Raw genomic sequence first — 115,343 nt, 5'->3', positions numbered from 1 at the left:
CAGCCCACGACCTTAGCTTCGCCATCGGTGAGATCAGCGTCGATCAGGTAGGCCGGGTCGGGGTCGATGCCCAGCGAGTAGTCGCGCAGGTTCTCAACCAGGCGCACGCCGTAGACGATGCGCTCGCGGCCATGCTTCAGCAGTTCGTTGGTCGGCCATCCGAGCGCGGCAAGCCCGAGCCGGACCTTCCGCAGGCGTGGACTCACCCCTTCACCGAACAGGCTGTTGACGCGAACCGTCGCTCCCTTGAGCCGCGACAACCGCACCAGCGCTTCGACGGTCTCATCGGTGAATTGCGAGGTGCCGAAGGAGCGCGACCGACCAAGCTCCTGGAAGCGGATCTGCTCATCCTGCGGGCCGCCCATAACGTCCGCAGGCCAGCGAAGTCGGTTGTACTGACTCGATCCGCTGCCGTAGAGCGACGTGGTGCTGATGAACGAAAGGCGTGACTCGCGCTCGATGGGGCGTCCCGCGATTGACGAGGCGATCTCGCTGGGGCGGGCGTACTTGGCGCGATACGCCGTGACGACCTTCGGAGAGACCGCAAGCGCCCCAACGAGCTTGCCTGCGGCGAGCGCACTGTATGGAGCGACAGCACCGCAGACCGTGAGATCGGCAATGACGGTGCCGACCCGCTCACCCCGAGCGCGACGCATGAGGCGGCGAATCTGCGCCCGAGCCTTCGTGTCCTTGAGCGCCTCCTTCAGCCCTTCGGCTGTCGGAGTCGGGAGCAGGTACGGACCGAGGACGGAGGCAATCTCCAGGGTTTCCGCGAGTACCGACGCGCGCTTGCTCCGAAAGAGCGGCGTCAGCGCGCGCTCCTGCCAGGAGTCCTGCTCGATCTGACGCACCGCGTGGAGTGGTGAGCGGTGGTGCTTCTGGCGATGCCGCTCAGCATCGGCTCGGAGCAGCGCGATGACGTCGGGGGTGGGGTGCCGAAGGTCCGTGGGCTGGATGACAGCGTCCCGCAGGAGGTCATCGAGGTAAATCTCACTGAGCTGACCGTCGATGCGCTCGGTGAGCCACACGGCGATCTCGTCAGTGGGCTTTGCGCACACTGACTCGAGGAAGGTGTCAGTGTCCCATCCGATCCACTGGTCGCGCTCGGCAATCTGAACGACAGGGCTTGAAATGGCGGCGAGACCGATCACGGCGTGGTGCGGCGTCGCCGCGTCCCGAATGAGGATGGGCATCGAGCGCCCAGGGACCGTGAAGTAGGCATTAGACCAGGTGTGGCGGAAATAGCGCCAGATGTCATGGAGGGCGAAGCCCGTCAGCTCACACTTCCCGCCGTCGACGATCTGGATGTAGGGGCGGATGACGGTCTCGGGGTGGGGTTCGCGCTCCAGGGCGTCAGCTAGCTCACGCCCGTCGCGCATCAGGCTGAACACGGAGACCAGCCGTCCCCTGTGTTCGCGTGGCTTCTCCATGCCCTCGACGAACCGCCTGACGCTCGGTTTCCGAAGTTGCGGGTCGCGCCGCAGATGCTCTTGGCGCCGGATGCGTACCTTCTCGATGCCGGGGTCGGAGTGCGACGGCGGCGGAGTCAGCAGCGGCCCGTGCTTGTAGTCGGTCAGCAACCACCCCTGATCCAAGAGGTCGATCAAGGTGTGCGCGGCGGCAGCCAGGGTCGGCTGGTTGTAGAGGTCGCCCAGCTTCGCCTGCGCGAACCAGTACATCCGGTCGATCGCCTCGGTTGGGTCGAGGGTCGTCGCAGCGAGTGCCTTACACAATCGGAGGAATCCCTCGCGCTCGACGCGGCGGGTTCCGCTCGGCAGCGAGATGTTGATGAACTTCGGCTCGTCCTCGTGGCTCATGACTTCTGCAGCATCCGTCCGTAGGTCGCACCCCACACGCGGAGCAGGTCACGATAATCCTGCTCGCTCGCACCGACAGCGGCGACCGAACGCGCGAACGAGAGAAGCAGCAGTTCCAGCGCCGTGCGGACGGGCGCACCCGAGTCGCCCAACTCCTGGAGCGGGCGGTACAGCGCGGTGAAGCCAGGGTGGTCGATGTTCATCGTGACGTTGAGGTGGCGCTGCTTCAGCGTCAGATCGAACATCGACTCTCCCGACAGTTGGTCTGCCCCAAGGTGGTACCTCAGCGCTCCGGTGGTGCGTCCCGAGGTGCGGATCACAGGGAGGTCGGCGTCGGCGGCACCGGCGATGCGGCAAGCACCTTGGACGGTTGCTTCGAACTTTACCTCCTCGAAGGCTTGCCGGACGCGGGCGTTGAGGACGCGGGCGATGGATTCCAGTTCGGGTTCTAGCGCTTCACGAAGCGCAGCCGTGGGGCGCACCCCCTGCTTGTTGACGGTGATACCGAAGTGCTCGTCGAGCGCGGGTTCGAACTCGATCTCGCACCGCCACCAGTCGTCGTAGTTCTCTTTCCGCTTGCCGCCCATGAGGTACCAGCCGCTGGCGATCTCCCGCCCCGCGCGCAGGATCGAGACGCCACCATGCCCCACAATCCCGACCTTCCTCTTCGTGGCGTTGTCGAGGTGATGCCAGCGGGTGACCGGCAGCATGGCGAACGTGACGCTGACGAAGCTGGTTTCCCCAGCGGCAGTCGCAATCTCGTAACGGATTGGCTCGAACGCCAGATCTGCAGAGTGCCCGTTGAGCTTCGTGGAGAGCAGCATCGGATCGAGTGGTTCGACCGTATGCCCGTTGATCCGCAACGTCAGCCCCCGGTCGAGGAACTTCCGGAACATCCGACCCAGATCGCGGTGGAGCGAGCGATCCAGCCAGGCGAGGCGGCGGTACTCAATCCGGTCGCACTCCGTCCAGACGACACGGCAACCAGATGGTGCGGCGCCTCTCGCGCCATCGTGGAGCGCTAGCGACTCTCCCTCGCCCCGCGCCACCGAGTCGACATCGAGGTGAACCGCTCGCGCAACGGTTCCCGCTTGCCACGCTGTCACCTCGACCTGACGTGCCTGGCTTAGCGACGCAGCAGGTAGCCCCATACCGAACCGTCCGAAGGAGGATCGCGAGTCAAAGCGAGATGATCCACCAAAACGCAGGCAAGCCGCCAGTTCTTCCTCAGTCATACCCGTGCCGTCATCCTCGACGCAGATCCGAGGAAGCGCGTCAGGGTCGCTCCGACCGATGGTGATGTCGATAACGGCGGCGCTCGCTTGAAGCGAGTTGTCGATCAGTTCTGCCAACGCCGTAGAGAGGCTGACGTAACCCGACTCGCGGATCGCCCTGATGAAGTTCGCGGGTACGAGCAGGTCGGACGCGTGGCCCTGAGAACGGCCCATTATGACTCCCTCCGTCAGAGATGGGGTTACGTCTAGGGTAGCTCGCCGAGGCGGTCCGCCGCAGGGGAAATTCTGAGAGAAGTGCGGCCCAACACACCGCCGCGAGTGGCAGAGTAGATCCAGCAGGCCACCTAGAGATCCTCCGCAACCTGAAGGTCGTACCGCTACCAGCGAAGCCCTCGTCGCACGCCTGCTCAGCGAGAGGCTCGACGACAGAAACCCTCGCCAATGAGGTGCACCTCTCGCCCCGGCAGAGCACCAAGAGGGTCTCCGTCACGTTTGGCAGGCCGCCGCTCGTCTACCTCACCGCGCCCCACGCGGCGGATGGCGAGACTGCTGGCGGAGGCCGACCTTACACACCGGCTGCCGCCGAACGCCGCGAGTGCAGACGCACGCCTCGTAGGCAGATGCCAGAGTCCTTGATGAGACAGTCAAGACGGGACGTGCGCGGCGAGCCAGGCGATCACTGCGCTCTGCCATCGGTCGGGGTCAGAGTTCCACGAGAGCGTATGTCCGGCCTCAAAGGTCTCCAGCGAAACAAGGCCAGGCCGAGCATCTCGGAGTGCTTGTGAGAGCCGTATCGGTACGGAGTCGTCGTGGGTGCCGTGAAGGATGAGCGTGGGCGCGGTGAGTTCCTCGGCACGAACCGTCCAGTCGAAGGATCGGATCGGGATGCTCTCGGGCAGGCCGACCATCCGGGCCAGCGGGCGGAGCGTCAGCCACGGGATCGCGAGGCTGCCCGCGGCTGAGGGGAGTCCGCTGCGGGTGCAGTTCGCCTTGATGACCTCGGTCCAGTCGAGCACGGGCGAGTCGAGCACGAGACCGGCGATGCTGCGTCGATACGACGGGTGGTGAGCGAGCTGGAGCGCGATGGCCGCGCCCATCGACCATCCGAACAGCACGACCTGTCGGGCTCCGTGCCGCATCGCGTACTCAATGGCGGCCGCGGCGTCGTCGGCCTCGGTGAAGCCGAGTGTTGAGCGACCGTTGCCGACTCCCGGGCCTTCGCCGTCGGCTCGGTAGCTGATGACGAGCGAGGTGTAGCCGCGCTCGGTCGCGGCGAGCACGGCGCGAAGCGTTCCGGCTCGGACGCTGCCGAGGCCATGTAGGTGGATCGCCCACGTCGACCTGCCGCTGTCGCCGTCGATGCGCCAGGCGGGGGCAGGCCCCGCGGGGGTGTCGATGGTGATGTCGTGTGCATGAAGGCTGGCGTCGTGCGGGGTCGCGTAGTAGATGCCGCTCCAGGAGACGTGATCGCCAGCCCTGAGAGTGAGCCCCGATGCCGTGCTCGTCACCCGTCGTGCGATCAGAGTCGGTCCACGGTTGAGCACGTCTTCGGAGAGTTGCGCCCAGCCTCCGTTCTCGAACCAGAGGTTGTACGCGCCTTCGGCTGCGGTCTGGCGAGTTCGGTCGAGCACGATGAGAGGGCCGTCGCCGTCGCGCTCAACCTCGCGGACGGTCAGGTCGTATCGCCGCGTGCTGGGGGCTGTTAGCCGCCGCGCGATCACCCAGCCGACACCCAACGCGCCTGCCGCAACGAGTCCGGCACCTAGCGCGACCCGTCGCATCACGAACTGCCCTCCTGGCCGACCCGGCCTCCTGGCGAAGCGGTGGTCCGTGTCGCTCTCGTGTCGAGTCCGAGGAGGTGGCTCTCGGCGCGATTCAGCAGGGCGCGCTCGGCTGCGCTGATGTCGAAGGTGACGCGCGGGTCGATCATCGCGTCGCGGATCTCAACGATCTCTCGGTGTAGACGGCTCTCCAGGTCATCCGCGCTCGCAGCGAGCGGGTCTGCTTGGCTCAGCCCAGGCCGCACGAGGGACGCCCGCTTCCAGAGAGGCTCCAACTGTGTCGCGAGGCCGACGGTGCGCTTCCGGCGCATGTCGTGCTGTGCGCGGCGGACGACAGGCTGCGCGGCGAAGCCCGCGCATAGGAAAAGGAACGCGAGTAGAGAGAGCGGTTCGTAGGCGCGTTGGACGGCGCGCATGAGATCGAGATGTCCTGTGACGTGTGCGACATCCATGATGAGCACGGCCAGGCACAGTCCGCCGCCGAACGCCGATCCCAGGCTCAGCAGAGCCGAGGGGAGACGCTGGATGCCGGAGCTGCGCAGATATTGCCGCGCGGCGAGGATCATCATCGTCGTGATGACGAGGAAGAAGTAGCTGAAGTTGATGATCGAGTAGGCCGCTGCTGCGGGTTGCGCGCCGAGGTCGATCATGAACCGAGTCGTGGTTGTGCCTCGGTCGATGAACACGAACGTCGTGGTGATCGCAAGAAGCGAGGTGAGGAGCACCGGGATGCCCACGGCGACCCGCACGAGCCTGGGGCGGTACTCGTCAGCCTTCATGACGCCTCGACCGAGAAAGAAGATCCCGGTCATCAGCAGCCCATCCGAAACGAGGGTTGTGACGTTCGTGCCGCCAAGAAGCGGATCGGTGACGAGGTAGATGGCGTCGACGTTCAGGGTCATCGCGACGGCAATCGTGAAGGAGGCGTAGGTGATGCTTCGATCCGCCCGTTTGCGGCGGAAGATGAGCAGGCTCGCCACGAGCGCCCACATGAGCGTCGCGACGAGCGCCTGGATCACCCGAAAATCTCCGAATAGCGGGACTCGGCGAACACCGATCCTCGGATGCCCGCGGCCAGCCGATCTGCGAGCGACTCGGCGGCGATCTCCGTCTCACTGTCAATGTCCTGTCGCTTGAGCAGGCGTCCGCGCGTGTGAGGAGGGATGTTGGGCAGCAAAACGTCCCCGGCTGTGCAATCGTCGCCCTCCGTGTGACCGAGGATCATGTGGGCCAACTCGTGAAGGACGAACTGCTGGCGGTGCAGTGCAGAGTCGCTGCGTGCGTGGAGCACGAAGTCCTCGGTGTCGGTGACCAGCCAGAGCGCACAGATGCCGTCGCGGGTGTCGAGGTCGGCGAGTTCGACGACGCGGAGCCTGCGATGGCGCCGTTCCTGTATGGCCTGGAGAAGGTGCGCAAGCGTGAACCTGCTGCCGAGCCGCAGATCGGAGACGGCGGCCGTTACGGTCTCTTCGGTGTTCACGTTTACCCCCTCTCGGCCGAGCAGCTACTGGCCTCGGCTCCGTGGTGCGCGACACCCGTCAGTGCTCGGGTGTTCGCATCATTTCCTCGTCCAGGAACTTGCTGATGGCTTGGAGCGCCTTCGGCGAGATGTCGCCGAGTGTGCGAGCAGCGTAGGACTTCACCTTCGCTGCACGCATCGAACGCACGAGGTCGAGCTGGGCGGAGACCTTCTCCGGGGTAGCCACGCCGCTCTCCCCCGCAAGAAAGGCAGCATCAACGTCGAAGAAGTCCGCGAGTCCCTCGAAGATCGCGGCGTCTTGAACGTATCGGTGGCCGTTGACCATGTACGTCCATCGTGATCGAGACAGGCTGATGCCACGTTGTCTCAGATACTCCGCGATCTGCGAGTAGGTCGGTTCGGAGCCGGACTCGGCAACAGCGACATCCATCAGAAGTCGCAGGCGTTTGGCGAGGTCGTCAGCCGCAGCCTGACCTTCGTCTTCAGTCATCGTCGCTGACCCCCCTTCCCTTCGGGAGGACCAAGGCATCGACGTAGCCCAGGCCCAAGGGCAGTTGTGCATGCTCAATTTACCCGTTGAGCATGCACAAATCAACTGTTGCGCATGCTCAACGTGCGGTGTTAGAACGGAATCTCAGGAGAGCTTTGAGCATGCTCAACGCGGCTTCCCTGTGAGCGGGAGGAGACGATTCCATGAGCACAGCGCGACCCCGCAGCCTGACTGCGTTGCCCATCGGACGGCGACCGTCTCTTGGGAACCCCGGCGCACCTGATCGACAAGAGCCCCACGGCTCACGACCAGGCCAGAGGAGGTGCCGAGATGACGATGCCGGAAGCCTCGCGCGGAGAGCGCCAGCCGATGGATGCCGCAGCCCTGCTCGCCTCGCTCACCGGGCTGTCACCGAGCGCCGCAGCGTGTCGCTACGCCGAGGCAGGCATCCCGGTCTTTCCCTGCGTCACAGGAGGCAAGCGCCCGCTGACCAAGCGGGGATTCCACGAGGCGAGCACCGAACCGCGCCAGGTCGCTCGCTGGTGGGCGCGGTGGCCGCGCGCCAACATCGGGATGCCGACGGGCCAGATCTCCGGGCTGGAGGTCGTGGATGTCGACGTGCACGGGGCGATCCGCGGCTTCGCAGCGTTCGAGCTGGCCCGGCGCGAGGGGCTGACGGATCGCTGGGCCGCGTTCATCCGCACGCCCTCGGGCGGAGTCCATGCCTACTACCCGGCCGATCCCGAGCTGGTGCAGCCGTCCTGGCAGGTGCCGCGTGCTGGCATCGACTTCCGAGGATCGGGCGGCTACGTCATCGTGCCGCCCTCGATCATCGCCACCAATGCGGGGCCGAGTGCGTATGCCCTCATCGGTTCCGGGCGAGGCGATGCGGTTCCCGTCGATGCCCGCGCGCTGCGGCAGTTCCTCGATCCGCGACCGGCGCGCCCGACGCCCGTCATCCCTGTCGAGGGTACGGACGGCGTTGACGTGGAGCGGATCGCCCGCTGGGTCGAGATGCGCGGCGAGGGCGAGCGCAACCGCGGCCTGTTCTGGGCCTCGTGTCGACTCATCGAGGCGGGCATCCCGCCCGACCGCGTGCGTGCCGCGCTGGGGCCGGCTGCCGAGCGCGCAGGCTTGCCCGCGCCGGAGATCGAGACGACGATCCGCTCGGCGCACCGCGTAGCGAGGGGCGCACCGTCCGCGCCTACCGCCAGTTCCGTGCCCAGCCATGCAGCTCAGCCTTCATCTGGTCAGGTGCTCTCGTGATCCCCGGCAGCATGCAACAGCCGCGCGGGCGGATCGCCGTGTGGACGGCGGTAGCTGGGACCGTATTCATCGCCGCAGCCGCCTTCTGGCTGTCGTTCACGGCGCTCGCCGACCTCGCGCGACGCTCCGGCGTCGATGAGAGCCAGGCGTGGGCATGGCCGCTCATCGTGGACGGCATCATCGTCGTTGCCACAGTGTCCGTCGTCGCGCTCGCGGGGCAGCGTGCCGCCTGGTATCCGTGGCTGCTGCTCATGGCCGGTGCCGCGGTCTCGGTAGCAGCCAACGCGATCCACGCGGTCGTCGCCGCTGACGCCGACGTTCCTTCGGCACTCGCAGGATCGGTCGCCGCAGTACCTCCGCTCGTGCTGCTGGCGATCACGCACTTGACCGTCGTGCTCACCCGACGGTTCCGTGCGGAGCCGTCGGCGCAGCCTGCCGTGTTGGTGTCGAACGCAGTCGAGTACCAGTCGCCGGAACCGCCTGCGCACCTTGCTCCCAGAGAACTCGCCCTGCGACTGAAGGAGGACGGCATGACGAATAAGGCGATCGCTCGCGCGGCGGGGGTGCATCCGTCCACGGTCGGCCGCTGGCTGGCGACGCCCGTGCTCTCCGCGGCATCGGAAGGAGGCGCGCTGTGAACGATGAGTTGCCGGAGGACGAGCACGCCCGTCGGCTTGCCGATGTCCTCCACACGCTGAAGCCGACTCCGAGCGAGGCTGCTGAGATCTCGGAGCTGGCGCGCCACACGGACCCGTGGCTCGCCGCGCAGACGTGGCGCGGCGGCCACCCACTCCTGGAGCGGCTGAGCGCAGAGCACGACCGCAGCCAGGTCGTGTGGGTGCGCCCGACCGAGCTGCTCCCATCCGCTTCGGCCCGCATGATCGGGCGCGGCATCGACCTGCGCACCGAGCTGGCGCGCCGCGTTGAGGAACGTCGGCAGACTTCGCCGCAGGCGACTCCGGTGACCCGGCCCGGCATCCGCGGGCGTGCCCAGGGCATCGCGCCGCTCTCCGCGTTCGGGCAGTCCCCCGCGCGCCAGTCCTCTGTCAGCCGCGACCCGCTCCGCCGCCTGTGAGCGCGCCATGTCTGCCCAGGCCGCTCCCACGTCGTTCCGCACCCCGGAGGGACTGCGCGCGCTCCTGGAGCGTCTGCACGACGATGGGAAAGGCGCGTGGCGGCGCGACGTGGATGTCGCGGCGCTCATGGAATACACTGCGGGTCGGTACGCGAGCCTCGCGCGAAAGCACGGCCTCGACCCGTGGGAGGCAGCGAGCGCCGCGTTCGACGCGATGCGCACCCCGGCCGTGCGCAACGCGGAAGATCCGTGGGCCGTCGTCACCCGGGCCGTGCAGGTCACACTGATCGCCGAGGAACGGGGCAACGGGCTGCTGTGCTCGACGCATCAGGCGCGCAGACCGCAATACAGCGGCTTCCACGACCCGGAGCGGTTCAGCGACCGGGAGAACCCGCTCACCGACTACCACGAAGCGTTGCAGGTCGCACCCGCGGGTGAGGACGAGAACGAATCGGACGACGAGGTATCTGGCGTCGTCCGTGCAGTCGAGGACGCGATCAAGCTACTGGCGCTGCTCGACTGGCCGGAGCAGACGGCGCGCGCGGCCATCGAGCACATCTGCACTCGACTCGGCGACGCGCCGTCGCGGGCGAGCGCAGCGGAATCGCTTCGGCGAGACCCACACGCTCGGGCCGTGCTCGATCTGTCGTCGACGAGCTGGAACGCGCTGCTCCGTGCGATCCTCGGCAACCCCGATCCCGATCAGGCCCACACCGCCGTCGGCCGCGGCGTGCTGTTCCGCCTTCTTGTCGGCGAGCCCCTGCGTGCGCTGCTCACCGATGACGACCTCGTGCTGCTGCTCGGCCTGAACGCGCCCACTCTGGCGGGGGCGAGGTGAGCACATGGCGGCGAGCACCGGGCACATCGAGCTGGAACGCACCATCGACTCCATCGTCGTCGGCAGCCGTCATCGCATTGAGATGGGCGACATCGACGGACTCGCAGCATCCATCGAACGTGATGGACTTCTCCAGCCTCCGACCGTGACACCGGACGGCGTGCTCGTGTGCGGCGCTCGACGCATCGCGGCGCTGCGCAAGCTCGGCCATAAGAAGGTCAACGTCTTCGTGCGCTCCGGGATCAGCGACCGGCTCCAGAGGCTCATGGCCGAGCAGGCCGACAACGTGCTCCACAAGCCATTCACGCAGACCGAGGCCGCGGCGCTGTACCGCGAGCTGAAGACGCTCATGGCCGAGGACGCCGCTCGTCGTCAGGCGGCGACGCAGTTCGGTGCTGGCGGGAAGATCGCCGGAACGAGCGGTGGTGCCGTCACGGCACCACCGCTCGTCGGCGCTCCGGGCAAGTCCCGCGCGCAGGCTGCGCTCATGGTCACCGGGCGCAAGTCGTACACGAGCCTGGAACAGATCAACGACCTCCAGCGGATCGCCAACGACCCCCGACAGCCGGAGGATGTGCGCGGCTTCGCCCGCTCAGAACTCGACGCCATCGACCGCGGCTCGTCGATCACCACGGCGCACGCCCGCACGATCGCCATGCTGGCGATCCCGCAGGAGGAACCCGAGCCACCCGGCGAGCTGGAGTTGCTCGCACAGGAGGCACTGGACCGCGCGAAGCAAGGGCGCAAGCGAGGCCCGGCACCCGCACCAGCGCCGAGCGCCGTGCCGGTTCGCTATCCGGTGCGGGCGTTCACCCTCACCTGGAACGACCTCGATCAGTGGTGGTCACACTACGACCCTGCCGAGGTCGGCACCGCGCTGAGTGATGACCAGTGGGAGCACTTGGAGACGATCCTCGACGCTACCGTCCGCTTCTTCGACGCGGCCCGAGCCGCCCGAGCCGCCCGCCAACGTCTCGCCAAGGAGAGTGCCTGATGCCGCAGACTCGCTTCCCTCGTCGCCTCATGATCCTCCTGATCGTCGGTGCCGCCGTGCTTGCCGTCCTCGTCGGAGTCGGGCTCTACGGGTTGCTGCTCGCACCTCGATCCGAGCCTTCGCCGGGCGGCAGCTCCACGAGCGGCCCATCAGGCGCTTCCACCAACGCACCGTTCCCGACATCGAGCGCGCCGCCCGCCATCCGTGAGTCCGACGACCCCGAGACGTTCGCGCGAGCCCTCGCCATCGCGCTGTTCACATGGGACACCGCGACCGAGTTCGGGCCGACCGACTACGCGCAGGCCATCGTGAATGTGGGCGACCCCTCCGGCAATGAGACCGCCGGACTCGCCTCTGACGTGCGCACCTATCTCCCGACCGCGGACGCCTGGGCGCAGCTCCGCACGATGCAGACCCGCCAATGGCTCGACATCAACGACGTGTTCGTGCCGGACGAGTGGGCGACGGCGCTCGAGCAGGCAGCCGAGGGACAGATCCTTCCAGGCACCGTCGCGTACACGATCACCGGCATTCGGCAACGCGAGGGTATCCACGGCACCGAGCCCGTGACCAGCTCCCACGAAGTCGCGTTCACCGTCTTCATCACCTGCGAGCCGACCTTCGATACCTGCCGCGCGCTTCGCATCTCCGAGCTTGACAACCCCCTGCGTTGATCGGCACCCGCATGAAGAAGCTCGTTGTGGTCATCGCCACCCTCGTCGCAGTGCTCCCCATGAGCCTGGTCGGCGTGGGTCTGCTCGTGTCGCCCGCGGTATTCGCCGCATGTCTCTCGTCAAGCTCGCTCGTTGTCGGGCCGATCCCGGAGTCGCTCACAGCCACGACGCGCGCGGGCGAGACCGTGACCCTCAACCATGAGCAGCTAACCCATGCAGCCACCATCATCACGGTCGGCGCGCAGACCGAGGGCGTTGGTCGCGCTGGCATCGTCATCGCGCTCATGGCCGCACTCACCGAGGCGCGGCTACGAATGCTCGCAAACTCGGCTGCGATTCCAGAGTCGAGCGATTTCCCGAACGACGGAGAGGGCAGCGATCACGACTCTCTCGGCCTGTTCCAAATGCGTCCGAGTGCAGGATGGGGCACCGTCGCCGAGCTGATGAACGCGACCTACCAATCGCGCGCCTTCTACGGAGGTTCGAGCGGACCGAACTACCCATCACCGCGCGGACTGCTCGACATACCCGACTGGCAGCACCTCGACCCTAGCGAGGCAGCGCAAGCGGTCGAGGTCTCGGCATATCCCGACCGCTACCAGAACTACCAGCCGGTCGCCGAGGCGATCCTCGCTGCACTCACGCGCCGCGCCGAAACCACGCCGGGCGGTACCCCGCTCGGCGAGGTACCCGAGACGACCGCCATCGTCTTCCCGCTGCCGAGCGGGACGTGGGTGAACACCAGCGACTTCGGGTGGCGCGAAGACCCCTTCACTGGTGAGCGAGCGTTCCACTCAGGAACGGACTGGGCTGCCGACGACGGCACGCCGATCCTCGCGCTCGCCGATGGCGTGGTCAGCTTCGCCGGACCGTCGGGCGGCTACGGCAACCTCATCATCATCGAGCACACCATCGGCGGCGAGCGCATCGCCTCCGCCTACGCGCACATGTGGCAGAGCGGCGTCCTCGTCAGCGTCGGGGATCGCGTCGTTGCCGGGCAGCACATCGGCAACGTCGGTTCGGCGGGCAGGTCGACCGGAGCCCACCTGCATTTCGAGATCCGGCCAGGCGGGGCGAACGCAGCGGCCGTCGATGCCGAGCCGTGGCTTGCCGCTCACGGAGTGCAGAACCTCGATGCCGCAGGCACCGCGGCACTCTGCTCAGCGCAGATGGCCGCATGACATGGACATATTCCCCGACTTCGGAGCCGTCGGCGGTCAGGCAGAACTGCGCGCCATCGTTGGCGCGCTGCTCACCGTCGTGCTCATCCTCGCCGTGCTCATGCTCGTCATCTGCGCCGCGGTGTGGGCGATCTCGTCGGCGAACGGCAACATCACTTCGGCTGTCCGCGCGCGCACCGGATTCCTCGTCTCCGTCGGAGCTGCCGCACTCGCCGGCCTCGGCGTCACCTGGGTCAACTTCCTGCTCGGAGTCGGCGCGGGCATCTGAGGCCAATCCAATCGGGACAGCGTGCGCACCTACAGGGTAAAGGCGTCCCTCGCCTGCTGAAGGAGCACACAGTGATCGACATCGATCCCAATACCGACGGGTTGCCCGGCATCGAGCAGCTCCGCGTCATCGTCGGCGCGGCCATGACCGTGGGGCTCATCCTCGCTGTCCTCGCCCTCATCATCTCGGCCGTGGTCTGGGGCTACGGGGCGAACAGCTCGAATCCGCACCTCGCCAGCCGGGGCAAGGTCGGCGTGCTCGTCTCGTGCGGCGCGGCCATCATCTGCGGGGCATCCGTCACCCTGGTCAACTTCTTCTGGAACGTCGGCCAGTCGGTCTAGCACCACGACCGAGTTGAGATGGCTGAGCCGATGAGTGTTTGTGATGTGCCCGTCATCGCGTCAGTGTGCGATGCCGTGGGTGAGGGAACTGCGTCGCTCATCTCCGCGCCGTTCGACTGGCTTGCGCAGGCAATGGGGCAGGCCGCCGCCTGGCTGTTCGAGAGCGTGTGGGCAGTGTTCGACTCGACCACGCTCGTCGACGTGACCGGAAGCCAGTACGTCTCGGTCTATAACGTGCTGTTCGGGGTGGCGATCTTCGTCATGCTCGTCTTCTTCTGCCTCCAGCTCATCACCGGGCTCGTGCATCGAGATCCGATGGCACTGTCGCGCGCGGGCGTGGGACTTGCCAAGTCGGTGCTCGGATCGTTCGTCGCCATCACCCTCACCGCGACCCTGTTGGAGGTCACCGATCAGCTCACCATCGGCATCGTGCAGGCGACTGGCAACACGATGGAAGGCATCGGTGACCGCATGGCACTGCTCGCCGCTGGGCTGACGACGATCAACATCGCCTCGCCCGGTGTCGGTGCGATCATCACGATCTTCCTTGCCGGGCTCGGCATCGCGGGTGCGGGCATCGTGTGGTTCACGCTGCTTGTCCGTAAGGCGCTTCTGCTGGTCGCCATTGTCTTCGCGCCCATCGCACTCGCCGGGTTCACCTGGGATGCCGCGAAGGGTTGGTTCGGACGCTGGGCGGCGTTCGTCGTGGCGCTCATCTTCTCGAAGCTCGTCATCGTCGTCGTGTTCCTGGTCGCCATTGGGCAGATCAGCGCGCCCATCGACCTCGACCTCGCCTCGATCAGTGACCCGATCTCGGGCGTCGTGCTGATGTTCATCGCCGCGTTCGCGCCGTACCTGACGTACAAGTTCATCTCGTTCGTGGGCTTCGACATGTACCACGCGATGTCGAGCGAGCAGGAAGCGAAGTCGGCGCTCAACCGGCCCGTCCCGCTGCCGGTCAAGGCCCAGCCGAACGCGGCAAAGTCCGTCCTCGGAGGGCAAAGCGGCGCGAGAGGCGGGACTCCTCCCGCGCCGAGCACAGCTCCCGCTGCAAGTGGCGCAGCAGGCAGCGCTGCGGGCGCAGGTGGCGGGGCGGCCGCTTCCGGTGGCGGAGCGGCGGCCTCGGGAGGCGCGGCAGGTGCCGGGGCAGCAGCGGCCGGCCCCGCGGCCGCAGCCGTCGTCGGGGCGCAGGTTGTCAAAGCCGCGGCGACGACTGGGCCGAAAGTCGGTGCCGCGGTCGGCGGCGCAGCAGCCGGGCACGCGGAGACATCCACGCCGCCGATACCCGTAGCGCCGAGGAAGGGGTAGAACATGGCCACCCAGCACCCCCCGGCTCCCGAGCAGCAGCTCTCCCCCGTGCAGTTCTCCCGACTCGCGCACCGTGGCATCCTGCTCGGACTGTCGATCTCGCAGTTGATCGTGCTGGGCATCGGCGTGGTCACCGTCGTCGCCACGATCTACACGGGCGGTGGCATGGGGCTGGTCTGGACATCCCCGATCTGGCTCAGCTGTCTGCTGCTCGCGGTCGTCCCCGTGGGCGGGCGCAAGCTCGTCGACTGGCTGTCCATCGTGTCGCGCTGGATGTGGCGGAGCACCGCAGGGCAGTTGATCTTCCGCCGCCGGGTCATCAAGCCGCGCCCCGTCGGCACGCTCGCGCTCCCCGGCGATGCGACCGCGCTGCGCGAATGGGTCGATCCCGAGACGGGCGCGGCGATGGTGCACGACCCCCACGCTCAGACCCTGACCGCAGTGCTGGGAGTGACGCACCCGGCGTTCGTGCTGCTCGATCCGGGCGAGCAGGAGCGGCGGATCAACGGCTGGGGTCGGGTGCTCGCTACCGCGTGCCGCTCGGGCCGGATTGCCCGGCTCCAGGTCTGCGAGCGGACGCTGCCGGACTCAGGCACGGGGCTCGCCGAATGGTGGGCCAGGCACGGCACCGACGACGATTCCTGGCCTGCGACCACCTACCGGGAGCTGATCGAGCGTGCTGGGCCGACCGGCGAGCGCCATGCGACGACCATCTCGATTGCGCTCGATATGAACGCCTCGGGACGACAGATCCGTTCAGCGGGCGGCGGCATTCGTGGAGCTGCAGCAGTGCTGCGTCAGGAGATGACCACGCTCGTCGCGGCGCTGCGCGCTGCGGACCTCGCCACCACCGGCTGGCTCGCGCCTGGCGAGGTCGCCGTCATCCTGCGTTCCGCCTACGACCCGGCTGCCGCGCCCGCGCTGGAGCGGCACGCCGACATCGGGCGTTCCCTCGCCACCGCGGGGCCGGTCGCGGTGACCGAGAGCTGGGATCGCGTGCGCACCGACTCCGCGCACCACACCGTGCTATGGCTCTCCGAGTGGCCGCGCTCGCAGGTGTTCCCCGGATTCCTCGCCCCGTTGCTGCTCACCTCCGGCGTGCAGCGGTCGTTCTCGCTCATCTGCACGCCAGTTCGCGCCGACATCGCGGCCCGCGACCTGCGGAAGAAGAAGGTCGGCCTGCTCTCCGACGCAACCCAACGCGCGAAGATCGGGCAGGTCGAGGACGCCTCACGCACGGCTGAGTACCAGGACGTGCTCCAGCAGGAGTCCGACCTCACCGCAGGGCACGGCGTGCTCCGCTACACCGGCCTCATCTCCGTCTCCGCGCCCACGGTCGATGAGTTGGATGCCGCCGTCGCCGCCATCGAGCAAGCCGCGGTCCAAGCGTCCTGCGAAACGCGCAGACTCGTCGGCCAGCAAGCCACCGCATTCGCCGTCGCCGCGCTCCCGCTCTGTCGGGACGTGTGACGACGCGCACGCTGCGTCCCCTCTCGCCGATCAGGTCGTAGTCACTCGGCCGGACGCACGAGCAAAGTCGCGGATGGGTCGACGCCCTCTGCCCAGGCTAGAGTCGGCAGGTCGGCACCATCGAGACCCGCCAGTTGCAGAGCCGCCTGCCCAGACAGATGGGCCGAGTTAATCGACTGTCCGTTCGCCACCGCGGCGTAGAACTGCGCCGCGTAGCTGATCGCGTCACCGTCTTCAATCTCGTCTGCCATGCCGATTGCGAACGGAACAATGTCGGCAACGAGGGCGTCAAGCTGACCAGCAGACCGGCAGGAGTTCAGAAGAACGAGCAAGGGCGGATCGTCCGTTGCATTGATCGCGGCAGCGAAGGCGCGCGCGCTCACGATCACACCCTCGTGGGGCGTATCGGTTTCGTCTTCGAAGACGATCAAGTCCTCATTGCTGTGGCCGGAGAAGTGAACGACGTGCGGACGGAACTTCGTGATGCCATCCAGCAGATCGGCCGTCGTTGCAGCAGGACGGACATCCAGCTCAACCAAGTCACGATGAAGCGCCGACTCGACCGCTGCACGAATCCGCTTCTGCTCACGCCCCACGCGCAGATCGCCTTCCGACGATGCGCCGAGCATCAGCACGCGGAGCTTCTCAGGCTTCGGGGCAGGAAGCTCACGAATGACTTGCGAGACGGCGGACTCCGTGGCGCTCAGCCGCCGCTCGAGAACGGCGCGCTGGGCCGCGGCTTGCCGATCCGCACGCTGTTGGTCCAGCTTGCGTCTACGTTCAGCGGCGTTGCTCTCGGATGCTTCTGCCCGTGCGAGCTTGTCGGCAAGCGCCATCTCCTCCTTGGCATAGCCGGCCGCGCGCGACTGCCATCGACTCGCCTCCTTACCTGCCGCGGCAGCCTCCGATTCCTTCCTTTCGGCTTCGCGCAGCTTGGACTGGATGGTGCTGGAGCTCTTCGACTTGCTGGCCGCAGCACGAGCTGCCGCTGACTCAGCTCGCTTTTTCGATTCCTTCCCGCGGTACTCTCCAGCCTTCTTTTCCGCGTCGATGCGCTGCTTCCGCTTGCGCTCAAGTTGGCCGCGGTATGTGCTTGCGCTCATGCTCTTCCTCACAACAGGTCGTCGGATCGACCGTAGCCTCGACCTCTGACGTCGGGGATAACGTGCGCACCTTCCTGGCAGATCGAGACGCCAGGGAGACGAAATGCCGACGTTCAGCAACCCTGTAGAGGACGCCGCAGACGCCCGCGAGGCGGTGCGGGCGCTCGCGCACGCGAGCCGTGCGTTCGCTGATCCCGCGGACACATATCAGGTGGTCGGCGAGTTGCTAGGGACGCTGCGATCCCTGGAGCAAGTGTTGGAGCAGGTCGCGGCGGCGCATGTCCTGCACCAGGACAAGGCGTTCCTCGACAACGGCGACCGCGAGGCCGGGGTTGACGAGGCTTGGGCCGCCGCCAACGCACTGCGCAGGGCCGCAGAACTCGTCCAGTCGGCCGAGACCGCCGTCGATCAGGCGTCGCAGCATTCGAGCTACATCGCGTGGCACCCGGCACCTGTCGCCAGTCGACCTGAGTTGGACCCGTTCTCCCGCGACCCGTTCGAGGCACTCCCGGTCAGCTCCCGGCGAGGATTATCACTATGAGCCCCGGCGACCGCGAGCGCCTGCACACCGCGGTCCTGCTCGACCCGGCAGGCGAGCGCCGCGCCGCGCGGAAGGCGCGACGGCGAGCGGCGAGCAAGATCGAGACCGCCGACCGCAAGGCTCAGCAGGAGCGGGCGCGGGCGACATGGGAGGCCGAACGCGAGGCAAGGCGGGCGACGACCTACCTGCCACCGTCCGGCGAGACGCGGCCCGCAGCACTCCGCACGCCCGGCCGTTTTCGGCTGCCGCGCCACCAGGACACAAGCGCGACGCTGGCAGGGGCGTATCCGTTCCTCGCCGAGGGCGGGCTCGGCTCCGCTGGCGTGTTCGTCGGCCAGGATCTCTACAGCGGGGCTTCGTTCGTCTACGACCCGTGGGTGCTCTACGCGCAGGGCATCATCACCGCACCGAACATCGTGCTCGCGGGGATCGTCGGCTCCGGCAAGTCCTCGCTCGCCAAGAGTCTCTATACACGGTCAATCCCATTCGGTCGGAGGGTGTACGTCCCCGGCGATCCGAAAGGCGAGCACACGGCCGTCGCTGAGGCGGTCGGCGGTCGGGCGATCATGCTGGGGCACGGGATGTCTACGCGGCTGAATCCCCTCGATGAAGGGCACCGGCCTTCGGGCCTCAGCGATGCCGAGTGGCAGAGCCAGGTCACCTCACGGCGACGCGACCTGATCGGCGCGCTCGCCGAGACCGTCCTCGACCGCGGCCTCACCCCGCTGGAGCACACCGCCGTCGACATCGCGCTCGCCGATGCGGTGCGCTCGGCCGATGTGCCGATCCTTCCGATGGTGGTCGACCGCATCCTCGCTCCGAACGCCGAGAACGACGATGGCAGGCTCGCCGAGGACGGCCGACTCGTCGGACACGCGCTTCGGAGACTCGTGGCCGGTGACTTGGCGGGACTGTTCGACGGCCCGAGCACCGTGCGCTTCGACCCGTCGCTGCCGATGGTGTCGCTAGACCTGTCGCGGGTTGCGGAGAACTCGACGCTCATCTCCGTGCTCATGACGTGTTCGTCGGCGTGGATGGAGTCGGCGCTGCTCGACCCGGCGGGCGGCCCGCGCTGGGTCGTGTACGACGAGGCGTGGCGGCTCATGTCGCATCCGGCGCTGCTGCGCCGGATGGATGCACAGTGGCGGCTCGCGCGGCACTACGGCATCGCCAACCTGCTCATTTTCCACAAGCTCAGCGACCTCGACAACGTAGGCGACCAGGGCTCGGCGATGCGCGCACTCGCCTCGTCCCTGCTCGCCAACGCCGAGACACGGGTGATCTACAGGCAGGAGAGCGATCAGCTCGGAGCGACTGCGCAGGCCCTCGGACTCACCGGAACTGAGCAGGGATTGCTGCCCGGCCTCGGCACCGGGCAGGGGCTCTGGAGGATCAAGAACCGCTCGTTCGTCGTCCAGCACCAGCTCCACCCTGCCGAACTTGCGATGTACGAGACAGGTCAGAAGGCCAGAGGAGCGTGAAATGTCCATCACCCTTTCGCGGCGACGCCGCGCTCGCTCAGAGAGCGCCGAGCAGGAGGACTCAGCCAACGTGCCGCCCGTGCTGCCGGTCGTGACGATGACCGTGCAGGCGGACGCGACGCTGCGCGTCGTGGTCGACGGGAAGCTGTTCGGTCCGCCGACGTTCGCTCCGCCGTGGCAGCGGCACTCGTTCGCGCAGATCATCAGCGAAGTGATCGAGCAGCGCCGCTCCCCAGTCCGCGTCGTGGTGCACGAACTCGATGGCACCGTCTACACGGATATCGTGACCGCTCCACTGCACCCCGTGTCCCTCGACCAGTCCCCGCCCGCAGGACCGCGGGCCTCGGTCGAGGATGGCGACTCCGCGCGGGATGCGACGGAGCCTTCGCACCCGCGCGCACTCCAGAATGGCGAGGGCTTCGTACCAGGCGAGGATGTGGCCGTAGCGGTCATCGTCCGGCACGCCGCGGCAAGCGGCGACGGAGCGGCAAGGGCTCAGATCGAGCCGGGTCTGCTCGATCTGAGCCCCACGCACGAGGTCATCCTGCTCGGCCGCGTCTCGGGCACCTGCGTCATCGGACACCCGGCATGACCAGTTCGTCACCGCGAGCCAGGGCGTTCGGCGACGAGCTGACGAACCTCGCCCTCGGCGCGCTCATCGGTGCGATGCTGCTGGCCGGTGCGCTGCGCTTGGCCGGGAGCATCGCTGCGTTCGTCACAGTTGCGCCCCAGCCTGCGGCAGGTCTCGAAGCGGGAGTCGGCGTGGTCTTCCACCCCGATGACCCCGGCTCGGCACTCGGCTCCGCGTCACTCAGCCCGGTCGCCTACTGGATCACCGTCGCACTCCTGCTCACTGCCGTCGGAACGGCGACGTGGTTCATCTGGCGATGGGTGCGCGAGCTGGGCAAGCGGACCAAGGCCGACCCGAACCGGATCGAGGGAATCGCCGAGGGGCGCGATGTGCAGCGGGCCGCATCCGAACGCGACCTCCTGCGTCGAGCGAAGACCCTGCGCCCCTCGCTCACCGACCCGAAACCCGAGCAGGTCGGCTACCTCCTCGGCACTTCGCGCGGCAAGCGCGTGTGGACATCCGTGGAGGACTCGATCCTGCTGATCGGCCCGCCGAGATCCGGCAAGGGCGCGAACATCGTCATCAACACCATCCTCGACGCGCCCGGTGCGGTCATCACGACCTCGACCCGGCCAGACAACCTCACGGCGACGCTCCGCGCCCGCCAGTCGCACGGCGGCCCAGTCTCCGTGTTCGATCCCCAGCACCTCGCCGAGGGCGTGCCCGCGGGTCTGCGGTGGTCACCGATCCGCGGGTGCGAGGTGCCCCTGACCGCGATGATCCGCGGCACAGGTCTCGCCGCGGGAACCGGGCTCTCCGGCCCCTCTGTCGAGAACGGCGGATTCTGGGAAGGCAAGACGCGCACGGCGCTACAGGCGCTTCTGCACGCCGCGGCGCTCGATCACCGGCAACCCGCCGAGCTATTCCGCTGGACGCTCGACCCTGCGGCTGCGGCGGATGCCGTCTCCATTCTCGCGTCGCACCCCCACGCCGCGACCGGATGGGCCGAGTCGCTCGACGGGATGCTGCAATCCGACCCTCGCACCCGCGACTCCATTTGGCAGGGCGTCTCGCTCTCCCTCGCCTCGCTCGCCGACCCACGGGTGCTGGAGGCGGTCAGCCCCAGCGAGGACGAGCAGTTCGACCCCGAGGCGTTCCTGCGCGGGTCCGGCACGCTTTACCTGCTGGCGACAGGAGCCGGAGCGGGGGCGTCCTCGTCGCTCGTCGCGGCGTTCATCGAAGACCTCGTAGAGACGGCTCGGCGCATCGCCGCGCGCTCGCCGGGCGCGCGGCTCGATCCGCCTGTGCTGCTCGCGCTCGACGAGATCGGGAACCTCGCGCCTCTGCCTTCGCTTCCGGTCCTCATGGCGGAGGGCGGCGGCACCGGGCTCACGGTGATGCCCGTGTTCCAGTCGCTCGCCCAGGCGCGAGGTCGTTGGGGCGACGACGCCGCGACCGCGATGTGGGATGCGAGCATCACCAAGATCGTCCTCGGCGGCGGGACGGACACACGGCACCTCCAGGACATCTCCACACTGATCGGCGAACGCGACGAGACGACTGACTCCGTGACCATCGGGGAGCGCGGCTTGCGCTCGAACCAACGCTCGATCCGCCGCGTCCCGATCATGAAGGTCGAAGACATCCGCACCCTGCCCCAGGGCACCTCGCTCGTGTTGCTGCGCTCCGCGCCGCCGATCATCACGACCATGCGTTACTGGCTCCATCGGCCGGAAGCCGAGACGCTGCTCGCCCAGCGCGCCGAGGTCGAGGCGATCATGCGGCCGGGCACCGCAGGGATAGGTGAGGCAACAGTCACCGACGACTGACTGTGAGGAGGCTAGATCGGCCAGTCTTTGTGCAGCTGCGAGCCGATACCAAGCGAACTCAGGTCCGCGGTAACGGCAAGCCACAAGTCATTGAAGATCTGGTCGGCGTCGCCCGTCCAGTCGTTTGGAATCGGGGTCGGCGAATCGACGGTATACGAGACGACGTATCCCGGAGCCGAGTAGTCGTCCCAAGTCAGCGAGACGTTGAGCCTCGCGTTCTCCAGTTTCACGTCGTCATCACCGTCGCCGAATCTGTCGGCGACGTACTCATAGTCGTATGAGAACTGGTAGGAGTCATCCTGCTTCATCGAACGCAGGTACTCGTCTTCATCCTCGAACTCTTCGCCGGTCGAGTTGTTCACGAACGACACTGGACGACCTACCTCTCGCGTTTGTAGGGACCGCTCAGAAATGTCCATCTTCGCAGCGGCAGGACGCGGAAGTGACAGGCGGAATGTCCTCGAAAGCCGCCGCGAGCATGCTTCTAGATGTCTTTCGGAGTCGATCTGTGCTCGTCGGGCTGATGACTCGACCTTCTGCCCTTCGACTGCGAGACGTAGAGGAGTATGCCGAGGGCGACGCCGACACCGAGGATGACGTCGGCAAGGTTGCCGATGAACAGGTTGCCGTAGGCGAGGAAGTCGGTGACGTGGCCGCGACCGAATCCGGGTGGGGCGAGCAGGCGGTCCAGGAGGTTGCCGACCGCGCCGCCCCATAGCAGGCCAATCGCGACCGCCCACCCGGCGGTGCGGGCGCGCGTGGCGGCGATGAGCAGAGCCACGGATGCCGCGGCCGCGATGATGGTGAGCAGCCAGGTTGAGCCGGATCCGAGGGACATGACGGTGCCGGGGTTGAACGCGAGCTGCAAGCCGAGCCAGTCTCCGAGGAGTGGGATGCGGGCTTGTTCGCTGAGCCGTGAAAGGGCGAGTGCTTTGGTTCCCTGGTCGATCAGCACCGCCCCGGCAGCGACGGCGCACGCGATCAGGAATAGACGTGGTCGGACGCGCGAGCCAATAGGGCCGGCGGAATTCATTTTCACGGCATCCGCCCTTCCCTGCGCGAGGCCATGAACGAGACCGGTCATGCCTTCGTGCGCCGCGCCGCGCGGAGCCCGTTGAGGATCACAATGACCTCCGCGACTTCGTGCACCAGCACCACGGCGGCGAGGCCCAGAATGCCGGTGATCGCCAGCGGCAGCAGGATTGCGATGATCGCGATGGACAGCACAACGTTCTGGTTGATGATGCTGCGGCCGCGACGGGCGTGAGCGAGAGACTGCGGGATGAGACGCAGGTCGTGGCCGGTGAACGCGACGTCGGCGGACTCGATCGCAGCATCCGCGCCCTTGGCCCCCATCGCGATCCCCAGGTCCGCGGCCGCGAGAGCGGGGGCGTCGTTGATGCCGTCCCCGATCATCGCGGTGGGCTGCGACTTCGACATTTCCGCGACAGCGGCGGCCTTGTCCTCGGGACGCAGTTCGGCGCGCACGTCGCTGATGCCGGCCTGTACGGCGAGGGCCGCGGCGGTGCGGGCATTGTCGCCGGTGAGCATCGTCACCCCGATCCCGCGCCGGTTCAGCGTGGCGATGACCTCAGGAACCTCAGGACGCAGCTCGTCCCGCACCCCGATCGCGCCGACTGGCTGGTCGTTGCGGTGGATGATGACAACGGTCATCCCCTCGGACTCCATCGCCTGCACTTCGTCGGCCAGCGTGCCAGCGTCTAGCCAACGTGGACTCCCTACGGCGAGACGAGCTCCGTCGAGGGTGCCGACAATGCCGTGGCCGGCGGTCTCGCGGACGTCTGTAGCGGCCGGAGCGCCGGGAACCGCGTTGGTGATCGCTGCGGCGAGGGGATGCGTGCTGTGGCCTTCCAGGCTCGCTGCCCATGCCAGCACACCATCCTGGGTCGCGCCGGTGGTGACGACATGGGTAACAGTGGGCTTGTTGCGGGTCAGAGTGCCGGTCTTGTCGACGGCGAGGTGGCGGATGCCACCGAATCGCTCGAACGCGGCACCGGACTTCACAACCACACCGAACTTTGACGCGGCGCCGATGGCAGATACGACGGTGACCGGGACAGCGATCGCCAGAGCACACGGCGACGCTGCGACCAGCACGACCAGAGCACGGGTGATCCACACCCCGGGGTCGCCGCTCAGCAGCGACCCGAGCACGCCGACCAGCACGGCGAGGATCATCACGCCGGGAACGAGGGGGCGGGCGATGCGGTCGGCCAGGCGGGCGCGGTCGCCCTTCTCGGCCTGCGCCTGCTCGACCAGTTCCACAATCGTGGTGAGCGAGTTGTCGGTGCCAGCGGCGGTGGCCTCGACCTCGAGGACGCCGGTGGTGTTGATCGACCCGGCCGACACGTCAATGCCGGGCTCGACCTCGACCGGGATCGACTCGCCTGTGATCGCGGACGTGTCCAGGCTGCTCCGCCCGGCACGCACGATGCCGTCTGTCGCGATCCGTTCGCCCGGCCGGACAACGAGCACATCGCCGACACGCAGCTCCTTCGCCTCCACCTCCGTGGTGGCGTCGCCGCCCTTGACGAGTGCGGTGTCGGGCACGAGCTTCAACAGTGCCCGCAGCCCTGCGCGGGCGCGGTCCATGGCCTTGTCTTCCAGCGCCTCCGCGATGGAGTACAAGAACGCGAGTGCGGCGGCCTCCTCGACGTAGCCGAGGATCACCGCCCCGGTGGCGCTGATCGTCATGAGCAGGCCGATACCGAGCTTGCCCTTGGTGAACAGTTTGCGCAGCGCGCCCGGCACGAACGTGTACGCGCCCAGCAGCAGACCGATCCAGAACAACACCAGACCCGCGGTCTCCGCGCCGGTCCACTCGCACACCAGACCGGCGGCGAACGCGACGCCGGAGGCGATCGGGATCAGAACGCTCGGGCTCCGATACCACGGCCGGTGATCGTCATCATCGTCGTCGAGGTCGACGTGTTCGGCTTGCGAGCCCGTGACCGCGCTCACGCCCGAACCTCCCCCGCCACGCAGCCCTCGACCCCGCAGTCCGGGTCCATGCATGGCACGCTCTCGTCGACCGCGAGCGTCACATCAACCAGCGCCGTCAGCGCGCGCGCGAGGTGCGGGTCTGCGACCTCGTACCGGGTCTGCCGGCCCTCGGGCTCAGCCACCACGATCCCGCACCCGCGCAGACACGTCAGATGGTTCGACACGTTCGAGCGGGACAGCCCCAAATCACGAGACAGCACCGCCGGATAACTCGGGCCGGTCAAGAGGGTCAGGAGGATCCGAGAGCGGGTCGGGTCGGCCATAGCTCGGCCGAGCCGGTTCATCACATCGAGTCGATCGGCAATAGTCAGCACATGCTGACTATACATCAGTGGCTGTACTCGGTCTCGCGCTTGCACCTTCGCTCTTCGACCCGCGATCCTCCCGGAAGATGTCCCGGATAGACATCTCGTGGACATTTCCTCCACGAAATGGACATTTCCGAAGAGTCCCTACAGCGTTCTCTGCCCAGGCGACGCTCGCCTCTCAGCCATGTCATCACAGTAGCCCGGGGCGCGGACGGTCGAGCTTGCGCACCTATCGGGTAGCAGTCCTCTCTCGGCAGGAGAAGTTAGGAGCATCCCGATGCGAACCAAAGAGTCCCTGTGGGGCTTCTTCGCCAGCGACCCGCAACTGTCCTTCAACGAGAAAGGAGAGGCGCGACTGTTCGCCTGGATCGGTCAGGAGCAGTTCGAGCGCAACCCGGACGGCTCGTTCACCCAGGGCGAGACGAAGTTCTACCCGTTCAAGATGTTCCGGAAGACCGCGGAGCACGCCTACGAGAAGTTCGCGCGCGGCGACACCTTCGTCGCCAGCGGGCACGTCCAGAAGTTCAGCTACGAGAAGAACGGCGAGACGATCAGCGGCGAGGAGTTCATCGCCACGCACATCGGCCCCGATGCCGCCCGCACGAGCTACGCCGTCGATCGCGGCCGCTCGCGCACGCAGCACGTCGAGAGCGCAGCCATCGAAGCGCCAGACCCGACCATCCCCCAGCAACCGTCACCCCGTCCGATGACGCTGTGAGGCCGCGTCATGACCACCGACGAGACGCTGTTCCCGCCCGATGACCCCGACTTCGATGTGCCTCCGCTCGAGGAACCGGAGCCCGAGCCGGTGACACCTTCGCCGAGGCCGGCCAAGGAGCCGGACGCCGAGGCGAAGGACACGCCGGAGCCGCCGCGCCCCGTCAACTGGAACATCCTGACCGCGGCCGAGGCGCAGGTGGAGTGGCTGGAGCTGAACGCCTTCGTGAACTGGCTGCGTCACGAGTTCGGCCTGAGCGTGAACGTCGTGCCGCCGTTCTGGCATCGGCACCCGGAGCTGGTGTGGCCGCTGTCGGCGCTGCGGCAGCACTACCTCAACGCCTACGACAAGAAGCAGCACGGCTCGGCACCGTTCGGCTGGTGGCGCGACTTCTGGGCGTTCGTGCCGCAGCTTCGGGACGCGGTGACCGCGTGCGGCACGAAGCTCAACACCGACCGTCCGACGCGGCAGGCGGTGTGGCCGGGCGAGGACGAGCATCCCATGCTGGTGGAGACGGTGATCCCCGACCGGGATGCCGACTTCACGCAGTTCGTCAAGGACGACGTGGCTCGCAGGCAGGCCATCGAGGACGAGTTCTACGCCCATCTCGCGGCGGAGCAGTAGGGCGCGGGCGGTGACGGCGAATGGCGCGGCAGCGATCCCGGAAGCCCTGGCCGGGGCAACTGGAGTTCGACCTGTGGGGGCTCGACGAGCCCGCCGCCGACACCGCGCTCGCCACCGCTCGCGAAACCGGGGCAGGCGATGAACAAGTACGGGCAGATGGCGCTGGAGCACTGGCAGGCGACAGCTCCGAGCCGAGTGGCGGAGCTGAGCGATCCGGCGACGTTCTTCGAGACGCTGGGCCTGGAGATGCAGGCGCAGGTGACGAACCTCGCGTCGATGCTGGCGGGCAGCGACCGGCAGGGGGAGACTTTCTTGCAGAAGGTCGCCCGGCTGACAGCGGCCCGGAGACAGGCGGAGGAGGTCGTGATGTCGCAACTGGCGTGGGTCACCGACCCGAGCCTGCCGCTGGATCAGGCACGGGAGGAATGGGAGCAGACCCGTCCCTCCGACGAGAACCTGGTCCTCTGGGCCGAGCGGATGCAGGACTGCCCGGATTCGATGCCCTCCTCCGTGGAGTTGGAGGAGATGGCGAAGACGTGGGCGCTGCCGGTCGAGTTCCTGCTGGAGCTCGTGGCGACGGAGCCCCCACGGGAGTACATGCGGGCGAACCGGGCGACGCTCGCCGAGGCGGCGACGATCCGCTTCTTCCGCGAGCTGCGGTAGCGCCTCGGTTCGTTCCCGCCTCGCAGGACGACCTTGGCCCCTCGGGCGCGAAGGCACGCTATCGGGCGAACGTGGAGGCGATCCACCTCATCCACGATCTGAACTCGACGGGTCGCCCCGCGTCTCCAGAGGGTCAGCGCGTGCTCGCCCGCTGGTCGAGCTGGGGCGCGATCCCCGAGGTCTTCGATGATCTGAAGCCCGAATGGGATGCCGAGCGCGCTGAGCTGCGCGAGCTGCTGAGCGACGACGAGTGGGATGCCGCCGCGCGCACGACGATCAACGCGCACTACACCGACCCGATGATCGCCCGGCAGGTGTGGCGGCTGCTGGACGGGCTGGGGTTCCGCGGCGGCGCGGTGCTGGAGCCCGGTTCCGGCGCGGGTACGTTCATCGGCCTCGCGCCGGCGTCGGCGCAGATGACCGGGGTGGAACTCGATCCACTGACGGCGGCGATCTGCGCCGAGCTGTACCCGCACGCGACCGTCCGCGCCGAGTCCTTCGCCGACACCCGACTGCCTGAAGGACACTTCGACGCAGCCATCGGCAACGTGCCGTTCAGCAGCGTCACTCTGCACGACCCGCTGCACAACGCGACCCGGCAGTCGATGCACAACCACTTCATCATCAAGTCGCTGCGCCTGACCCGGCCCGGCGGAATCGTCGCGGTGCTGACCTCGCACTTCACGATGGACGCGCAGAACCCCGGCGCGCGGCGGGAGATGAACGAGCTGGCCGACCTCGTGGGCGCGATCCGCCTGCCCACCGGGGCGCACCGCCGCGCCGCAGGGACGGAGGTGGTGACCGACCTGCTCGTGTTCCGGCGGCGACCGGAGGGCGAGCAGATGCGCGACGACGCCTGGGAGACGGTCGCGCAGGTGCCCATCGACGGCGTGCCGATGCGGATCAACCGCTACTTCGACGAGCACCCGGAGCAGATGCTCGGGGAGGTCGGCGTCGGCCACGGGATGTACGACGCGGCCACGCTCACCATCACGACCGATCTGGCTGACTTGGAGGCGGAACTCGCGGTCGCCGTCGACCAGATCGTGTTCTCCGCGCGCCGGGCCGGGCTGACGATGACCGAGCGCACCGCCGAGCAGCAGGCGCGCCGGGCAGCGTTCACCCCGTCGGCGCCGGAGCTATGGGACGGCAGCATCGTGGCGAGCGAGACCGGCGGCTTCCGCACCGTTGTCTCCGGCTCGCTAGAGCCGCTTGCGGTGCCGAAGTCCGCCGAGCGCGAGCTACGCGCACTGCTGCGTCTGCGCGACGGGGCATCCCGCCTGCTGACCGCGGAAGCGGCGAGCGTGGACGACACGCCTGACATCGTGCTCACCCGCACGACGCTGCGCCGCGACTACCTGAAGTACGTCGGCACCTACGGGGCGCTGAACCGCTACACGCTGCGCCCCACCGGGCGCACGAACGAGGACGGCGAGGAGACCTTCGCGCGCATCGTGCCGACACCGATCCGGCTGCTGCGCTCCGACCCGTTCGGTCCCCTGGTGCTCGCGCTGGAGCAGTTCGACGACGAGGATCAGTCCGCGTCGCCTGCCGCGATCATGAGCCACCGTGTGGTGGTGCCGCGCGCCGAGGTGCAGGGTGTCGACAGCCCGGCCGACGCCATAGCGGTCAGCCTCGACCGCACCGGCCGCATCGACATCACCCTCGTCGCCGATCTGCTCGGCATGAACGACCGCGAGGCGCGCGCGGCGCTGGGAACGCTCGTGTTCGCCGATCCGGTCACGAACCAGCTCACCCACGCGCCGGAGTATCTGTCGGGCGACGTGCGGGTCAAGCTCGAAGCGGCACGGCTCCGCGCCGAGGACGACCCGGAGTTCCAGGTCAACGTCGATGCGCTCGCTGAGGTGTTGCCCGCGCCGCTGGGCATCCAGGACATCCACGCGAAGCTCGGCGCCGTCTGGATCAGCGCCGACGTGCACGAGCAGTTCCTGCGTAGCACTCTGCGCGCGCCCGACGTTCGCGTGGAGAACCCGCTGCCAGGCATGTGGGAGATTCGCGGCGGTCGGCAGGGGCTGCCCTCCACCTCGGAATGGGGCACGCCCCGCCGCCCCGCGCCGGACATCGCACAGGCCGTCATGGAGCAGCGGACGATGCTCGTTTACGACGAGGAGAAGGACATCGACGGCAAGGTGCGTCGCGTGCTCAACCCCGTCGAGACCGCCGCAGCGCAGGAGAAGGCCGACGGCCTCCAAGAGCGGTTCAGCGAGTGGGTGTGGGAAGACCCGGCACGCGCGCAGGCGCTCGTGGACGAGTACAACCGGCGCTTCAACTCCATCGTGCTCCGTGACTACACGGATGCCGGGGCATATCTGTCGTTGCCCGGCCTGGCGTCGAACTTCGAGCCGCGCACGCACCAGCGAGCCGCTGTCGCGCGCATGGTGTCCGAGCCCGCCGCGGGCCTGTTCCACGAGGTCGGCGCGGGCAAGACCGCGGAAATGATTATGGGCGCGATGGAGATGCGCCGGATGGGGCTCATCGGCAAGCCCGTCGTGGTCGTGCCGAATCACATGCTGGAGCAGTTCGGGCGCGAGTGGCTCCAGATCTACCCGCGCGCCCGCGTGCTCGCGGCGTCGAGCCTCGACCTCACGGCAGACAAGCGGCGGCTGTTCGTCGCCCGCGCTGCCGCGAACGAGTGGGACGCGATCATCCTCACGCAGGGGGCGTTCGCCAAGATCCCGCTGCGCGCCGAGACGCAGCAGGAGTACATCCGCGGGCAGGTAGACGACGTGCGGCGAGTGCTGGGCGAGGCGACCGGCGAGCAGCGGATGAGCGTCAAGCGCATCCAGCGGAAGCTCCTGGCGATGGAGAACAAGCTCAAGGATCGGCTCGACTCCGACCGCGACCGCGGCGTCTGCTTCGAGGACACCGGCATTGATTACGTCATCGTCGACGAGATGCATATGTACAAGAATCTCGCCACCGAGTCGAACATCAGGGACGCGGCCATCGAGGGCTCGGATCGCGCGAGCGACCTGCACATGAAGCTCGAATACCTCCGCTCCGCGGGGCGCGAGCGGGTCGTGACCGCCGCGACCGCGACGCCCATCTCGAACTCGATCACCGAAACCTATGTCATGCAGCGATACCTGCGGCCCGACGTGCTGGAGTCGGCGGGTGTCGGCGCGTTCGATGCGTGGGCGGCAACGTTCGGCGAGCTGGTCACGCAGATGGAGATCTCGCCGACCGGCAGTACCTTCCGAATGAAGACCCGCTTCGCCCGGTTCCAGAACGGGCAGGAGCTGCTCCGGATGTGGTCGGTGTTCGCCGACGTGAAGACCGCTGAAGACCTCGACCTGCCCGTGCCCGCGCTCGTGCAGCGCGACGACGGCAGCCGCGCGCCCTCCACCGTGCCGGTGCAGCCGACCGTCGAGCTGGAACAGTACGTCGCATCCCTCGCCGAGCGCGCCGAGAAGGTCGCCACCCGCCAGGTGCGGCCCGACGAAGACAACATGCTCCTGATCGCCACCGACGGACGCAAGGCCGCGCTCGACATCCGCATGGTCATCTCCCGCGACCCGTCCGGGCCGAGCAAGGTCGACGTCGCCGCCGACGCGATCCACCGCATCTGGGAGCGCACCCGCGACAACGAGTACCTCGACACGGTGACCGGGCAACCCTCCACGGTGCGCGGGTCGCTCCAGCTCGTGTTCTCCGATATCGGCACCCCGAACCAGGACAGGTGGAACGCCTACGACGAGCTGCGGCAGCAGCTCGTGCAGCGCGGCATCCCCGCCGAGCAGGTCAGATACATGCACGAGGCGAAGACCGACGTGGAGAAGGCCCGCCTGTTCGCCGCAGCCCGTGCCGGCCACGTCGCCGTGCTCCTCGGATCGACGGAGAAGATGGGTGTCGGCACGAACGTCCAGGCCCGCGCCATCGCGCTGCACCATCTGGACTGCCCGTGGCGGCCCTCCGACATCGCGCAGCGCGACGGTCGCATCATGCGGCAGGGCAACCAGAACGAGGAAGTGGCGATCGTCCGCTACGTCACCGAGCGTTCCTTCGACTCCTACATGTGGCAGACCGTCGAGCGGAAGGCCGCGTCGTTCGCGCAGCTCCTGCGCGGCAAGATCAACGCCCGAGAGATCGAGGAGATCGACACCTCCGCGTTGTCCGCAGCAGAGGCCAAGGCAATCGCCTCCGGCAATCCGCTCCTGCTGGAGCACTCCGTCATCCTCAACGAGGTGAACCGGCTCCGCCGCCTCCAGCGCGCGCACGAGCGCAACGAGGACATGCTCGTCCACACCGGAAACCGCGCCCGGTCAGCCGCCGAGCGCGCCGCCGCGGACATTCGCGGGCTGGAAGCCGCTGCCCCGCGGATGATCGACACGAGCGGCGACAGGTTCCGCATCACGCTCGGCGCGCGCGACTACGACTCCCGCTCCGAAGCCGCCCACGCCCTCGCCGCATGGATGAGCGACTCCGGCCTGAAGTGGCTGCCTCGGTACGGGCACAAGGACTTCGGGATCATCGGCCGCATCTCAGGCTTCGACATCCACGTCGAGGCCCGCTCCGGGCTCGCCGCTCTCGATGTGACCCTCTCCCTGCCCGAGGTGCCCCGCTCGGGATTCACGATGTCGAAGGAGTCGTTCCTGGAGGCCGGGCTCGGGCTCGTGCAGCGCATCGAGAACCGTGTCAGCGGCATCCCCTCCCTCCTCGACCAGGCCCGCGAAGACCTGGAAGAAGCCGAGCAGACCGTCACCGATACCCAGCAGCGCCTCGGCCAGCCCTTCCGCCACGCACAGACCCTCGCCGACGCCGAGGAAGACCTCGCCCGCGTCGAGTCCCAGCTCGCCGCGATGCAGGACGAACCGGCACCCGAGCCCGCCGCGCCAGAGTCCGAGCGCGTCGAGCTGACCATCGAAGCAGTGCGCGCCTACGAACCGAACCTCGGGTCGCGGGAGGGTGCGGGTCGTGAGCCCGCGACCCCGTTCGTCCCCGTGACGCCTCCGGCCGCGCCGCCGGGCAACGCCCAGCGGCTGTAGCTCAGCGGCACTCCGGGCCGAGCCCGTCGACGATCGTGGCCGGGTCGGCGATGATCTGCTCGCAGCGCAGGCAGCGCGCGCCGCGAAAGATCACCTCCGGTTCGCCGTGGATGCCGTGTTCGGGTTCGACCTCGTAGAGGTCCGCGTGTGCGGCGAACAGGCGCGGGTGGTTCTTGGCGATGGCGGCGTGGAATTGCGCGGGCGTGGTCGGCGGGTTGAGCTGACGCTCGACGAACAGGTCGATCACCGTCGAATAGGCATCGCGGGTGAGCCGCGCGGCGAGGAACAGATCGGGGTTCGCCGCCGAGATGCCGACGCTAGCAAGATCGTCCAGCCCGTAGTCGTCCACATCCTCGGTGACCAGGAAGCGTGCGCCCGCGGCCGCAGCATCGGCAAGGATCTGCCGATCCGCGCCCTTCGTGCCTCCGAAATGTTCCGCACCCGTGCCGGTCGGCCCGAGCAAGACGTCGAATCGCTCCCGGACACTCGACGGCGGCAACGCCCTCGGGCGCATGTGCACCTGGGCCTCCCGCTCGGCAGCCCGGCTCCAGAAGGCGCGGAAGCCGCTCGGCACCCCGCCGACGACCAGCAGAGTCCGAGTGACGGGCTTAGCGATGATGTTCGCGTCCAGGAGAACGCGCGTCAGCTCACTGATCGCCGAAGAGGTCGTCGCGGAGTTCATCGCGCGTCAGCTCCACGAGGTCGCCCATCGTCTTGCGCCAGTACCGCGCGAACTCCTCGTAGGGGATGCGATTGCGATTGCCGACCTTGACCGCGCGAATCTCCCCCGCCTTGATCTTCCGCGAGATGGTGGGACGAGACACGCCCATCGCGTCGGCGACCTGCTCGGGGGTCATCATGCGGCGCTTCGCCGTCAGCGTCACCGTCTCCCCATCGGCTGCCGCCTGCTGCACATATGCGGCGACCTGCTCCAGCCAAGCCGGGCGCGCCCCGGCGCTGGAGCGCACATCCTCCGGGTTGATCGTCAAGCTCGTCATGGTCATGACCCCATCCTACCTCCATCTGCACACTCTGGACAATACAAGTGTTCATACGGCATCCCCTTCTTGAGCCTTACAGTTCATGCGTCGATGCCCGCGAACGCCTCGTCGAGCGCGTCAGCCGCGACCTCGACGATGAGGTCGGGACGCTTCGCGTAGTGCCCTTCCGTGATGTCGGTACTGCTGTGCCCGAGCAGGTCGCGTGCGACCTCGACGCCAGCCGTGTCCGATACCGCGGCCGCGACCGCCTTGCGGAGACTGCGGAAGGTGAGATGCTCGGCGTCGACCCCGATAGCCAGCAGTTCCGGCTCGAACTCGCGGCGGAACATCCGGAGCAACTCGCCGACGGCGCTGGGGTCGCGCGGACGGCCGCGCTCGGTCGTGAACAGCACGTCGTCTGGATTCCGTTCGGGGTCGGGAACGTGGCTCGCCACGAGTTCGCTCAGTACCTTCGCTGCGAACTTCGGCACGCGAACCCAACGCTTCTGCCGCTCCGCTTTGGGCGAGTCCTGGCGAAACAGGCCGCGGGACTTGGTGCGAACCATCGTCCCGCCGACCCAGACGAGCGCCTCCATCGTGAGGCTTCCATCCGGTTGTTCCACCGCCTCGAACCGCACGTCCTGGAACCGGATCGCAATCGGTTCTGCCGTCCTCTCGGAGGTGCCGAGCGTGATGAGGATGTAGTCGGCGAGCAGCTTGTAGTTGGGCCGTCGGCCCACCGGATACCGCTTCCGGTGCCGCTCGGGCCACACCTCGCGGATGAGGTGGAGGATGTACTTGACCTGCACCGCGTCGAGTTCGAAGTACACCGTGTCCGGCTCGTCCGCTCGCCTGGTCGCACGGATCGGGTTCGCCATGACGACCGCTCCGTACCGTGTGTTCTGGATCGACCCGGCAGCCGAGAAGTGCCCCTGCTGGATCGCCCAGTCGAACATGAGCGACATCACGTTCCGAACCTTGTTCGCGGTCGTTACCGACTTCTCCCGTGCTACGTCCATGAGCAGCCCATCAGCACGGTCGGCGGTGATGTCGGCAATGGGGATGGCACCGGCGCGCGGGACGACATGCGCGCGAACAACCGATGCGTAGCCATCGACGGTCTGCTCGCGGCGCTGGCGCAGCACCCGCGGATCATCGTCGTGATACGCCGTCTTCAGCCACGCCTTCGCCAGCTCAGCGACAGTCATGACCTGTGCTCGTCGCGCCAGCACTCGACCGACAGCGACATCAGCAGCTTCCTGCAACGCCGTCAGCGCCTCAGCCTCGGTCGCTCCGCTGCCGCTGGGACGACGCTCCTGCCCCTGGCCGTCATAGACCCGCGCTCGCGCGATGACCAGTCCGCTCGGCTCGACCGTGTAGGTCACCTTGCCGAGTTCGCCGAGTGCGCGCTTCGGCCGCGCCATCAGTCGCCCGCCCTATCCGTCGGGGCCACGATCCGCCCAGCGATGAACGCCTCGACATCCTCATCGCGGTAGCGAACGTTGTGCGACGAGAGTGCGACGAACGGCAACCCGAGACCTCGGCTGCGCGCACGCTCTGTGCGCCAGTCAGCGAGCGTCCTGATCGGGATGCCCGTGTACTCCGCAAGCTCCTGCGGAGTCCAGAGGCGGGGGCGGTCGTCGCTCATACCAATGAGGTAGGCGGCACCACCCGCAGACCTCCAGCGAACCCCGTAGGACGGCCAAGAATCGAGTAAACGGACGGGTTCTCGGACCGCCGCAGTAGCGACCAACTCCATGCTCAACATCGCACTTCCCTGTATTTGCAGGGGAGTATGATCCTGTGGAACACCCTCCGGTTCTCAGATCCTCAAGCCGAGCTGTACTTCGGGGTCTGATCGCCCGATCATCCACGACCAAGCCCGTCCCCGCCGTTTCGCGGGGGCGGGCTTCGTCGTTGCCGGGGCGCAAGATAGACGATGCGACGCTCCTTGTGGAGTACCCGGACAACGATCGGGGGCTTTGACAGGATGGTCATCGACGATGAAAGGGGCCATCGTGAGCGATTATCGGGTAGATCCCGACCGTGTGATCGGCGTCCTGGCCGGGGTGGATGACGCCGGCGCGGGCATCGCGCAGGCGATCACCGACATGGAGGATCTGGCTCTGGAGGGGCAGAGCCTCGTGGCCGATGACCGACGCACCCTCGCGAGCGCGTGGGGCGACCTCCTCGGTGAGCGCCGATACGTGCCCGGGAAGCTCGCCCACGTCGTGGCGGCTGCCGCGTCGGCCGTGAGCGAGGCGACGACCGCCGTCGTCACCGGCGACGTCGACATGTCGGTCACGACGGCGGAGGCGGAGTCGCGGGCCATGGACGAGTGGGGCATCGATTCTCTCGTCGCATACGGGCAGGGGTACTGATGGGCAGCCCGAGTGTCGACGATCTCCCCCAGGTGGTGGATCCTGCTGTGCTCACGGGTCTCGGCGAGCGTCTCGTGGCCATCGCCAATGGGACGCAGACATCGATGTCCGACGTGCAGAACCGCTGGGTGGTTCTGGGCGACACCGAGGTCTTCTATGTCACGGGGGCGGAAGCGGTGCCGCGGATGCTCGATCGCCCCGCCTCGGACGCGCAGAGTTTCTCCCAGGCGCTGATCGAGGCACGTAACGCGCTGTGGGATGCCGGGTCGTCGGAGTTCCCCGATCTGACCCAGCGCCGTGAGGAGCTGGCATTCCGGATCCCGTCCGTGGTTGCCGCCTACGATTCGGCGGCCGACGCGTCCATTCGAGCGAACGCGACGTACCGCTCGACTCGGGGGTCCGACGTGGATGCCTCGGTTGCCGCGGACGCATCACTGGCACGCTTGAACGCGTCGACGACCCTGAACTCCGCCGAGAGCGCACTGGACACGCTGCAGGCCGACATCGACCGTTTCCGACGTGACGTCGAGGAAGCCGAGGATCGGCTCGCGTCGCGACTACGAAACGTCTCGGGCGGAACCGAGGTGATCGGCGCCGGTGGAGAGCCCGTGCGGGTGGCGCAGCTGTTCTGGGGGTTCTCGGAGTCCGCGTACCCGGGCGCACCGTCCGCTGCCTCGGTCAGTCGGTCGCTCTCCGAGCAGTTGACCTACGACCTCGGGCGAGCGGCCGAACGTCGCATCGACTGGCTCTCGACGGCCGACACCGGCGACGCGCGGCGGTGGCTCGACGCCCACCCGGACTTCGTGCAGTCCGTCGCCTTCGTCGAACCGGAACGCGCCGGCGACCTGTTCACCGATCTCGCGGACGCCTCCGCCGCTTCGCCGAACGGCGAATGGAACGGCGGTCCGCTCGGGCAGCTGCTCGGCCTGGCTCCGCTCGTCGTCGGGAACCTCAACGGCATCCCCGCCCATCAACGCGGCATCTTCAACCGCGCGGGTCTCGCCGACGTCCTGGCGCGGGACGACCTCGACGACGAGACCCGGAGCAAGCTCGAGCAGCTGCGGTCGGTGGTGGAGAAGCGTTCGGACGACGGTTCCCTGCCGACGTTGTTGAGCTTCTTCATCGACACCGAGGGGTCTCCGCGTGCCAACATCGCGTTCGGGGACGTCGACACCGCCGATCAGGTGACGACCCTGACGCATGGCATCCGGACGGATCTCGGTTCGCTGCAGGAGTGGGCGCGCGGCAGTGCGGACCTGCAGTCGGCGCTGTCGAGTGAGATGGAGCGAACCGGTCAGCGCAGCACCACGGCTGTCGTGCTGATCATGGACTGGGATTCCGGCGGCGCCCTCAGCGTCGGCGGGATCGATCGGCCCGATGCAGGAGCCGCGCGTCTTTCCGAGACGCTCCGAGGCCTGCATGCGGTGAACCCCGGCGCCCAGCTCAACACGGGCGCGCACTCGCTCGGCACGACGATGACCGGGCAGGCCGTCGCCGACAATCCCGGACTGGTCTCGCATGTCTGGTTCTTCGGTTCGGCGGGTATCACCGCGCAGACGGGCGACGAGCTCGCGGAGCAGATCCGCTCCGGCGAGACGACGGTGTCGGCCACGCACGCCGATGACGACAGCATCGCCGCGTGGGGACGCAAGGACTGGCTCGGCAGCCTCCACGCGGAAGACCCGCGGGACGTGCCGGGGGTTCAGCCGTTCGGGTCGAACGGCGGTGTCGTCGCGGACTACGGATCGCCGCGGGGCGAGTACGGCGAATCGACCGACAGTCACGACGCCCACAACAGCACGAAGGACGAGTTCGTCGGATGGGACGTGGGCTGGGATGGCTCGCCCATCCCGCTCTACGAGCCCACCGAACAGACGGGGTATCTCGACCCGTCCGCCGAGTCGTTCAAGCACTTCGTGGTTGGCTTGCGCGAGGCACTCGACACGACAGGAGCGAGCCGATGACCCAACGCAGGTGGGGCACCCTCCCCGTACTCGTCGCGAGCGCCGTCGTCACCGCGACCGTTCTGACCGGATGTGGAGGTCCGCAGATGTCCCCGAATGAGACGCCGAGCGCGATGCCTAGCAGCACCGTGGGCTTCGACGATGCGAAGGCAGCGAACCTCGAATACAAGGCGGCGGTCGCCGACGTCCAGAAGCACATCTTCGACGGGGACTGGCGTGTCGGAGAGTACGGCGACGTTCCCGACCAGTGCGAGGGCGGCTACCAGTTCTTCCTGCGACGCAAGCTCCCCGAAGGCTTCTCGTTCGACGGCCAGGGCCCGCAGAGGATGGAACAGCTCCGTACCTGGATGTCAGAGAACGGGTGGCAGGTCGAGCCGGCACCCACCTATGGGGCGGGCATCGACAACATCGTGATCGTCGCGGGAAAGCCCGACGAGAAGGTGTCCCGTCTGGACGTCGACCTGATCCCGGGCGTCGCCGCCGAGGGCACGGTCGACGTGTTGGAACTCCGCGCGACCTCCACCTGCGAGCCGGGTGACGCTGCGGCGCTCCTTGAGCAGTTGCGCGGTCCGTTGACCGCGGTGCCGGACGACAGCGGTATCCCCGATCTGGAGAGTCCGGGGGCCACTCCCCTGTTCGAGCGCTTCGACGAGGGGTGATCGGGCTCAGGATGCCGAGCGCGCGGCGCGCTTCTGCTCCTGGAACACGCGGATCGCCTCGTAGCGGTCGGCGGATCGGGCCTGGCGCTTCGCCGCTTCGACCTCGCGGGTCTTCGGAGGAGCCGACGTCACGAGGTCGTCGAGCAGGCGGCGAGTGGCGTCCGCGATCTCGTCGACCGCACGGTCGAAGACCTGCTGATTCGCTCGTGACGGCTTCGTGGTGCCCGTGATCTTGCGAACGAACTGCAGCGCCGCGTCGTGGCACTCGTCGTCGGTCGCCGGGGGCTCGAAGTTGTGCAGGGGCACGATGTTGCGGCACATGCCAGCAGGGTAGGCCGCTCCCCCGCGTCCCAAAAGAGGCGGAGCGCGCAAGCTCCCGGCATCCGCACAGGCGGCGCGTCGCCGCGGTGTCGGTGGGGCACGGAATGATGGATGCCATGACCTCCCCGTACGTGTCGCGACCGTGGCTCAGCTCTTACGCCGAGGGCGTGCCCCACGAGATCGACGAGCCGTCGCAGACGCTTCCCGAGATGATCGCCGACTCGGTGCACCGGTACGGGAAGACCACGGCTCTGGAGTTCTTCGGCGCGCGGACGACGTATCGCGAGCTCGGCGATCAGATCGCCCGCGCCGCCGAGGGACTGCGGCGGCTGGGCGTCACGGCGGGCGACCGCGTCGCTTTGGTGCTGCCCAACTGCCCGCAGCACGTCGTCGCGTTCTATGCCGCCCTGCGGCTCGGGGCGATCGTCATCGAGCACAACCCGCTCTACACCGCGCGCGAGCTGCGGCACCAGTTCGAGGATCATGGGGCACGGTTCGCGATCGTCTGGGACAAGGTGGCCGACCTCGTGGCCGACTTCCCGTCGGACCTCGCGCTCGAGCACATCGTGGCCGTCGACATCACCCGGGCGATGCCGCTCGGCACCCGCCTCGCGCTGAAGCTGCCGGTGAAGAAGGCGCGCGAGTCGCGCGCACAGCTGACCGCGGCACCGACGTCGAAGCGCCCGACACCGTGGGAGAAGCTGCTCACGCACGGCAAGCTCGCGCGCAAGCACGAGGGGCCGCTCCTCGACGACATCGCGCTCCTGCAGTACACCAGCGGCACGACGGGTAGCCCGAAGGGCGCGGTGCTCACCCACAGCAATCTGCGCTCCAACGCGATGCAGGGCCGCGCCTGGGTGCCCGGCCTCCACGACGGCGAAGAGACGTTCTACGGGGTGCTCCCCCTGTTCCACGCTTACGGGCTGACACTGTGCCTGACGTTCGCGATGAGCATCGGTGCCACGCTCGTGCTGTTCCCCAAGTACGACCTCGACCTCGTGGCATCCGCGGTGAAGAAGAGCCCGCCGACGTTCCTGCCGGCCGTCCCGCCGATCTACGACCAGCTCGCCCGCGCCGCCAGCCGCGGCGCCCTCGACCTGTCGACGGTGCGGTTCGCCATCTCGGGCGCCATGAGCCTGCCCGTCGCCACCGTCGATCGGTGGGAGGCGGCGACCGGCGGCCTGCTCGTCGAGGGGTACGGCATGACCGAGTCCTCGCCGGTCGCGCTCGGCAACCCGATCGGCCCCTCGCGGCGTCCGGGAACCGTCGGCGTCCCGTTCCCGAGCACCGACATCCGGGTCGTCGACCCCGACGACCCCGAGACCGACCTGCCGCTCGGCGAGACCGGCGAGCTGCTGCTGCGCGGTCCGCAGGTGTTCGAGGGGTACTGGAACCGCCCGGCCGACACGGCGGCCACCTTGCTCGACGGCGGCTGGTTGCGCACCGGCGATATCGCGTCGGTGTCGGCCGATGGCTTCGTCACGATCGTCGACCGGCTGAAAGAGATCATCATCACGGGCGGCTTCAACGTCTCGCCCAGCGAGGTCGAAGACGTGCTCGTGTCGCACCCCGACATCGAGGGCGCCGCCGTCGTCGCGCTCCCGAAGCCGCGCGGCGGCGAGGATGTCGCCGCCGCGATCGTCGTGCGCGACGGCGTCCAGCTCGATGCCGAAGCCGTGCGTGACTTCTGCAAGTCGCGTTTGGCGGCCTACAAAGTGCCGCGTCGCGTGGTCGTCGTAGATGACCTTCCACGTTCGCTCATCGGCAAGGTGCTGCGCCGCGAGGTGCGCGAGCGCCTCATGGCATCCTGAGTCACCCGTAGAAGAGCTTCTCGAAGACGCGTCGCGCGCGCCGCGTGGCGCCGAGATAGTCCTCCTCGACCTGGGTGGCCGAGTGCGGCGGGTACTCCAGGATCCGACCGATCCCGTCGAGCCGCCCGCGGTCGGCGGGAAGCACATCGCTCGTCTGTCCGGACAGCAGAGTGTTGGCCGACCGCAGACGGCTGGCCAGATGCCAGGATGCCGCGAGCTTGTCGGCCGCGTCACGGTCGATGAGGCCCGCGTCGACCGCGGCGTCCAGGGCACCGAGGGTCGACGTGGTGCGCATCGCGGGGGTGGCTCGGGCATGCTGCAGCTGCAGGATCTGAACCAGCCACTCGACGTCGCTGATGGAGCCGGGACCGAGCTTGAGGTGCCGCGCCGGGTCGGCGCCCTGCGGGAGCCGTTCGTTCTCGACGCGCGCCTTGATCCGCCGGATCTCGCGCAGCCCGTTCGGGTCGGCGGCGATCGGGTAGCGGACGTCGTCGGCGAGGGCCATGAAATCGGCGATGAGCTTCACGCTTCCGGCGACGCCACGGGCGCGCAGGAGTGCTTGCGCCTCCCACGACAGCGACCAGCGCCGGTAGTACTCGGCGTAGGCGTCGAGCGAGCGGGCGAGCGGACCGCTGCGGCCCTCGGGGCGCAGCTCCGCGTCGAGGTCGAGCGGCAGCCGGTGGTCTTCGGAGTGTTCGCGCAGGCCCGCGACGAGCTTCAGGGCGAGGGTGCTCGCGCGCTGCGGGTCGATGCCGTTCGCCCGGTAGACGTACATCACGTCGGCATCCGAACCGAACCCGATCTCGCGGCCGCCGAAGCGTCCCATCGCGATCACCGAGAAGTCGAGGACATCGTCCTCGGGGGGCACGACCTCGCGCCGCACCGCGCGGAGCGTGGCCTGGATCGTCACCTCGGTGATGGTGGTCAGGGCATCCGAGAGCTCTTCGAGCGAGACGACCTCGAGCACCGCCGCCATCGCGACGCGCAGCATCTCGCGGCGGCGCAGAGCCCGCACCGAGCGCATCGCGTCATCGATGTCGTCCCACCGCGTCTGGATGGCCCGGGCTTCTTCTTGCAGCGCCGCACCCGACCGCGGTCGCAGCAGAGCGTCGTCGTCGAGCCAGGCGACCGACTCGGGGATCCACTCCATGAGCTCGCCGATGTAGCGCGATCCCGACAGCACGCGGGTGAGGCTTTCAGCGGCTCCCGCGGAGTCCCGCAGCATCCGCAGAAACCACGGCGTGTTCCCGAGCCGCTCGCTGATGCGGCGGAACACCAGGAGGCCGTAGTCCGGGTCGACGCCGTCGGCGAACCAGCGGATCATGATCGGCATGAGGTGGCGCTGAATCGTCGCCTTGCGGCTCAGGCCGTTCGTGAGCGCGGCGATGTGCCGTAGCGCGCCCGCGGGGTCGCGGAAGCCGATGGCGGCGAGGCGGTCGCGGGCCTGCTCGGTCGAGAGCGAGCGCTCCCCCTCGGGGAGGGCCGCGACGGCCGAGAGGAGCGGCCGGTAGAACAACCGGACATGGATGTCGCGCACCTCGCGCTTGATGCGCTCCCACGCCTGCTGCACACCCGCGGCCGAGTCCGACAGCTTCGTCGCGCGCGCCAGCACGCGCAGGTCGTCGTCCTTCTCGGGCAAGAGGGCCGTGCGGCGCAGTCCTCGCAACTGCAGCCGGTGCTCGATCAGCCGCAGCAGTCGGTAGTCGCGGCCGAATGCCTCGGCTTCGCTGCGTCCGATGTAGCCCTCCGCGACGAGCGCGTCGAGGGCGTCGAGCGTCCCGCGCTGGCGGATCCGGTCGTCGGTGAGCCCGTGCACGAGCTGCAGCAGCTGCACGGTGAACTCGACATCGCGGATGCCGCCCGGCCCCAGCTTGACCTGGCGGTTCACCTCGGAGGCCGGGATGTGGTCGGTCACGCGCTCGCGCATGCGCTGTACGCCGTCGACGAAGTTCTCGCGCGCGGCGCTCAGCCACACCAGGGGCTGCACGGCCGCGATGTACTCGGCGCCGAGGGCGGGGTCGCCCGCGATCGCGCGGGCCTTCAAGAGTGCCTGGAATTCCCAGCTCTTCGCCCACCGGTCGTAGTACTGCGCGTGGGCGCCGAGGCTCCGCACGAGGGCGCCCTGCTTGCCCTCGGGGCGCAGGTTCGGATCGACCTCCCACAGGGGCGGCTCGATCTCGGGACCCGAGATGCCGCGCATCGTCTGGACGGCCAGGCGCGTGCCGATGTCGATCGCACGGGCCTCGGACACGACCTCCTCATCGGAGGTTCCGCCGACGAAGATGACATCGACATCGCTGACGTAGTTGAGCTCGCGGGCACCGGTCTTCCCCATCGCGATGATCGCGAACCGCGTCGCCTCGACCTGGGCACGGGGGAAGGCCGCGGGCCCGGTCCCGGACACACGCGCCCGAGCGACGCTCAACGACGCCTCGAGGGCGGCGCCGGCGAGGTCGGCGAGGGCCGCGGACACGATGTCGATCGCGGAGGCCGGGTCGTCCTGACCGAGGTCGTACGCAGCGATCCGGGCGAGCAGGCGCCGGTAGCGGACGCGGAGGGCCGCCCAGGCGGCATCCGAGGCGTCCGTCGCGAAGCCCTCGTCATCGCCGACGGATGCCAGGAGCTCGGCGCGCATGGTCTGCTCGTCGGGCACGGTGAGGCCGGCGCCGGCGAGGTGGGCGATCTCGTCGGGGTGGCGCAGGTAGAACTCCGCGAACCCGTCGGATGCGCCGACGATGTCCCACAGCGCACGCCAGGATCCGGCGTCGGCCGCCGCCGCGCGGACGGCTCCTTCGGCGCGACGGGCGATCTGCACGATCCCCGCGAGGGCACGGTCGGGGTCGGCCACGCGCTGCGCCAGAGCCATGGCATCCGCCCGCTCGACGCCGGTCAGCTGCTCGAGCTCGCCCAGCGCCATATCGGCTTCCGCGAGACGCGAGAAGCCGATACGGGCCAGAGCGGTGAGCGCCGTCGATCGATCGCCCGAGATCACCACGGCCGGGTCAGAGCGCCTCGAGGTTGCTCTGCAGCTCGAAGGGGGTGACCTGTGCGCGGTACTGCTGCCACTCGCGGCGCTTGTTCAGCAGGACGTACTTGAAGACCTGCTCCCCCAGCGTCTCGGCGACGAGCTCGGACTCCTCGAGGTACTCGAGGGCGTGGTCGAGGCTCGCCGGCAGCGGCGCGTAGCCGAGGGCCCGACGCTCGGAGTCGGTGAGCGACCAGACGTTGTCCTCCGCCTCGGCGGGCAGCTCGTAACCTTCTTCGATGCCCTTCAGACCCGCCGCGAGCATGAGTGCGTACGAGAGGTACGGGTTGGCCGCGGAGTCAAGCGCGCGGTATTCGACCCGCGTCGACTGGCCCTTGTTGGGCTTGTAGAGCGGAACGCGGACGAGGGCCGAGCGGTTGTTGTGGCCCCAGCAGATGAAGCTCGGAGCCTCGTCGCCGCCCCACAGGCGCTTGTACGAGTTGACGAACTGGTTGGTCACGGCGGAGATCTCGTTCGCGTGACGCAGCAGACCCGCGATGAAGTGACGGCCCACCTTCGACAGCTGGTACTGGCCGCCCTCTTCGTAGAAGGCGTTCATGTCGCCCTCGAACAGGGACATGTGCGTGTGCATGCCGCTGCCGGGCTGGCCGCTGAGGGGCTTGGGCATGAACGTGGCGTAGACGCCCTGCTCGATCGCGACCTCTTTCACGACCGTGCGGAAGGTCATGATGTTGTCGGCGGTCGTCAGTGCGTCGGCGTAGCGGAGGTCGATCTCGTTCTGCCCGGGACCGCCCTCGTGGTGGCTGAACTCGACCGAGATGCCGAGGTCTTCGAGCATCCGCACCGAACGACGGCGGAAGTCGTGCGCCGTGCCGCCGGGGACGTTGTCGAAGTACCCGGCCGAGTCGACGGGCTCGGGACGCCCGTCGGGGCCCAGCTGCGACGACTTCAGCAGGTAGAACTCGATCTCGGGGTGCGTGTAGAACGTGAACCCGGCATCGGCGGCCTTCGCGAGCGTGCGCTTCAGGACATGCCGGGGGTCGGCGACCGCGGGCTGGCCGTCGGGCGTGGTGATGTCGCAGAACATGCGCGCCGTCGGGTCGATCTCGCCGCGCCACGGGAGGATCTGGAACGTCGTGGGGTCGGGGAGCGCCAGCAGGTCCGACTCGTACGAGCGCGTCAGGCCCTCGATCGCCGAACCGTCGAAGCCCAGGCCCTCGCTGAAGGCCCCCTCGACCTCGGCGGGTGCGATCGCCACCGACTTCAGGGTGCCGACCACGTCGGTGAACCACAGCCGTACGAACTTCACGCCGCGTTCTTCGATCGTCCGCAAGACGAAATCGCGCTGCTTGTCCATCGTTCTCCTCGTCTCGGTCCGGAAGGGTCAGCGGCCGGAGCCGGAGCCCCAGTCGGAGTCGCGCGCGTCCTCTTCGGACCACTTCTTCGAGCGCTCCTGCATGATCTGGGGCGCGCGAGCGGCTTCTTCCGCGGTGTCGAACGGGCCCGCGCGGTCGATCGCCGGCGACTCGTACCCCTGCTCGACCTCACCGGTCTCGAGGTTGTACCAGTACTTCTGATTCTCGTCGCTCACGATCGCTCCTTGCGTAGGTCTCGCTCCGCAGCGGACTTCTGGCGGGCGCTCTCCCGATCCTACTGATCCAGACCCCGCGCCTGGATAGGCTGGGGGGCATGGCAACGAATGCGTCGCGTGCGGTCGGAGTGGACATCGGCGGAACCGGGATCAAGGCGGGAATCGTCGACCTGGATGCCGGCGAGCTGATCGGCGATCGGGTGAAGGTCTCCACCCCCCAGGGCGCGGAGCCCGCCGACGTGCTGAATACCGTCCGCGAGGTCCTCGAGAAGCTGGAGGCCCCGGAGGATCTGCCGCTCGGCGTCGCGTTCCCCGCGATCGTGAAGAACGGTCGCACCCTGTCCGCCGCGAACGTGTCGAAGTCATGGATCGGTTTCGAGGCCGAGAAGTTCTTCGAGGACGGCCTGTCCCGTGACATCCACTTCGCCAACGACGCCGACGTCGCCGGGATCGCCGAGGTGCGGTACGGGGCCGCGAAGGGCGTGAACGGCCTGGTGATCCTCACCACGCTCGGCACGGGCATCGGGTCGGCGATGATCTACGACGGCGTCCTGATCCCCAACAGCGAGCTCGGTCACCTGCAGCGCGCCGAGCACAAGAGGGATGCCGAAGGCTACGCGGCCTACTCGGCGATGGAGCGCGACGAGCTTTCGTGGGAGAAGTGGGCGAAGCGTCTGCAGTGGTACTACGACTACGTCGAGTTCCTCTTCAGCCCTGACCTGATCGTCGTCGGCGGCGGGGTGTCGAAGCACGCCGACGAGTTCCTGCCGATGCTGAAGCTCCGCGCCCCCATCGTCCCCGCGAAGCACCGCAACAACGCGGGCATCATCGGCGCGGCATCGCTCGCGGTCCCGGTGCCGGAGGCGCTGCCCGCGGTGAAGTAACCCGCACCCTTCGTGCCCACCTGGGTTTCGATCGTTCCGCCGTCGTCGGAGGGCTGGTCGTGCTGTGGGCGGCGCTGATCGCGCGGGTACCTACTGACACGTCGCAAGAGACAGATCCTTCCGACGAATCCTGTCTCCGAACATGCTGGGCGAGTCAATGCACTCGTACGATCAGCGTATGGGCGTCCGCGATGGGAAGCTGATCACAAAACGAACCGCGCCGAGCCTGATCGTCGGGACCTCGATCATGGCTGTGTGCGCAGTCGCGGCCGTTGTGCTGATCTGGTCCGTTGCCGTGCCGACGGGACCGGATGTATGCGTCCTCACCTACCCCGGGCCACGAAACTGCTTCGTCAGCGATCGGCTTGATGCGGCCGTTGTATCGACGGTAGTACTGGCGTTGACACTTGCTGTTGCGCTTATCGCGTCCGTCACGCTGTCTCGTCGGTGGTCATGGGTGGTCGGACCGGGAATTGCGCTGGTGTTCTTGGCTGGTGCCGTTGCGTTCCTAGCGGTTGCGTGGATTCCCGCCTGGGCGTGACGTCACGGTAGAGGGCCAGCCGAGGAACGCGACTGCGCTCTCCGGCTGGCCCTCTGCTGGGGTTCCGCGTCTCGTAGGCCAGGTACCAACTGTGGCCAAACACAATGGAGGGCGAATGGGCCGGCCTGTACGCCGGGTTCTGTCCGGGGGCCGAAGCCCCGTGGACGGTCATCTCTCTCGGCGACACGTTGCCGTGCCGCTCCAGCGGCCTACCCGGGGACTCGGCGAGCCGCGTCGTCATCCCCTGTCTGGCCTTGCTCCGGACGAGGTTTACCTTGCGGGTCGTGTCACCACGACCCCGGTGGTCTCTTACACCACCCTTTCACCCTTACCCGCTCGAGGCGGGCGGTCTGCTCTCTGTGGCACTGTCTCGCGGATTGCTCCGGGTGGGCGTTACCCACCGTCCTGCCCTGTGGAGCCCGGACGTTCCTCGGCACGGGCGAACCCGTGACGCGACCGTCCAGCCGACCCATTCGCATGATCGAGTCTACGCGGGCGGCTCAGCCCTTCTCGGCCGTCTCGCCGATCCGTAGGTCGAGGGGGAAGTCGATCGGGAACGTGCCGAATAGAAGACGACCGGCGGATGCCGCGGACTCCCGCACCGCGCCGGCCACGGCCTCCGCGTGCTCGATAGGGGTATGCACGACGATCTCGTCGTGGAGGAAGAACGCCAGGTGCGGCACGCGCGAGAACGCCGGCCCTGAAGCGGGCGCCGCGCGGGTGGCATCCACGGGGTCCAGCGCGGTCAGGCGTGTGCGCAGGTCGGCCAGCCACGCCAGGGCCCACTCCGCGGCGGTGCCCTGCACGACGAAGTTGCGGGTGAAGCGGCCGCGGTCGCGTGCGGCGCGTCGGGCCCGCGTCTCATCGGCGCCCGAGGCTTCGGCGTCGCTCGCCTGCGATTGCAAAGCGCGCCAGATGTCCCCCGCCCCCGGGGAGCTGCGACCGAGCCAGGTCTGCACGCGGCCACCCTCTTCACCGACGCGGGCCGCGTCATCCACGAGTCCCATCGCGCGCGGGAACGTGCGCCGCAGTCGCGGCACGAGTCGCCCGCTCTCGCCGGTGGTCGCGCCGTACATGGCGCCGAGCATCGCGATCTTGGCCTCGGCGCGCGTGGCGACCGCTCCGGCATCCACGATCCCGGCGTAGAGATCGCGACCGGATGCCGCCTCGGCCAGCGCCGTGTCGCGTGCCATTGCCGCGAGCACGCGCGGTTCGAGCTGCGCGACGTCGGCTGTGACGAGTGTCCAGCCCGGGTCGGCGCGGACGGCGGTGCGCAGCTGCCGCGGGATCTGCAGCGCTCCCCCGCCCGACGACGCCCAGCGTCCGGTCACGACGCCCGCGGGGACGTAGACCGGGCGGAAGCGTCCGTCGTGCACCCACTCGGCCATCCACGCCCAGCCGTTCGCGGTGTACAGGCGCATGAGCTTCTTGTACGCGATGAGCGGGGCGACGACGGGGTGGTCGTGCTCGGCGAGCTCCCAGCGGTTGGTCGACTCGACGAGAAGTCCCGCACGGTGGAGTGCCCGCAGCAGGCGCGGCTGCGAGTCGAGCGAGACGCTCGGATCGTCCAGCGCCGCGCGTACCTCTGCGGCCGCGTGCTCGATGCGGGTGGGGAGGCCTCCGGCGACGCGCGATCCGAGCTGATCCTCGAGCAACCGGGCGTGGGCCGCGACGTTCCAGGGCAGTCCCGCGGCGTGCAGCTCGGCGGCGATGAGGGCACCGGCGGACTCCGCGGCTCCGAGGAGCCGCAGGGCGCCGGGCGTCGCCGCCGACGCGATCGCGGCACGCTGGCGCCGGTACTCGGATGCCGCGGCCTCGACATCGTCGGGAGGCCCGTCCGTGCTGCCGTCCAGCGAGAACAGGACGTCGGTGTCATCGCGGGGGACGGCGGTGGCATCCCATTCCGGGTGTGAGCGGAGGTCGTGGTCGTCGCCGACGCTTGCGGCGTCCCGCAGCAGGGCGTGCACGAGTCGCAGGTCCCAGGCACGAGCCACGCGCACTCCCGCCGCCAGTAACGGCGCGTACCAGTGGGGCGTATCGCTCCACACCCATCGCACGTCGTCGACGGCCTCACGGTCGCGGATCGCCGCGGGCAGGTCGTCGCGCGTGACAGTGACCGTGCGGACGACGGTGCCCGCGGCATCCAGGTCGCCGAGGGCGATGGATCCGGATGCCGTGCGCCCGACGACGACCTCAGCCGACGAGGGCGCCAGGGTGGCTCACCGCGATTCTTCGGTGCGGACGAGGATCGCTCCGCACTCGGGGCAGAACACGACCTCGTCGGTCTGCGCGCGGCGGACCACGGCGAGATCGCTCGGGGGAAGCACCATGCGGCACGCTTCGCACGCGCCGGCGAGAAGCAGACCGGCCCCGGTGCCGCGCGCGGCGAGACGCTCGTAGAGGCCGAGAAGGTCGGCGGGGACGGCGCCGGCGACGGCGTCGCGATCGCGGCGGGCAGCCTCGAGTCGGTCGGTGGCCTCGGAGACGACGCGCTTGGCCTCGGCGCTGAGCTCGGCGCCCTGCGCGTTCGTCTCGGCGATGAGCGCCTCTTGCTCGGCGACGGCGGCATCGGCGGCCTCGAGCTGCTCCATCAGGGCGATCTCGGCGTCTTCGAGGTCGCTCTTGCGGCGCGCGAGCGAGGTCAATTCGGCCTCGAAGCCCTGCGCCTGCTTGGCGTTGGTGGCCGCGGCCAGACGCTCGGAGTCGCGCTTCACGCGGGCGTCGACGACGGCGACATCGGACTCGACCCGGGACAGCTCGACCTTGAGGTCGTCGCGGACGTTGGCGCGCGACGCCAGCTCCTGCGCCAGCGTCGAACGCTGCGCGATCAGCTCGCGCACCTGCGCGGCCTGCGGCGGGTTGCCCTTGACGTGCTCGTCACGCCGGATGCGGGCGTCCAGGTCGGCGAGATCGAGGAGTTTGCGCTGGTCGGCGGGGTCGGCGTTCACGGAGTCCACGCTACCCCGGGGGTGGGACACCGGTGGTGCGGATAGCGTGGACGTTCCCCGTGGAGAGGACACCCGCGTGAATCCGCTCGCAGCGCTGATCGGTCTCATCTTCGTCGCGATGGGCGTTCTCGCCTACACCGGCCGATGGAAGGGCTGGATCCGGTTCCGACGCGGGTTCGGGAGCACCATCGGATTCGCCTGGTTCTGGATGGGTGTCGCCTTCACCGTGGCATCCGTCGCTCTTGCGGTTTCTTCGCTCCGACCGTTGTTCTTCGTCCTGATCGTGGTCGCCGGGGTGTTTCTCGTGGTCGCGGCGATCGCGATGTTCTGGCTCCCCCGCTCGCTCCTACCGTCGTGGTTCCTCGAGCTTCGCGATGGCTCGGGCCACCGACCTCGATAGACTCGAGGCATCCAGGGCCTTTAGCTCAGCTGGTAGAGCGCCACGTTTACACCGTGGATGTCGTCGGTTCGATCCCGGCAGGGCCCACCGTTCCCGTTCCACGTCGAGGGCGCACGGCTCAGCGCTGTCGGGTGGGCCGGACGATGATCTCGTTCACGTCGACATCGACCGGCTGTTCGATCGCGAAGTTCACGGCTCGAGCGATGGCATCGGGTGAGATGGCCGCCGCGCGGTAGTCGACCATGAGGTCGGCCGCCTGAGGGTCCGTGATGTGATCCGCGAGTTCGGTCTCGACGACACCGGGTGAGATCGTCGTGACGCGGATGTAAGGGGCCGACTCCTGCCGAAGTCCCTCGGTGAGTGCCCATGCCGCGTATTTCGTGGCGGAGTAGATCGCCGAGGTCCCGACTACCTCGTGAGCTCCGATCGACGCGATCGTGACCACGTGCCCCGACCCCTGTGTGCGGAAGTGTGGCAGCACTCCGGCGATCCCGTTGTAGAGCCCGCGCACGTTGACGTCGAACATGCGGTCCCATTCGTCGACGAGCAGTGCATCCATGCGCGAGAGCAGCATGACACCGGCGTTGCCGACGAGCACGTCGAGGCTGCCGTGGGTTGCGACGACGTCGGCGATCAGCGCCGCGAACGCATCCCGGTCGGTCACGTCCAGCGCGCGCGCCTCCGCGGCGTGGCCCTCGCGAGACAGCTCGTCGGCGATTCTCTCCAGCCGCTCCGTTCGTCGCGCGGTGAGGATCACACGGTGCCCCTCGGCGGCGAGGCGGCGAGAGATCCCCTCACCGATGCCGCTGCTCGCGCCCGTGACGAGCACGACTTTCGACGTGGCGGTCTTCGTTGCGGATGTGGTGACGTTGTGTGCGGTGTTTCCTGTCATGGCCACGAGCCTCCGCCGGTGTCCCACCGGCGGAGAAGGCCGCAGCGAGCCTGGGAGCACCGCACCCTGCCTGCGCGTCAACACCATTCGTACAATCGCGGTATGCCCGACAACCGACTCGGCGAGTACCTCACCGCACGCCGTGGGCAGCTGCGTCCCGAGGCGATCGGCTTCGCCACGCACGGCCGTCGGCGAGTCCCCGGCCTGCGCCGGGAGGAGATCGCCACGTTGGCCGGCCTCAGCGTCGACTACTACACCCGACTGGAGCAGGGGCGCGAACGCCGCCCCTCGTTGCAGGTCGTGGAGACCCTCAGCAGGGCTCTGCGGCTTGACGACGATGCACGGCTGCACCTGCTCCGCGTCGCCGGTCTGATCCCCGTGGCGAGTCCCGGCATCGACCAGGAGCGCGTCGCGCCCGAGCTGCTGAGCCTGATGGAGATGTGGCCGGTCAACCCCGCGATCGTGCTGGGAAGGGCCTACGACGTGCTCGCCGGCAATCGCCTCGCCTACGCCCTGTTCGAGGGCTTCCACTACGGACCGAATCTGCTCGCGAAGCTCTTCCTCGATCCGGCCGCGCGCACCTTCTACGTCGACTGGTCCGACGCGGCCGCGAATACGGTCGCAGGTTTCCGGGTTCTTCACGGCGCCGCACCGAGCGACCCGCGCGTCGTCGAGGTCCTGAACACCCTGGTGACACGCAGCCCCGAGTTCGCCGACCTCTGGAGTCTCCACGACGCGCGCGGAAAGCGACTCGAGACCAAGAGGTTCCGGCACTCCCAGGTGGGAGAGCTGACTTTGCACATGAACGCCTTCGACGTGAAGGCTGCGCCAGGGCAAGAGCTCGTCGTCTACTCGGCGACGCCGGGCTCCGAGTCGGCAGACGCTCTCACTCTGCTCGGGACGCTCACCGCTACTCCGGCGAGCTGAGCGCCGCGACGCGGCGATGTCGGATCGCGGGGTCAGCTCAGGACGTTCACGCTCCGCGCGATCACCAGCGCCAGCAGCACGAACCCGGTGATCGCCTGCACCATCATGAACAGCTTCGCGCGGATGCTCAGGGGCATCACGTCGGTGGGGCTGAAGGCCATCGCGTTGGATGCCGAGAAGTACAGGTAGTCGATGTAGCCGGGCGCCCAGTCCTCGACGTCGGAAGAACGACGGGCGATCTCGCTCACGGCGTCGCGGTCCGAGTCCTGCGGGAACTGGAAGTCCGCCGGCGGCAGCTGGTCGCGGGGGTCGCGCCGACGGACGACGGGTCCGCCGCGGTCCATCTCCCAATAGACGACGGCGTAGCCGATGACGTTGATCGCCCAGACCTGCGCGGCTCCGAGCAGCACGACCGCTCCCCCGCTCTGTCCGTCGAGCAGCTGTTGCACGAGCAGGAAGAAGGTCACCTGGTTGGCCGCGAGAAGCACGGCGACGAATCCGAGCGCGAACGCGCGTCCCACCCACGTCTCGCGGTTCAACCGGCGGGGGTTGGTGATGACCATGGGGATCGCGCAGAGGATGCTCGCGCCCACCACGACGTAGCGGAGCACTCCCGAGACATCGCTGGGCAGGACCGCGTAGAGAATCGTCCCCAGACCGAGCGAGATCAGCACCGGCCACCGGTGCTCGGGGCGGGTGCGGAAGTCCGCTCGGTCGCTCGACGTCACGCGCTCAGGCTAGACCCGTGACCCTTTCCATCCGTCGTGACGCGGCAGGAACGGGGTGGATGCCTCGACACCGAGGCATCCGTGTTCGTTCCGACGTGCTCGTGCCGACGTGGGCACCCGTGGCGGTCCCGACTGGGTAGGCTGGACGATGGTGAATTGTGCGGAGCAGACAAGGGTTGCCGCACACGTATGGCGATTCTCTGGCATGACCTGCCAGACGACGAAAGGTCTTCCGTGACTGTTCACGACCAGGATCCGTATTCGCAGGGGCCGCAGGACAGCGACCCGGAAGAGACCTCTGAATGGCAGGAATCCCTGCGTCAGCTGGTCCAGGCGAAGGGCCCCGCACGCGGGCGCGAGATCATGCTGAGCCTGCTCAAGGGCTCGAAGGATCTGCACCTCGGTGTTCCGATGGTGCCGACCACCGACTACATCAACACCATCGCGCAGTCCAACGAGCCCGAGTTCCCGGGTGACGAGGAACTCGAGCGCCGGTACCGCAAGTGGATCCGCTGGAACGCCGCGGTCACCGTGCACCGTGCGCAGCGCCCCGGCATCGGCGTCGGCGGTCACATCTCGACGTACGCGTCGTCGGCCGCTCTGTACGAGGTCGGCTTCAACCACTTCTTCCGCGGTCTCGACGACCCGTCCGGGGGCGACCAGATCTTCATCCAGGGCCACGCCTCCCCCGGCACGTACGCGCGCGCCTACCTCGAGGGTCGCCTCACCGAGGCGCAGCTCGACGGCTTCCGCCAGGAGAAGTCGGCCGCGCCGAACGGCCTGCCGTCGTACCCGCACCCGCGCCTGATGCCGGAGTTCTGGCAGTTCCCGACGGTGTCGATGGGTCTCGGTCCGATCAACGCCATCTACCAGGCGATGTCGAACAAGTACCTCAGCAACCGCGGCATCAAGGACGTCGCCGACTCGCACGTCTGGGCCTACCTCGGCGACGGCGAGATGGACGAGGTCGAGAGCCGCGGACAGCTCCAGGTCGCAGCCAACGAGGGCCTGGACAACCTGACGTTCATCGTCAACTGCAACCTCCAGCGCCTCGACGGGCCGGTGCGCGGCAACGGCAAGATCATCCAGGAGCTCGAGAGCTTCTTCCGCGGCGCCGGCTGGAACGTCATCAAGGTCGTCTGGGGTCGCGAGTGGGACGACCTGCTCGCCCGCGACACCGAGGGTGCGCTGCTGAACCTCATGAACAGCACCCCCGACGGTGACTACCAGACGTACAAGGCCGAGAACGGCGCGTACGTCCGTGAGCACTTCTTCGGTCGCGACCCCCGCGCCCTCGAGCTCGTCAAGGACTACACCGACGAGCAGATCTGGGGCCTCAAGCGCGGTGGCCACGACTACCGCAAGGTGTTCGCGGCGTTCAAGGCGGCCAAGGAGCACAAGGGCCAGCCGACCGTCATCCTCGCCAAGACCATCAAGGGCTACGGCCTCGGTCCGCACTTCGAGGGCCGCAACGCGACCCACCAGATGAAGAAGCTGACGCTGGACGACCTCAAGGCCTTCCGCGACGCGATGGACATTCCGGTCACGGACGCGCAGCTGGAAGAGAACCCCTACCAGCCGCCGTACTACAACCCCGGTCCGCAGGATGAGACCATCACCTACATGCTCGAGCGTCGTCGTTCGCTCGGCGGCTTCCTTCCAGAACGTCGCGCGACCCACGTCGGTCTCGAGCTGCCCGATGACCAGGCCTACGCGCTGCCCAAGAAGGGTTCGGGCACGCAGGAGATCGCGACGACCATGGCGTTCGTCCGTCTGCTCAAGGACCTGCTGCGGGTCAAGGGCTTCGGCCACCGCATCGTCCCGATCATCCCCGACGAGGCGCGCACGTTCGGCATGGACGCGTACTTCCCGACGGCGAAGATCTACAACCCCAAGGGTCAGCACTACACCTCGGTCGACCGCGAGCTCCTCCTGGCCTACAAGGAGAGCCCCCAGGGTCAGATCATCCACGTCGGCATCAACGAGGCGGGCGCCCTCGCGGCGTTCACCGCGGCGGGCACGTCGTACGCCACGCACGGCGAGCCGCTGATTCCGGTCTACGTCTTCTACTCGATGTTCGGCTTCCAGCGCACGGGCGACGCCCAGTGGGCGGCGGGCGACCAGATGGCGCGTGGCTTCATCATCGGCGCGACGGCCGGCCGCACCACCCTGACCGGTGAGGGCCTGCAGCACGCCGACGGACACTCGCAGCTGCTGGCATCCACCAACCCGGCGACGGTGTCGTACGACCCCGCCTACGGCTACGAGATCGCCCACATCGTGCGTTCGGGCATCGAGCGCATGTACGGCGGAGAGCACCCCGACCCGAACGTCATGTACTACATGACCGTCTACAACGAGCCGCTGGTGCAGCCCGCCGAGCCCGAGGATGTCGACGTGGACGGCATCGTCCGCGGCATCCACCGTGTGTCGGTCGGCGAGGGCGAGGGTCCCCGTGCCCAGCTCCTCGCGTCGGGTGTCGGTGTGCCGTGGGCGTTCGAGGCCCAGCGTCTGCTGAAGGACGACTGGGGCGTCGTCGCCGACGTGTGGTCGGTCACGTCGTGGAGCGAACTGCGCCGCGACGGTCTCGCCGCCGACGAGCACAACTTCCTCCACCCCGAGTCCGAGCCCCGCACCGCGTACCTCACCGAGAAGCTTCGGGATGCCGAGGGCCCGGTCGTCGCGGTCAGCGACTGGATGCACGCCGTCCAGGACCAGATCCGTCAGTGGGTTCCGCAGCGCTACCTGTCGCTCGGTGCCGACGGGTTCGGGTTCTCCGACACCCGTGCCGCCGCGCGCCGGTTCTTCAAGATCGACGGTCCGTCGCTCGTGGTGCGTACGCTCCAGGGGCTCGCGGACGAGGGCAAGGTCGACCGTTCGGTGATCGCCCAGGCCATCGAGAAGTACCGCCTGCACGACGTCAACGCCGGCACGAGCGGGAACGCCGGCGGCGAGGCCTGATCGCGTGACCGATCGCGCGGCCGTCGACGGTTCGGGAGGGAGCGGGGCCACCGCTTCCTCCCGGGCCGCGGACGAGAAAGCCGAGACCCTGGCGTGGTTGCGCCGGATCTCGGGCGACCTCGCCACCGCGACGATCCAGCGGCTCGAAGAGACGCTGCCCTGGTACGCCGAGATGCCCCCGGCGCGCCGGTCCGCTGTCGGACTGGTCGCGCAGGCGGGCATCACGTCGTTCCTGCAGTGGTTCGAAGAACCCGCGTCCACCCCGGCGATCGCCGCCGACATCTTCGCCGCCGCACCCCGTGAGCTGCTGCGGAGCGTCAGCCTGACGCAGACGCTGCAGCTCGTGCGCGTCACCGTCGAGGTCATGGAGGAGCGGGTCGCCGGCCGGAGCGAACGCGTCCGCGAGGCGATGCTGTCGTACTCGCGCGAAGTGGCGTTCGCCGCCGCCGACGTCTACGCCCGCGCCGCCGAGGCCCGCGGCCTGTGGGACGCCCGCCTCGAAGCGCTCGTCGTGGACTCGATCCTCACGGGCGAGGCCGATGACGAACTGCCCAGCCGCATCGCGGCCCTGGGCTGGCACGGCCACGGTGAGGTCGCGGTGCTCGTGGGCACCACTCCCCCTCAGCTCGACGTCGACCACGTGCGTCGCACCTCGCGCAAGCTCGGTGTGGACGTGCTGATCGGTGTACAGGGTTCGCGTCTGGTGCTCGTCATCGGTCGGGCAGATCTGCCCGTGCGCGGGCGCGAGGACACGACCGAGCTGCCGTTCACCGAGATCGCCAAGCGACTGGAGCCCGGCTTCGGGGCCGGGCATCTCGTGCTCGGACCCGCCGTCGCCGCTCTCGTCGACGCGGGCCAGAGCGCCCGCGCGGCCCTCGCCGGGTTCGCCGTCGCCCGGGCCTGGCGGAACGCTCCGCGTCCGGTCGAAGCCGACGACCTGCTCCCGGAGCGGGCGCTGGCCGGCGACGCGGTGGCCAAGCAGACGCTCGTCGAGCGCGTGTACCGTCCGCTCCAGGCGCACAGCGCCGACCTCGTCGCGACGCTCTGGAGCTATCTCGACAACGGCCGTTCGCTCGAGGCGACGGCCCGCGAACTGTACGTGCACCCGAACACCGTGCGGTACCGCCTCAAGCGCGTGTCCGAGGTGATCGGGTGGGATGCCACGGGCCCGCGCGAGGCGCTCATCCTGCAGACCGCCCTCATCCTCGGCTCCATGGGGACGGATGCCACGCGACGCCGTGGCACGGCCGCCCGGCGCACCTCGAACCTGCGCTGATGCACGGCGCGCACAAAGACACGCCGATTTCTTGTGCCGATATCTCCAGAAGCCGACGGCGGATCCTTGACAGGATGGGACGGTGATCATCGCCGTCTTCCCCGGGCAGGGTTCTCAGACCCCCGGGTTCCTCTCGCCCTGGCTCGAGATCGACGGGACGCGTGAGCGTCTGGCCGCCGCTTCCGAGCACGCGGGCGTCGACCTCCTCGCCGCCGGGACGGAGTGGGATGCCGACCGCATCCGCGACACCAGCGTCGCTCAACCACTCATCGTGGCGGCGAGTCTCCTCTCCTGGAGCGTCCTGCGTGACCGCGCCGGGCAGGGCGCCGACGGCGTTGCGGGCCACTCGGTGGGCGAGTTCGCCGCCCTCGCGGCATCCGGTGTCCTGTCGGACGCGGACGCGCTCCGGCTCGTCGGGATCCGCGGACGTGCGATGGCCGACGCGGCCGCCACCGTCGAGACGGGCATGAGCGCCGTCGTCGGCGGAGACGAGCAGGCCGTGCTCGAGCGCCTCGATGCGCTGGGCCTGACCCCCGCCAACTACAACGGCGGCGGGCAGATCGTCGCGGCCGGCGAGCTGCCGGCCCTGGCCGAGCTGGCCGCCGAGGCGCCGCGCGGAACCCGCGTGATCCCGCTGCAGGTCGCGGGCGCCTTCCACACGCGCTTCATGGAGCCCGCGGTCGAGACCCTTCGTGCCGCAGCCGCCGATGTGTCGGCATCCGCCCCCACCACGACGCTGTGGACGAACTCCGACGGCACCGTGGTCGACGACGCGCGCCGTGCCGTCGACCTGGTCGTTGCCCAGGTCGCCTCGCCCGTCCGCTGGGACCGCTGCATGGCGTCGTTCGCCGAGCAGGGCGTCACAGGCATCATCGAACTCGCGCCCGCCGGCGCCCTCACGGGGCTGGCGAAGCGCGCGCTGCGCGGGACCCCCACCGTCGCAGTCAAGACCCCGGACGACCTCGATGCGGCCGTCGCACTCCTGAAGGGAGAGCAGGCATGAGCACCCCCACCCTCCGTCAGCTGCAGGGACCGGCGCACACGCGCATCTACGCGTACGGCGCGGCTCGCGGTGAGAACTACGTCCCCAACGACGATCTCGTCGGCCCGATCGACTCGAGCGACGAGTGGATCCGTCAGCGCACGGGCATCGTCACGCGCGTCCGCGCGAACGCCGAGACGGATGCCATCGACCTCGCGTCCGACGCCGCCCGCGAGGCCGTCGAGAAGTCCGGCGTCGCCCCCTCGGACATCGATGCCGTGATCGTCGCGACGATCAGCAACCCGAAGCAGACGCCGTCGGCCTCGGCGATCGTGGCGGACCGGATCGGGGCCAACCCCGCCGCGGCCTACGACGTCAACGCCGCGTGCGCGGGCTTCGCGTACGGCGTCGCTCAGGCCGACGCGCTCATCCGCGGCGGACTCGCGACGCACGTCGTCGTCGTCGGCGCCGAGAAGCTCAGCGACGTCGTCGACTCGACCGACCGGAGCATCTCGTTCCTCCTCGGCGACGGCGCCGGCGCGGTCGTCATCGGCCCGAGCGACACTCCCGGCATCGGTCCCACGATCTGGGGCTCGGACGGGTCGAAGGCCGACGCGGTGGGCATGAACCACACGCTCACGGAGTTCCGCGACGGCGTGGCCCCGTGGCCGACGCTGCGTCAAGAAGGACCCACCGTGTTCCGGTGGGCGGTGTGGGAGATGGTCAAGGTCGCCCGACAGGCCATCGAGGCCGCCGGCATCCAGCCCTCCGACCTCGCCGCGTTCGTGCCCCACCAGGCCAACATGCGCATCATCGACGAGTTCGCCAAGCAGCTCGGACTCCCCGAGACGGTGGTGATCGGACGCGACATCGAGACGACCGGCAACACCTCGGCGGCCTCGATCCCGCTCGCGACGCACCGGCTGCTCGAGGAGCACCCCGAGCTCAGCGGGGGCCTGGCCCTCCAGATCGGGTTCGGCGCCGGACTCGTGTTCGGCGCGCAGGTCGTCGTCCTCCCCTGACGCGCGAGCGTCGAACCCTAGACTTATCGGGGCTCGGGACGACTCCCCGGGTCCGCCCCCAACAACAGGAGAAATCATGGCATTCACCAACGACGAGGTTCTCGCCGGCCTTGCCGAGCTCATCACCGACGAGACGGGCATCTCGGCCGATGAGGTCGCGCTCGAGAAGTCCTTCACCGATGACCTCGACATCGACTCGATCTCGATGATGACGATCGTCGTCAACGCCGAGGAGAAGTTCGGCGTCACCATCCCCGACGACGAGGTCAAGAACCTCAAGACCGTCGGCGACGCTGTCACCTACATCTCGTCGAACCAGTCCTGACCCTCCCGGTGGGGGCTGCGGCCCCCACCGGTCACGACCCCTCGGCCGCACCAAGGATCACACCATGAGCACACCCCGCATCGTCGTCACCGGTATCGGTGCCACCTCGCCCATCGGCGGGACGGCTCCCGAGAGCTGGTCCGCCCTGCTGTCCGGTGCGTCCGGCGCGCGCACTCTCGAGCACGAATGGGTCGAGAAGTACGAACTGCCCGTCACGTTCGCTGCCGAGGCGCTCGTGCGGCCCGAGACCGTCCTCGACCGCCCGATCGCCAAGCGCCTCGACCCGTCGTCGCAGCTGGCGATGGTCGCGGCGAAGGAAGCGTGGGAGGACGCGGGAGCGCCCGACATCGATCCCGACCGTCTCGGCGTCGACTTCGCCACCGGAATCGGCGGCGTGTGGACTCTCCTCGACGCGTGGGACACCCTGCGTGAGAAGGGCCCGCGCCGCGTCATGCCGATGACGGTGCCGATGCTGATGCCCAACGCGGCGGCCGGCAACCTGTCGCTGCACTTCAACGCCCGCGCCTTCGCGCGGACTGTGGCCTCGGCGTGCGCGTCGAGCACCGAGTCGATCGTCAACGCGGTGCAGCACATCCGTGACGGCCTCGCCGACATCGTGATCGCCGGTGGTACCGAGTCGGCGATCCACCCGATCACGATCGCGTCCTTCGCCTCGATGCAGGCGCTGTCCAAGCGCAACGACTCTCCCGAGACGGCATCGCGTCCCGCCAGCATCGACCGCGACGGCTTCGTCATGGGCGAGGGTGCCGGCGTGCTGATCCTCGAGACCGAGGAGCACGCGAAGGCACGCGGCGCCAAGATCTACGCCGTCATCGCCGGTGGCGGCGTCACTGCCGATTCGTACCACATCACGGCCAACGACCCCGAGGGCCGGGGCGCGGCACGTGCCGTGCGCATGGCGCTCGAGATGGCCGGGGCCTCCCCCGACGACGTCAGCCACATCAACGCCCACGCAACGTCGACGCCCGTCGGCGACCCGAACGAGTATCAGGCGCTGCGGGCCGTGTTCGGCGCGCGGGTCGACGAGATCCCGGTCTCGGCGACGAAGGCCTCCACGGGTCACCTTCTCGGCGGCACGGGTGCCCTCGAGGCCATCTTCACGGTGCTGGCGCTGCGTGACCGCGTCGCGCCGCCCACGATCAACCTCACCGAGCAGGACCCCGAGGTGCCGTTCGCGATCTCGGGCTCGCCGGTCGAGCTCGGCTCGGGCGACCAGCTGGCCATCAGCAACTCGTTCGGCTTCGGCGGCCACAACGCCGTCGTCGCGATCGCCTCAGTCTGATCACTGCCGAACGCCCCCGGCATCCCCCGACTGCTGCGGGGATGACGGGGGCGTTCGGTCTTTCATCGAGCGAGGGATACGCGGTCCCGGTGCCGGGAGGTACTCACCGGCCTCCGGTAATGGCGCCTCCCCCACTCGACATCTCTCAGCCGACCTTGTGCAACCAGACGACGTGCTGGTCGTCACCGGCGTGGCGGAAGGGCTCGAGCTCCTCGTCCCAGGCGGACCCGAGGGCGACGTCGAGCTCGCGCTGCAGTTCGAAGGCATCGCCCGCGGCGACCTCGAGGGCATAGCGCACACGGTCTTCACCGATCACGACGTTTCCCGCGGCATCCGTCTGGGCGTAGTGGATGCCGAGACCCGGCGTGTGCATCCAGCGCCCGCCGTCGCTGCGCGGCGTGGGATCCTCGCTCACCTCGAAGCGCAAGTGCTCCCACCCGCGGATGGCACTGGCGAGCGCGGCTCCGGAACCGACCGGGCCCTCCCAGTAGAACTCCGCCCGCCGGCTGCCCGTGAGGACCGGCTGCTCGGACCAGTCGAAGTTGACCGCACGGCCGAGGGCGCGTCCTACTGCCCACTCGAGGTGGGGGCACAACGCGCGCGGCGCCGAGTGGATGAGGATCACTCCGCGCGAAGACGTGGTCGCCATGGTCTCTCCTTCGTCAGGTACGTCTTCCCCTACGACCTGCGCGAGAGCGGTGGCGGCTGTTCGGTTGTCTCGGTCATTATCGCCCGAAGATAACGAAATCACAACACTGTGATCCGGTCAGGCGAACCAGAGCTTCCAGTAGAGCGCGAAATTCCGGTTGCCGTACGAGGAGCACGCGTCTCCGCTCCCCCAGCGGGCGTCGATCGCCGCAGCGTTCGGCTGGTACGGCGTGTAGTTGTACAGGGCCGCCGTGGCGTGGTTCCGGATCTCGATGTCGGTGCCCCCGCACGCGGGGTCGGGCGAGTAGGCGATGTAGTGCGTGCCGGGCTGCCGCATGAAGTCCGAGGCGCGGTAAGCCGCGAGGTCGGTGGCACCCTGCGCCATCTGGGCGGCGAATCCCGCGCGACCCGGGTCGCACGGCGCATCGTCGGGGCAGCGCGCGCCCATCGCCGCGCCGAGCGCCTCGGCCGACGGCGCGCGGGCGATCCGACCCGACACGAGGCTCTGCTCCTTCTGCAGCGTCACCAGCAGCACCTTCGCGGAGATCCCGCACGCGCGCTGCACGCGGTCGATGATCTCGGCCGCGGTGAACTCGCCTCCATCGTACGCGTCGCAGACCGTCTCGCCGGTGTCCTCCGACACGATCGCTTCCCGCGGGGGCAGAGTGCTGCGCAGGACATTCAGACAGGAGTCCGTCGCGCAGTCCCCGATCTGGTCGTCGAGGAAGCGTTGGACCTGTTCGGCATCCATCGCCGTGCCGTCGTAGAAGGCGGCATCGTCGATGAGGGATCCGGGATCGAAGTCGGCCAGATCGATCGAGGCGCGCTTGGTCTCGGTGTTCCACACGGTGTTCCAGCCGGACACGAGGTGCACGAGCGGGACCGCCGCGGCGACGACGAGGCCGAGCACGACGACGGCGAGGATGCCGGCCGTCCACCGTCGACGGTGCAGCACACGGCGCCGCGCCGCGCTCGGGCGCCGGGGAACGCCGCGGCGCGCGGGCCGGCTTCGTGGTGCGGCGCGGCGGCGCGTCGGGCCTGCCTGTCTCGCCATGGTTCGATCGTGCCGCACCGCGCCGAACGTGTGCGGGACGCGGCCCGCGCGGCGCGACGGACGGACAGGAGATTCCCGGTCAATGGCCGCTCGGGCGCGCGGCATCCGGTGGGGTCTCGCGGGTCGGCCAGCCCGGATCAGCGGACGTGACGGACCGGCGCGGCGGGCGCCGCGGCGATCCCCGAACCGGAGAGCGTGAGACCGTCGGAGCCGCTGGCGTCGTGCATCATCTGATCGACGAGTTCGCGGTCGATGGCGGGCTCACGACCGCCATAGAACTGCAGCACGAGGGCGTTCGAGGCATGGATCCACAGACTCGCCTGCCGCACCCCCTCGTTCACGGGCACCTGGAGCATGAAGCCCTCGTTGCGTCGAAGCTTGTTCATGATCACGATGCGCAAGTGCGCGAGCACGCGGTCGTCGATGTCGAACGTCGCACGGTCGCGGTAGATGAGGCGTCCCACGGCTGGTCCTTTTCTGGCGCGCCGAAGCGTACCTGTCGAGCAAAGGGCGGGACCACGCCGGGAAGCGAGGCAATGCGGGGACCCTCATTCTGCCATCTCGTTGGTGCCTGTCGCTCGCCACAGCACATTCAAAGCCGGTGCCGATAATCTCTGTCGAACCACTCTGACGACCCACGAGAGAGAACACCCGTGAGCCCTCACCGAACCTCTACCGACCAGGAGGGCCGATCTTCGAGCCCCCTCGTTTCGAGAGGGGGTGAAATCGGATGCTGACAGCGGTCCTGACGCTGTTGCTGGGTGTGGTCATCACGCTGGCGATCATCGCGGCCTGCGGCTTCTTCGTCGCCCAGGAGTTCGCGTACATGTCCGTCGACCGGGCGAAGCTGTCGGCCCGCGCCGAGAAGGGCGATGCGCAGGCCAAACGCGTGCTCGCGATCACGCAGCGCACGTCGTTCATGCTCTCGGGAGCCCAGCTGGGCATCACCGTGACCGGCCTGCTGATCGGCTACGTCGCGGAGCCCTTGATCGGCGCGTCGATCGGCACGCTGCTCGGCGGTGTCGGGGTCGATCCGGCGGTTTCCATCGTCATCGGTACCGTCGGTGCGCTGCTGCTCGCCACGATCGTGACGATGATCTTCGGCGAGCTGTACCCGAAGAACCTGGCCATCGCGAACCCCGAGCCGCTCGCCCGAGCACTTGCCGTTCCCACGCGGATCTACCTGCTCGCGTTCGGCTGGCTCATCACGGTGTTCGACGTCGCCGCGAACGCACTCCTGCGTCTCGTACGCATCGAGCCGCTCGAGGACGTCGACGAGAGCGCGACCGCGCGCGATCTCGAGGCGATCGTCGAGGAATCCCGCGCCAGCGGCGATCTGCCTGACGACCTCTCGATGATCATCGACCGCATCCTCGATTTCCCGCAGCGCGACGTCGAGCACGCCATGATCCCCCGCTCGCAGGTCGGCTCGGTGCGACCGGACACGACCGTCGGCGAGGTGCGTGCGCTTATGGCGACCGGCCACACGCGGTACCCGGTGATCGGGGAAGAGGACTCCCCCGTCGGCGTCGTCGAGCTCATCGACGTGCTGCGCGAGCAGCCGCATCCGGACGCGCCCGTCTCATCGGTGATGCGCCCCGCCGTGGTCCTGCCGACCTCGATGCTCCTGCCCGTCGCGCTCGACCGCATGCGGCACAGCCGCAACGAACTGGCGTGCGTGGTCGACGAGTACGGCAACTTCGACGGCATCCTGACCATCGAAGACCTCACCGAAGAGGTCATCGGCGAGCTCTCGGACGAACACGACACCGAGGTCGACGAAGTCGCCGCGGTGGGCGATGCGGCGTGGACGCTCCCCGGCGACCTGCACCTCGATGAACTCGAACGCCTCATCGGCCACGACCTGGCGACCTCCGACATCGAGACCGCCGCCGGTCTTGTCATCGACGCCCGCGGCGACCTGCCCGCGGTTGGCGACATCGTCCGCATCGACGTGCCCGAGCGGGCCGGCGAGGTCGTCCAGGGTCTCCACTTCGAGCGCTGGCTCGAGGTCGAAGTGACCGAGATCGACCGGCACGTGCCCTCGCAACTCGTCGTGCGTCTGCACGAGGTCGACCGGGATGCCGAGCCGGCCTCACCGGTGGATGCGGTGGACGAGGAGGTGACCCGATGAGCTGGTGGGTCGTCACGCTGATCACGGCCGCGCTCATCGTCGCGAGCGCCTTCTTCGTCATCGTCGAGTTCGCCCTCCTCGCCGCGCGACGGCACCGGCTCGAGGAGGAGGCCGCGACGAGCGCTTCCGCTCGGGCCGCACTGCGCGGCGTCAACGAGCTGACCGTCATGCTCGCGTTCGCCCAGCTGGGCATCACGGCGTGCACCTTCCTGCTCGGTGCCATCACGAAGCCGGCGATCGACTACGCGCTCGCTCCCGTGTTCGAGACGTGGGGACTCCCCTATGTCCTCGCGGACGTCATCGCGTTCATGCTCGCGCTCATCGTGGTGACGTTCCTGCACCTGGTGATCGGAGAGATGGCCCCCAAGTCGTGGGCGATCGCGCACCCCGAGACCGCGGCGAAGGCGACCGGCATCCTGGCCCGGGCACTGACGTGGCCGCTGCGGCCCTTCCTGCTGTGGATCAATCGCATCGCGAACCGCCTCGTGCGGGCGTCGGGCGTCGAGCCGGTGGAGAAGGCCGCCGCCGGTGGTCAGGACGCCGACACCATCCGTGAGCTGGTCGCGCACTCGCGCCGTGCCGGAACCCTCGACGAGCAGTACTCGGCTCCGATCGCGCAGGCGATCGAGCTGAGCACGCTGACGGTCGGCGAGATCGTGCGCGGCGACCGGACCCCCACCTCGGTGCCCGAGGACGCCACCGCGGCCGACGTGCAGGCCGTGGCCGCGTCGTCGACGCACTTGCGGGTCCTCGTGGGCACGGGCCCGACATCGCGTGTGGCGCACGTGCGCGACACCCTCGAGGTCGATCCGTCGACCCCGGCGCGCGAGATCGCGCGGGACCCGCTCGTGCTCGCTCCGGGCGACTCGGCCTACGACGCCCTCGCCCGGATGCGCCGCCGCCGCGTGCAGCTGGCCACGGTGGTCGACGGAGCGCACCTGGTCGGCGTCGTGACGCTCGACGACCTGCTGAAGCAGATCCTGCCGGGCCCGGGCGAGCTCGCCGACGCGGCGAGCTGATTCCTTCGGGCCGTGTACTTCCGTTCGGGGCGCGACTCCTGCGCCCCGAACGGCGGCTCGCGCCCCGAACGCGCGATGACCGCGGGGCTCCGGTTCTCACCCGATGAGGACGTCGCTGCCGGGGTCGTCGCCGTCGGCGAAGGAGCGGATGGCCGCCTCGAGCTCGGCGAGGAACCACCGGCGTGCGCCCGTGGGGTGCAGCGCCGGGTTGGCGAAGAGGCGCACGTGGAAGCCCTCGACGAGGTCACCAAGGGGGCGTGCGGACAGCGGCCATCGCGCCGAGAAGAGAGCGGCCACTCGCCTCGGGACGATCGCCGCGCCCTTGGACCGCAGCAGCGTCTCGGGGAGCGTGGAAAAGTGGTGCACCCGCAGGACGGACGCGGGGGTGACACCTGCATCATCGAGGGCTCGCCCCACGCGATCGTGGCCCGCCGAGGTGTCTATCAGTGCCAGCCGGAGCGGTGACAGGTCCTCCGCCGCGAGCGGGACGCCCCGCAGCGACTCGGGCCACTGCGCGACGCAGACGTAGGTCTCGGCGAAGAGTTCCACGGTCGCGGTGCGTCCCGTCGGCGCGGCGCTGCTGACGGCGGCATCCACTTCTCCGCTGGCGATCCACCGATCGACCGCGTCGACATCGACCGGGACGACGTCGAGGCTCACCCCCGGGGCGTCGCGCGCGAGTCGCTCCATGAGCACGGGGAGGTAGGCGAATTCACCCATGTCGGTCAGCGCGACGCGGAAGCGTGTGCGGGCGGTGGCGGGATCGAAGTCTCGGCCGGCGACCACGTCGTCGATGCCGTCGATGGCGGGGCGGGCGACGGCGTACAGCTGTTCGGCGCGGGCGGTGGGTTCCATTCCGGCCGACGACCGCACGAACAGGGCATCGCCGAGGTCGCGACGCAGACGCCCGAGCGCGTAGCTCACCGAGGGCTGGGTGACGTTGAGCACGCCGGCCGCGAGCGTGAGACTGCGCCGTTCGTAGATGGCGACGAAAGTGCGCAGCAGGTCGAGATCGACGGATGCCATGGCGGAGTCCTCTCGCGGAGCAACCGCGCTCCATAGAGGGATTCTATGCGGATCATGCGAACCCTCGTCTGGACGTGGGGTGTATCGGCGCCTTGAATGGAACGAGCGCCAGGGACGGCGCGGAAGGACGTGAGCAATGGAGCAGCACTGGACCCCTCGCCGGGTCGCGATCCTGGGGGCCTCGGGCCTGACCGGTTCGGGACTGGCCCATCAGCTTTCGCTCGCCGACACGGTCGATGAGGTCGTGCTGTTCGATCTGAAGCACAACGTGCTGGCGGCCCACGCGATCGACATGCGCGAAGCGCAGATCGTCGCGGGGCGCACACGCACGCGCCTCACCGCGGGCGATCTCGCCGATGTCGAGACGCACCCCCCGGTCGACCTCGTCGTGTTCGCCGCCTCGCTCCCCGAGACGCCCGACGGCAGTCGCGAGGCGTTCCTCGAGGGCAACCTCGGCGTGATGCGTGCCCTGCTCCCGGCCATCACGCACCTCGCGGGCGATGCCGGGCTCGTCTTCGTGCTCACCAACCCCGCCGACGTGCTCGCGACCTGCCTCGCGCACGAGGGCGCGATCGACCCCGCGCGCATCTTCGGCTACTGCCTGAATGACAGCATCCGCTTCACCGCCGCCGTCGCGCGAGAGCTGGGTGTATCGCCCGCCCGCGTCGATGCGCTCGTCGTCGGCGAGCACGGCGACGGACAGGTTCCGGTGTGGAGCGGCATCCGTCTCGACGGCGCCCCGCGCGCGCTCACGACCGACGAGCGGGCGCGCATCGACGCCGACGCGCGTGGATGGTTCCGCCGCTGGTCGGACCTCCGCCCCGGCCGCAGCTCGGGGTGGACGACACCTCTCGGCTCCGCACGAACGATCGCGGGGCTCGCCGCCGACGAGCCGATGCCCGTGGCAGTGTGGCGAACGGATGCCGACGGCTCCGGCGCGCACGTGACGCTCCGGGCCGTGGTCCGTGAGGGCGGCGTGGTCCCGATCCCGCTCGACTACCTCGACGACGCCGAACGTTCGGCCGTCGACTTCGCCTCCGCAACGATCGCCGAGAAGGCGCGCCGCGCGAGCACACTCACGCGCTCCGGCGCAGGAAGGGACTGACCGATGACGTTCTTCGACCCGCAGACCTGGGATGGCCGCTACTTCGACGGATCGTGGGTCTCGACCCCCGAGACGGCGGCGGTGGTCTCCCCCTCCACCGGTGGAGAGATCGCGCGCGTCGCGATCGCCACCGCCGACGACCTCTCCCGCACCGTCGAGTCCGCGCGCCGCGCCCAGGGCCCGTGGGCCGCCCTCCCCGCGGAAGAGCGCGCCGCGGTGCTGCGACGTGCGGCGGCCCTCCTCGAAGAGAACACCGACACGCTCGCTCATTGGCTGAGCGAGGAGGCGGGCTCGACGCAGGGAAAGGCGCACTTCGAAGCCGGGCTCGTCGCGAACGAGTTCCACCTCGCCGCCGCGACGGCCCTCATGCCGTACGGGCAGCTCTTGCGTTCGGCACGCCCCCGCCTCAGCCTGGCGCGACGCCGCCCGGTCGGCGTCGTCGGGGTGATCTCGCCCTTCAACTTCCCCGGCATCCTGTCGGCCCGATCGATCGCTCCCGCCCTCGCCCTCGGCAATGCCGTCGTGCTCAAGCCCGATCCGCGCACGAGCGTGAGCGGCGGGCTGTTCTTCGCCGCGGTGCTGGAGGCGGCGGGGGTCCCCGCCGGCGTCTTCTCGGTCCTCCCCGGGGGCGTGGAGGTGGGCTCCGCGCTCGTGGACCACCCCGCCGTGCCCGTGATCTCCTTCACCGGATCCACCGAGGCGGGCCGTGTGATCGGAGCCCGCGCGGGACAGCTGCTCAAGCGTGCGCACCTCGAGCTCGGGGGAAACAACGCCCTCGTCGTGCTCGGCGACGTCGACGTGGCCGCGGCCGCGTCGGCCGGCGCGTGGGGGTCGTTCCTGCACCAGGGGCAGATCTGCATGACCACCGGACGACACATCGTGCACGAGAGCATCTACGACGACTACGTCGCAGCACTGAGCGCCAAGGCGGCCGCGCTGCCGGCCGGCGACCCCGCGACCGGGGCGCCGCTCGGCCCCATCATCGACGAGCGTCAGCGCGACAAGATCGACGCGATCGTGCGGGAGAGCGTCGACGCGGGCGCACGCGTCACCGCCGGAGGGTCCTACGACCGCCTGTTCTACGAGGCGACCGTCCTCGCGGACGTGACGGCCGACCACGCCGCTTTCCAGCGGGAGATCTTCGGTCCCGTCGCCCCCGTGACGCGCTTCGGCTCGATCGACGAGCTCGTCGAGCTGGTCAACGCCAGCGACTACGGACTCTCCCTCGGCATCCTCGCCAAGGACGCGTTCCGCGCCTACGAACTGGCCGACCGCCTCCCCAGTGGCATCCTGCACATCAACGACCAGACCGTCGACGACGAGTCGCAGGCGCCGTTCGGTGGCGTCGGGGCCTCGGGCACCGGTGCGCGCTTCGGCGGCCACGAGGCGAACATCGAGGCCTTCACCGAGACCCAATGGGTCACGATGCAGGCGGACGTCGCCACCTACCCGTTCTGAACCGCCGAGAGGATCCCATGCCTGCCATCGACGTCGCCCAGGCGTTCTACGACGTGCTGCGCGCCCGCGGAGTCACGCGCATCTTCGGCAACCCCGGCTCGAACGAGCTGACGATGCTGAAGCACCTTCCCGATGACATCGAATACGTCCTCGCGCTGCAGGAGGGCGCGGCGATCGCGATGGCCGACGGTTTCGCGCAGGCCTCCGGCACCCTTGGGGTGGTGAACCTGCACTCCTCGTCGGGGACAGGCAACGCGATGGGGAACCTCACCAACAGTGCGGCGGCACACGTGCCGCTCCTGGTGATCGCGGGGCAGCAGAGCCGGCGCTACGTGCCGCTGAACGCCATGCTCACCAACGTCGACGCGACACGGCTCGCCGACCCGCTGGTGAAATGGGCGACCGAGCCGCTGCGCCCTGACGACGTCCCGCTCGCCGTCTCGCAGGCGGCGCTGCTGGCGCAGTCGGCGCCGACGGGGCCGGTCCTCGTGTCCGTGCCGCTGGATGACTGGGCGCGACCGATGGATGCCGCCGAGGCGGCGCCGCTGTCGACGCGGCGCGTCGCTGGGGCGCCGGTCGTCGCCGACGCCGCCGTCGACGAGATCGCCGCGGCCCTGGACGGCGCCCGCTCCCCCGTCCTGGTCCTCGGCCCCGGAGTGGACACCGAAGCCGGGTGGGCTGCCACCCGAGCGCTCAGCGAGCGTGCGGGGCTACCCGTGTGGGTGGCGCCGAGCCCCTCCCGTGCGCCGTTCCCCACGCGGCATCCCCACTTCCGCGGCATCCTGCCCACGGGGTTGGGAGCCGTGGCCGAGACGCTCGCCGCACACGACCTCGTGCTCACCCTCGGCGCCGCGGTCTTCCGCTACCACCAGTTCGTCGAGGGGGCGCCGCTCGCCGCAGGGGCGCGGCTGATCGGCGTCACCTCCGACCCCGCTGAGGCGGCGCGAGCGGCCATGGGAGAGCTGGCAGTGGGCGATCCGGTCGACGCCGCGGCGCGGGTGAGCGCTCGGGTCGGACGGCGCGCGTCGGCGCCCGGAGAGGCTCTCGTGTTCGACCCGGCGCCGCCGGAGTCGAACGGTGCGCACTCGGCCCCGGCGATCCTCGACGCCGTCGACCGCGCGAAGCCCGATGACGCCGTGGTCGTGCTGGAGTGGACCTCCGCCGACGCGCTGTGGGCGAGGCTCACGTTCGAGCGGGCCCAGTCCTACTACTTCCCCGCCAACGGCGGGCTCGGCTGGGGGCTCCCCGCCGCCGTCGGCGTTCAGCTGGCCGACCGCGAACGCCCGGTGATCGCCCTGATCGGCGACGGCGCGATGCAGTACACGCCGTCGGCGCTGTGGACGGCGGCGAGATATGGCATCCCCGTCACCTTCGTGATCTGCCAGAACCAGGAGTACGGCGCCCTGCAGCGGTTCTCGCGGTTCATGGACGTCCCCGACGGCGGGTATCTCGATCTGCCCGGCCTCGACCCCGTGGCTCTCGCGCGGGGGTACGGTATCGACAGTCGGCGGGTCGACGGACTCGATGATCTCGAAGAGGTCGTCCGCCAGGCGGCGAGCGCGACCGGTCCGCGACTCGTCGTCGTCACACAGCAGTCGCAACGCTGAAACACAGGGAGCGATCGGCCGGGTTATCGTCAGCGCAACGGAGCGCGAGGAGGATCACATGGCGCGTGTCTCGTGGAAGATCATGGAGACGCTCACCGCCGACGCACCGCTTCCGGACCGCCGTGCGCGTCTGGGGCGGCAGCTCCTGCGCGCGGTGAATGCGGACGCGTTCGTGTCGTACCGCTGGACGCCGTCGGGCCCCTACGCCGACCCGGTGGGGGTCCACTTCGCCGACGATCAGCTGCGCGCGTACGACACCCGGTATCGGTACGTCGACACGATGACGCCCCGGTTCCTCCGCGCGCGCGGCGCGTCGGCGATCAGTCCGCGACGAGACACGCGCGACGAGTTCGTGCGGGACTTCCTGTTCCGTTCGGGCATGTTCCACGGAATGAACTACTTCGCACCGACCCCGTCCGTCGGCACGATCGACCTGCGGGTGTGGCGGTCCCAGCGTGCGGGTGCCTTCACACCCGACGACGTGCGCAAGCTGCAGGCCGTGGGCGATCTCGTCCACCGCCTGTGGAACGACGACGTCCCGGCGGGGAGCGACATGCTCACTCCCCGGCAGCGTCAGATCGTGGCGCTCCTGGCCGAGGGGCTCACCGACCGTGCGATCTGCGACCGTCTCGGGGTCTCGTTGCCGACGCTGCGAACCCACCTGGCGCAGGCGTTCGCGCGGACGGGCGCCCAGAATCGCACGTCGCTGGTGATGCTCGCCGGGAGCCCTCGTCAGAAATGACGATGCCGCCGCGAGACGCGGCGGAGGATGCTCGACCGCAAGCACCGGCTCGATCATTCTGGGAGAAACATGTCCACGCTCCGCACCGGGGTCTCGCCCCTGGCCCGCCTCGATCGCTTTCCCCGCTGGGGATTGAGTGCGATCTCCGTCCTCACCATCGGCCTGGGCATGCTCTTCGTCCAGTACGACATCTTCAACATCAACGTCTCGTTCGTGCAGACGTGCGCGCAGATCGTCGGCGGGTGCACGCCGGCCACGTCCGACCAGTTCATCGGACTGCCGATCTTCCTCAGCCTGCTCGGCTACGGCATCGGCGCGCTCGTGCTGGGGCCGCTCTCGGATCGCTTCGGGCGGCACCGCCTGCTCATCATCGCGATGGTGATCACCGGGCTCGGCTCGCTGTTCTCGACGTTCGCGGTCGATGAGACCACGTTCGGTCTCTCGCGACTGGTCACGGGTATCGGCATCGGCGCCGACCTCGCGATCATCAACGTGTACGTGAGCGAGATCGCTCCGCGCCGCATGCGCGGCCGGTACACCAGCGTCCTGTTCGTCATGGCCGCGCTCGGTTCCGCTCTCGGCATCTGGCTCGGTCTCTTCCTCACCACCCCCATGACGCCGTGGCCCCAGGGGCTGCCCTTCGCCGTGGCATCCGACACCTTCGACACCGGATGGCGCTGGGTGTACGGCGTGGGTGCGATCCTCGCCGCCTTCTCGCTCGTGCTGCGCATCGCGCTCCCCGAATCTCCGCGCTGGCTCGCCGGCAAGGGGCGGGATGCCGAGGCCGCGGCGATCGTGGCCCGGATGGAGGAGCGCGCCACCCGGCGTCAGCCGCTGCTCCCCGAGACCGCGGACGACAGCCGCGACACCGGTGTGCACGTGGGTGGGACGCTCGCCGGCGTCCGGGAGCTCTTCACCTCGCCGGTCTACCTGCGGCGTCTCCTCGTGATCGGCAGCGCCTGGCTGCTCGGCTACGTCACGATCTACTCCTTCGCCGGTGCCTTCACCTCGGTGCTCGTCCGCCAGGGCTACACTCCCGCGGAAGCCGGGATCGTCAGTGCGGTGGGACTCACCGGCTTCATCGCGGCCGCGATCGTGGCACGGTCGGTCGTGGACCGGGTGGAGCGCAAGTGGTGGATGCTGATCGGCGGCGCCATCACGGTCGTGGGCGCGTTGATCGTCGTCGGCGGTGGCGGGGCGACGGCGGCGACCCTGATCGGTGCGGTCATCGTCTTCTTCGGGCAGAACATCTGGGTGCCCGCCCAGTACGCCCTCACGGCCGAGAGCTTCCCGACGCGCTTCCGTACGACCGCGTACGCCCTGGCCGACAGCATCGGCCACATCGGTGGCGGTCTCGGTGTGTTCCTCCTCGTCGGCGTGTTCTCGCAGTTCCCGCTGCTGGGGACGCTGCTGGGCCTGATCGGGTTCCTGGTCGTGGGGGCGGTGGTGAATCTCCTCGCCCCGCGCACCCGCAACCGTTCGCTCGAGGAGATCTCGGCGTGAGGGAGCCCGAGGTCGTCACGGCCTCCGAGGCCGGCGTCTGGATCGAGGTCGCGGACGCCGGCCGGCTCGCCGCTCAGACGTCGGCGGCGGGCGAGGCCCCCTTCAGCGTCGCGGTGAAGGCGAACATCGCGGTCCGCGGGTTCCGGCGGTCGGCCGGATGCCGCGTGCTCGATGTGCGGCCCGAAGACGCCGACGCCCCCGTCGTCGCCGCGTTCCGGCGTCACGGTGGAGTCGTGGTGGGGACGGCGAACATGCACGAGCTGGCCCTCGGTGTCACCTCGGACAATGTCGCCTACGGTGCGGCACGGGTCCCGGCTGCACCCCACCTGTCGGCGGGTGGGTCGTCCGGGGGAAGCGCCGCCGCCGTGGCCGCAGGCCTCGTGCCCGTCGCTCTCGGCACCGATACGGGCGGCTCCGTGTCGATCCCCGCGAGCCACTGCGGCGTCGTCGGATTCCGTCCCAGCACGGGCCGTTGGTCCACCGCGGGCATCGTGGGTCTGTCCTGGACGCGGGATACCCCGGGAGTCTTCGCCCGGACCGTCCGAGAGGCGATCCGAGCTGACGGGTGGGTCACCGGGGCCCGTACTCCGACCACGCTCGGTCGGGTGCGACTCGGCATCCCTCGCCAACTCGTCGACGACCTGCACCCCGCGACGGAGGAAGCCTTCCGCCGCGCGATCGCTGCAATGAGTGCGTCGATCGACGTGGTGGAGGTCGACTTCGCGCCGGTGCTGGCCCGCACGGTGCGGGCCGAGCCGGGGATCGTGGAGTTCGAGGCGCCCCGGGAACTCGGTGCCGCGGCCGCTTGTGCGCTCGGCCTCCCGCCCGCCGAGGCGTTCGACGCACTGCGCCGCGGGGTGCAGTCGCCGGATGTGGCCGCCTTCCTGGAGCACGTGCACCGGCATCCCGTCTCGGCCGCCGATTACGCCCGCGCGCAAGAGGACACCCTCGAGGCGCGGCGACTGTCGGAGGACGTGTTCGCACGGCACGACCTGCACGCGATGGTCTTCCCGACCACCCCGGCATCCGCTCCCCCGTCGCGCGGCGGGACGGCGATCGTGCACCGCGGACGGGAGCAGTCCGTCTTCGCGTTGTACACGCGGCACACGGGCCCGGGCACGATCCTCGGCGCGCCGATGGTCACCGTGCCGATCCCGGTGGAGGGCGACCCCATCGGGCTGACCGTCCAGGGACGCCGCAACGACGACGCCCGGACGCTCGCCGTCGCCGATCTCGTCGCCGGTCTCCTTTCATCCGGGCGGTGAGCCCGCGGCTCCTGCCCGTGCGCTCACCGAGCGTGCGGGCAGGGGCGCCACCGGCCGCAGCCGCGGGATCCAGCAGCGCACCTCGTCGCGGTACCGGTCGAAGTCGGCGCCGAACTTCGCGGCCAGATCGGCTTCTTCGTGGGGGCGGACCGCGAAGTTCCACACCAGCGCGCCGGCGACGGCGTAGGCGACCACCATCCACGATGACAGCACCATGCCCACGGCCACGCCCTGCGCGATGCTCGTCGACGCCATGGGATTGCGCACCCACCGGTACGGGCCGGCGATCACGAGCCGGTTCGGCATCGCCGAGGGCAGGGGTGTGCCTCCGCCCTTCACGGAGAGCGCGGCCGCCGACCAGAACGCGGCGGCGCCGAGCGCGACGAACAGCACCACTCCGGCCACGCGCACACCGGCCCCGAGGTCGAGGTGGAGTCCCCATCTCTGTTCGAGACTCGACAGCACCGCCGGGATCGCCGCGAAGAACACCGCCCAGAATGCGACGATCTGACCGAGCGTCCCGACCACGTGCGGCAACGGCGACCGGCGCGCCCGCGCGGTGCGGAACGCGAACGGGCCGATCAGCATCCACCCCGTCGGGATGCGGCCCCACACGAGCAGGGCGAGCGCCCCCAGCGACCCGAGCGACGCGCCTGTCATCGCGATGACACCCCACCCCGCCAACCCGGTCAGTGTGGCGTAGACGCCGAGCCCGGCGGTGACGACGACCGTCCACGCGGTGGCGATCGCCGCCGCGACGGTGCGAGCCCGCACGGGCAGGACCGCGGCGAGCCCCGAGGCCACGACGAACAGGCCGATGTCGAATGGCGCGAGCAGTACTGCGTCGATGTCGCCGAGTGTGGCGTCGCGCACGAGCGGCACCGTGAAGACGGCGACCCACCACGCGGCGCCGGCCGCAGCCTGCGCCGCGAAGTACAGCCGGGCGAGGGCGGATGCCGAGGTCACGGCATCCATTCTCCGCTGGGTGCGAGCACGAGAGGACCCGCGTTCCTCGAGAGGATCCGCGTTCGCGTCGAAGCGCCGGTCACCCCGGGAAACGTGGGTGAGCTGAGCGCGCGCGTCGGCGGCCCCGCGCCTCACCCTCGGGCGGCCGCGGCGGCGAGCTCGGCGCGCGTGCGGGCGCCGAGCTTCCGGAGGAGGTTCGCGACGTGGTACTTCACGGTGTTGAGGCTGATACCGAGTCCCTCGGCGATCTCGCGGTTGCCGACCCCCGTCGTCACCAGGCGAAGGACTTCTCGTTCGCGGTCCGTGAGGTCGGAGTCGGTGGCCGACTCGACCGTGTGGGGCGAAGGGTCGAGGGGCAGCGAGATGTCGACCGTGGAGCCCCAGCCGGACGTGGAGGCGACGGAGAGCGTCCCCTCGAGTGCGACGACGCGCTCCGCGATGGGCCGGACGGCGTCGTCGTGCACGTCCAGCGAGCCGGCGCCGTCGTCGCGCAACTGCATGAGCAGATTCCGGCCGTCGCAGTCCCACTGGATGCGGACCCGGCGCGCCGCGCCGTCGTCGACCAGGGCGAGCACGGCGGTGCGGACGATCGCCCGCGCGCTGTGGGCCACGTCGCCGGGGAGGGCGCGGCCGGTCGTGGGAGGTTCGACGAACTGCACGTCGAGGTCGCCGAACCGCACGAGCGGACGCAGGTCGGCGCGGAGCCGCGAGAACGCCCCCGTCACGGGTTCCAGGAGCGTGCTGCGCTGCCGGTCCGTGGCGGTGCGCAGCTCGATGAGCGCGGCCGACGCGATCTCGACGGCCTCGGCCCGCGCAGCCGCGTCCGACAGGCGCGTCGATCTCAGCGCGGCGAGGATCGACTCGAGGGTCAGGGCGTGCCGATCGGCCTGCTCCGCCACGGTGCGGGCATGCTCGGAGGCGGCCGAACGGCTCGCGTGGATCTCGCCGTCTGTCGCCATAGGGCCGAACCTACCTGTCCTACCCGAAAGAATGGTCCCACCCGATCGGGTGGGGATGCCGCCTGGCCGGGCAGCAGCGGCTTCAGCGGATCGCGACGACGATCGTCCTATGCCCCACACCACCGTCGCGGACTCCCTCGGCACGATCGGCAGCGAGCTCCAGGACGTCGTCACCGCGCTTCGTGACGCGGACCCGGTGCCGTTCGAGGACGCCCTCGGGCTTTTCACCGACGCCGACCGCGTCTTCGTCCACGGCGCAGGCCGGTCGGGGCTGGCCCTGCGCTCGACCGCGATGCGGCTCATGCACCTCGGCCTGACGGTGCACGTCGTCGGCGAGGTCACGACCCCGGCGATCCGGCGCGGCGACCTGCTGCTGGTCGCGAGCGGATCGGGCACCACCGGCGGAATCGTGCAGGCCGCGAGGACCGCCGCCGACGTCGGCGCGCGCGTCCTCGCCGTGTCGACGACGGACTCCTCACCGCTGTCCGAGATCGCCGACACCACCCTGGTCATCCCGGCGGCGACGAAGACGGACCGCTCGGGCACGGCATCCGCCCAGTACGCCGGCAGCCTCTTCGAGCAGTCCGTCGGTCTCGTCGGCGACGCCGTGTTCCACGCGCTCTGGCAGCGCAGCGGTCACTCCGCCGACGACCTGTGGCCCCGCCACGCGAATCTCGAATGACCCGCGCCGGGAACCCGGCGCCACACCCCACCGAAAGGACATCCCCATGCAGCTTCAGTTCGCCATGGACACCCTGACCACCGAGCACGCGCTCGAGCTCGCAGGCAAGGCCGCGCCGTACGTCGACGTGCTCGAGCTCGGCACCCCGCTCATCAAGAGCGCCGGACTCTCGGCGATCACCGCCATCAAAGACGCCCACCCCGACAAGATCGTCTTCGCCGACCTGAAGACGATGGATGCCGGTGAGCTCGAGGCCGACATGGCCTTCCAGGCCGGCGCCGACCTCGTCACCGTGCTCGGCGTCGCCGGTGACAGCACGATCGCCGGTGCCGTGAAGGCCGCGAAGGCGCACGGCAAGGGTGTCGTCGTCGACCTCATCGGTGTGCCCGACAAGGCCGCCCGGGCGAAGGAAGTCACCGCGCTCGGTGCGGAGTTCGTCGAGATGCACGCCGGTCTCGACGAGCAGGCCGAGGAGGGCTTCACCTTCGAGACGCTGCTCCGCGACGGCGAGGCCTCGGGTGTCTCGTTCTCGGTCGCCGGCGGCATCAACGCCCAGACCATCGCCGCCGTGCAGCAGTCGGGCGCTCGCCTCGCGGTCGCCGGAAGCGCGATCTACAGCGCCGACGACGTGGCAGCCGCGGCCGCCGAGCTGCGCGCCGCGATCACGGAGACCGCTGCGGCCTGATCAGCGTCGTGAGAGCCGGGGGTTCGGTGCCGAAAGGTGCCGGGCCCCCGGTTCTCACGTGGGGCATCACGCCCACCGATCGTCGTCGTCGCTCTCCGCGGCCTGCGCGTGCGACCACGGGGCGCGGAACCCGCACTCACGGCACTCGTCGGCGTCGATACCCTCGTCGATCAGCGGATGCATCGTCACGCCGCACGAGGGACAGATGGGCTGCGCGTCGTCGTCGTAGGGGTCTCTGTACGTCATCGCCGTTCCGCTCGCACCGTGTGCACCCGAGGGCCTCGGGGCGTCGCCGGGAAGAACATCCTCCGCCGCGCGGCTGTTCCCTCGGCAGTGGACCCCGTGACGGCGGAAGGCCCCGACACCTCGGCGATGTCGGGGCCTGATGCCGTAGGGCGGGTGGGACTTGAACCCACGATCGTCGGGTTATGAGCCCGCTGCCTTGACCAGCTTGGCCACCGCCCCTTGCGGTCTCCGAGCCTACCGGCATCCGTCTCCGGTCATCGAAGTCGCCACTTCACGTGATCTGGTCGACCGTACCCGTGATGGTGCGCAACAACGGGTGGCCTCGACGAGATCACGTGATCTGGGCGCTCCGACCCGCGCGGGCGCTCGGACCCTGTCAGTGGACGCGGGGCGGCTTCGGCTTGCCGTCGGCCGTCACCTGGGGGTGGTGGCGGGTCAGTTGGATGACGCCCCACGTGGCGATCGCCCCCGCGATGGCGAAGCCGATGAGAGCCCAGGCGGGAGCCGTCGAGGCCTCGCCGAGGACCGACAGGCCGATGAGCACCGCGACGATGGGGTCGATCACCGTGAGCCCCGCGATCACCAGGTCGGGAGGTCCGGCGGAGTACGCCGTCTGCACGAAGTACGCGCCGACACCGACGGCGGCGAGGAGCGCCACGAGGCAGAGCAGCGTCAGCCAGTCGAAGTTGCCGGCCTGGGCGCGGCTGATGACGACCTTGGCGAGGGTCGCGACGAAGCCGTAGATGACGCCCGCGGCCATGATGTAGAACAGCGCCTGTGCGCGGCGACGCACCAACAGCCAGAAGCCGCCGAAGACGATGACGACCACGGCCAGGATGCCGAGGATGATCAGCAATTCGCGCGACGTGATCTCATGCTCGGTGGCGAAGAAGGCCGCAATCGTCACGAAGATGAAGATGCCGCCGACGCATGCGGCGATCGCGATGAGCGACTGACGCGTCGGTTTGTGATGCGTGACGCGCGCATTGAGGACCGTCGTGATCACCAGGGCGATCGCCCCGAGCGGCTGCACGAGGATCAGTGGTGCCACCGACAGCGCGGCGAGCTGGCACACGATCGCGAGGCCGAGCATGACGGTGCCCGCGACCCACGACGGACGCGTCAGGAGCGACTTCATCTGCGCGCCGGAGAGGCCGCCGGTGGTCTTGCCGGACAGGCGTTCCACCTTCTGCACGCCGCGGTGCTGGTACTGCGCGCCGAACGACATGAACACCGCACCCAGCAGGGCGAGGGGGATGCCGAGCAGGATGCGCGGATCGCGGAAGACACCGACGAGCTGGTCGATACCGTCGGTGAGGGAGACATCGAGCGGGATCACCCTCCGACGATAGCCGCCGTCCTCACGATTAGGCTGGTGACGTGGCCGTTCTCCCGATCCGCATCATGGGCGATCCCGTGCTGCATGCTCCCGCTGTCCGCGTCGACGAGATCACGGACGAGATCCGCACCCTCGTCGCCGACATGTTCGAGACGATGGATGCCGCTCCCGGCGTGGGTCTCGCGGCTCCCCAGGTGGGCGTGGGCCTCAGGCTCTTCACGTACTCGTACGAAGACGACGAGGGGCAGCCGTGGCGCGGCGTCGTCATCAACCCCGAGCTGTGGATCCGTCCGCTCGAGCCCGGCTTCCCCGACCCCGAAGAGGAGTCCGAGGGATGTCTGTCGTTCCCGGGTGAGCGCTTCCCGCTGCGCCGTTCGGATGCCGCGATGCTCACCGGCGTCGACCTGAACGGTGAGCCCGTGCGCATCGAGGTCTCGGGGTGGCGTGCCCGCATCCTCCAGCACGAGTTCGACCACCTCGACGGCGTTTTGTACATCGACCGCCTCGACGAAGAGGACAGCCGGGTGGTCTCGAAGATCGCCCGCAAGCGCAAGTGGGGCAAGCCGGGCGCGTCGTGGATGCCGGGCGTCGACGACATCGACGCCTGAGGCGATTCAGTACAGACCGCGTGTCTGCAGCTCCTGCTGCAGGATGGGAGCCAGACGCTCCGCGAACGCGGGGGTCAGGTGGGTCTCGTCGTAACGGACCGGAGTGTCGCCCGCGAAAGCGGGGCACACGTTCTCCCAGCACGTGAACGGCAGGGCGTTCACGGCGGCGTTGCCGGTCGCCGCGGCCTCCGCTTCGGTGGCCGCCTCCATCTGCATCCAGACATCGTCGACCGCGGCCAGGCACGCAGACGGCCCGCTGGTGGGTGAGTAGCAGCGATCCAGGTCGGCGCCGTGCGGCGGCGGTGCGAGGAACACCGTCCGCCCCGGCGGTGCCCACGGCCCCACCTGCGCGAACGTCGATGCGGCCAGCCGCGCCGCGTCGAGGGTCTCGCCGTCGACCGAGCGGCCGAGGGTGAATGCGTTGGACACGATCACGAGGTCGGCGGGATCGGTGGCGATCATCGCCCGCACCTGTTCCTTCCGCGAGCCGCACGCCGCGGCTACCGCGGGGCCCCGACTCTCGACCGCGACGTCGGTGAAGCGGCATCCGTACATTCCCACCGTGGTGGCGCGCCACGCTCCGCCGCTCTGCTCGGCGAGAGCGGCCAGGGTCGGCGCATACGCCATCGCGCTGGAGTCGCCCACGAGGTAGACGTGACGGGATGCCGCCGGGTCGCCGAACGTGCAGCGGGCGGGGTCGGGTGCGACGTCCGGGGTGAAGCAGTCGTGCGCGCGATTGTCGGACGAGGACTCCCGGATGACCTCGTCGAGACCGGGATGCAACTCGGGCCAGGTGTCGGCGGTCACGGCGGCGGCCAACTGCGCCTGCAACGTCGGCAGCGCCCCGGCGACTTGCGCCGGGTCGGGAGCGGCCACCGTCGTGGTGCCGGGGAGCTGCAGGACCGGGGCGCCGTACGCGGCGAAGACGGCGAGCACCGTCGCGCCGGCACCGATCGTGAGCACCGCGATGGCCAGGCCCATGCGCGCAGCGAAACGCTCCCGCCACGCGGCCCAAGTGGCGTTTCGCGACGGGGCGTTGGCGGGCGCCGGTTCGGCCGGGATCGACGGCGCGCGGACGGGCTCGGGCGGGACGACGGCGGCTGGTTCCACGACGGGCAGCGAGTCCGGATCGGCGAGCCGGGGACGCGAACCGGGGTAGTACCGCTGGCCGGGCACCCAGCCGGCGGGACGGGAGGCCAGGGCCGCGGGGCGCGCCGCGGGCACCGGCGGCGTCGCCGGCGAAGGCGCCTCCGCACCGGCATCCGCGGGACGGGGGATCTCTTCGCCGGTCTTGCCGCTGCCACGCGGGCGTGCGAGCCACGGCGATCGGTGAAGGGGCTGCTCGACGCCGAGGTAGGTCGCCACCGTCAGCACCGTGATGACCAGCAACACGATCGGCATCCACGCCGGCCCGGCCGGAAGCAGGACTCCGGCGAACACGATGACCGGCAGGTGCCACAGGTACAGGGAGTACGAGACGTTGCCGATGGCCACGCTCAGCGGGTTCGTCAACGGGAACAGGTGCCGGTGGCGGGGGTCTCCCCCGACGCCGGCGGCGATGACGAGAGCGGCACCGGCGACCGGCAGCGCCGCCCACGGCGCGGGGAAGGACGACGTGGGCTCGATGACGGCGAACGACGCGACGACCGCACCCATGCCCACCCAGGCGAGCAGCACGCGCGCGGCGGCCGGCATCCGCCCCAGCGCGGGGACGAGGACCGCCAGCACCGCACCCACGCCCAGCTCTCCGGCGCGGGCGACGGTCGAGAAGTAGGCGCCGATCGGATCGGCGGAGGTCAGCTGAACGGCGGCGACGCCCGAGGCGACGACCAGGACGAGCGCGGCGACGCCGACCACCCACCGTGCGGCGGCCGCTCGTCGGGCGGCGACCGGGAGAAGAGCCACCATCGCGAGCAGGACGAGGGGCCAGACGAGCGAGAACTGCTCCTCGATCGACAGCGACCAGAAGTGCTGCAGCGGAGAGACCTCGGTGGGTGCGAAGTAGTCGCGCCCCTCGAGACCGAACCTCCAGTTGGACACGAGGCCGAGCGCCGAGAGGGCGTCACCGAGCGTCTGCTCGGCGCGCGCGCGATGGAAGACGAAGAACCCGGCGGCCACCACCGTCGCCAGGACGAGCAACGCGGCCGGCAGCAGACGCCGGATGCGCCGCGCGAAGAACGCGCGGAGGTCGATCGTGCCGGTGGCAGCGAGGTCGCGCAGCAGGATGCCGGTGACGAGGAAGCCCGAGAGCACGAAGAACACGTCGACGCCGACGAAGCCGCCGGTCGGCCAGCCGGTCAGGTGACTCGCGACCACGCCGACGACGGCCAGTGCCCGCAGTCCTTGCAGATCGAGACGCGTGCGCGAGGGAACGGTGGGCACGGGCGGGGCATCCTTCCGGGCCGCAGTGCACGACCGCAGAGAGCTTACGGGAACCGCTCCCACGTCGTCGCCGGCTCAGGACGCGGGCCGGCCCGACCCCACCGCGAAGCTGTGCACGCCGAGCTCCTCGCTGAGTGCTTCGCTCATGAGATGCCCGCGCACGCTCGTCCCCTGGGCATCCAGCGGCGGGCTGATGACCGCCGCGCCGAGACGTCCGGGCACCGCCAGCACGATCGCCCCCGACACGCTCGATTTCGCCGGGATGCCGACCGCGCGCATCCAACGACCCGACCCGTCGTAGACGCCGCACGTGGCCATCACGGACACCACGTCGCGCGCGACGCGGGCGGGGACGGCCCGCTCCCCCGTGCGGGGATTCACTCCGCCCAGCGCCAGGGTCGCGCCCATGACCGCCAGGGTCTCGGCATCCACCAGCGTCGCGCACGCCCGGGCGTACACGGCGACCGCGTCGTCAGCACTCGGGGTCAATGTGCCCTCAGCGCGCATGAGGTGCGCGAGCGCGTGGTTGCGGTCGCCGAGCAGGTGCTCGTTGTGGGCGACGTCTTCGTCGACCTCGAGCTCCCGTCCCGCGAACGCGGCGAGTCCGCGGGCGATGCGAGCGGAACGAGCCTCGGCGTCGCTGCCGTCGACGAGGGATGCCGTGAGCAGGGCGCCCGCGTTGACCATGGGGTTCGGCGGCCGACCCGTGCCGCTCTCGAGCTTGATCGCGTCGAACGACTCGCCCGTCGGTTCGATGCCCACGCGCTCCAACGCCTCTCCGTCGGTGTCGAGCAGCGCAAGGGCGAACAGGAACGGCTTGACGGCCGACTGCACGCTGAACGCCACGCGACTGTCCGCGCTCGCACGGACCGTGCCGTCGGGCAGGCAGAGCGCGACCCCGCAGAGGTCGGGATCGGCGTTCGCGAGCTGCGGGATGCTGTCGTCGACCTCACCACCGCGTTCGGTGCGGACCCGGGCACGCAGCGCCTCGAGGTCGTAGTGGCGGGGGTCGCAGATCTCGGTCACTCCCCCACTTTCCCAGCGATCGGGCGTGGACGAGGCCGCGCACACCATCTCGAGCTCCGTGCGGGGCCGCCGTAGGCGGTGTCACGCGTCGAGAGGAGCGTTTTGCGACCGCCTCTCGAACCCGCGCGAACCACCCGAAACTTTCGCTGAGACGTCGTAGAATGACCGTATGAGCGCAGCCGCCGACGGGTCCCGCATCCGTCTCGCCGACATCGCCGTCGAGGCCGGGGTCTCGGTCGCGACCATCTCGAAGGTCCTCAACGGTCACGGCGACATCTCCCCCGCCACGCGAGCGCGCGTTGATGCGCTGCTGACCGCACGCGGCTACCGACGCCGCACGGCGAGCGAGAAGCCCCGCGGCGATCTGATCGAACTCGTCTTCCACGAGTTCGAGGCGAGCTGGTCGATGGAGATCATCGCGGGTGTCGAAGAGGTCGCCAAAGCGCGCGGTCTCGCCGTCGTCGTCACCGAGAGCGGGGGTGCGCACTCGCTCGGAGAGGATTGGCTGGAGGGCGCGCTCCGTCGTCGCCCCGCCGGCGTGGTCCTCGTCTCGTCCGCGCTCGTCGATCGTCAACGACGGCGCCTGGCGACCCGGGGCATCCCCCTCGTCATCGTCGACTCCGCGGGTGATCCGCCCGCGGACATCCCCTCCGTGGGGTCGGCGAACTGGTCGGGCGGTCTCGCCGCCACGCGCCACCTCATCGAGCTCGGACACCGCAGGATCGCCGCGATCACGGGGCCGAGCGACATGCTCTGCTCGCTCGCGCGCGTGGACGGCTATCGCTCGGCGATGGCGAGCGCGGGTCTGGACGTGGACCCGCGATGGGTGCGCTTCGGCACCTTCTACGTCGAGGGGGGTCGCGATGCGGCGCGCGACCTGCTGTCATCGGACAACGCGCCCACCGCGATCTTCGCCGGCAACGATCTGCAGGCGCTCGGCGTCTACGATGCGGCCCGCGAAAGGGGGATGCGACTCCCCGACGATCTGTCGGTCGTCGGGTACGACGACATCGCGCCCGCGCGCTGGGTCAGCCCCGCCCTCACGACCGTGCACCAGCCCCTCCGACGGATGGGAGCGGAGGCGACGCGCATGGTCCTGGATGCCGCCACGCGAGACTCCACCGACGTCGTGCCGCGTGTGGACCTCGCCACTCATCTGGTCGTCCGGGGCAGCACCGCTCCCCCGCGCTGACGTGTGCCGCGAGGTCGTCGCGGGCGAAGAGAGTGGACGCAGGAACTTTCGTCGAGATTTCGTAACGTTTGCGTAACTTCCTGGTCCGGAGGCGCCTCCCCGGCGCATATGTTGTCTGCCACAACGTAACTGCGCAAAGGAGCGCTCGTGCACAGACGCATATCCCCCCTGATCTCCCTCGCTGCCGTGGGAGCCCTCATGCTCGGCGGAGCCGCCCCTGCGGTCGCCGCCCCGACCACCGTCACCTCCGTCGACTTCGAAGACGGCACCACCGGCACCTGGACCCGCAGCGGCGGAACCGACAGCACCCTGAGCGTCGTCGATCTCGACGGCGGAAAGGTGCTGGAGGTCGCCGGCCGCGACGCCGACTACGTCGGCATCCAAAGCCCTGCGGGCATCTACCAAGCCGGCACGACCTACGACTTCTCGCTGAGGGTGCGATTGGCCCCCGGTACGCCCGACACGACCGCGCGCCTGGTCATGAAGCCGGCGTACACGTGGGTCGGGAACACCACGGTGACCGCCTCCGGCTGGACGACCATCTCCGGCTCCTACACCCCCGAGCCCGGCGACGTGTCCGCCGTGCAGGCGTACATCGGCACGTCCGACATCGCCGGCACTCCCTCGTTCACCTATTACGTCGACGACATCGTCGTGACCACCGGATCGTCCGGAGGAGGCGAGATGCCCGACGTGGCACCGGGTGGTGCCGTGAACCCGACGGCGACGCCGGTCTCCGCCGCTCAGGGCACCGGGAACGTCGCCGCGCTCACCTTCGACGACGGCCCGAACACGGGCACGACGCCCGCGCTGCTGGACTTCCTCGCCGAGAACGACATCACCGCGGTGTTCTGCGTCATCGGCCAGAACATCACCGCCCCCGGCGGCGCCGACCTCCTCCGGCGCATCGTCGCCGAGGGGCACGTGCTCTGCAACCACTCGACCACGTACGACGACATGGGTTCGCTGACGCAGACGCAAGCCGCCACCCGCATGGCGGAGAACCTCACGATCATCCGCTCCGCGCTGGGCGACGACGACTACCCCGTGCCGTACTTCCGCGCGCCCAACGGTTCGTGGGGCAACACCCCCGCCGCCGCCGTCTCGCTCGGGATGCAGCCGCTCGCGGTGGTCAACACGATCAACGACTGGGCGACGCAGGACGTCCCCACGCTCACGGCGAACCTCCGTTCGGCGATCACGCCTGGGCAGGTGGTTCTCGTGCACGACGGCGGCGGCGACCGCAGCGGCTCGCTCGCGGCGGTGCGCACGGTCGTGGCCGAGCGCGTGGCCGACGGCTGGACGTTCGCCCTCCCGGTGGGAGCGCCGGCCGGTGAGCCGGGTGGGGGCGACCCGCAACCCGGCGACGTGCTCATCGACTCGACCTTCGACTCCGGCGACCTCGACGGCTGGTCGGCCCGCGCAGGGGCGGAGACCTCGGACCCGCAGGTGACGGTCGTCGACGGCGGTGCGGATGACACGGTGTCGGCCGCACAGGTCGGGGAGCGCACCCACGAGGGTGATGGCATCCAGCGCGACATCGCCGGGCTGCTCGAGCCCGGTAACACCTACGCCATCAGCGCCGCCGTGCGTTTCGCGCCGGGGGCCACCGTCGGTCAGGGCCTCACCCTGTCGGCACGCACCGTGTCGGGCGGCACGCAGAACTTCTCGAACCTCCTGCAGATCGAGAACGCGACGGCCACGGGCTGGACCACCGTCCGCGGAGAGTTCACCGTGCCGACCTACGACTCGGCCGCGGAGATCTACATCGAGGCGCGTTACAACAGCGGCAATACCTCGACGTTCCTCGTGGACCAGGTGCGGATCTCGGTCCCCGAGGACGCGCAGGTCGACACCGGACTGGTCGCCGTGAAGGACACGGTCGACTTCCCCCTGGGCGTCGCGATCGACTCGCGCGAGACCACGGGTGCCGCCTCCGAACTGCTGCTGCACCACTACGACCAGATCACGCCCGAGAACCACATGAAGGTCGAGGCCTGGTACACCGGGCCGGGGCAGTTCGCCCGCAACGCCGAGGCGACCGCTCTGCTCGATTTCGCGCAGGCGGAAGACCTCCGGCTGTACGGGCACGTGCTGGTCTGGCACTCGCAGACCCCCGCGTGGTTCTTCCAGGACGACTCGGGTCGCGAGCTGACGACCTCGGATGCCGACAAGCAGGCGCTGCGCGACCGGTTGCGGACGCACATCTTCGACGTCGCGGCATCCATCGCGGATGACTACGGTCCCTACGGCTCGGACACCAACCCGCTCGTCGCGTGGGACGTCGTCAACGAGGTCATCTCCGATCAGGCGACCCCCGACGGTCTGCGGACCAGCCGGTGGTACCAGGTTCTCGGGGAGGAGTTCATCCGCCTGGCGTTCCAGTACGCCGACCAGGCGTTCAACGACGAGTACGCCGCGCCCGGCACGGACCGTCCGGTGAAGCTCTTCATCAACGACTACAACACCGAGATCGACGCGAAGGGCGCGCAGTACGAGGCTCTCGTGCGACGCCTGCTGGACGCGAACGTGCCGATCGACGGCGTGGGCCACCAGTTCCACACCTCGATCAACACGCCCATCAGCGCCTTGCGCGGCGCACTCGAGCGCTTCGAGGGCCTCGGCCTCCTGCAGGCGATCACCGAGCTCGACGTCACGATCACCCCCGCGGACGACCCCAACCGGGTGCGGCAGGGGTACTTCTACCGCGACGTGTTCCACCTGCTGCGGGAGTATCAGGCGGCGGCACCGGCCGCGGAGAAGATCTTCTCCGCGACGGTGTGGGGTCTCACGGACACCCGGTCGTGGCGCGCCGAGCAGCAGCCGCTGCTGTTCACCGGCGGACTGCAGCCCAAGCCCGCGTACTACGGCGCGATCGACGACAGCGCCGGGCTTCCGTCGCTCGTCACGACCGCGAACGTGTTCGAGGGCGACGTTGCACCGGGGGCCGGGTTCACCGACGCACCGGAATGGCGGAACCTCCCGTTCCAGCCGCTGACGGCGGATGCCGGTGGCTGGCAGGCGCGATGGAACGCCGAGTACCTCGCGGTGCTCGTGCGCTCGGCGACGACGCCCGACCGGGTGACGTTCACCTACGGGGGTGAAGAGTACTTCTACGCCCCGGGTGTCGCCGGCTCGGTCCCCGGTGCGCAGGAGGTCGTCGACGGTGTGACCTTCACGCTCGCCCACCTGCCGCACTCCGGCGTCGAGGCCGGACAGGGCGCCGACTTCGACGTGCGCCTCGTGAACGACGACCAGGTCGTGGGGGCGTGGAACTCCCCGGGAGCGACTGGGCGACTCTCCTTCCTCGAGCCGCTGTCGTTCCTGCAGGTGCCCGAGCTCGTGGCGCCGACGGTGGACGGACAGGTGGATGCCGCCTACGCCGACGCGGCGGTCGCGACGACCGCTCGCACGGTCGAGGGGTCGGACGAGGGCGCGAGCGCCGAGGTGCGCTCGCTCTGGCAGGGCAACACGCTGTACGCCCTGTTCGACGTGACCGACCCCGTGATCGATCTGTCGGGGAGTGACCCGTGGCAGCAGGACAGCGTCGAGCTCTTCCTCGACCTCGGGAACGGCAAGGCGGGCAGCTACGGTCCGAACGACACGCAGATCCGCATCTCGGCCGACAACGTGCTCTCCTTCGGCTCGGGCAACACCGCCGCCCAGCAGGCGCGTGTGCTGGCGAGCGCGACGAGTCGCACCGACACGGGATACCGCGTCGAGGTGGCGATCGATCTGGCCGGTCAGTCGGGCGGGCAGAGCAACGTCCCGCTGGGCGGCCTCAACACCGTGCACGGCATCGACTTCCAGGTCAATGACGGTCGGCCCGAGGGGCGGTTCTCGGTGAAGACGTGGGCGGACCCCACCGGCACGGGCTACCAAACCACCGCGCGCTGGGGCGTCGCCGAGCTCGTCGGCGAGGCAACGGATCCGGGAACGAACCCCGGTACGGACCCCGGCACCGACCCCAGCACCGACCCCAGCACCGACCCCGGCACCGATCCGCGCCCGGGAACGGCGACGGGCCCGCTGCCGCCGTCCCGCGGCTCGGGGGATGCGCTCGCCACCACGGGGAGCGCGGCACCGTGGGGAGCCCTCGTGCTCGGCGGTCTGATGCTGCTCGGCGGTGCGGTGCTCACGGTCCGCCGACGGGGACAGCGCAGCTGACTCTCCCCTCGCAAGGTCACGCAACACGGGAGGGGGCGACCGCCCAGGCGGTCGCCCCCTTCGGCGTCGGTGCCGGTCACCCCGTGGCCGGTTCGGACGCCACCTACGACGAAGGCCCGACGCTCGTGCGTCGGGCCTTCGTTCAAGAAAAGGTAAGGCCCGGGGTGGAAGCCCGGGCCTAGGTTGAGAGCCGCGGTAGATGACGCGGGTCTCTCGCTCCCCGGCTTGGACTCGAACCAAGAACCTATCGGTTAACAGCCGATTGCTCTGCCAATTGAGCTACCGAGGATCATGCCCACCTGTCGGCGGGCAACCATACGATACTAACAGCACCGCGGCGTCGCGGAAAAATCAGCCCGCCGAAATCCGTCGGTCGGGCGCGCCGCCGGGGGTCCACTGCAGGTCGTCCGGCCCGTGCCCGTAGGCGACGGCGTGCCCGGAGCGGAGCACGAGCACGTCGGCATCCAAGCCGTGAGGCGCGTCGGCGTCGTTGGTCACGACGAGCGAGGCCATCCCGCGCTCATCACGGCGCCGAACGATGGCGGCGCGCACCGCCGCCCGCACCTCGACGTCGAGGTTGGCGTACAGGTCATCCGCCACGAACAGGCGCGGCTCCAGGACGAGGGCGCGCGCGAGCGCGACCCGCTGACGCATCCCGGCGCTCAGTTCGTAGGGGTACTTCGGCGCCGTGCCGAGCGGGAGCTCCATCTCGTCGAGCAGTGTCGCGACGCGCACCGCGAGCGCCCGCGTGTTCACGCGGCGATCCCGCGCGGTGATCGGCTCGGAGATCACCTCGGACACCGTCAGGCGCGCGGGCAGATTCGCACCGGCGCCCTGCGGAAGGTACCCCGTGTGGAACGTCCATTCCCGGACTGCTCGCCCCGGATGCCGCGCCGAGATGCCGTGGATGCGCGCGTCTCCCCCGACGACCGTCAGCCCTTCGTCGGGCCGCCCCGCCAGCATCGAGGCGAGAGACGTCTTCCCCGACCCCGTCGGGCCCATGATCACGAGGCTGCGCGCCGCGGCGAGGGTGAAGGTGATGCCGTCGATGACCCGTACGCCACTGCGGGCGAGCGAGAGGTCGTCGGTGCGGATGGCGACAGCGGTGTCGAGGGACCGGGGCATGCGTACATCCTCCCCGACGGGCTCCTCTGACGCCACCGCCGCGGGTCAGGGAGCGGTCAGTCGCTGTCGATCGGCGTCCAGTTCCCGCAACCGAATCCGCAGACGCCGCCCCTCTTCGGAGTCGGCGGGCACGCGCTGGATGCCGCGCAGCAACTCGTCCTTCTCTCGCTGGAGCTCGCGCACGAGCAGGCCGCGAGCGAGGTCGTTCGCCGAGGCGACGGCGCCTTCTTCGTGGCGCGCGGGGAACTCCGCGGTGAGCAACTCGGCGGCGAGGGTGCGGAACGGCTCGCGCACGGCCTCTACGGCGGCGACGGCCCAGCCCGGCTGGGACAGATCGGTGGATGCCAGGGTGCTGCGCACGGCCTCGAGGGCGGGGTGACCGAACGGGGTCTGCAACGCGCGCAGGAACAGGTCGGGCTCGATGCGGTGCCCGTACTGGAGGAACGCCATCATGGCGCCGCGCTCGAGCGCCACGTCGCGGGTGTTCGGCAGGGACGCGAGCGTCACCGACACGGCCACCGGTGCCGGCGCTGCGTCCGCGGCTCCCCCGCGGTGCGATTCGCGCTTCTCGGCGCGGTCGGCACCGCGTGCGGCGCGTTCGACAGCGCTCTGCACCTCGGGGATGTCGAGGCCCAAGCGACGAGCGAGCACGCGGACGTACCCGGGCCGCAGCGAGGGGTCGCGGATGTCGGCCACGATCGGCGCGGCGGCGCGCAGGGCACCGGCGCGCCCCTCGACGCTGGAGAGGTCGTAGTCCTTCAGGCGCTGATCGATCACGAACTCGAACATCGGCGCCTTGGTGTCCATGAGCGAGCGCACCGCGCCGTCGCCGCGCTGCAGACGCAGATCGCACGGGTCGAGTCCGTCGGGAGCGACTGCCACGTATGTCTGAGCGGCGAACCGCTTCTCGTCGGCGAAGGCGCGCAACGCGGCCTTCTGCCCCGCGGCATCCGGGTCAAACGTGAAGACCACTTCTCCGGATGCGCTGTCGTCGCCCATCACGCGGCGGAGCACCGTGATGTGGTCGGAGCCGAAGGCGGTGCCGCACGACGCGATCGCGGTCGTGATCCCCGCGAGGTGGCAGGCCATGACGTCGGTGTACCCCTCGACGACGACGACCCGGTGCTCGCGCGAGATGTCGCGCTTGGCCAGATCGAGGCCGTACAGCACCTGGGCTTTCTTGTAGATCGGCGTCTCGGGGGTGTTCAGATACTTCGGGCCCTGATCGTCGTCGTAGAGCTTGCGCGCGCCGAAGCCGATGACCTGACCGGTGACGTCGCGGATGGGCCACACGACGCGGCCGCGGAACCGGTCGTACACCCCGCGCTGCCCCTGCGACACGAGGCCTGCCTGCACGAGCTCGTCGCGCGAGAACTTCTGCGCGAGCAGGTGATCCATGAGCGAGGACCACCCCTTCGGCGCGTACCCCACGCCGAAGTGCGCTGCGGCACCCGCGTCGAAGCCGCGGTCGCCGAGGAAGCGCCGTGCGGTGTCGGCCTCGGGAGACATCAGCTGCGTGCGGAAGTACTCGGCGGCGGCGGCGTTCGCGGCGTACAGGCGCGAGCGGCCGGTCGTCTCGGGTGCGGCGCCACCGTCCTCGTAGTGCAGCGTGTACCCGACGCGCGCGGCCATGCGCTCGACGGCCTCGGTGAACGAGACGTGGTCCATTGCGCGGAGGAACGAGTACACGTCGCCGGACTCGCCGCAGCCGAAGCAGTGGTAGTAGCCCACCTGCGGGCGCACGTGGAAACTGGGGCTGCGCTCGTCATGGAAGGGGCACAGTCCCTTCATCGACCCCACGCCAGCCGGCTTGAGCGCGACGCGCTCACCGACCACGTCGGCGATGTTGACCCGCGCCTTGACCTCGTCGATGTCGGCCTGCCGGATGCGCCCGGCCATCAGGCATCCGCTCCCCGCGGGGGTCGTGCACCGGGCGCCCAGACGCCGAGCTCGGCGGCGTCGACCTCGCCGACGAGGCGGCCGTGCCAGGCGATGGCCAGCTGGTCGGTGAGACTCGCGACCTGGTCGACGATGACGCGCCGTCGAGCGGTGTCGTCGACCGCGGCGGCGAAGTCGGGTGCGTGCAGGGCGTCGAGCGCCTCGGGGCGCTCCCACAGGGCGGATGCCAGGCGCTTGAGGACGCGTCGCTGCTCGCGGTAGAGCGCCTTCCGGCCGTCGATCGAGACGACGGTGGCCCCGATGATGCCCTTGAGCACCGCCATCTCGGCCTCGACGACGCGCGGGACGACGACGTGCGCCCGGTAGCGCGTCAGATCGTGGACGGCGTAGGCCTCGCGGGTCGCCGTCGTCGCGGCGCGCGCGAACCGGCCGATGAGGTCGGAGGTCAGGTTCTTGAGACGCGCGAATGCGGGCCGGCTGCCGTCGAAGCCGTCGATCCACTCGGGCAGACGCATGAGCCGGTAGAGCGCATCGGCGAGCTCGTCGCGCGAGAAGTCGTATCCGACCCACGTCTGGATCGCGGTGAGGAGCGACTCGTGCCGCGCCGAGGCCGCCAGCGACGCCGGGTCGACGTAGAGGTTGACGACCGCGTCCTCGAAGTCGTGCACCGAGTAGGCGATGTCGTCCGAGAGGTCCATGACCTCGGCCTCGATGCAGCGCACACGTCCGGGAGCGCCGTCGCGCATCCAGTGGAACACCGGTTCGTCGTCGGGATAGACGCCGAACTTCAGCCGCCCACCCGGATCGGGCAGCGGGGCGTCGGCCGTCCACGGGTACTTGCACGTGGCATCCAGGCTCGCCCGCGTGAGGTTGAGTCCGAAGGAATGCCCGTCCGGCCCGATGACCTTGGGCTCGAGGCGCGTGAGGATACGCAGCGTCTGTGCGTTCCCCTCGAAGCCGCCGATGTCTTCGGCCCACTCGTTCAGCGCCCGCTCGCCGTTGTGTCCGAAGGGCGGGTGCCCGAGATCGTGGCTCAGGCACGCCGTGTCGACGACGTCGGGCGAGAGTTCGAGCGCGGTGGCCAGCTCACGACCGACCTGCGCCACTTCGAGCGAGTGGGTCAGTCGGTTGCGGGCGAAGTCGGCGGGGCTCGCGGGGCTCAGCACCTGCGTCTTGGCCGCGAGGCGGCGGAGCGCTGCCGAGTGCAGCACGCGCGCGCGATCACGCGCGAAGTCGTCGCGCTGCGAGCGGTGGTGCTCTTCGTGGAACCGGGCGGCGTCGACATCGTGGTACCCCGACGGGCGCGCGACGCTCATCGCCGCCTCACCCGCCACTGTGGTCGAGCTCCGCGTCGGCGAGGGCGCGGCCGGCGTCGTCGCCGATGTCGCGGGAATCGAGCCAGCCGTCGGGCAGGGCCGGGCGCTTGGGCGTGCCGGCGCGACCGCGCTGACCCTCGGCCGCCGCTCCCGGATAGGGCGCGTCGAGCTCCATCGTGGCGAGCAGGTCGTCGATCTCGGCGAGGGTCGAGGCGGTGGCGAGGCTCGCCCGCAGCTCACCGCCCACCGGATAGCCCTTGAAGTACCACGCGACGTGCTTGCGGATGTCACGGCATCCGCGCCCTTCGTCGTCGAAGAACTCTACGAGCAGCTCGGCGTGACGACGGAAGGCCCGCGCAACGAAACCGAGCGTCGCGTCCACCGGCTCGGCCGACGCCGCGCCGGGACGCCCGAGGGCGCGCGCCAGATCGCCGAACAGCCAGGGACGGCCCAGGCATCCGCGACCGACCACGACGCCGTCGCAGCCGGTCTCGTCCATCATGCGCACGGCGTCGGCGGCCGACCAGATGTCGCCGTTGCCCAGCACGGGGACGCTCGTGACGGTCTCTTTCAGCTTCGTGATCGCGCTCCAGTCGGCGGTCCCGGAGTAGAACTCGGATGCCGTGCGCGCGTGCAACGCGATCGAGGCGACACCCGCGCCCTCGGCGACACGACCGGCCTCGAGGTAGGTGAGGTGATCGGCGTCGATGCCCTTGCGCATCTTGATCGTCAGCGGCAGGTCGCCCGCGGCGCGGACGGCACGCTCGACGATCTCGCGGAAGAGCGCGATCTTCCACGGCAGGGCGGCCCCGCCGCCCCGACGGGTCACCTTGGGGACCGGGCACCCGAAGTTGAGGTCGATGTGGTCGGCGTGATCCTCGTCGACGATCATGCGCACCGCCGCCTCGACCGTCGCCGGGTCGACGCCGTAGAGCTGGATCGAGCGCGGGGTCTCGGACTCGTGGTGGCGGATGAGACGCATCGTGGTGTCGTTGCGCTCCACGAGGGCGCGCGTCGTGATCATCTCGCTCACGTAGAGCCCGGCGCCGTACTCGCGGCACAGCCGCCGGAACGCCGTGTTGGTGATTCCGGCCATGGGCGCGAGCACGACCGGGGCGTCGAGTTCGATGGGGCCGATGCGCAGAGAGCGCGTCGGTGCCAGTGCCGTGGTCATCGTCCCATTCTCCCAGACCCCGCGCCCGCGCGGTGCCGTCGACCAGCCCCGGTGGGCTGGGGAGGAGGGGTCACGCCGTCGCGGTCTCGGGCTCGGCCGTCGCGGTGCGACGCTCGTTCCAGACCTGCCGGGCGATCTGGGTGAACGCCTCCACCGGCTGGGCGCCGCTCACGCCGTACTTGCCGTCGATGACGAAGAACGGGACCCCCGTGATGCCGTAGGCCTGCGCCTGCGCCTGGTCTTCGCGCACTGCACCGCGGAAACGGCCGGACGTGAGGGCCTCGCGGGCCGCGTCGGCGTCGAGTCCGACCTCGACCGCGAGGTCGACGAGCTCGTCGTCGCGGCCGACGTGCTTCCCCTCGAGGAAGTAGGCCGCCATCAGACGCTCCGACAACTCGAGCTGCCGTCCCTGCTCCTTGGCGAAGTGCAGCAGCTCGTGGGCCTTGACGGTGTTGGTGTGCTGGAGCAGGTCGAACCGGTAGGCGAGCCCCGCCTCGGCGGCGACGCCCGTGACGCGGTCGAGCATCTCGCGCGCCTGTGCGGGCGAGATGCCCTTGTGGCGCGAGAGGTAGTCCACCTCGCCGCCGACGAAGTCGACGGGGGTGTCGGGCGACAGTTCGAACGAGTGGTACTCGATCTCGACGATGGGTGCGTCGTCGTCATCGGAGGTGGCGGCGAGGCCGTTCTCGAGGTTGCGCTTCCCGATGTAGCACCAGGGGCAGGCGATGTCGCTCCACACGTCGATCTTGATGGCATCCGTCATGTCGCGTGCAACCTTTCGATTCGACGATCTATTCCGATGGCGGCATTCACTTCGTGTCGGGGGTGTCGACCGCCCCGCCGAAGCGGCGGTCGCGCGAGAGGTACCGGTCGATCGCGTCCCACAGGTGCGTGCGCCGGAAGTCCGGCCAGAGGGTGTCCAGGAACACCATCTCGGCGTACGCCGACTCCCACAGCAGGAAGTTCGACGTCCGCTGCTCGCCGCTCGACCGCACGAAGAGATCCACATCGGGCATGTCGGGCTGGTAGAGGTTCCTGCGGATGAGCTTCTCGGTGATCGCCGACGGCTTGAGCTTCCCGGCGGCGATGTCGTCGCCGATGCGCCGCATGGCATCCACGATCTCCACGCGTCCGCCGTAGTTCACGCACATCGTCAACGTCAGGGTGGAGTTGCCCTCGGTGAGCCGCTCGGCGTGCTGCAGCTCCTTGATTACCGAGCCCCAGAGGCGCGGCTTGCGGCCCGACCAGCGGATGCGCACACCCCACTCGTTGAGCTGATCGCGGCGGCGGTGGAGCACCTCGCGGTTGAACCCCATGAGGAAGCGCACTTCGTCGGGCGAACGCGACCAGTTCTCGGTCGAGAAGGCGTACACCGACAGGTGCTTCACCCCGGCCTGGATGGCGCCGGCGACGACGTCCAGGAGGGCGGCCTCGCCGGCGCGGTGTCCCTCGACGCGAGTGAGTCCCTGGCGGTTGGCCCAGCGTCCGTTGCCGTCCATCACGATCGCGACGTGCTCCGGCACCGCGCCCTTCGGGAAGGTCGGCGGATACTCCCCCGTCCAATCCAGCGGGCGGTAGGCGACAGCGTCGCGGTGGGTGTACGGCTTCGGGGTCATCGACTCGATTCCAGGTGCGAGAGGGAACGGATGCCGCGCTCCAGGTGGAACTGCGCGTACGCGGCGACGAGGCCGGAGGCGGCCGCGGTGGTACGCTCCGGCGCGGCATCCACGACGTCCCACTCCCCCGCGATGAGCGAGCGCAGCAGGTCGACGGTGTCGCGCGCGACCCGCGGCGAACCGGCGGGTGCGCACGCGGAACAGACGACCCCGCCCAACTGCGCGAGGAAGAAGTCGTGGTCGCCGACGGTTCCGCAGCGGGCGCATTCGCTCAGGCCCGGGGCCCAGCCCGACAGCGCCATCGCCCGCAAGAGGTACGAATCGAGCACGCTCCGCGCCGCGTGGTCGCCGCGCGCCAGCGCCCGCAAGCCCCCCACCAGCAGCAGGTACTGCTGCGGGGTGGCCTCGGCCTCGTTGAGACGATCCGCCGTCTCGACCATGGCGCTGGCGGTGGTGTAGCGGTCGTAATGCACGGCGATGTCGGCGCCGTACGCACCGAGGGACTCGGCCTGCTGCACGATGTCGAGGTTCCGGCCGCGATACATCTGCACATCGGCGACCATGAAGGGCTCCAGGCGCGAGCCGAACCGCGACGAGGTTCGGCGGACGCCCTTCGCGACGGCGCGGATCTTGCCGTTGCGGCGGCTGAGGAGGGTGACGATGCGGTCCGCCTCCCCCAGTTTGTGGGTACGCAGGACCACGACTTCGTCGCGGTAGGTGGGCACAGTCCATTATCGGCCCGCCGTCCCGGGAGTGGCCTGCGCGGCGCGCACGGTCGGGCGTCACGGAGCCGGAGAATGGATGCCGTGAACCCGCCCGTCTTCATCATCCCGCTGTGGGCCGACCTCATCGCGGTCGGCCTCGGCGGTGTGCAGGGAGCCCTGTTCGCCTCCGGGTTCCAGGGACAGCGCCGACTCGACCTGCTCGGCGTCGCGATCATCGGCATCCTGCTGGGGATGGGCGGCGGGCTCATCCGCGACCTGCTGCTCGGTCTGACTCCCGCGACCTTGCAGAACAACTGGTACCTGATCACCGCGACCGTCGCCTCGCTCGTGGGGATGCTGCTGTCGGGCATCTTCCAGCGCTTGAACCGGGCGATCATCATGCTCGACGCCGTCGTCATCGGTCTGTTCGGAGCATTCGGCACCTCCAAGGCGCTCGCGCTCGGACTTCCGGCCGTCCCGGCGGTGTTCGTGGGGGTGATCGCCGCGGTGGGCGGCAGCGTGCTGCGCGACGTGCTCATGGGGCTCCCCGTCGCGATCATGCACGTCGGCTCCCTCTACGCGGTGGCGGCGGGCGGCGGCTGCGCGGTGCTGGCCACCACGGCGGCGTTCGGCGTCCCCCTCCCGATTGCCGCGGTCATCGGCCTCGTGGTGACCACGATCATCCGGGTGCTCGCCGTGCTCTTCGACCTCTCGCTCCCCGAGCAGCGCAAGCTCTACCGACGCAAGGTCGCGGTCGAGACGACCGGCATCCCGATCATCCGCGACGCGGACGCGTGAGGGGTCAATATCTGTCGCTTCGGATGCCCTTAGGCGACAGATATTGACCCCTCACGCGCGTGGTGGGAGCAGCGCGCCGAGGATGTGCGCGGCCTGGTCGCCGTTGACATCGCGGAGCGCGGGAAGGTCGAGGAAGTGGCGTGCGATGGTGAGCCCCAGGATGCTCGAGACCAGAATTGCGGCGCGCATCCGCCCCTCGTCGCTGCGGCCGTCGGCTAGCGCGTCTGCGCGGTTCTCGAGGTGGGCACGCAAAGCCTGAGCCGCGTCCGGCGATGTCAGCATCGATCGCAACAGGGCCCGTGTGGCGGGGTCGAGTTCGCGGAGGCGAACGTCGAGCACGTCACTCAGGTGGGACTCGACATCTCCGTCCCCGAGGTCGGCCACGGGTTCGACCGCGAGTGCGAACAACGCGGCCTTCGAGCCGTAGTGCTGGAGTACCAGGGAGGGATCGATACCGGCGCGTGCCGCGATTCCGCGAATGGTCGCGCCGTCCATCCCGCGGTCGCCGAACTCCGCGCGGGCCGCGCGCATAATGCGTTCCGCCGTCGCGGCCCGCTTCTCTGCGCGGGACCCTGTGACCTTCATGAGTTCACTCTACAACTGATGAGCGAGGGCGTAGGGTCTCACTCATCAGTTGTTGAGTGGAGGATGCCATGACCCACACGCCCCTGTCCCACCGGTCGGTTCTCGTGGTCGGCGCCTCGCGCGGTCTCGGCCTCGCGATCGCCCGGACCTACGTCGATCGAGGCGCGCGAGTCGTCGCGACCGTGCGCGGAGATGTCTCGGAGCCGCTGCGCGCGGTGCGGGACGCCGCGCCCGACCGTGTCGAGTTCGAGCACGTCGACATCGCCGATGGTGCGCAGATCGCCGCCCTCGCAAACCGCCTGCGGGGTCGCACATTCGACCTGCTTTTCGTGGTCGCCGGAATATCGCTCGCCCCTCGGCCGCAGGCAGCGGCCGACATCGAGGACGGCGACTTCGTCCGCACCCTGGCGACGAACGCGCTCGGGGCGATGCGTGTCGTGGAGAGGCTGCAGCCGCTGGTCTCCCCCACGGGAACGATCGCGGTCCTGTCGTCGGGCCAGGGCAGTATCACGAACAACACCTCGGGCGGGTTCGAGGTCTACCGCGCCTCCAAGGCCGCGTTGAACCAGCTGATGCGCAGTTTCGCCGCCCGTCACGCGAACGACTCGCGCGCCCTACTGCTGCTCGCCCCCGGATGGATCCGCACCGACATGGGCGGAGACGGCGCGGGCCTCGAGATCGACGAAGCGATCCCGACCCTCATCGACACCGTGGAAGCGCAGCGGGGAACGCCCGGCCTCCGCTTCCTGGACCGCACCGGCATCCCGGTCCCCTGGTGAAAGGCCGCGCGAGGATCTCGCCGTGCGGCGTCATGAGCCAGCTGTCCGGATGGGCGGCCCACTCCCGCCACTCGGCCGCGATACGCTGCAGCAGCGCGTCGTCGGCGAGACCGAGCCGGAGAGCGTGCCCCGCAGAGGCGGATGCTACGCCCCGGTCGGCCCACATCCCGCCCCACCACGCGCGCTTCTCCGGGGTACGCACACCCACACGCTCACGCGCGCCGATTTGTCACCCCGGCTCCGCCCCAGGCGACAGAGATCGGCACCTCACGCTCGTATGACCGCGACCTCGTCGCCGACGCGGATCGTGCCGCCCCCGTCGACCGGCAGCAGCAGGATGCCGAGTGTCGGCGTCGCCTGGCCGAACTGCGACGTGAGCACGCGCAGCAGGCGCGCGTCGCGCTCCCCCGTGTCCGGGTTCGCGGTGATCGCCGCGCAGCGTTCGATCGGCTTTTCGATCGCGAAGACCACGTCGCCGATTCGCACGTTGCCGGACCACTCCAGTTCCGCCCAGGGCGCGGTTCCCGACAGCACGATGTTGGATCGGAAACGGCGATCGTCGACGGGCGCGGGGACCGCGGCATCCACGTCGTCGACGGATGCCGCCCCGTGAAGCGAGACGTATCCCCGCGGCCGGTCCTGGAAACGCGACGTCCGGCCGTCGCCGACGAATGCGAACGGGAGGATACCCTCCTGATCGAGCAGGCGTGCGTCGGGGGTCGTGCGGAGGAACGCGGTCACGGCCTCGGCGAGCTCGAGGCGACCGGCGGGGTCGTCGATGGAGGCATCGACGTCGAACCCGTCGGCGTGCAGGTGCACGCGGCGGGCTTCGTCGTCGTAGGTCAGCGCGACGCGGGCCAGCGAGGGCACGCCCATGAGCGCGAGTCCGCGGCTCTTGGGCCACACCGCGTCGTCGGGCGAGTCGACGTCGGCGAACGCGAAAGCGAGCGTCCGGTCGCCTTGCACGCGTCCGTCCGCCTGTACGACGAGGCGGTCGCGGCTCTCGGGCGTGAAGCCCTTTACGGGATAGCGGTACAGAGCGTCGACGCGGATCACGGACTCATCCTCGCATCGTCCCCCCTCCGTCACGCGCGGGCGAGCACCTCGCCGTGCGGGAGGAGGATCCATCCGTCGGGGTCGGCGGCCCAGGCTCGCCACCCGTCCGAGATGCGCTGCAGTGTGGCATCGTCGGCGAGCCCCAGGCGGCGGGCGTGACCCGCGAACGCCGAAGCCCGCACGCGGTCCGCCCACATCCCTCCCCACCACGCGCGCTTCTCGTCGGTGTCGAAGACCCAGACGCTCGCGCTCGCCTCGACGCGGGTGAATCCCGCGTCGCGGGCCCATGCCTTGAGACGCCGACCGGCGTCGGGCTCCCCCGACACCCCGCGGTGCACACCGTGGTAGATCTCGAGCCACTCGTCGAGCGCGGGAACCCGCGGATGCCAGATCACTCCGCCGTAATCGACGTCGCGCACCGCGACCAGACCGTCAGGACCGGCCACGCGCCCGAACTCGCGCAGGGCGTCGACCGGGCGGGAGAGGTGCTGCAGAACCTGATGTGCGTGGACGATGTCGAACGACCCGTCAGCGAGGTCGAGGTCATACGCATCCCCGGTACGGAACGTCAGGTTCGGGCGGTCGCCCACGGCGGCACGCGCGATCTCGACGACATCGGGAGCGGCATCCACCCCGACGACCCGGCCGGGGAACACCCGATCGGCGAGGTCGACGGTGATGGTGCCGGGGCCGGCGCCCACATCCAGGATGCGGGCGCCGGCGAACAACGAGGACACCAGGTAGGCCGCCGAATCGGCGACGTTGCGTGCGGCGTGGGAGCGCAGCACGCTTTCGTGGTGTCCGTGGGCGTAGGCCACGGTCGTGTTCTCCGGGGCGGAGGTCAGACGGCGGCGAGGGCGCCGGAGCGCTCGCGCGTGCGGATAGCGCGGTTCACTCCCGACACGATGGCCTTGAGCGACGCGGTGGAGATGTCGTTGTCGATGCCGACGCCCCACAGGCGCTGGTCGTCGACCTGCAGCTCGATGTACGCCGCGGCCTGCGCGTCACCGCCCGAGCTGAGGGCGTGCTCGACGTAGTCGTACAGCGTCACCTCGATGCCCTGGGCGCGCACGATCTCGAGGAACGCCGCGACCGGGCCGTTGCCGACCGCCGAAGCGGGCTGCGCCGCCTCGCCGTCGCGCAGCGTGACCTCGAGCGAGACGTCGCCCGACAAGTCGCTCGACGAGCGCGTCGACAGCAGCTCGAAGCGGCCCCAGCGCTGGTCGTCGTCCTTCGTCGGCAGGTACTCGTCGGTGAAGATGTCCCAGATCTGGGCGCTCGAGACCTCGCCGCCCTCGGCGTCGGTGCGCGTCTGCACGACCCCGGAGAACTCGATCTGGAGCTTACGCGGCAGATCCAGCGCGTGGTCGGCCTTCAGCAGGTAGGCGACCCCGCCCTTGCCGGACTGCGAGTTGACGCGGATCACGGCCTCGTACGAACGGCCGAGGTCCTTCGGGTCGATGGGCAGATACGGCACGGCCCACTCGATGTCGTCGATGTGCTTGCCCTCGGCGGCCGCGCGGGCCTCCATCGATTCGAAGCCCTTCTTGATGGCATCCTGGTGCGATCCGCTGAAGGCGGTGAACACGAGGTCGCCGGCCCACGGGCTCCGCTCGGGGACCGGCAGCTGGTTGCAGTACTCGACGGTGCGCTTGACCTGGTCGATGTCGCTGAAGTCGATCTGCGGGTCGATGCCCTGCGTCAGCATATTCACGCCCAGCGCGACCAGGTCGACGTTTCCGGTGCGTTCCCCGTTGCCGAACAGGCACCCCTCGATGCGGTCGGCACCGGCCATGTAGCCGAGCTCGGCCGCAGCCACCGCGGTGCCGCGGTCGTTGTGCGGGTGCAGCGAGAGGATGACGTTCTCGCGGTGGTTCAGGTGCCGCGACATCCACTCGATCGAATCGGCGTAGACGTTGGGCGTGGCCATCTCGACCGTGGCGGGCAGGTTCAGGATGACCTTGCGCTCCGGCGTCGGCTGGAAGACCTCGAGCACCTCGTTGCAGATGCGCAGCGCGAACTCGAGCTCGGTGCCGGTGTAGCTCTCGGGCGAGTACTCGTAGAACACCTGCGTCTCGGGGATCGTCGCCTCGTACTTCTTGCACAGGCGCGCCCCCTCGAGGGCGATGTCGACGACACCCTGCTGGTCGGTGCGGAACACGACCTCGCGCTGCAGGACGGACGTGGAGTTGTACAGGTGGACGATGGCCTGCTTGGCGCCGGCGATCGACTCGTACGTGCGGGCGATGAGGTGCTCGCGTGCCTGCGTCAGCACCTGGATCGTGACGTCGTCGGGGATCAGGTCTTCTTCGATCAGCTGACGGACGAAGTCGAAGTCGGTCTGGCTGGCGCTCGGGAAGCCGACCTCGATCTCTTTGTAGCCCATCTTCACGAGCAGGTCGAACATGACGCGCTTGCGCTCGGGGCCCATCGGATCGATGAGGGCCTGGTTGCCGTCGCGCAGATCGACGGCGCACCAGCGGGGCGCGGTCACGATCCGCGTGCTCGGCCACGTGCGATCGGGCAGGTCGACCCGGATCTGCTCGTGGAAAGGACGGTACTTGTGCACCGGAGCGGACGTGGGCTTCTGGGTGTTCTTCATGGTGTGTCGCTTCTTTAGATTCGTTCGGTGGGGCCGACGACGATCTCCGCGACGAGGAAGGCCCTTAGAACGAGGACTCGTCGCGGCAGCTAAGAAGAAGCAGGCCACCGAAGCGCATGCTGCGATCGTAGCACTCGTCCACACGGCGCTTCACGCGCGGGCGGCCCACTCCCGCGCGAGGATGGTGTATTCCACTTCGTCGCCCTCCCGCTGCGTGAGCCGCTCGTTCTCGACGAGGGACGCTTCGCAGCGCAGCCCCAGACGCTCTGCCAGAGCGATCGAGCGGGAGTTCTCGGGATCGATGCGGGCGACGAGCCGCCGGAGGCCGTACACGGAGAACGCGGTGTCGACGAGGGCGCGCACGGCCTCGGTGGCCAGGCCCCGACCTGCAGCGGCGGGGCTCACGACCCACCCGATCTCGGCCGCACCGGAGTTGGTGTCGAGGTGGAACAGCGCGAGGTCGCCGATGATCGCGCCGTCCTCGACACGTTCGATCACGACGATCACCCCTCCCCTGTCCCCCTCGAGGCTCGTGCCGCCGAGCACGTGCCCGACGCGCGCGCGGATGTCATCGGCGGTCTGTGGTTCGAACGGGAGGAAACGGCACACCTCGGGGTCGCCGCGGTACTGCGCCATCGCCTCGAGATCAGTCTCGACGACGGGGCGCAATCGCACCCGCTCACGGACGACGTCGAGGCGCTCCGGTGCCGGCGGGAGAATGAAGGGCGACGCGCTCACGACAGCAGCGCGACCTTGCCGCCCGGGTGGCCCTGCATCACCAACGTCACGGCCTCGACTGCGTCGACGAGCGGGAAGGTGCGGGCGATGGGGACCTCCAGATCCCCGGATGCCGCGAGCTCGAGGACGCGGGCGCGGGCGATGTCGCGGAACCGCGCGCTCTCGGGACGTGCGCCGGCGATCCACAGGATGCCGTCCGACTCGGCGCGCTGCGGCGAGACGATCGTGACGATGCGGTCGCGTTCGGTGACGAGGGCGACCGAGACGTCAATCGCCTCGTCGGTGCCCGCGGCATCCCACGCGGCGACGAGCGGTTCTCCGCCGGCCGCGTCGAGAACGCGCTCCCGCAGCCCCTCGCCGTACGCGACCGGGATGCCGCCGCACTGACGCACCCGCGCGGCCGAGGTCTCGGAGTCCGGGCCGACGGTGCCGATCACCCGGATGCCGAGCACTCGGGCCTGCTGCAGCAGGCTCACGCCGACGGCGCCCGCGGCAGCGTGCAGCAGGACGGTGTCGCCGGCCGCGGCGCGGGTGACCTGGATCATCTCGGCGGCCGTGGTCCCGGCCAGCAGCAGGTTCGCGGCCTCGGCATGAGACAGCGTCGCGGGCTTGGCGAAGACGTCCCGTGCGGGGACGGTGAGTTCGGTGGCGTACGCGCCCTGGACGCGGAAGGCCACCACTTCGTCGCCGACGCTCAGCGGCCCGGAGCCGCCGACGGCGTCCGGCCCGACGGCGGTGATCTCACCCGCGAGTTCGTATCCGATGGGCGTCGGGAAGGTGGCGCCGGGACGCGCGGCGGCGACGTGTTTGGCATCCGCGGGGTTGATTCCGGCGGCGCGGACACGGATCGTCACCTCGCCGGGGCCCGGGGTCGGCACCACGACCTCGTCGAACGTCCAGTTCTCGACCGGTCCCGGCTCCCCAGCCCGCCACTGCTGCGTCATCGTCGTCGTCCTTTCGCCGGTGTGCCGGGGGTCAGAACCCGAGGCGACCGAGCTGTTTGGGGTCGCGCTGCCATTCCTTGGCCACGCGCACGTGGAGCGACAGGTATACCCGACTTCCCACGAGCGGTTCGATCCCCTTGCGCGCCCGCGCACCGACGTCCGCCAAGCGGGATCCCTTGCGCCCGATGATGATCGCCTTCTGGCTGTCGCGCTCGACGATGATGCTCGCGAAGACGTCGGTCAGGTCGCTGTCTTCGCGAGCGGACACGTCGTCGACCGTCACCGCGATGGAGTGCGGCAGTTCATCCCGCACGCCGTCGAGGGCGGCTTCGCGGATGATCTCGGCGATCCGATCCTCGAGCGATTCATCGGTCACGACGTCGTCGGGGTACAGTGCGGGCCCCACGGGCATGAGCGCGAGCAGCTCGTCGCTCAGCACGTCGAGCTGGTCGTTCGTGACCGCGGAGAGCGGGATGACGGCATCCCAGTCCTCGCGCAGCGCATCGACCTCGACGAGACGTTCGGTGATCTGCTCGCGCGTGGCGGCGTCGGTCTTGGTCACCAGCGCGACCTTCTTCGCGCGGGGGTACCCCGACAGGGACTCGGCGATGCGTCGGTCGCCTGGCCCCACCTTCTCCGTCGCCGGCGCGCAGAAGGCGATCACGTCGACGTCGCCCAGAACCTGCTCGACGAGGTCGTTGAGGCGCTGTCCGAGCAGCGTGCGCGGGCGATGGATGCCGGGAGTGTCGACGACGACGAGCTGACCTCCCGGTCGGTTGACGATGCCGCGGATCGCGCGGCGGGTGGTCTGCGGCTTGTCGCTCGTGATGGCGACCTTCTCGCCCACGAGGGCGTTCGTGAGCGTCGACTTGCCCACGTTGGGTCGCCCGACGAAGGTCACGAAGCCGGATCGGTTGTCGCTCATCTGTCGTTCCTCTCGCGCCCGGAACCCGCAGGCGCCGCGTCGTCGTCTTCGTCTTCTTCGGCTCGTTCGACGATGACCGTCGCGATACCGCGATTGCGTCCGCGCGAAGCCCCGCCCGTCATGAGCAGGCCGGAGTGCTCGGCGGTCGCGCCGGGCTGCGGGATGCGTCCGAGGGCCTTGCCCAGGAGTCCGCCGATGGAGTCGACGTCCTCGTCGTCGAGCTCGAGACCGAACAGGTCGCCGACCTCGTCGAGCCCGAGACGGGCGCTCACGCGGAACCGCCCGTCGTCGAGCGGCACGATCTCGGTCGACGGGGCGTCGTATTCGTCGGAGATCTCGCCCACCAGTTCTTCGATGAGGTCTTCCAGTGTGACCAGCCCCGCGACACCGCCGTATTCGTCGACCGCGAGGCAGACGTGCACGGCATCCTTCTTCATCTGCTGCAGCAGCGTCTCGGCCTTCATGGACTCGGGGACGAAGACCGCCGGGCGCGCGATCCGGCGGATCGGTGCGTCGCGCCACCCCGCCTCGTCGCCGAACCCGAACTGCACGAGGTCCTTCAGGTACAGCATCCCGACGATGTCGTCCGCGTCGTCGTCGGCGAGGGGCATCCGCGAGACGCCCTTCTCGAGGAACAGCGCGAGGGCTTCGCGCGAGGTTGCGGCGGCATCCACCGTCACCATGTCGGTCCGCGGCACCATGACCTCGCGGACGTAGCGGTCGGTGAAGTCGAAGACCGAGTGGATCAGCTCGCGGTCGTCCTGTTCGATGAGCTCGTTCTCGGCCGCCTCGTCGATGATGCTGAGCAACTGCTCCTCCGACGCGAACGACGTCGAGTGCGAGACGCCCGGGGTGATCCGGTCGCCGACGGCGACGAGCCCGTGGGCGAGCGGTCCGAGCAGGATGCGCATGCCGCGGATGACGGGGGCTCCGCCGCGGAGAAGTCCGGTGGCATGATGGCGTCCCACCGCGCGAGGGCTGGCGCCGACCGCGACGAACGAGATCCCCGTCATGAGGACGGCGGCGGCGGCCACGGCGAGCCCGATGTTGTCGAAGAGCAGCATGAACGCCGCCGCGACGAGCACGGCCGCGGTCGTCTCGGACAGCACGCGGATGAAGACGACGGCGGTGACGTGTGCGCTCGGGTCGTCGGCGATGCGCTGAAGCGATCGCGCGTTGCGCCCCGAGGAACCGAGCTCGGCGAGGTCGGCACGCGAGGTGACCCCGAGAGCGGCTTCGGAGGCGGCCATGAATCCCCCGAAAGCGACGAGGAGGAACGCCGCGACGAGGAGGAGGGCCTCGGTCATGCGTGGCGGCGACGCTCGACGGCCTGGAAACCGGTGATGAGCTCGCGCTGGAGTCCGAACATCTCGCGCTCCTCGTCGGGTTCGGCGTGATCGAAACCGAGGAGGTGGAGGAGGCCGTGGGTGGTGAGGAGGATCAGTTCGTCCTGCGTCGAGTGCTTCGCCGTGACCGCCTGGGCCTCGGCGACCGCCGGGCACAGCACGATGTCGCCGAGGAGCCCCGCGGGGGTGGGCGCGTCCTCGGTCCCGGGCCGCAGCTCGTCCATCGGGAAGCTCAGGACGTCGGTCGGACCCGGCTCGTCCATCCACTGCACGTGCAGCGACTCCATGGCGCCCTCGTCCACGAGCACGATCGCCACGTCGGCGTCGGGGCTGACGTGCAGCTCCGTGAGGTTGTACTCCATCAGGCGCAGCAGCACCTGCTCGTCGACCTCGTGGCCGGATTCGTTGTTGATCTCGATCGTCATGAGCGGTTTCGTCTCGGGAGGTGATCGCGCGGACCCGCGGGGCGGGCCGCGCCGCGGCGTTCGGCACGGTTGGCGAGTTCGGAGGCCTCGTCGCGTTCGCGGCGGGCCACGAGACGCTTCTCGTCGTACTCGCTGTACGCATCGACGATACGGCCGACGAGGGTGTGGCGCACGACGTCGTCGCTCGTGAGGTACGAGAAGTGGATGTCGTCGATGTCGCCGAGCACGCGCGTGACCAGGCGTAGACCGGAAGCGCCCTGCGGCAGGTCGATCTGCGTGATGTCGCCCGTGACCACCATGCGCGTGCCGAAGCCCAGACGCGTGAGGAACATCTTCATCTGCTCGGGCGTGGTGTTCTGCGCCTCGTCGAGCACGACGAACGAGTCGTTGAGGGTACGCCCACGCATGTACGCCAGCGGGGCGACCTCGATCGTTCCCGTCGCCATGAGCTTGGGGACGATGTCGGGGTCCATCATCTCGTTGAGGGCGTCGTAGAGAGGCCGCAGGTAGGGGTCGATCTTGTCGGTCAGCGTTCCCGGCAGGAATCCCAGGCGCTCGCCCGCCTCGACGGCCGGGCGCGTCAGGATGATGCGGCTGACCTCTTTGCGCTGCAGCGCCTGGACGGCCTTGGCCATCGCGAGATACGTCTTGCCGGTACCGGCCGGACCGATTCCGAAGACGATCGTGTTCTCTTCGATCGCGTCGACGTAGGCCTTCTGGCCCATGGTCTTGGGCCGGATGACCTTGCCGCGCGAGGACAGGATCGCCTCGCCGAGCACCTCGGACGGGCGCGGACCGCCGTCGGAGCGGAGGATGCGGCTGGAGTTCGAGACGTCGGCGGGATCGAGGCCGTGACCGTTGCGCGTCATCGTCAGCAGTTCGTCGACGAGGCCGCGGGCCGCGGCGACGGCGGCGGCACCGCCCGAGATCGTGATCTCGTTGCCGCGCACGTGGACGTCGACGTCGGGGTGCTCCTTCTCGACCACGCGCAAGAGGCGGTCCTGCGGTCCGAGGAGCTGCACCATCGCGACGCCGTCGGCGTACAGACGCTCGACGACGGGTTCTTCGGGGGAATCAGCCACCCAGGCTCTTTTCGTTCAGTCCGCCCGCGAGGACGTGGGCGTGTACGTGGAAGACGGTCTGACCGGCACCGGGGCCGGTGTTGAAGACGAGACGGAAGTCGCCGTCCGCATGTTCGGCGGCGACTGAATTGGCGAGGCCCACGATCTCGGTCAGCAGGTCGGGGTCGCCCGCGGCGAGTTCCACGACGTTGCGGTACTGCTCGGTCTTGGGGATCACGAGCAGGTGGACCGGCGCCTGCGGCGCGATGTCGCGGATCGCGAAGGCGTTCTCGGTCTCGGCCACGATCTCGGCGGGAATCTCGCCCTGGAGGATACGCGTGAAGATCGATGGCTCGGTCATGGCATCCAGTCTATCGACGGGGTGCGACACCGGGTCGGGCCTGTGCCCCGGACGGGGCGGCGCCGTCACCAGCGACCGGTCGCCGCCGAGAGGACCGAGATCGCCGCGGCTCCCGCGGTCGAGGTCCGCAGCACAGTGTCGCCGAGGCGCACGAGCCGGGCACCGGCAGCGCTCAGCGCCGCGAGTTCGTCCGGCGCGATTCCGCCCTCGGGTCCCACGACGAGCACGACGTCCCGCTCGTCGGGGAGAACGGATGCCACGACGGTGAGCCGCTCGGATGCCGACGGCTCGAGCACGAGGACGGTGGCCGCACCGGCCCGCTCGACGAGGTCGGCGAGGCGTGCGACGCCCTCGACCTCGGGGATCCACGCGCGATGCGCCTGCTTCGCGGCCTCGCGCACGATCGTGCGCCAGCGCGCAAGTCCCTTGTCGGCCTTGGCATCCCACCTCGACACGCTCCGCGCGGCCTGCCACGGGACGATCGCGTCGACGCCCAGCTCGGTCGCGGCCTGCACGGCGAGCTCGTCGCGATCGCCCTTGGCGAGCGCCTGGACCAGCACGATGCGCGGTGACGGTGCGGGCAGCTCGGCGCGACCCGTGACGAGGACCGACACCTCTTTCGGTGCCACCGCGGTGGTCCGGCCCTCGAGCCACACTCCCCGTCCATCGCCGAGGGTGACGGCCTCGTCGACGCGGACGCGGCGCACGGCGGCCGCGTGGTGCGCCTCGGGGCCCGTCAGCGTCACGACATCGCCCACGACCGCGGTCGCGGCGTCGTCGGTCACGAAGTGCAGCGCCACGGTCAGTGCCGGAAGCGGTCGCGGAACTTCGAGAACAGGCCCTGCTGGTGCTCGGCCAGACGCGGCTGGGGAGCCTTGGTGCGCTTGGCGAACTCCTCGATGAGCCCGCGCTCCTTGTGGTCGAGGCGCGTCGGTGTCACGACGTGTACGCCGACCTTCAAGTCACCGCGCTGATTGCCGCGCAACGGCGTGATCCCGCGCCCCTTGATGGTGAGCACGTCGCCGGACTGCACGCCGGCGCGCACCTCGAGGTCGACGCTGCCGTCGAGCGACTCGATCGTCGTGTTGGTTCCCAGGATCGCGTCGGGCATCGAGACCTCGAGCGTGGCGAGCAGGTCGTCGCCCTCGCGGCTGAACGCCTCGTGGGGCTCGACCGTGATCTCGAGGTACAGGTCGCCGTTCGGTCCGCCGGCGGGGCCGACCTCACCCGAACCGGGCAGCTGCAGGCGCAGGCCCGTCTCGACGCCGGCCGGGATGTCGACCGACACGGTGCGGCGGGCGCGCACGCGCCCCTGGCCCTGGCAGGTGCCGCAGGGGTAGGGGATCGTGGTGCCGTGGCCCTGGCAGACGCTGCAGGGTTGGCTCGTGACGACGTTGCCGAGCAGGCTGCGGACCGTGCGCTGCACGTGCCCGGATCCGTGGCAGATGTCGCACGTGACCTCGCTCGTGCCGGGCTGCGTGCACGAGCCGTGGCACGTCTCGCACAGCACCGCCGTGTCGACGTCGAGGTCGCGGTGGACCCCGAACACGATGTCCCCGAGCGACAGCGTGACGCGCACGAGCGCGTCCTGCCCACGCTCGCGCCGGGAACGCGGACGGGGGCCGCGGCCACCGCCGCCCTGCGCTCCGCCGAAGAACGTCTCGAAGATGTCGCTGAAGCCGCCGAACCCAGCCGCTCCCCCGCCACCGAACGGGTTCTGGTCGCCGCCCATGTCATAGCGGCGGCGCTGCTCGGGGTCGCTCAGCACGTCGTACGCGTGCGTGACGAGCTTGAAACGCTCGGAGGCGTCCTCTCCCGGGTTGACGTCGGGGTGCAACTCGCGGGCGAGACGCCGGTACGCGCGCTTGATGTCGTCGGGGGCGGCGTCGCGTGCGACACCGAGGACCTCGTAGTGGTCAGCCACAGTCGCCTTCCTACCCGCTCGCGCGGGGTCGATCTTTCAGAGGGAGCTCGTCAACGCGCGCTGTCGTCGTCTTCGAGCATCCGGGTCAAGTAGTGCGCGACGGCGCGGACCGCCGCGAGGTTGGACGAATAGTCCATGCGGGTGGGACCCAGCAGGCCCACGCGGGCACCGCCCGTCGAACCGTCGTACCGGCTCGCGAGCACGGACGCCTCGATGAGACCGAACGGCTCGTTCTCGCGGCCGATGCTGGCCGAGAGGCCCTGTTCGTCGGCGACCATCTCGCTCATCAAGCGCAGCAGCGTGACCTGCTCCTCGATGGCTTCGAGCAGCGGGTAGATGCTGCCACGGAAGTCCGACTCGCGCTTGGCGAGTGTCGCCGCCCCCGCCATGACCAGCCGGTCCTGACGGAACTCGTCGAGCTCTTCGCCCACGATCCGCAGGACCGCGTCGGCGATGGCATCCAGGGCGACGCCCGGACGCGGACCTTCGGCGGCGACGCCGGCGACCGTCTGCGCGCACTCGGCGACGCTACGGCCCACGAGTATGGCCGCCACGCGCGCGCGAAGCTGGACGATGTCGGCCTCGGTGGGCTCCAGGGGGACGACCGCGATGCGCTGCGAGACACGACCGGTGTCGGTGACGAGGATGACGAGCACGCGCGGACCGCCGAGGGCGACGAGCTCGACGTGCGTGAGGTTCGCGCGGGCGAACGACGGGTACTGCACGATCGCGACTTGGCCGGTCAGCTGCGTGAGGGCGCGCACGGTGCGGGCGAGGAGGTCGTCGAGGTCGCCGGCCTCGTCGAGGAAGGACGTGATGGCGCTCCGCTGCGCGGACGACAGGGGGCGGAGCTCGGCGAGGTGGTCGACGAAGACGCGGTAGCCCTTGTCGGTGGGCACACGGCCCGAGGACGTGTGGGGGGCGACGATGAGCTCTTCGTCTTCGAGGAGCGCCATGTCGTTGCGGATCGTGGCGGCGGACACGCCGAAGGCGTGGCGGTCGACGATCGCCTTGCTGCCGACGGGCTCTCGCGTGTCGACGTAGTCCTGGACGATCGCGCGGAGCACTTGCAAGCCGCGTTCGGACACCATGGCCGGCTCCCTCCTCCTGGCACTCCACACACCTGAGTGCCAATTCTAGAGGATCGGCCCGCACGTGAGCCGGGAACGCGCCTACGCGGTCAGAGCCCGCACGACGGCATCGGCGAGCAGGCGGCCGCGCCGGGTCAGGACGATGCGTCCGCGCACGGCATCCGCGCCCTCGATGAGACCGTCGGCGATGAGGGATGCCACGGCCTTCCGGCCCTCGCCGAGGAGCTCGGACACCGGCAGGCCCTCGCGGATACGGCTCCGCAGCAGCACCGATTCGAGGCGCCGCGCCGTCTCGTCGGGACGTTCGCGCGCCGCGGCGGGGGACTCCTCCGCCGCCAGCCGCTGGGCGTAGGCCGCGGGGTGCTTGACGTTCCACCAACGGAGCCCCGCGACGTGACTGTGCGCGCCCGGGCCGAAGCCCCACCAATCGGTGCCGCGCCAGTACGCCAGGTTGTGACGCGAGCGGTGCGTCGCGGCGGTCGCCCAGTTCGACACTTCGTACCACTCGTATCCCGCGGCCGACAGCAGATCGTCCGCGAGCTCGTACATGTCGGCCTGGAGATCGTCGTCGGGCATGGACAGGGCGCCCGATCGGATCTGGCGCGCGAGCTTCGTGCCGTCCTCGACGATCAAGGCGTACGCCGAGACGTGGTCGGGAGCGAGGCCGACGGCGGTCTCGAGCGAGGCGCGCCAGTCCTCGAGCGACTCCCCCGGGGCGCCGTAGATGAGGTCGAGCGACACGTCGAGCCCGGCCCGCCGCGCCGACGCCACCGCTGTCGCGACGTTCCGCGGATCGTGCGTACGGTCGAGCACCGCGAGCACGTGCGCCTGCGCCGACTGCATCCCGATCGACAGGCGCGTCGCTCCCGCGGCGGCCAGGGTCTCGGCGACCCGGTCGTCGACGGTGTCGGGGTTGGCTTCGACCGTGACCTCGGCGCCGTCGGCGATCCCGAACTCGTCACGCACCGCGCCGAGCATGCGCGCCAGGTCGCCGGGCGGGAGCAGCGTCGGGGTGCCTCCCCCGAAGAACACCGTGGATGCCGCCCGCCGGGCGCCCGCGGCATCCATCACCGTCCCGGCTAGACGCACCTCGGCGGCGAGCGTGTCCGCGAAGTCCTCTTGCCGCGCTCCGCGCAGTTCGCTCGACGTGTAGGTGTTGAAGTCGCAGTACCCGCAGCGCACGCGACAGAACGGCACGTGCAGGTACACGCCGAAATCGGCAGCGGCGTCGTGGATCAGGTCGTCGGGCAGACGTCCGTCGACCGGGGCGGGGTCACCGAGCGGCAGGGGGCCGCCCATCAGGACGTGTACAACGGCGAGATCGCCCGGAGATACCGCTGGAACAGCGCCCGGCGACGACGGCGGACGAGCCCGGTGAAGAGTCGGTACGACGGGGCCGTCGGCCGATCGAACGCGCGCACAGAGAACCACACCTCGTCGTTGTCGCGCCACTCCACGCTGAACAGCTCTTCGCCGCTCACGATGGAGTGCCCCACCGTCCCGAGGATGTACCCGACGCGTCGCGGCTCCTCGAACACCGAGATGACACGCAGGTGCGCGTCGGCGCGGTGTCCGTCGACCTTGCCGTGCAGACGAACGCTGGTACCCGGGCTCACGAACGGCGTGCCGTCGGTGGCGAACCGCTGCTCGGATTCGAGGCGACTCGGGGCGATCGGAGCGCCGTCGGCGTCGAAACCCACGCCGGAATAGCCGCCGTCGGTGGCCGGCCGGACATCGCTGATGCTCAGCTCCGCCGCGCGCAGCGGTGCCCACGACAGCAGCAACTCCCCCGCGGCCGCGAAGCGCTCCTCACCGCTGCCGATGCGCCAGGCGTCTTCGGCGGGCACGGAGTGCTGCGGCGGATACTGCATCAGGTCGTGCGCCTGAGTGGCGCCGACCGCGGCGTAATCGACCGTGTCGTCGGTGAAGTTCTGCCGGCGCATGATCTCCAGTCTCCTGTGCGCGGATGGGAGGACGGTGGGCGTCGTTACTTCTTGCCCTCGACGTCGCCGGACAGGGCGGCGATGAACGCCTCCTGCGGAACCTCGACGCGGCCCACCATCTTCATGCGCTTCTTGCCCTCTTTCTGCTTCTCGAGGAGCTTGCGCTTGCGGGTGATGTCACCGCCGTAGCATTTGGCGAGCACGTCCTTGCGGATCGCGCGGATGTTCTCGCGCGCGATGATCCGCGCGCCGATCGCGGCCTGGATGGGCACCTCGAACTGCTGACGCGGGATGAGCTTGCGCAAGCGCTCGGTCATCATGGTGCCGTAGCTGTAGGCCTTCTCGCGGTGGACGATCGAGCTGAAGGCATCCACTTTCTCGCCCTGCAGCAGGATGTCGACCTTGACGAGGTCGGCCGTCTGCTGACCGGCCGGCTCGTAGTCGAGGCTCGCGTACCCCTGCGTGCGGCTCTTGAGGTGGTCGAAGAAGTCGAAGACGATCTCGCCGAGAGGCATATTGTAGCGCAGCTCGACGCGGTCTTCGCTGAGGTAGTCCATGCCGAGGAGGGTTCCGCGGCGCGACTGGCACAGCTCCATGACCGTGCCGACGTAGTCCTTGGGCAGCAGGATGCCGACCTTCACGATCGGCTCGGACACCTCGGCGACGCGCCCGTCGGGGTATTCGCTCGGGTTCGTGACCGAGACCGTCTCTCCGGTGTCGGTGGTGACCTCGTACGTCACCGACGGGGCGGTGGTGATGAGGTCGAGACCGAACTCGCGCGAGAGGCGCTCGGTGATGATCTCGAGGTGCAGCAGACCGAGGAAGCCGCAGCGGAAGCCGAAGCCGAGGGCGACGGACGTCTCGGGCTCGTACTGCAGCGACGCATCCGAGAGCTTCAGCTTGTCGAGGGCCTCGCGCAGTTCGGCGTAGTCGCTGCCGTCGATCGGGTAGATGCCCGAGAAGACCATCGGCTTCGGGTCGGTGTACCCGGGGAGGGCCTGCGTCGCGGGCTTGCGGTGGTTCGTGATCGTGTCGCCGACCTTGGACTGCCGGACGTCTTTCACGCCCGTGATGAGGTAGCCGACCTCTCCGACGCCCAGACCCCGGGTGGGCACGCGCTCGGGGCTCGAGACGCCGATCTCGAGCAGCTCGTGCGTCGCGGTCGTCGACATCATCTGGATGCGCTCGCGCGGCGAGAGCGATCCGTCGACCATGCGGACGTAGGTCACGACACCGCGGTAGGCGTCGTACACGGAGTCGAAGATCATCGCGCGCGCCGGGGCGTCGGCCTTGCCGACCGGGGCGGGGATCTGCTCGACGATGCGGTCGAGGAGCTCCTCGACGCCCATACCCGTCTTTCCGCTGACCCGCAGCACGTCGGCCGGGTCGCCGCCGATGAGGCCGGCCAGCTCCGCCGCGTACTTGTCGGGGTCGGCGGCGGGGAGGTCGATCTTGTTGAGGACCGGGATGATCTGCAGGTCGTTCTCGAGCGCGAGGTAGAGGTTCGCGAGCGTCTGGGCTTCGATGCCCTGGGCGGCGTCGACGAGAAGGATCGCGCCCTCGCACGCGGCGAGCGAACGGCTGACCTCGTACGTGAAGTCGACGTGGCCGGGCGTGTCGATCATGTTCAGCGCGAACGTCTCGCCGCCGGCTGCCCACGGCATCCGCACCGCTTGCGACTTGATCGTGATGCCGCGCTCGCGCTCGATGTCCATGCGGTCGAGGTACTGCGCGCGCATGTCGCGGTCGGCGACGACGCCGGTGATCTGCAGCATGCGGTCGGCCAACGTCGACTTGCCGTGGTCGATGTGGGCGATGATGCAGAAGTTGCGGATCTGCGCCGGCGGGGTGACGGACGGCTCGAGAGGCTTCAGGGCGCGCGGTGACATGTTCCGTCGATTCTACGGGCGCGCGCCGACATCGCCGCGCCGGGGCGATGCTCAGGTGCGGTTCGTAGGCTGGACGCCATGACGGTCCAGGTCGTGCTCGTGCACGGCATCCGCACGTCGGCGACCATGTGGCGTGCGCAGGTCGCGCATCTCGAGCAGCGCGGGAACCCGGTGACGGCGGTGGATCTGCCCGGTCACGGGACGCGTCGCGGAGAGGTGTTCACCCTCGACGAGGCGTTCGCCACGATCGACCGGGCGGTTCAGGATGCCGCGACCCGCGGTCCCGTCCTGCTCGTGGGGCATTCCATGGGCGGGCTGCTCTCGATCGAGTACGTCGGGCGCGAGGACCCGCCACCGGTTGCCGCGTTCATCGCGGCATCCTGCACGTCGATCCCGCGCGGGGTGGGGCTCGCCGCCTATCGCTTCTTCGCGCGGCGGCTCGACGCCTTCCCCGACCGGGGCATGCGCATGACGAACTACGTGCTCGAACGCACTCTGCCCCCGGAGACGCGCGAGGACTTCGGCGCGGGAGGCTACGCGTTCGACGCGCAGGACACGGCGCTGCGGAGTCTGTCGGTGCTCGATCTGCTCGCGGCGCTGCGACGCATCGATGTGCCGCTGTGGTTCGTGAACGGGCAGTGGGATCAGCTGCGGGTCAACGAGAAGCTGTTCCTGTCGGTCGCGCGCGATGCGGAGCTCATCGTCGTCCCGCGGACGACCCACCTGGTGACCGCGATGCGTCCGCGCGTGTTCAACGCGCTGCTGGACGTGGCCCTCACCACGCTGGAAGCATCGACCTGATAGACTCGGTCCTTGGCTTGCGTGTGGGGTTTTTCCCGACCTCCACGACCGCCGGTGCAGCGTCCCTCTACCGCTCGCCCGGCACTTCCAACACTCACTCAAACGAAAGACCGTCGAACGTGGCGAATATCAAGTCGCAGATCAAGCGCAACAAGACCAACGAGAAGGCGCGCGAGCGCAACAAGGCCGTCAAGAGCGAGCTGAAGACGCACGTGCGTCGCGCCCGCGAGGCCGTTCTCTCCGGTGACAAGGCAGCCGCCGAGAAGGCTCTCGCCGTCGCCGGCAAGAAGCTCGACAAGGCCGTGAGCAAGGGTGTCATCCACCAGAACCAGGCCGCGAACCGCAAGTCGGCCATCGCGAAGCAGGTCGCCGCTCTCTGAGCCGCCTCTTCTTCGACAGCCCGTCCCGCACCGCGGGGCGGGCTTCGTCGTTCCCGGGGGTGGGGCGCAGGGTCGGGTTG

General features: G+C 69.4%; 107 protein-coding genes, 3 tRNA genes and 1 other RNA gene (1 of these 111 running past the window's edge). 51 read left to right on the top strand and 60 right to left on the bottom strand.

What is annotated here, in order from left to right:
• The 6 genes from FE256_RS00570 to FE256_RS00545 all read right to left on the bottom strand — a co-directional run.
• Positions 1-1,817 carry the 5' portion of a Druantia anti-phage system protein DruA gene (locus FE256_RS00570; protein ID WP_102209319.1) on the bottom strand. The gene continues 172 nt to the left of window position 1, outside the view, so only the first 1,817 of its 1,989 coding nucleotides appear in the window; its start codon is at positions 1,815-1,817; its stop codon lies off the left edge, out of view.
• The gene (locus FE256_RS00565; protein WP_102209320.1) at positions 1,814-3,265 is read right to left on the bottom strand and encodes an ATP-binding protein; all 1,452 of its coding nucleotides are present in this window, start codon (positions 3,263-3,265) and stop codon (positions 1,814-1,816) included. Before FE256_RS00565 ends, FE256_RS00570 begins: the two co-directional genes overlap by 4 nt.
• 431 nt (positions 3,266-3,696) lie before the next feature.
• The gene (locus tag FE256_RS00560) at positions 3,697-4,833 is read right to left on the bottom strand and encodes an alpha/beta hydrolase (RefSeq protein ID WP_171024125.1); all 1,137 of its coding nucleotides are present in this window, start codon (positions 4,831-4,833) and stop codon (positions 3,697-3,699) included.
• Positions 4,833-5,852, bottom strand: a complete 1,020-nt coding sequence (locus FE256_RS00555; RefSeq protein ID WP_102209651.1) for a DUF6545 domain-containing protein — start codon at positions 5,850-5,852, stop codon at positions 4,833-4,835. Before FE256_RS00555 ends, FE256_RS00560 begins: the two co-directional genes overlap by 1 nt.
• On the bottom strand, positions 5,849-6,313 hold the full coding sequence (locus FE256_RS00550; protein WP_125131942.1) for a hypothetical protein: 465 nt from the start codon (positions 6,311-6,313) through the stop codon (positions 5,849-5,851). The genes FE256_RS00555 and FE256_RS00550 overlap by 4 nt, the downstream gene beginning before the upstream one ends.
• A gap of 58 nt (positions 6,314-6,371) precedes the next feature.
• A complete protein-coding gene (locus tag FE256_RS00545; RefSeq protein WP_102209653.1) occupies positions 6,372-6,803 on the bottom strand; it encodes a hypothetical protein in 432 nt (143 codons plus the stop codon).
• A gap of 330 nt (positions 6,804-7,133) precedes the next feature.
• Between FE256_RS00545 and FE256_RS00540 the strand changes: the two genes are divergently transcribed.
• The 11 genes from FE256_RS00540 to FE256_RS00490 all read left to right on the top strand — a co-directional run bounded on the left by FE256_RS00540 (position 7,134) and on the right by FE256_RS00490 (position 16,218).
• Positions 7,134-8,069 (top strand): bifunctional DNA primase/polymerase, encoded by a 936-nt coding sequence (locus FE256_RS00540; RefSeq protein ID WP_252370852.1) that lies wholly within the window; start codon positions 7,134-7,136, stop codon positions 8,067-8,069.
• A gap of 11 nt (positions 8,070-8,080) precedes the next feature.
• Positions 8,081-8,707: a DUF2637 domain-containing protein gene (locus FE256_RS00535; RefSeq protein ID WP_138172302.1), complete on the top strand. Its 627-nt coding sequence runs from the start codon at positions 8,081-8,083 to the stop codon at positions 8,705-8,707.
• Positions 8,704-9,144 (top strand): hypothetical protein, encoded by a 441-nt coding sequence (locus FE256_RS00530; protein ID WP_102209654.1) that lies wholly within the window; start codon positions 8,704-8,706, stop codon positions 9,142-9,144. Before FE256_RS00535 ends, FE256_RS00530 begins: the two co-directional genes overlap by 4 nt.
• A gap of 7 nt (positions 9,145-9,151) precedes the next feature.
• A complete protein-coding gene (locus FE256_RS00525) occupies positions 9,152-9,982 on the top strand; it encodes a hypothetical protein (protein WP_100810650.1) in 831 nt (276 codons plus the stop codon).
• A 4-nt stretch (positions 9,983-9,986) separates the two neighbouring features.
• Complete coding sequence (locus FE256_RS00520) at positions 9,987-10,976, top strand: ParB N-terminal domain-containing protein (RefSeq protein ID WP_138172289.1); 990 nt, start codon at positions 9,987-9,989, stop codon at positions 10,974-10,976.
• Positions 10,976-11,650, top strand: a complete 675-nt coding sequence (locus FE256_RS00515; protein WP_138172288.1) for a hypothetical protein — start codon at positions 10,976-10,978, stop codon at positions 11,648-11,650. Before FE256_RS00520 ends, FE256_RS00515 begins: the two co-directional genes overlap by 1 nt.
• Positions 11,651-11,661: 11 nt before the next feature.
• Positions 11,662-12,831 (top strand): M23 family metallopeptidase, encoded by a 1,170-nt coding sequence (locus tag FE256_RS00510; protein ID WP_138172287.1) that lies wholly within the window; start codon positions 11,662-11,664, stop codon positions 12,829-12,831.
• Between the two features lies 1 nt (position 12,832).
• The gene (locus tag FE256_RS00505; protein WP_138172286.1) at positions 12,833-13,099 is read left to right on the top strand and encodes a DUF6112 family protein; all 267 of its coding nucleotides are present in this window, start codon (positions 12,833-12,835) and stop codon (positions 13,097-13,099) included.
• A 71-nt stretch (positions 13,100-13,170) separates the two neighbouring features.
• Complete coding sequence (locus FE256_RS00500; protein ID WP_045246597.1) at positions 13,171-13,440, top strand: DUF6112 family protein; 270 nt, start codon at positions 13,171-13,173, stop codon at positions 13,438-13,440.
• Positions 13,441-13,515: 75 nt separating this feature from the next.
• Complete coding sequence (locus FE256_RS17965; protein WP_171024123.1) at positions 13,516-14,748, top strand: conjugal transfer protein TrbL; 1,233 nt, start codon at positions 13,516-13,518, stop codon at positions 14,746-14,748.
• Positions 14,749-14,751: 3 nt separating this feature from the next.
• Complete coding sequence (locus FE256_RS00490; protein ID WP_138172285.1) at positions 14,752-16,218, top strand: SCO6880 family protein; 1,467 nt, start codon at positions 14,752-14,754, stop codon at positions 16,216-16,218.
• A gap of 41 nt (positions 16,219-16,259) precedes the next feature.
• On the opposite strand, the gene FE256_RS00485 is transcribed toward FE256_RS00490, so the two are convergent.
• Complete coding sequence (locus FE256_RS00485; RefSeq protein WP_138172284.1) at positions 16,260-17,321, bottom strand: hypothetical protein; 1,062 nt, start codon at positions 17,319-17,321, stop codon at positions 16,260-16,262.
• A gap of 103 nt (positions 17,322-17,424) precedes the next feature.
• Between FE256_RS00485 and FE256_RS00480 the strand changes: the two genes are divergently transcribed.
• The 4 genes from FE256_RS00480 to FE256_RS00465 are packed head-to-tail and all read left to right on the top strand — an operon-like array spanning position 17,425 to position 21,743.
• Entirely contained in the window at positions 17,425-17,862 is a 438-nt protein-coding gene (locus FE256_RS00480; RefSeq protein WP_102209667.1) for a hypothetical protein, read from the top strand.
• Entirely contained in the window at positions 17,859-19,343 is a 1,485-nt protein-coding gene (locus FE256_RS00475) for a putative type IV secretion/conjugal transfer ATPase (RefSeq protein WP_138172283.1), read from the top strand. Before FE256_RS00480 ends, FE256_RS00475 begins: the two co-directional genes overlap by 4 nt.
• Position 19,344: 1 nt before the next feature.
• Complete coding sequence (locus FE256_RS00470) at positions 19,345-19,935, top strand: hypothetical protein (RefSeq protein ID WP_229381994.1); 591 nt, start codon at positions 19,345-19,347, stop codon at positions 19,933-19,935.
• Complete coding sequence (locus tag FE256_RS00465; RefSeq protein WP_102209669.1) at positions 19,932-21,743, top strand: type IV secretory system conjugative DNA transfer family protein; 1,812 nt, start codon at positions 19,932-19,934, stop codon at positions 21,741-21,743. The genes FE256_RS00470 and FE256_RS00465 overlap by 4 nt, the downstream gene beginning before the upstream one ends.
• A gap of 11 nt (positions 21,744-21,754) precedes the next feature.
• On the opposite strand, the gene FE256_RS00460 is transcribed toward FE256_RS00465, so the two are convergent.
• From FE256_RS00460 to cmtR, 4 genes are all read right to left on the bottom strand, one after another.
• The gene (locus tag FE256_RS00460) at positions 21,755-22,105 is read right to left on the bottom strand and encodes a hypothetical protein (protein ID WP_138172282.1); all 351 of its coding nucleotides are present in this window, start codon (positions 22,103-22,105) and stop codon (positions 21,755-21,757) included.
• 122 nt (positions 22,106-22,227) lie between these two features.
• Complete coding sequence (locus tag FE256_RS00455; RefSeq protein ID WP_245610941.1) at positions 22,228-22,698, bottom strand: signal peptidase II; 471 nt, start codon at positions 22,696-22,698, stop codon at positions 22,228-22,230.
• A gap of 125 nt (positions 22,699-22,823) precedes the next feature.
• Positions 22,824-24,725, bottom strand: coding sequence for a heavy metal translocating P-type ATPase (locus tag FE256_RS00450; protein ID WP_252370851.1), 1,902 nt, complete (start codon positions 24,723-24,725; stop codon positions 22,824-22,826).
• Positions 24,722-25,081, bottom strand: coding sequence for a Cd(II)/Pb(II)-sensing metalloregulatory transcriptional regulator CmtR (gene cmtR / locus FE256_RS00445; protein ID WP_045246602.1), 360 nt, complete (start codon positions 25,079-25,081; stop codon positions 24,722-24,724). The genes FE256_RS00450 and cmtR overlap by 4 nt, the downstream gene beginning before the upstream one ends.
• Before the next feature lie 271 nt (positions 25,082-25,352).
• Here cmtR and FE256_RS00440 point away from each other — a divergent pair, with 271 nt between their 5' ends.
• The 4 genes from FE256_RS00440 to FE256_RS00425 all read left to right on the top strand — a co-directional run bounded on the left by FE256_RS00440 (position 25,353) and on the right by FE256_RS00425 (position 32,086).
• Positions 25,353-25,793: a single-stranded DNA-binding protein gene (locus FE256_RS00440; protein WP_048809344.1), complete on the top strand. Its 441-nt coding sequence runs from the start codon at positions 25,353-25,355 to the stop codon at positions 25,791-25,793.
• Positions 25,794-25,802: 9 nt separating this feature from the next.
• Positions 25,803-26,417 (top strand): hypothetical protein, encoded by a 615-nt coding sequence (locus tag FE256_RS00435; RefSeq protein WP_102209673.1) that lies wholly within the window; start codon positions 25,803-25,805, stop codon positions 26,415-26,417.
• Positions 26,418-26,555: 138 nt separating this feature from the next.
• Positions 26,556-27,080 carry a hypothetical protein gene (locus FE256_RS00430; protein ID WP_045246583.1) on the top strand — a complete coding sequence of 175 codons (525 nt, stop codon included), beginning with the start codon at positions 26,556-26,558 and terminating at the stop codon, positions 27,078-27,080.
• A gap of 71 nt (positions 27,081-27,151) precedes the next feature.
• A complete protein-coding gene (locus tag FE256_RS00425; RefSeq protein WP_195691486.1) occupies positions 27,152-32,086 on the top strand; it encodes a helicase-like domain-containing protein in 4,935 nt (1,644 codons plus the stop codon).
• A 1-nt stretch (position 32,087) separates the two neighbouring features.
• Here the strand turns inward: FE256_RS00425 and FE256_RS00420 are convergent, their stop codons facing one another.
• From FE256_RS00420 to FE256_RS00405, 4 genes are all read right to left on the bottom strand, one after another.
• Positions 32,088-32,768 carry a hypothetical protein gene (locus FE256_RS00420; protein WP_102209675.1) on the bottom strand — a complete coding sequence of 227 codons (681 nt, stop codon included), beginning with the start codon at positions 32,766-32,768 and terminating at the stop codon, positions 32,088-32,090.
• Positions 32,734-33,090, bottom strand: coding sequence for a helix-turn-helix domain-containing protein (locus tag FE256_RS00415; protein ID WP_138172280.1), 357 nt, complete (start codon positions 33,088-33,090; stop codon positions 32,734-32,736). Before FE256_RS00415 ends, FE256_RS00420 begins: the two co-directional genes overlap by 35 nt.
• Before the next feature lie 77 nt (positions 33,091-33,167).
• Positions 33,168-34,490: a tyrosine-type recombinase/integrase gene (locus FE256_RS00410; protein WP_102209677.1), complete on the bottom strand. Its 1,323-nt coding sequence runs from the start codon at positions 34,488-34,490 to the stop codon at positions 33,168-33,170.
• Positions 34,490-34,714 carry a helix-turn-helix transcriptional regulator gene (locus tag FE256_RS00405; RefSeq protein ID WP_102209750.1) on the bottom strand — a complete coding sequence of 75 codons (225 nt, stop codon included), beginning with the start codon at positions 34,712-34,714 and terminating at the stop codon, positions 34,490-34,492. The genes FE256_RS00410 and FE256_RS00405 overlap by 1 nt, the downstream gene beginning before the upstream one ends.
• Before the next feature lie 370 nt (positions 34,715-35,084).
• On the opposite strand from FE256_RS00405, the gene FE256_RS00400 reads away from it, so the two are divergent.
• The 3 genes from FE256_RS00400 to FE256_RS00390 all read left to right on the top strand — a co-directional run bounded on the left by FE256_RS00400 (position 35,085) and on the right by FE256_RS00390 (position 38,070).
• Entirely contained in the window at positions 35,085-35,447 is a 363-nt protein-coding gene (locus FE256_RS00400) for a DUF6507 family protein (protein ID WP_138172279.1), read from the top strand.
• Positions 35,447-37,411, top strand: coding sequence for an alpha/beta hydrolase (locus FE256_RS00395; RefSeq protein WP_138172278.1), 1,965 nt, complete (start codon positions 35,447-35,449; stop codon positions 37,409-37,411). Before FE256_RS00400 ends, FE256_RS00395 begins: the two co-directional genes overlap by 1 nt.
• 113 nt (positions 37,412-37,524) lie before the next feature.
• Positions 37,525-38,070 (top strand): hypothetical protein, encoded by a 546-nt coding sequence (locus tag FE256_RS00390; RefSeq protein ID WP_138172277.1) that lies wholly within the window; start codon positions 37,525-37,527, stop codon positions 38,068-38,070.
• Positions 38,071-38,076: 6 nt separating this feature from the next.
• Here FE256_RS00390 and FE256_RS00385 read toward each other — a convergent pair whose 3' ends face one another.
• The gene (locus tag FE256_RS00385; RefSeq protein WP_138172276.1) at positions 38,077-38,391 is read right to left on the bottom strand and encodes a DUF2277 domain-containing protein; all 315 of its coding nucleotides are present in this window, start codon (positions 38,389-38,391) and stop codon (positions 38,077-38,079) included.
• A 116-nt stretch (positions 38,392-38,507) separates the two neighbouring features.
• Between FE256_RS00385 and FE256_RS00380 the strand changes: the two genes are divergently transcribed.
• Complete coding sequence (locus FE256_RS00380) at positions 38,508-40,202, top strand: long-chain-fatty-acid--CoA ligase (protein WP_138172275.1); 1,695 nt, start codon at positions 38,508-38,510, stop codon at positions 40,200-40,202.
• 1 nt (position 40,203) lies between these two features.
• Here FE256_RS00380 and FE256_RS00375 read toward each other — a convergent pair whose 3' ends face one another.
• From FE256_RS00375 to FE256_RS00365, 3 genes are read right to left on the bottom strand one after another with little or no spacing between them, the layout of a single operon-like run.
• Positions 40,204-43,194, bottom strand: coding sequence for a bifunctional [glutamine synthetase] adenylyltransferase/[glutamine synthetase]-adenylyl-L-tyrosine phosphorylase (locus FE256_RS00375; RefSeq protein ID WP_138172274.1), 2,991 nt, complete (start codon positions 43,192-43,194; stop codon positions 40,204-40,206).
• 10 nt (positions 43,195-43,204) lie between these two features.
• Positions 43,205-44,545 carry a type I glutamate--ammonia ligase gene (glnA, locus tag FE256_RS00370; protein WP_138172273.1) on the bottom strand — a complete coding sequence of 447 codons (1,341 nt, stop codon included), beginning with the start codon at positions 44,543-44,545 and terminating at the stop codon, positions 43,205-43,207.
• Between the two features lie 27 nt (positions 44,546-44,572).
• The gene (locus FE256_RS00365) at positions 44,573-44,779 is read right to left on the bottom strand and encodes an SPOR domain-containing protein (protein WP_138172272.1); all 207 of its coding nucleotides are present in this window, start codon (positions 44,777-44,779) and stop codon (positions 44,573-44,575) included.
• A 98-nt stretch (positions 44,780-44,877) separates the two neighbouring features.
• Here FE256_RS00365 and ppgK point away from each other — a divergent pair, with 98 nt between their 5' ends.
• Both ppgK and FE256_RS00355 read left to right on the top strand, forming a co-directional pair.
• Complete coding sequence (ppgK, locus tag FE256_RS00360) at positions 44,878-45,663, top strand: polyphosphate--glucose phosphotransferase (RefSeq protein WP_138172271.1); 786 nt, start codon at positions 44,878-44,880, stop codon at positions 45,661-45,663.
• A gap of 178 nt (positions 45,664-45,841) precedes the next feature.
• The gene (locus tag FE256_RS00355) at positions 45,842-46,204 is read left to right on the top strand and encodes a hypothetical protein (RefSeq protein WP_138172270.1); all 363 of its coding nucleotides are present in this window, start codon (positions 45,842-45,844) and stop codon (positions 46,202-46,204) included.
• 112 nt (positions 46,205-46,316) lie between these two features.
• Here the strand turns inward: FE256_RS00355 and rnpB are convergent.
• The 3 genes from rnpB to FE256_RS00340 form a co-directional block, all read right to left on the bottom strand.
• Positions 46,317-46,676, bottom strand: an RNA gene (rnpB, locus tag FE256_RS00350) — RNase P RNA component class A.
• 28 nt (positions 46,677-46,704) lie between these two features.
• The gene (locus FE256_RS00345) at positions 46,705-48,417 is read right to left on the bottom strand and encodes a bifunctional 3'-5' exonuclease/DNA polymerase (protein ID WP_138172269.1); all 1,713 of its coding nucleotides are present in this window, start codon (positions 48,415-48,417) and stop codon (positions 46,705-46,707) included.
• Between the two features lie 6 nt (positions 48,418-48,423).
• Positions 48,424-49,152 (bottom strand): zinc ribbon domain-containing protein, encoded by a 729-nt coding sequence (locus FE256_RS00340; protein ID WP_138172268.1) that lies wholly within the window; start codon positions 49,150-49,152, stop codon positions 48,424-48,426.
• A 76-nt stretch (positions 49,153-49,228) separates the two neighbouring features.
• Between FE256_RS00340 and FE256_RS00335 the strand changes: the two genes are divergently transcribed.
• Both FE256_RS00335 and FE256_RS00330 read left to right on the top strand, forming a co-directional pair.
• Entirely contained in the window at positions 49,229-49,552 is a 324-nt protein-coding gene (locus tag FE256_RS00335) for a hypothetical protein (RefSeq protein WP_171024122.1), read from the top strand.
• Positions 49,553-49,566: 14 nt separating this feature from the next.
• Positions 49,567-49,639 (top strand) — tRNA-Val (locus tag FE256_RS00330).
• Between the two features lie 31 nt (positions 49,640-49,670).
• Here the strand turns inward: FE256_RS00330 and FE256_RS00325 are convergent.
• Complete coding sequence (locus tag FE256_RS00325) at positions 49,671-50,444, bottom strand: SDR family oxidoreductase (RefSeq protein ID WP_212743455.1); 774 nt, start codon at positions 50,442-50,444, stop codon at positions 49,671-49,673.
• A 102-nt stretch (positions 50,445-50,546) separates the two neighbouring features.
• Here FE256_RS00325 and FE256_RS00320 point away from each other — a divergent pair, with 102 nt between their 5' ends.
• Complete coding sequence (locus FE256_RS00320; protein ID WP_138172265.1) at positions 50,547-51,371, top strand: helix-turn-helix transcriptional regulator; 825 nt, start codon at positions 50,547-50,549, stop codon at positions 51,369-51,371.
• 32 nt (positions 51,372-51,403) lie between these two features.
• Here FE256_RS00320 and FE256_RS00315 read toward each other — a convergent pair whose 3' ends face one another.
• On the bottom strand, positions 51,404-52,099 hold the full coding sequence (locus FE256_RS00315) for a DUF1345 domain-containing protein (protein ID WP_138172264.1): 696 nt from the start codon (positions 52,097-52,099) through the stop codon (positions 51,404-51,406).
• Between the two features lie 234 nt (positions 52,100-52,333).
• Here FE256_RS00315 and aceE point away from each other — a divergent pair, with 234 nt between their 5' ends.
• The 6 genes from aceE (at position 52,334) to FE256_RS00285 (ending at position 59,968) form a co-directional block, all read left to right on the top strand.
• Complete coding sequence (gene aceE, locus FE256_RS00310) at positions 52,334-55,060, top strand: pyruvate dehydrogenase (acetyl-transferring), homodimeric type (RefSeq protein ID WP_138172263.1); 2,727 nt, start codon at positions 52,334-52,336, stop codon at positions 55,058-55,060.
• A gap of 88 nt (positions 55,061-55,148) precedes the next feature.
• Entirely contained in the window at positions 55,149-56,336 is a 1,188-nt protein-coding gene (locus FE256_RS00305) for a PucR family transcriptional regulator (RefSeq protein WP_138172301.1), read from the top strand.
• Between the two features lie 82 nt (positions 56,337-56,418).
• Positions 56,419-57,339, top strand: a complete 921-nt coding sequence (locus FE256_RS00300) for an ACP S-malonyltransferase (RefSeq protein ID WP_138172262.1) — start codon at positions 56,419-56,421, stop codon at positions 57,337-57,339.
• The gene (locus tag FE256_RS00295) at positions 57,336-58,340 is read left to right on the top strand and encodes a beta-ketoacyl-ACP synthase III (RefSeq protein ID WP_138172261.1); all 1,005 of its coding nucleotides are present in this window, start codon (positions 57,336-57,338) and stop codon (positions 58,338-58,340) included. Before FE256_RS00300 ends, FE256_RS00295 begins: the two co-directional genes overlap by 4 nt.
• Before the next feature lie 76 nt (positions 58,341-58,416).
• The gene (locus tag FE256_RS00290; protein WP_128216336.1) at positions 58,417-58,665 is read left to right on the top strand and encodes an acyl carrier protein; all 249 of its coding nucleotides are present in this window, start codon (positions 58,417-58,419) and stop codon (positions 58,663-58,665) included.
• A 64-nt stretch (positions 58,666-58,729) separates the two neighbouring features.
• Positions 58,730-59,968, top strand: coding sequence for a beta-ketoacyl-[acyl-carrier-protein] synthase family protein (locus FE256_RS00285; protein WP_138172260.1), 1,239 nt, complete (start codon positions 58,730-58,732; stop codon positions 59,966-59,968).
• Between the two features lie 145 nt (positions 59,969-60,113).
• Here FE256_RS00285 and FE256_RS00280 read toward each other — a convergent pair whose 3' ends face one another.
• The 3 genes from FE256_RS00280 to FE256_RS00270 form a co-directional block, all read right to left on the bottom strand.
• A complete protein-coding gene (locus FE256_RS00280; protein ID WP_138172259.1) occupies positions 60,114-60,617 on the bottom strand; it encodes a DUF3145 domain-containing protein in 504 nt (167 codons plus the stop codon).
• Between the two features lie 117 nt (positions 60,618-60,734).
• Positions 60,735-61,670, bottom strand: a complete 936-nt coding sequence (locus FE256_RS00275) for a hemagglutinin (protein ID WP_138172258.1) — start codon at positions 61,668-61,670, stop codon at positions 60,735-60,737.
• Positions 61,671-61,807: 137 nt separating this feature from the next.
• Positions 61,808-62,134 carry a DUF7882 family protein gene (locus FE256_RS00270; protein ID WP_138172257.1) on the bottom strand — a complete coding sequence of 109 codons (327 nt, stop codon included), beginning with the start codon at positions 62,132-62,134 and terminating at the stop codon, positions 61,808-61,810.
• A 266-nt stretch (positions 62,135-62,400) separates the two neighbouring features.
• On the opposite strand from FE256_RS00270, the gene FE256_RS00265 reads away from it, so the two are divergent.
• Both FE256_RS00265 and FE256_RS00260 read left to right on the top strand, forming a co-directional pair.
• Entirely contained in the window at positions 62,401-63,804 is a 1,404-nt protein-coding gene (locus FE256_RS00265; protein ID WP_138172256.1) for a hemolysin family protein, read from the top strand.
• Positions 63,801-64,823, top strand: coding sequence for a CNNM domain-containing protein (locus FE256_RS00260; RefSeq protein ID WP_138172255.1), 1,023 nt, complete (start codon positions 63,801-63,803; stop codon positions 64,821-64,823). Before FE256_RS00265 ends, FE256_RS00260 begins: the two co-directional genes overlap by 4 nt.
• Before the next feature lie 96 nt (positions 64,824-64,919).
• Here FE256_RS00260 and FE256_RS00255 read toward each other — a convergent pair whose 3' ends face one another.
• A complete protein-coding gene (locus FE256_RS00255; protein ID WP_138172254.1) occupies positions 64,920-65,849 on the bottom strand; it encodes a LysR family transcriptional regulator in 930 nt (309 codons plus the stop codon).
• A 136-nt stretch (positions 65,850-65,985) separates the two neighbouring features.
• Here FE256_RS00255 and FE256_RS00250 point away from each other — a divergent pair, with 136 nt between their 5' ends.
• The 6 genes from FE256_RS00250 (at position 65,986) to FE256_RS00225 (ending at position 73,529) form a co-directional block, all read left to right on the top strand.
• Complete coding sequence (locus FE256_RS00250; RefSeq protein WP_138172253.1) at positions 65,986-66,954, top strand: lactate/malate family dehydrogenase; 969 nt, start codon at positions 65,986-65,988, stop codon at positions 66,952-66,954.
• 3 nt (positions 66,955-66,957) lie between these two features.
• Positions 66,958-68,412 (top strand): aldehyde dehydrogenase family protein, encoded by a 1,455-nt coding sequence (locus tag FE256_RS00245; protein WP_138172252.1) that lies wholly within the window; start codon positions 66,958-66,960, stop codon positions 68,410-68,412.
• Between the two features lie 17 nt (positions 68,413-68,429).
• Entirely contained in the window at positions 68,430-70,019 is a 1,590-nt protein-coding gene (mdlC, locus tag FE256_RS00240) for a benzoylformate decarboxylase (RefSeq protein ID WP_138172251.1), read from the top strand.
• A 58-nt stretch (positions 70,020-70,077) separates the two neighbouring features.
• The gene (locus tag FE256_RS00235) at positions 70,078-70,761 is read left to right on the top strand and encodes a helix-turn-helix transcriptional regulator (RefSeq protein WP_171024121.1); all 684 of its coding nucleotides are present in this window, start codon (positions 70,078-70,080) and stop codon (positions 70,759-70,761) included.
• A gap of 69 nt (positions 70,762-70,830) precedes the next feature.
• Positions 70,831-72,264 carry an MFS transporter gene (locus FE256_RS00230; protein ID WP_171024120.1) on the top strand — a complete coding sequence of 478 codons (1,434 nt, stop codon included), beginning with the start codon at positions 70,831-70,833 and terminating at the stop codon, positions 72,262-72,264.
• Complete coding sequence (locus FE256_RS00225) at positions 72,261-73,529, top strand: amidase family protein (RefSeq protein WP_138172248.1); 1,269 nt, start codon at positions 72,261-72,263, stop codon at positions 73,527-73,529. The genes FE256_RS00230 and FE256_RS00225 overlap by 4 nt, the downstream gene beginning before the upstream one ends.
• On the opposite strand, the gene FE256_RS00220 is transcribed toward FE256_RS00225, so the two are convergent.
• Both FE256_RS00220 and FE256_RS00215 read right to left on the bottom strand, forming a co-directional pair.
• Positions 73,515-74,504: a methyltransferase family protein gene (locus tag FE256_RS00220; RefSeq protein WP_138172247.1), complete on the bottom strand. Its 990-nt coding sequence runs from the start codon at positions 74,502-74,504 to the stop codon at positions 73,515-73,517. The two genes, FE256_RS00225 and FE256_RS00220, sit on opposite strands and share 15 nt — an antisense overlap.
• 122 nt (positions 74,505-74,626) lie before the next feature.
• A complete protein-coding gene (locus FE256_RS00215) occupies positions 74,627-75,454 on the bottom strand; it encodes a LuxR C-terminal-related transcriptional regulator (RefSeq protein WP_138172246.1) in 828 nt (275 codons plus the stop codon).
• Positions 75,455-75,563: 109 nt separating this feature from the next.
• Between FE256_RS00215 and hxlB the strand changes: the two genes are divergently transcribed.
• Positions 75,564-76,136 carry a 6-phospho-3-hexuloisomerase gene (gene hxlB, locus FE256_RS00210; RefSeq protein WP_138172245.1) on the top strand — a complete coding sequence of 191 codons (573 nt, stop codon included), beginning with the start codon at positions 75,564-75,566 and terminating at the stop codon, positions 76,134-76,136.
• A 46-nt stretch (positions 76,137-76,182) separates the two neighbouring features.
• Positions 76,183-76,821, top strand: a complete 639-nt coding sequence (hxlA, locus tag FE256_RS00205; protein WP_138172244.1) for a 3-hexulose-6-phosphate synthase — start codon at positions 76,183-76,185, stop codon at positions 76,819-76,821.
• 66 nt (positions 76,822-76,887) lie between these two features.
• Here hxlA and FE256_RS00200 read toward each other — a convergent pair whose 3' ends face one another.
• From FE256_RS00200 to FE256_RS00190, 3 genes are all read right to left on the bottom strand, one after another.
• Positions 76,888-77,067: a TFIIB-type zinc ribbon-containing protein gene (locus FE256_RS00200; RefSeq protein WP_138172243.1), complete on the bottom strand. Its 180-nt coding sequence runs from the start codon at positions 77,065-77,067 to the stop codon at positions 76,888-76,890.
• A 145-nt stretch (positions 77,068-77,212) separates the two neighbouring features.
• Positions 77,213-77,286: transfer RNA gene (locus FE256_RS00195), tRNA-Ile, on the bottom strand.
• A 157-nt stretch (positions 77,287-77,443) separates the two neighbouring features.
• On the bottom strand, positions 77,444-78,406 hold the full coding sequence (locus tag FE256_RS00190; protein ID WP_252370850.1) for a DMT family transporter: 963 nt from the start codon (positions 78,404-78,406) through the stop codon (positions 77,444-77,446).
• A 41-nt stretch (positions 78,407-78,447) separates the two neighbouring features.
• Here FE256_RS00190 and def point away from each other — a divergent pair, with 41 nt between their 5' ends.
• Entirely contained in the window at positions 78,448-79,014 is a 567-nt protein-coding gene (gene def, locus FE256_RS00185; RefSeq protein ID WP_138172242.1) for a peptide deformylase, read from the top strand.
• 6 nt (positions 79,015-79,020) lie between these two features.
• Here the strand turns inward: def and FE256_RS00180 are convergent, their stop codons facing one another.
• Positions 79,021-81,396 (bottom strand): acyltransferase family protein, encoded by a 2,376-nt coding sequence (locus tag FE256_RS00180; protein WP_138172241.1) that lies wholly within the window; start codon positions 81,394-81,396, stop codon positions 79,021-79,023.
• A gap of 75 nt (positions 81,397-81,471) precedes the next feature.
• On the bottom strand, positions 81,472-82,422 hold the full coding sequence (gene glsA / locus FE256_RS00175) for a glutaminase A (RefSeq protein ID WP_252370849.1): 951 nt from the start codon (positions 82,420-82,422) through the stop codon (positions 81,472-81,474).
• Between the two features lie 169 nt (positions 82,423-82,591).
• Here glsA and FE256_RS00170 point away from each other — a divergent pair, with 169 nt between their 5' ends.
• Positions 82,592-83,614 (top strand): LacI family DNA-binding transcriptional regulator, encoded by a 1,023-nt coding sequence (locus FE256_RS00170; RefSeq protein WP_138172239.1) that lies wholly within the window; start codon positions 82,592-82,594, stop codon positions 83,612-83,614.
• Between the two features lie 147 nt (positions 83,615-83,761).
• Positions 83,762-87,781: an endo-1,4-beta-xylanase gene (locus FE256_RS18335; protein ID WP_212743454.1), complete on the top strand. Its 4,020-nt coding sequence runs from the start codon at positions 83,762-83,764 to the stop codon at positions 87,779-87,781.
• 216 nt (positions 87,782-87,997) lie between these two features.
• On the opposite strand, the gene FE256_RS00150 is transcribed toward FE256_RS18335, so the two are convergent.
• The 8 genes from FE256_RS00150 to recO all read right to left on the bottom strand — a co-directional run bounded on the left by FE256_RS00150 (position 87,998) and on the right by recO (position 95,636).
• Positions 87,998-88,070 (bottom strand) — tRNA-Asn (locus tag FE256_RS00150).
• 62 nt (positions 88,071-88,132) lie between these two features.
• Positions 88,133-88,906, bottom strand: a complete 774-nt coding sequence (locus tag FE256_RS00145; RefSeq protein WP_138172238.1) for an ATP-binding cassette domain-containing protein — start codon at positions 88,904-88,906, stop codon at positions 88,133-88,135.
• Positions 88,907-88,951: 45 nt separating this feature from the next.
• Entirely contained in the window at positions 88,952-90,805 is a 1,854-nt protein-coding gene (gene dnaG, locus FE256_RS00140) for a DNA primase (RefSeq protein ID WP_138172237.1), read from the bottom strand.
• On the bottom strand, positions 90,805-92,121 hold the full coding sequence (locus FE256_RS00135; RefSeq protein ID WP_138172236.1) for a deoxyguanosinetriphosphate triphosphohydrolase: 1,317 nt from the start codon (positions 92,119-92,121) through the stop codon (positions 90,805-90,807). The genes dnaG and FE256_RS00135 overlap by 1 nt, the downstream gene beginning before the upstream one ends.
• A gap of 7 nt (positions 92,122-92,128) precedes the next feature.
• A complete protein-coding gene (dusB, locus tag FE256_RS00130) occupies positions 92,129-93,295 on the bottom strand; it encodes a tRNA dihydrouridine synthase DusB (RefSeq protein WP_138172235.1) in 1,167 nt (388 codons plus the stop codon).
• Between the two features lie 70 nt (positions 93,296-93,365).
• Complete coding sequence (locus tag FE256_RS00125; protein WP_138172234.1) at positions 93,366-94,058, bottom strand: DsbA family oxidoreductase; 693 nt, start codon at positions 94,056-94,058, stop codon at positions 93,366-93,368.
• 46 nt (positions 94,059-94,104) lie between these two features.
• The gene (locus FE256_RS00120; RefSeq protein ID WP_138172233.1) at positions 94,105-94,911 is read right to left on the bottom strand and encodes an isoprenyl transferase; all 807 of its coding nucleotides are present in this window, start codon (positions 94,909-94,911) and stop codon (positions 94,105-94,107) included.
• Positions 94,908-95,636 (bottom strand): DNA repair protein RecO, encoded by a 729-nt coding sequence (gene recO, locus FE256_RS00115; protein ID WP_138172232.1) that lies wholly within the window; start codon positions 95,634-95,636, stop codon positions 94,908-94,910. Before recO ends, FE256_RS00120 begins: the two co-directional genes overlap by 4 nt.
• Positions 95,637-95,717: 81 nt before the next feature.
• On the opposite strand from recO, the gene FE256_RS00110 reads away from it, so the two are divergent.
• The gene (locus FE256_RS00110; RefSeq protein ID WP_138172231.1) at positions 95,718-96,413 is read left to right on the top strand and encodes a trimeric intracellular cation channel family protein; all 696 of its coding nucleotides are present in this window, start codon (positions 95,718-95,720) and stop codon (positions 96,411-96,413) included.
• Positions 96,414-96,464: 51 nt separating this feature from the next.
• On the opposite strand, the gene FE256_RS00105 is transcribed toward FE256_RS00110, so the two are convergent.
• The gene (locus tag FE256_RS00105; RefSeq protein ID WP_138172230.1) at positions 96,465-96,998 is read right to left on the bottom strand and encodes a TetR/AcrR family transcriptional regulator; all 534 of its coding nucleotides are present in this window, start codon (positions 96,996-96,998) and stop codon (positions 96,465-96,467) included.
• A 68-nt stretch (positions 96,999-97,066) separates the two neighbouring features.
• Between FE256_RS00105 and FE256_RS00100 the strand changes: the two genes are divergently transcribed.
• A complete protein-coding gene (locus FE256_RS00100; protein ID WP_138172229.1) occupies positions 97,067-97,777 on the top strand; it encodes an SDR family NAD(P)-dependent oxidoreductase in 711 nt (236 codons plus the stop codon).
• A 267-nt stretch (positions 97,778-98,044) separates the two neighbouring features.
• Here FE256_RS00100 and FE256_RS00090 read toward each other — a convergent pair whose 3' ends face one another.
• The 16 genes from FE256_RS00090 to lepA all read right to left on the bottom strand — a co-directional run bounded on the left by FE256_RS00090 (position 98,045) and on the right by lepA (position 114,082).
• Entirely contained in the window at positions 98,045-98,833 is a 789-nt protein-coding gene (locus tag FE256_RS00090) for an MOSC domain-containing protein (protein WP_138172228.1), read from the bottom strand.
• A 29-nt stretch (positions 98,834-98,862) separates the two neighbouring features.
• Positions 98,863-99,651, bottom strand: a complete 789-nt coding sequence (locus FE256_RS00085) for a methyltransferase domain-containing protein (RefSeq protein WP_138172227.1) — start codon at positions 99,649-99,651, stop codon at positions 98,863-98,865.
• Positions 99,652-99,674: 23 nt separating this feature from the next.
• The gene (leuA, locus tag FE256_RS00080; protein WP_138172226.1) at positions 99,675-101,435 is read right to left on the bottom strand and encodes a 2-isopropylmalate synthase; all 1,761 of its coding nucleotides are present in this window, start codon (positions 101,433-101,435) and stop codon (positions 99,675-99,677) included.
• A gap of 150 nt (positions 101,436-101,585) precedes the next feature.
• Entirely contained in the window at positions 101,586-102,173 is a 588-nt protein-coding gene (locus tag FE256_RS00075) for a GNAT family N-acetyltransferase (RefSeq protein ID WP_138172225.1), read from the bottom strand.
• Positions 102,170-103,117 (bottom strand): quinone oxidoreductase family protein, encoded by a 948-nt coding sequence (locus FE256_RS00070; protein ID WP_138172224.1) that lies wholly within the window; start codon positions 103,115-103,117, stop codon positions 102,170-102,172. The genes FE256_RS00075 and FE256_RS00070 overlap by 4 nt, the downstream gene beginning before the upstream one ends.
• A 31-nt stretch (positions 103,118-103,148) precedes the next feature.
• Positions 103,149-104,042, bottom strand: coding sequence for a GTPase Era (gene era, locus FE256_RS00065; RefSeq protein ID WP_138172223.1), 894 nt, complete (start codon positions 104,040-104,042; stop codon positions 103,149-103,151).
• On the bottom strand, positions 104,039-105,349 hold the full coding sequence (locus FE256_RS00060; protein WP_138172222.1) for a hemolysin family protein: 1,311 nt from the start codon (positions 105,347-105,349) through the stop codon (positions 104,039-104,041). Before FE256_RS00060 ends, era begins: the two co-directional genes overlap by 4 nt.
• Positions 105,346-105,813 carry an rRNA maturation RNase YbeY gene (gene ybeY / locus FE256_RS00055; protein ID WP_138172221.1) on the bottom strand — a complete coding sequence of 156 codons (468 nt, stop codon included), beginning with the start codon at positions 105,811-105,813 and terminating at the stop codon, positions 105,346-105,348. The genes FE256_RS00060 and ybeY overlap by 4 nt, the downstream gene beginning before the upstream one ends.
• Complete coding sequence (locus FE256_RS00050; protein WP_252370854.1) at positions 105,810-106,838, bottom strand: PhoH family protein; 1,029 nt, start codon at positions 106,836-106,838, stop codon at positions 105,810-105,812. The genes ybeY and FE256_RS00050 overlap by 4 nt, the downstream gene beginning before the upstream one ends.
• Positions 106,839-106,887: 49 nt before the next feature.
• Positions 106,888-107,235, bottom strand: a complete 348-nt coding sequence (locus tag FE256_RS00045; RefSeq protein WP_138172219.1) for an HIT domain-containing protein — start codon at positions 107,233-107,235, stop codon at positions 106,888-106,890.
• A gap of 65 nt (positions 107,236-107,300) precedes the next feature.
• Positions 107,301-108,035, bottom strand: coding sequence for a 16S rRNA (uracil(1498)-N(3))-methyltransferase (locus tag FE256_RS00040; protein ID WP_138172218.1), 735 nt, complete (start codon positions 108,033-108,035; stop codon positions 107,301-107,303).
• A gap of 2 nt (positions 108,036-108,037) precedes the next feature.
• Positions 108,038-109,159 carry a molecular chaperone DnaJ gene (dnaJ, locus tag FE256_RS00035; protein WP_138172217.1) on the bottom strand — a complete coding sequence of 374 codons (1,122 nt, stop codon included), beginning with the start codon at positions 109,157-109,159 and terminating at the stop codon, positions 108,038-108,040.
• Positions 109,160-109,209: 50 nt separating this feature from the next.
• Positions 109,210-110,250 carry a heat-inducible transcriptional repressor HrcA gene (gene hrcA / locus FE256_RS00030; RefSeq protein ID WP_138172216.1) on the bottom strand — a complete coding sequence of 347 codons (1,041 nt, stop codon included), beginning with the start codon at positions 110,248-110,250 and terminating at the stop codon, positions 109,210-109,212.
• Between the two features lie 81 nt (positions 110,251-110,331).
• Positions 110,332-111,549 carry a radical SAM family heme chaperone HemW gene (gene hemW, locus FE256_RS00025; protein WP_138172215.1) on the bottom strand — a complete coding sequence of 406 codons (1,218 nt, stop codon included), beginning with the start codon at positions 111,547-111,549 and terminating at the stop codon, positions 110,332-110,334.
• On the bottom strand, positions 111,549-112,193 hold the full coding sequence (locus tag FE256_RS00020; RefSeq protein ID WP_138172214.1) for a DUF1990 domain-containing protein: 645 nt from the start codon (positions 112,191-112,193) through the stop codon (positions 111,549-111,551). The genes hemW and FE256_RS00020 overlap by 1 nt, the downstream gene beginning before the upstream one ends.
• 44 nt (positions 112,194-112,237) lie before the next feature.
• The gene (gene lepA / locus FE256_RS00015; protein WP_138172213.1) at positions 112,238-114,082 is read right to left on the bottom strand and encodes a translation elongation factor 4; all 1,845 of its coding nucleotides are present in this window, start codon (positions 114,080-114,082) and stop codon (positions 112,238-112,240) included.
• A gap of 78 nt (positions 114,083-114,160) precedes the next feature.
• Here lepA and FE256_RS00010 point away from each other — a divergent pair, with 78 nt between their 5' ends.
• Both FE256_RS00010 and rpsT read left to right on the top strand, forming a co-directional pair.
• On the top strand, positions 114,161-114,883 hold the full coding sequence (locus FE256_RS00010; RefSeq protein ID WP_138172212.1) for an alpha/beta fold hydrolase: 723 nt from the start codon (positions 114,161-114,163) through the stop codon (positions 114,881-114,883).
• A gap of 119 nt (positions 114,884-115,002) precedes the next feature.
• Entirely contained in the window at positions 115,003-115,263 is a 261-nt protein-coding gene (rpsT, locus tag FE256_RS00005) for a 30S ribosomal protein S20 (protein WP_138172211.1), read from the top strand.
• The last annotated feature ends 80 nt before the right edge of the window (positions 115,264-115,343 follow it).

Origin of the sequence: Microbacterium sp. 5K110 (assembly GCF_005774735.1) — a bacterium.
Classification (GTDB): Bacteria; Actinomycetota; Actinomycetes; order Actinomycetales; family Microbacteriaceae; genus Microbacterium.
Note: the sequence above shows the minus strand (reverse complement) of the source record. Positions and strands in the feature narration are given on the sequence as shown.

Coding starts and splice junctions, on each gene's coding strand:
- FE256_RS00485 (WP_138172284.1), bottom strand. CDS start 17,321: ATGAGCGCAAGCACATACCGCGGCCAACTTGAGCGCAAGCGGAAGCAG.
- FE256_RS00470 (WP_229381994.1), top strand. CDS start 19,345: ATGTCCATCACCCTTTCGCGGCGACGCCGCGCTCGCTCAGAGAGCGCC.
- FE256_RS00560 (WP_171024125.1), bottom strand. CDS start 4,833: ATGCGACGGGTCGCGCTAGGTGCCGGACTCGTTGCGGCAGGCGCGTTG.
- hxlB (WP_138172245.1), top strand. CDS start 75,564: ATGCCCCACACCACCGTCGCGGACTCCCTCGGCACGATCGGCAGCGAG.
- FE256_RS00405 (WP_102209750.1), bottom strand. CDS start 34,714: ATGAGCGACGACCGCCCCCGCCTCTGGACTCCGCAGGAGCTTGCGGAG.
- FE256_RS00295 (WP_138172261.1), top strand. CDS start 57,336: ATGAGCACCCCCACCCTCCGTCAGCTGCAGGGACCGGCGCACACGCGC.
- FE256_RS00220 (WP_138172247.1), bottom strand. CDS start 74,504: ATGGATGCCGTGACCTCGGCATCCGCCCTCGCCCGGCTGTACTTCGCG.
- FE256_RS00045 (WP_138172219.1), bottom strand. CDS start 107,235: ATGACCGAGCCATCGATCTTCACGCGTATCCTCCAGGGCGAGATTCCC.
- FE256_RS00105 (WP_138172230.1), bottom strand. CDS start 96,998: ATGAAGGTCACAGGGTCCCGCGCAGAGAAGCGGGCCGCGACGGCGGAA.
- FE256_RS00235 (WP_171024121.1), top strand. CDS start 70,078: ATGGCGCGTGTCTCGTGGAAGATCATGGAGACGCTCACCGCCGACGCA.
- FE256_RS00100 (WP_138172229.1), top strand. CDS start 97,067: ATGACCCACACGCCCCTGTCCCACCGGTCGGTTCTCGTGGTCGGCGCC.
- glnA (WP_138172273.1), bottom strand. CDS start 44,545: ATGGACAAGCAGCGCGATTTCGTCTTGCGGACGATCGAAGAACGCGGC.
- FE256_RS00245 (WP_138172252.1), top strand. CDS start 66,958: ATGACGTTCTTCGACCCGCAGACCTGGGATGGCCGCTACTTCGACGGA.
- FE256_RS00465 (WP_102209669.1), top strand. CDS start 19,932: ATGACCAGTTCGTCACCGCGAGCCAGGGCGTTCGGCGACGAGCTGACG.
- hxlA (WP_138172244.1), top strand. CDS start 76,183: ATGCAGCTTCAGTTCGCCATGGACACCCTGACCACCGAGCACGCGCTC.
- FE256_RS00515 (WP_138172288.1), top strand. CDS start 10,976: ATGCCGCAGACTCGCTTCCCTCGTCGCCTCATGATCCTCCTGATCGTC.
- FE256_RS00290 (WP_128216336.1), top strand. CDS start 58,417: ATGGCATTCACCAACGACGAGGTTCTCGCCGGCCTTGCCGAGCTCATC.
- mdlC (WP_138172251.1), top strand. CDS start 68,430: ATGCCTGCCATCGACGTCGCCCAGGCGTTCTACGACGTGCTGCGCGCC.
- ybeY (WP_138172221.1), bottom strand. CDS start 105,813: ATGACGATCGAGATCAACAACGAATCCGGCCACGAGGTCGACGAGCAG.
- FE256_RS00380 (WP_138172275.1), top strand. CDS start 38,508: ATGACCTCCCCGTACGTGTCGCGACCGTGGCTCAGCTCTTACGCCGAG.
- FE256_RS00200 (WP_138172243.1), bottom strand. CDS start 77,067: ATGACGTACAGAGACCCCTACGACGACGACGCGCAGCCCATCTGTCCC.
- FE256_RS00120 (WP_138172233.1), bottom strand. CDS start 94,911: ATGACCCCGAAGCCGTACACCCACCGCGACGCTGTCGCCTACCGCCCG.
- FE256_RS00415 (WP_138172280.1), bottom strand. CDS start 33,090: ATGACCATGACGAGCTTGACGATCAACCCGGAGGATGTGCGCTCCAGC.
- FE256_RS00565 (WP_102209320.1), bottom strand. CDS start 3,265: ATGGGCCGTTCTCAGGGCCACGCGTCCGACCTGCTCGTACCCGCGAAC.
- hrcA (WP_138172216.1), bottom strand. CDS start 110,250: ATGGTGTCCGAACGCGGCTTGCAAGTGCTCCGCGCGATCGTCCAGGAC.
- FE256_RS00060 (WP_138172222.1), bottom strand. CDS start 105,349: ATGACCGAGGCCCTCCTCCTCGTCGCGGCGTTCCTCCTCGTCGCTTTC.
- FE256_RS00420 (WP_102209675.1), bottom strand. CDS start 32,768: ATGAACTCCGCGACGACCTCTTCGGCGATCAGTGAGCTGACGCGCGTT.
- FE256_RS00170 (WP_138172239.1), top strand. CDS start 82,592: ATGAGCGCAGCCGCCGACGGGTCCCGCATCCGTCTCGCCGACATCGCC.
- FE256_RS00275 (WP_138172258.1), bottom strand. CDS start 61,670: ATGGCGAGACAGGCAGGCCCGACGCGCCGCCGCGCCGCACCACGAAGC.
- FE256_RS00280 (WP_138172259.1), bottom strand. CDS start 60,617: ATGGCGACCACGTCTTCGCGCGGAGTGATCCTCATCCACTCGGCGCCG.
- FE256_RS00490 (WP_138172285.1), top strand. CDS start 14,752: ATGGCCACCCAGCACCCCCCGGCTCCCGAGCAGCAGCTCTCCCCCGTG.
- FE256_RS00510 (WP_138172287.1), top strand. CDS start 11,662: ATGAAGAAGCTCGTTGTGGTCATCGCCACCCTCGTCGCAGTGCTCCCC.
- FE256_RS00395 (WP_138172278.1), top strand. CDS start 35,447: ATGGGCAGCCCGAGTGTCGACGATCTCCCCCAGGTGGTGGATCCTGCT.
- hemW (WP_138172215.1), bottom strand. CDS start 111,549: ATGGGCGGCCCCCTGCCGCTCGGTGACCCCGCCCCGGTCGACGGACGT.
- FE256_RS00320 (WP_138172265.1), top strand. CDS start 50,547: ATGCCCGACAACCGACTCGGCGAGTACCTCACCGCACGCCGTGGGCAG.
- era (WP_138172223.1), bottom strand. CDS start 104,042: ATGAGCGACAACCGATCCGGCTTCGTGACCTTCGTCGGGCGACCCAAC.
- FE256_RS00540 (WP_252370852.1), top strand. CDS start 7,134: ATGACGATGCCGGAAGCCTCGCGCGGAGAGCGCCAGCCGATGGATGCC.
- FE256_RS00390 (WP_138172277.1), top strand. CDS start 37,525: ATGCCTAGCAGCACCGTGGGCTTCGACGATGCGAAGGCAGCGAACCTC.
- FE256_RS00265 (WP_138172256.1), top strand. CDS start 62,401: ATGCTGACAGCGGTCCTGACGCTGTTGCTGGGTGTGGTCATCACGCTG.
- FE256_RS00070 (WP_138172224.1), bottom strand. CDS start 103,117: ATGACGCAGCAGTGGCGGGCTGGGGAGCCGGGACCGGTCGAGAACTGG.
- FE256_RS00260 (WP_138172255.1), top strand. CDS start 63,801: ATGAGCTGGTGGGTCGTCACGCTGATCACGGCCGCGCTCATCGTCGCG.
- FE256_RS00325 (WP_212743455.1), bottom strand. CDS start 50,444: ATGACAGGAAACACCGCACACAACGTCACCACATCCGCAACGAAGACC.
- FE256_RS00535 (WP_138172302.1), top strand. CDS start 8,081: ATGCAACAGCCGCGCGGGCGGATCGCCGTGTGGACGGCGGTAGCTGGG.
- FE256_RS00545 (WP_102209653.1), bottom strand. CDS start 6,803: ATGACTGAAGACGAAGGTCAGGCTGCGGCTGACGACCTCGCCAAACGC.
- FE256_RS00505 (WP_138172286.1), top strand. CDS start 12,833: ATGGACATATTCCCCGACTTCGGAGCCGTCGGCGGTCAGGCAGAACTG.
- FE256_RS00440 (WP_048809344.1), top strand. CDS start 25,353: ATGCGAACCAAAGAGTCCCTGTGGGGCTTCTTCGCCAGCGACCCGCAA.
- FE256_RS00020 (WP_138172214.1), bottom strand. CDS start 112,193: ATGCGCCGGCAGAACTTCACCGACGACACGGTCGATTACGCCGCGGTC.
- FE256_RS00135 (WP_138172236.1), bottom strand. CDS start 92,121: ATGAGCGTCGCGCGCCCGTCGGGGTACCACGATGTCGACGCCGCCCGG.
- FE256_RS00050 (WP_252370854.1), bottom strand. CDS start 106,838: ATGGTGCAGCTCCTCGGACCGCAGGACCGCCTCTTGCGCGTGGTCGAG.
- FE256_RS00285 (WP_138172260.1), top strand. CDS start 58,730: ATGAGCACACCCCGCATCGTCGTCACCGGTATCGGTGCCACCTCGCCC.
- dnaG (WP_138172237.1), bottom strand. CDS start 90,805: ATGGCCGGGCGCATCCGGCAGGCCGACATCGACGAGGTCAAGGCGCGG.
- FE256_RS00480 (WP_102209667.1), top strand. CDS start 17,425: ATGCCGACGTTCAGCAACCCTGTAGAGGACGCCGCAGACGCCCGCGAG.
- ppgK (WP_138172271.1), top strand. CDS start 44,878: ATGGCAACGAATGCGTCGCGTGCGGTCGGAGTGGACATCGGCGGAACC.
- leuA (WP_138172226.1), bottom strand. CDS start 101,435: ATGAAGAACACCCAGAAGCCCACGTCCGCTCCGGTGCACAAGTACCGT.
- FE256_RS00410 (WP_102209677.1), bottom strand. CDS start 34,490: ATGGCGCGGCCGAAGCGCGCACTCGGCGAACTCGGCAAGGTGACCTAC.
- FE256_RS00430 (WP_045246583.1), top strand. CDS start 26,556: ATGAACAAGTACGGGCAGATGGCGCTGGAGCACTGGCAGGCGACAGCT.
- FE256_RS00475 (WP_138172283.1), top strand. CDS start 17,859: ATGAGCCCCGGCGACCGCGAGCGCCTGCACACCGCGGTCCTGCTCGAC.
- FE256_RS00230 (WP_171024120.1), top strand. CDS start 70,831: ATGTCCACGCTCCGCACCGGGGTCTCGCCCCTGGCCCGCCTCGATCGC.
- FE256_RS00255 (WP_138172254.1), bottom strand. CDS start 65,849: ATGGCATCCGTCGATCTCGACCTGCTGCGCACTTTCGTCGCCATCTAC.
- FE256_RS00385 (WP_138172276.1), bottom strand. CDS start 38,391: ATGTGCCGCAACATCGTGCCCCTGCACAACTTCGAGCCCCCGGCGACC.
- FE256_RS00010 (WP_138172212.1), top strand. CDS start 114,161: ATGACGGTCCAGGTCGTGCTCGTGCACGGCATCCGCACGTCGGCGACC.
- FE256_RS00355 (WP_138172270.1), top strand. CDS start 45,842: ATGGGCGTCCGCGATGGGAAGCTGATCACAAAACGAACCGCGCCGAGC.
- FE256_RS00525 (WP_100810650.1), top strand. CDS start 9,152: ATGTCTGCCCAGGCCGCTCCCACGTCGTTCCGCACCCCGGAGGGACTG.
- dusB (WP_138172235.1), bottom strand. CDS start 93,295: ATGACCACGGCACTGGCACCGACGCGCTCTCTGCGCATCGGCCCCATC.
- FE256_RS00520 (WP_138172289.1), top strand. CDS start 9,987: ATGGCGGCGAGCACCGGGCACATCGAGCTGGAACGCACCATCGACTCC.
- lepA (WP_138172213.1), bottom strand. CDS start 114,082: ATGTCACCGCGCGCCCTGAAGCCTCTCGAGCCGTCCGTCACCCCGCCG.
- FE256_RS00250 (WP_138172253.1), top strand. CDS start 65,986: ATGGAGCAGCACTGGACCCCTCGCCGGGTCGCGATCCTGGGGGCCTCG.
- FE256_RS00145 (WP_138172238.1), bottom strand. CDS start 88,906: ATGCCCCGGTCCCTCGACACCGCTGTCGCCATCCGCACCGACGACCTC.
- FE256_RS00215 (WP_138172246.1), bottom strand. CDS start 75,454: ATGGCGACAGACGGCGAGATCCACGCGAGCCGTTCGGCCGCCTCCGAG.
- FE256_RS00125 (WP_138172234.1), bottom strand. CDS start 94,058: ATGACGGATGCCATCAAGATCGACGTGTGGAGCGACATCGCCTGCCCC.
- FE256_RS00435 (WP_102209673.1), top strand. CDS start 25,803: ATGACCACCGACGAGACGCTGTTCCCGCCCGATGACCCCGACTTCGAT.